The sequence below is a fragment of the Streptomyces sp. NPDC001502 genome, from assembly GCF_042894785.1.
Lineage (GTDB): Bacteria > Actinomycetota > Actinomycetes > Streptomycetales > Streptomycetaceae > Streptomyces > Streptomyces kutzneri.
The window spans coordinates 20,683-104,777 of record NZ_JBIAVW010000028.1 but is presented as its reverse complement, the minus strand read 5'-3'; the positions used below and the strand labels follow the sequence as shown (position 1 = coordinate 104,777).

Below are 84,095 nucleotides of genomic sequence, written 5' to 3'. Positions count from 1 at the left end.
TCCACGAACGCGGCACCGAACAACCCGGCCAGGGACTCGTCCCACTCGTCCGGCACGACGCCACGCACGTCATACGCCTTGACGATGTTCGAAAGATCTGCGGCCACTGCCTGCCCTCCTGAAGGTCCTGTGCGGTTCAGCAAAACCTACCCTGAACCAGGAGCAGCTCTTCAGGCCACCGGAGCGTCAGGAATCGGGCGATCTCAGGACGCGCAGGTGTCCACGACGGGTCTCGCCGGTGGACGGACCGCCCTGGCCGGGGCGGCCGGCCTCGGCCGTGCGACCCGGCGGGCGGGCGGCTTCGCGGACGGCGTTGGCGAGGGCTTCGAGGTCGTCGCCGCTGGGGCGGGACGGCCCGGAGCCGTCGGACAGGCGCACGACGTCCCAGCCCCGTGGGGCGGTCAGGCGCTCCGAGTGCTCGGCGCACAGGTCGTAGCAGTGGGGTTCGGCGTAGGTGGCGAGCGGGCCGAGAACTGCGGTCGAATCGGCGTAGACGTACGTCAGTGTCGCGACGGCAGGGCGGCCGCACGCGGTGCGCGAACAGCGACGTACAAGGCTCACGACGTTGGACGGTACCGCACTCTTGACCGGGCCGCGACGACTCCACCGCCGCTCACTCCCCCGTGTCGTGCTCGGAGCTACCCTGCGGGGGTGACCGACACCCCTCTTCCTCCTTGCCCCGCCGAGCCCCCCACGGGGACCCGAGCCGAGCCGCGCCCGCGTCGGCGGGACCGGCACGGGCGGGGGATGCGCGGTCCGGTGGCCCCTCCTCAGGTGCCGCTGTCGGCGAGCCGGTCGGAGCTGTTCGGGGACCTCGTACGGGATTCCGTGGAGCGGCTGGAGCGGCACTGGCCGCAGCTGGCCGACGTGGAGTTCCTGATCGGTGACGTACCCGGGCCGCCGGGCGGTCCGGACGGCGGCTGGAACGACGAGGCGGTGCCGCTGGGCGCGGTGTCGGAGTCGCGCGAGGGGCGGCCCGCCCGGATCGTGGTCTTCCGGCGGCCGGTGGAGATCCGTACGAAGACGCGGGACGAGAAGGCGATGCTGATCCACGAGATCGTGGTGGAGCAGGTGGCGGAGCTGCTGGGGCTCTCGCCGGAGACGGTGGACCCCCGGTACGGCCAGGACTGAGTCCGTCCTGCCGCCGCGTACCGGGGGCGCCCCGTCATCCGGTCGTCATCGCGTCAGGACGGAGAGGTCCTGGGCGGCCTTGGGGACCGAGACCGTGGAGTGGTCGTCGGAGAGGCCCTGGACGGTGAACATCGCGATGCCCTCGTGCGGGAGGGACAGGGTGCGGGCCGCGTGGACCGGGCCGCCCGAGAGGGTCTCGACGGTGAGGGCGTAGGAGCCCTTGCCGCCCGCCGGGGCCAGGGAGAGCATCTGCGTGGTGCCCGCCTTGACGGTGACCTCCTGGGAGGCCGCCTCGCCGCCGCCGGTGCCCGGCGAGGCGGTGACCTTGACCTTCGCGTCGGCTCCCGGGGCCGTCAGGGCCAGCGTGGTGGTGTTCTCCTCGGGCCGGTTGTCGGCCACGGTCGCCCGTGCTCCGACCGGCCCGGTGGCGGGGATGAAGCCGATCTCCTGTTTGGCGCCGCTGCCGCGGACCACCCGTACCGCCGCGACGACCGGGGCGGACTTCTTGGGGTCGGAGGGGGTCAGCAGGAGCGAGCCGGCCTCGCCGCGGGTCAGGTCCTTGAGGTCGACGGCTGCCGTCATACCGGCCTTGACGTGCAGCTGTTCGTTGCCCGCCGGGCTGATCGAGCCGCCGGGTGCGGCCAGGCGCACCTTCAGCTCCGCGTCCTCCTCGCCCGGTACGAAGACGACCAGCCGTACGGAGGCGGCGTCCGCGGGGATGCCCGGCAGGACGAGCGAGCCCGCCGGGTCGGCGGAGGCAGGCAGCCAGTCGGCGCCCACCGCCTCCTCGCCGACCTGCACCGATGCGCCCACCCGGCCCGCGCGGGTGGTCACGTGGGCGGTGGCGTCCGCGAGCTGGGCGCCCGGGACCAGGGTGGACAGCAGGACGGTCTTGGTGGACTTGGGGTCGACCCGGATGCTCTCGCTGGTGCCGGCGTCGGGCTTGGCCGGACCGTCCGGGCCGAAGAGCTTGATGTCGACGATGGCCGCGGCGTCGTCGGGGTTGGTGAGGTGGACGTAGTCCTCGCGTCCCTTGGCGGTGCTCACCGCGGGGAACCAGAAGTCGGTGCCGGGTGCGGTGCAGCCGACGCCGAGCACGCCACGGGTCCGGCCGACCGAGACCTTGGTGGTCAGCTGCGCGGTCCAGCCGGGGGCGAGGACCCCGTCGGCGCTGCCGGTGAGGGCGGGTGCGTCGGCGCCGCTGGCGGTGGCCCCGAGGGGCTTGCCCGGCTCCTTGGGTTCCAGCACCGGCTTGGCGTCCTTGGTCGCGCCGAGCAGCCGGGCCGAGCCCTTGCCCTCGCCGGCGGGCGCGCCGGGGGTGAAGGCCGTGTACGTGGTCTCGGCGATGTCCGAGGAGCTGGGCCCCGGGCACACCAGCAGGGACCGCTCCACCGGCATCCGGGCGGCGGCCGCCGCCTTGCCGTCGGCCGCCTTCCCGTCGGCGGCGGGTGCGGTGAGGGCGGCGACGCCGGTGAGGGCGGCCAGGGCCGCGGTCACCGCCGCCAGCGTCAGGGGTGCGCGCTGCTTCACTGCTGGGGGCTCCCGTCCGGACGCGGGTCGTGCGGTGCGTGGGGGTGGTGGGGGTCGTACGGCTGGTACGGCTCGTACGGGTAGGTGTACTGCTGCTGGTCCGGGTCCTGGACCGGCTGGTGCTGGGGCTGGGGCGGGTACGGGTCCTCGTAGGCCTGACCGTTCTGCCCGCCCTGACCACCGTGCCCGCCCTGACCGCCGTACTGCGGGTACTGGTCGTACGGGGTCTGCTGCTGCGACTCGTACGCGTAGCCGCCCTGGTCGCCGTACGCCTGGTACGCGTAGCTGTCGTCGCCGTACACCGGCTGTGCCGGGATCTGCGCGTACGGGTCGGCGACCGCCGCGGTCTCCACCGGTACGGGGGCCGGTTCGGCCTCGGCGCGCAGCCGGCGGGCGCGGCGGCCCTCGCCGGCCTCGCCTGGGGCGGGCCGGTCCTGGAGCGCGGCCTCCTCGTCCGGCAGGTCGTCGTCGAGTTCCGCGCGGCGGCCGGGCAGGGCCATCACCAGCAGGACCAGGGCGAGGAGGCCCTGGACCCAGTACCAGGCGGTCTGCAGCAGGGAGTCCTCGTGGACGAGGTCGAGGCGCCCGCCGTCGGCGGGCAGTTCGAAGCCCTGTGCCCAGCCGTCGAGGGTCTTGGGCTTGAGGGGCTTGCCGTCGAGGGTGGCCTGCCAGCCTTCGTCGGCCCGGTCGGCGATGCGCAGGACGCGGCCCGCGTCACCGGCGGGGATCTTGCTGTGGGCCTCGACGGGTCCGGCGGCGACCGGGATCGGGGCCTCGCCCTGCTTGCCGGAGACGATGACCGCGCGCGGCAGCCAGGGTTCGACGCCCCACAGGGCGGTGCCGTCCTGCTGGTGGCGGCGGCTGAGGCCCGGGGTGGCGTCGAGGACGCGGCGGATCTCCTCGGGGCCGCCGGGGCGGAACATCACGAAGCGGATGGCGAAGGCGCTGAGCTGGCTGGACTGGTCGGCGCCGGAGCCGGCGACGAGGTTGGAGACGACCTTGTCGAGGCGGGCGTCGCCGCCGGTGCGGGCGGTGACCTCCGCGTCGCCGATGCGGCCGCCGGAGCCTCGGACGAGGCTGTAGGAGACGGTGGCGGGCGGGTCCAGGTCGAGGATCAGGGTGCGGGTCTGGTTGTCGTCTCCGCCCGCGTCCGCGACGAAGGCCGGGACCTGTACGGGGTCGCGGCGCTGCAGCGGGCCGTCGGCGCCGGCGAGCATCCAGGTGGCGGCGGCGACCAGCGGGCCCACGGCGGCGGCCAGGGCGATGAGCGCGGCCAGCGGCTGGCGCCAGCCGAAGCTGCGGGCGGCGACGCGTTCCTTGGCTCCGTCGGCGCCGAGGGCGGCGGCCGTGAGCAGGGCGAGGCCGTAGACGAGGGTGGCGGGTCCGGCCCAGGCGGTGGGGTTGAGGACGACGGCGAGGAGCAGTCCGGCCAGGGCTGCGGCCCAGGCGGTGCGGACGGCGAAGGCGCGGTCGGTGCGCAGCAGGGCGGCCAGGGCGGCGAGGACGATTCCGGCGAGGACCGGTCCGGCGCCGGTGCCGGGGCCGCCGGGGCTGATGGCGAGCAGGCCGAGGGCGTCGGCGGAGCCGGCTCCGTAGGGCAGCCCGGCCTCGTGCAGGAGGCGGCCGGGGTGGGTGAGCAGGCCCAGTGACCAGGGGGCGAGCACGGCGAGCGGGACGGCGAGGGTGGCGAGCAGCCGCAGGCCGTACGCCTTCCAGTGCGCGCGGCGCAAGGCCAGCGCGCCGGTCCCGAGGACGGCGGCCAGCGGCCATACGACGGGGGTGAAGGCGGTGGTGAGGGTGAGCAGCAGCGTGTACGTCCACACCGCGCGCCGGCCGCCCCGCCGGTCGGTGGCTTCCGCGCCGTCGGCGAGGTCGAAGGCGGCGACGGCGGAGCGGGCGAGGAGGGGGAGCACGACGGCGAGGACGGCGGTGCCGAGGCGGCCGCCGGCGAGGGCTCCGGTCACGGCCGGGAGGAAGGCGTAGGCGATGGCCGCCCAGGCGCGCAGCAGCCGGGATTCGACGAGCGGCCGGGAGGCGAAGTAGGCGGTGAGGCCGGCGAGCGGGACGGATCCGACGAGCAGCAGGGTCAGGGCGGCCTGGGTGGAGCCGAACAGCAGGGTGGCGAGGGTGCCGAGGACGGCCAGGTAGGGCGGCGCGGAGGCGGTGGAGCCGGTGCCGACGGCGTGCCAGCCGTCGGTGTAGGCGGCCCAGAGTTCGGAGCCGCTGCCGGGGGCGGGCAGCAGGGCGCCGCCCATGAGGGAGCCGCCGCCGATCAGGGCGCGGCAGGCGGCGAGGGAGACGACGGCCAGGAGGGCGAGGAGGAGGGGTGCGGGGTTGCGGGCGAGCCGCTTGAGGCGGGCGAAGCGCTCGGTCTCCACCAGGTAGTCGCCGTCTTCGCCGGGGGCGTCGAGGACGCTGCCTCCGCCGTGCCGGCCCGCGGGGGCGGCGGCGGTGTCGCGGTCGCTGCCGAAGTAGCCGGCGAGCTGTTCCGCGTTGGCCCGCAGGGAGGCTCCCGGCGGGGGGAACAGCGGGCGCAGTTCGGCGGCGGGGACGGCGGGGCGGCGGCGGGCCTTGCGGGCGGCGAGGAGCCGGCCGGGGCGCAGGAGGGTGGCGAGCAGGCCGGTGAGTTCGTCGACGGCCTGGCCGGGGGCCTTGCCGATGAGGTAGCCGAGGGTGCGCAGCACGGTGCCGAGCAGGACGCGCAGCAGGACGTACGGCAGGGCGCGGCCGGAGCTGTTGGCGAGGATCGTGTAGACGGCGCCGGCCTTGTCGACGCGGTGCGGGCCGGCTGTGGTGCGTCCGGCGCAGTCGACGGTGCGGCGTTCGCGGGCGGCGGCCTCGGCGTGCCGCAGGACGGCGTCGGGGGCGACGAGGACGCTGTGGCCGGCGCTCTGGGCGCGCCAGCACAGGTCGACGTCGTCGCGCATGAGGGGCAGGCGCCGGTCGAAGCCGCCGAGCTCGTCGTAGACGTCGCGGCGGACCAGCATGCCGGCGGTGGAGACCGACAGGACGGGGCGGACCTGGTCGTGCTGGCCCTGGTCCTGTTCCCGGCGGTCGAGGCCGGTCCAGCGGCGGCCGCTGCGGGCGATGGTGACGCCGGCTTCGAGGAGCTGCTTCTTGTCGTACCAGCCGCGCAGTTTGGGGCCGATGACGGCGGCGTCGGGGTTCTCCTCGGCGACGCGGAGCAGTTCGGTGAGGGCGTCGGGTTCGGGGGCGCTGTCGTCGTGCAGGAGCCAGAGCCACTGGACGGGTTCGCCGTGGGGGAGGTCGGGCAGGTCGTACGTGTCGTCGCGCCAGGTGCGGCTGACGGGGTCCCAGCCGCTGGGGCGCTTGAGGTACGGGAGGTCCTCGGGGGTCAGGGTGCCCGCGGAGCGTGCGGCTTCGTCGACCGCGGTGCCGAAGCCGGTGCGGCGGGCGAGGTGCAGGACGTGGTCGTCGCCGAGGGCTTCGGTGAGCAGGCGCGCGGAGTCGTCGGCGCTGCCGGTGTCGGCGGCGATGTGGTTCTGCGCGGGGCGTTCCTGGCCGAGTAGGCCGGCGAGTGTCCGGGGCAGCCAGCGGGCGCCGTCATGGGCGACGAGGACCGCGGTGACGACGTGCCGGGGGAACTCGGGTGTGGCTGGGGCCTGGTAGGAGGCCGTCGACTGGCTGTGCAGGGACATCGCGGTACGGGCCCTCCGGCCGGGGGTCCGGGGGTGGTGTGCCCTCGGAGGCTGCTGGACAGCGCCCCACCCTAACGGCTGCCACGACAGCGGTCCGCCTCCTGCGGGGAAGGTGCAGGAGGCGGACCGTGTGCCGTGCCGTGTGTCGCGCTCGTCGTCCCGTTCGGCGCACTGTCCGTCATGCGTCGAAGTGCGCTCTGTGGTGGGTTCCGTGGTGCGTGCTGCGGTGCGTTCCGTGGTGCGTTCGATATGTCGTGCGATGTGCGGTAGGTGCCTGACCGGTGGTGCGTCGGCCGTTTCAGACCGCTGCCTTTTTCAGGCGGCGGCGTTCCCGCTCGGACAGACCGCCCCAGATGCCGAATCGCTCGTCGTTGGCGAGGGCGTACTCAAGGCATTCGGAGCGGACTTCGCAGGCGAGGCAGACCTTCTTGGCCTCGCGGGTGGAGCCGCCCTTCTCGGGAAAGAAGGACTCGGGGTCGGTCTGGGCGCACAGTGCGCGCTCCTGCCACCCGAGCTCTTCGTCCGCCTCCTCGACCAGCAGTTCCTGAAACAGCTCGGTCATGTGCGCCCCTCGCTCTGTCTGTGCGTCCCCGTGACGATGCCGTCACTGATTGCTACGTAACGACACGAGTGAAATTACAAGTGCGTGGCTCCGGGGCAGTCAAGCCGAGATCTGCTATTGGGCCCCTTATTCACTCTGCGGAACCAAGCCTATGCAGAAAGTGTTCATATCGCCAAAAATCGTGACACATGCCACCGGCGCCACAGGATGCCGCCTTTACCCGTATTCCACGTGCCACCTCCGGGTGGGGTTGCGGTCCGGCCGGAGAAGCGGCGCAGATCACATTCAGGTCACGGAAGTCGGGATCGGGTTTGAGCGCCGACACAGCGCCACATCCCCTGCCGCACACTGCACAAACCTTTCTCCGGGCACGGTAACCGGATGAGGTGAAACTTTTACCCCAAACCGGACATTGGGTTGACAGTCAGGCCCCCGAGCCGTTCTCCTTGTTTGCATGTCAGCGCCCGCAGCCACCACCCGGACCCCCATTCGTGGGTTCCTGTGCGCTGCCCAGGTTCGCTGTTGCTGTTGCAGCTGTTGATGCCCGCGGAGCCCCGGCTCCTCAGAGCTCCGGCCCGCCCCCGCAGCAACCGCCAGCACGACTGACATCCGTCGAGGTACCCCCCACGATGAACAGCACGCACAGCGCCACCCCCACCGCTTCCGCCTCTCCCGCCGCTCCCGCGACGGTCGAGAGCGACCTCCAGATCGCCGGCGACATCCTCGCCGTCCAGCACCTCCTCCAGCCTGCCCGCGAGCACCCGGCCACCGTCGCCGAGTTCGCCGGGCTCGCCCGCTCCATCGCCGAGGACCGCGCTTCCTGGGAGCACCTCGTCGAGTACGACGCCACCACCCGCTGGTACCACCGGCTGCGCACCGGCCCCGGTTACGAGGTCTGGCTGCTCAGCTGGGTCCCCGGCCAGGGCAGCGGCCTCCACGACCACGGCGCCTCCTCCGGCGTCATGACCGTCCTGGAGGGCGAGCTCACCGAGCACACCCCCCGCGGCCACACCAGCCACCGCCCCGGCACCCAGCGCGTCTTCGCCCCCGGCTACGCCCACGAGGTCGTCAACGACACCCTCGACGGCGCGGTCAGCCTGCACGTCTACTTCCCCGGCCTGACCGAGATGCCGATGCACAGCTGCTCCCCGGCCGAAACCGCGTCCGTACCGGCCTGACCTCCGCCCCCCGTCGGCAGTGCGGCCGACAGTCCCACCCGTCGCCCGACCACCACCCCTCGACGACAGCCTCCGGCTGACAGACTGTCTGCATGCGCATTGTTGTTCTGGCCGGCGGTATAGGCGGCGCCCGGTTCCTGTCCGGACTCAAGTCGGCGGTGCCCGACGCGGACATCACGGTCATCGGCAACACCGGTGACGACATTCACCTCTTCGGGCTCAAGGTCTGCCCCGACCTGGACACGGTGATGTACACCCTCGGCGGTGGCATCAACGAGGACCAGGGCTGGGGCCGCTCCGACGAGTCCTTCACCGTCAAGGAGGAACTCGCGGCGTACGGGGTCGGACCCACCTGGTTCGGCCTCGGCGACCGCGACTTCGCCACTCACATCGTGCGTACGCAGATGCTCGGCGCGGGCTACCCGCTGAGCGCCGTCACCGAGGCCCTCTGCGACCGCTGGCAGCCCGGCGTACGACTCCTGCCCATGTCCGACGACCGGGTCGAGACCCACGTCGCGATCACCGAGGCCGACACCGGGGAACGCCGCGTCATCCACTTCCAGGAGTACTGGGTCCGGCTGCGGGCCTCGGTGGACGCGGAAGCGGTCGTACCCGTGGGGGCCGAGCAGGCCAAGCCCGCCCCCGGTGTGCTGGAGGCCATCGCCGCCGCCGACGTGATCATCTTCCCGCCGTCCAACCCCGTGGTCTCGGTCGGCACGATCCTCGCCGTCCCCGGCATCCGGGACGCCGTGGCCTCCGCCGGGGCGCCCGTCGTGGGCCTCTCCCCCATCGTCGGGGGCGCGCCCGTGCGCGGGATGGCCGACAAGGTGCTCGCCGCGGTGGGTGTCGAGTCCACCGCCGCCGCGGTCGCCCTGCACTACGGGACCGGGCTGCTGGACGGCTGGCTCGTGGACACCTCGGACGCGGACGCCGTCGCCGAGGTCGAGGCCGCCGGGATCACCTGCCGCGCGGTGCCGCTGATGATGACCGACGTGGAGGCCACCGCGGAGATGGCCCGCGCCGCGCTGGCGCTGGCGGAGGCCTCCCGGTGACGCGGATGCCCGCTTACGAGGTGCGGGCGCTCGACGGGATCCCCGAGGTCAGGCCGGGCGACGACCTGGCGAAGCTGATCACGACGGCCGCCCCCGACCTGCGCGACGGGGACGTCCTGCTGGTCACCTCGAAGATCGTCTCCAAGGCCGAGGGCCGGATCGTGGAGGCCGACTCGCGCGAGGCCGCGATCGACGCCGAGACCGTACGGGTCGTCGCGCGCCGGGGTCCGCTGCGGATCGTCGAGAACCGGCAGGGCCTGGTGATGGCCGCGGCCGGCGTGGACGCCTCCAACACCGCCCCCGGCACCGTGCTGCTGCTGCCCGAGGACCCGGACGGCTCGGCCGCCGCGATCCGCGCCGGGGTGCGCGACACCCTGTCCGTGGACGTGGGCGTGGTCGTGACGGACACCTTCGGGCGGCCGTGGCGCACCGGGCTGACGGACGTGGCGATCGGCTCGGCCGGTGTGCGGGTCCTGGACGACCTGCGCGGCGGCACGGACGCGCACGGCAATCCGCTGAGTTCGACGGTGGTGGCGACCGCGGACGAGCTGGCCGCCGCCGGCGACCTGGTCAAGGGCAAGGCGGCCGGTCTGCCGGTGGCGGTCGTGCGCGGGCTGGCCCACCTCCTGGGCGAGGGCTCCTCGGCCCGGGACCTGGTGCGCTCACCGGCCGACGACATGTTCCGGCTGGGCACCTCGGAAGCGGTACGGGAAGCCGTGACGCAGCGCCGTACGGTACGGGCCTTCACCGCGGAGCCCGTGGACCCGGGCGCGGTGCGGCGGGCGGTGGCGGCGGCCGTGACGGCCCCGGCCCCCCACCACACGACGCCGTGGCGGTTCGTCCTGCTGGAGTCCGAGGCCTCACGGGTGCGGCTGCTGGACGCGATGCGGGACGCGTGGATCGCGGACCTGCGGGCGGACGGCAAGTCCGAGGAGTCCGTGGCGAAGCGGGTGCGGCGCGGGGACGTGCTGCGGGCCGCCCCGTACCTGGTGGTGCCGTGTCTGGTGACGGACGGCGCGCACCACTACGGGCACGCCCGGCGGGACACGGCGGAGCGGGAGATGTTCGTGGTCGCGATGGGCGCGGGCGTGCAGAACCTGCTGGTCGCGCTGGCCGGGGAGCGGCTGGGGTCGGCGTGGGTGTCCTCGACGATGTTCTGCCGGGACGTGGTGCGGGAGGTGCTGGAGCTGCCGCAGGACTGGGACCCGATGGGAACGGTGGCGGTGGGACACCCGGCGGCGGCCCCGGCGGACCGGCCGGGGCGCTCCGCGGCGGACTTCATCGAGGTGCGGTGACGCCTGCGGCGAGCCCGGCGGATCGGCGGGCCACCCCTGCCCTGCCGGGCGGGCCCTGGTCCGGCGGGGCGGGGACGCCCGGCACCCCCTAAAAGCGGCCGATGTCGCCGCGCGGCATGCGGGGCGCACGGCGGGGCGGGGTGTGGCCCGCGAGGAGGATGAGGCGGGCCGCGCGGTGGCGCTGGCCGGCGTACGGGGCGAGGAGCTCCAGCATGGCGGCGTCGTCGGCGTCGCGGTCGCCCACGAGGGCGTAACCGACGATGCCGGGCAGGTGGAGGTCGCCGGTGGTGATCGCGTCGGGGTGGCCGTTGCTGCGCTGGAGGGTTTCGGCGGAGGTCCACGGGCCGATGCCGGGAACGGCCTCCAGCCTTCGTACGGCCTCGGGCAGGTCCATCGCGGCCGCCTCCTCCAGGCGGTCCGCCACGCGGGCCGCCCGCACGATCGTGGCGGAGCGCTTGGCGTCGACCCCGGCCTTGTGCCAGTCCCAGGACGGGATCATGGCCCAGGTGCGGGCGTCGGGCACGACGTAGAGGTCCTGCGGCCCGGGCGCGGGCTCGCCGTACTGCCTCACGAGCCGGCGCCAGGAGCGGTAGGCCTCGTCGGCGGTGACCTTCTGCTCCAGGACCGTGGGGATCAGGGATTCCAGGACCAGGCCGGTCCGGGTGAGGCGCAGGCCGGGACGGCGGCGGTGGCTGGCGTGCACGAGGCGGTGGCGGGGTACGAAGGCGGCGGGATCGTCGCCCGCGCCGAGGAGTGCGGGCAGCTGTTCGAGGAACCAGCCGGCGCCGGGGCCCCAGGCCTCGGCGTGCACCTGTTCGCCCGCGCGGGACACGCGGAGGGTGGCCGGGCCCTGCGGGGTGCGGCCGGTGCGCCAGACCGAGCCGTCGGGGGTGGTGCGGAAGGTGGGGTCGGCGGGGCCGCGTCTGAGGGGGCCGAGGACGAGCCCGAGGTCGACCGGGCCGTCGGGGGTCCAGCGGCGTTCCTCGGCGCCGGAGCCGGCGGTGCTCCCCCGGCCCGGGGGGACGTCGGTGCGGCCGCCGCGGACCGCGGCGCGGGTGAGGGGATCGAAGCGGCCGGCCATGCGTCGAGCGTAGCCCGGCCCGGCCGCGTCTCCCCCGGGGCTCCGCCCCGGACCCCGCTCCTCAAACGCCGGAGGGGCTGAAAGATCGGGGTCCGGGGCGGAGCCCACAGGGGCCGAGGCCCGGGGACGGGGCCGCGCGTGTCCAACCTGCGACCGCCGGAGGCTACGGGCGGCCCTGGAGCTTTGCCGAGGCCTTGCGGGTGGCGCCCAGTTTGCCGTAGAGCTTCGTGCCCGGGCACTGGGTGGCGAAGCCGTCCCGGTGGCCGGAGATGACGTTCATCGACACGTTCTTGCCCTTGGGGTAGCGGTTGCCTCCGCCCGACGTCAGGGTGGTCTTCGCGCGCGGGTCGCGGCTGAAGAGGCCGAGCTTCCAGGCCGTGAGGCGGGCGACCGCGTCGACCGCCACCGCGGGCGGGGCCGAGGAGGTGAAGGTGCCCAGCACCGCGACGCCCATGCTGTTGGTGTTGAAGCCCATCGTGTGCGCGCCGAGGACCGCCTTGGAGACGCCGCCCGCGCGGCCCTCGTAGACCGTGCCGCACTTGTCGACGGCGAAGTTGTAGCCGAAGTCCCGCCAGCCGCTGCTGATCACGTGGTAGCGGTACAGGCTGCGCAGGACCGCGGGGGCGTCCTTGCAGGCGTAGTTGTTGCCGGAGGCGCTGTGGTGGACGAAGGCCGCCTTGACCGTGCTCGTGTAGACGAAGCCCGACTCGCGCAGGCTCTCGTCCGCGCCCCAGCCCTTGCGGGTGACGATCCTCGGGCGCGGACCGATGTACGGGGCGGCCGCGGCGGTCAGCTCGCCGTCGCTCGCGAAGACCGCGTCGGCGGTGGAGTCGGCCTTGTCGAGTGCGGTGATCTCGTTCGCGCCGAGCGAGGCGTGCGGGACGTTCGCGGCGGAGGACTCCGCCGTCTCCATCGTCATGGCGGGCACCGCCACCTCGCCCTTGCCGTCGCCGTCGGGGCCGGTGTTCTTGCCGTCGGAGCCCGCGGCCGGGGTCTCCGCGCCCGGGTCGACGAGCTCGATCCGCATGCCCGTGGGCAGCCGGGAGGGGGCGCGGGTGGCCGGGGCGCCGGATTCGGCCTGGACGCGGACCTCCACGGCGTCGGACTCGCCCACCCACAGCGGGGCGGTGGCGCCGCGGATCCGGCCGGAGCCGCGTTCCGCCGCGTCGGGGTCGGCGGCGTGCTCGCCGTTGTGGGTCTCGACGTCCTGCCAGTCCGACCAGGTGGCGGTCCGGGTGGACCGGGTCCGCACCTGGACCCGGCCGTGCAGTTCGGTGGCCGCGTCGTCCCAGACCACGCCGACCAGCGAGAACGTCTTGACCTCGCGTGCGGTCAGACCTTGCGTCTCGGGGCGGCTCGGGGAGGCGCTCATTCCGGGTACTCCGGGCGCTCGCGTCGCCGAGGGTCCCAGCGGGACGAGCGGCAGCGATTGGGTGGACCCGGCGGGGGTTACGGGGGCGGTCTCGGCCAGGGCGGGGGTGGGGAGCGCGAGGGGCAGGGCCAGTACGGCGGCCGTCGCGACGCCGATCGAGGAAGCAAGGAATCCACGCATGAAAAGGATGGTGAGCACGCGGATCGCCGGGCGCCATCCGAGAACTGACGCTCCGTCCGGCCCGCCGCGCGTACCCCTCCCCCGTACGGAGGAGCCGACGGCCCCCGTACGGGGGACGGGCCCGCGTACGCTGTGCCGGGTGAACGCCACTGACCGCACCCCTGCCGACCTGCTGCGATCCGCGCTCGCCGCCGATCCGGGCCGCCCGCTCGTCACCTTCTACGACGATGCCACCGGCGAGCGCGTCGAATTGTCCGTCGCGACCTTCGCCAATTGGGTGGCCAAGACCGCCAATCTGCTCCAGGGCGACCTGGGGGCCGAGCCCGGGGACCGGCTCGCGCTGATGCTCCCGGCGCACTGGCAGAGCGCGGTGTGGCTGCTCGCCTGCGCCTCCGTCGGGGTGGTCGCCGAGGTCGGCGGGGATCCGGCGGACGCGGATCTCGTCGTCAGCGGGCCGGACACCCTGGAGCGGGCCCTGGCGTGCGGCGGTGAGCGGGTGGCGCTCGCGCTGCGGCCGCTGGGCGGCCGGTTCCCGCAGCCGCCGGCCGGGTTCGCGGACTACGCGGTGGAGGTGCCGGGGCAGGGCGACCGCTTCGCGCCCTTCGCGCCGGTGGATCCCGAGGGCCCGGCGCTGGTCGTCGGCGGCGAGGAGCTCACGCACACGGCGCTGGTGGCCCGCGCCCGCGAGGACGCGGCGAAGCTCGGCCTCGGCGAGGGCTCGCGGGTGCTGACCGGGCTCGGCTACGACACCTGGGACGGGCTCTCGGCCGGGCTCTACGCCGCGCTGGCCGCCGGCGGGTCCGTGGTGCTGTGCCGGAACCTGGACCGGCTCCCGGCGGCCGGGCTGGCCCAGCGCAGCGAGAGCGAGCGCGTCACCCACACCGTCTGATCGCCGCCCGGAGGCCTGTCACTCACCTGTCACTCACACTGGTGAAAGGCAGGTACGGGCGATTTGTCACCCGCATGGCCCTAGACAGGCACCCGTCCCCGGGCTGCTCCGGCGCCCCGGGGGCAGCATCGGCAGTGGCCGTGCTCACCCGTACGGCCGACGGCCCGCAGTCGTAGCGGCGAGGGGACGGACGCCAGTGACGGACAGCGCAGGCATACCGGGCGGCACCGACGCGGCCGGGGGCGCGGGGCGGCCCCCGCGCATCCGCGGGCGCCGGCGCCGGCTGCTGCGCTGGATCGGCCTCGGGGCGGCCTTCCTGGTCCTGGCGGGTACGGCCACCGGCTGGTGGCTCTACAACAAGCTCGACGGGAACATCACCGAGGACACCTCGGCCGCGGCCGAGCTGCGGCGCTACGAGCGCGAGCGCCCGGCGCACCTGGGCACCGGGGCTCAGAACATCCTGCTGATCGGCTCGGACTCGCGCTCCGGGCGGGACAACGCCAAGTACGGGCAGGACGGGGGAACCCAGCGCTCGGACACCACGATCCTGCTGCACCTGCCGCAGGACCGCAGGAGCGCGACCGCGGTGTCGATTCCCCGGGACCTGATGACGGACATCCCCTCCTGCCGGCAGGTGGACGGGAGCCGCACCGCCGAGCGGTTCGCGCAGTTCAACTGGGCGTTCCAGTGGGGCGGGGCCGCCTGCACGATCCGTACGGTGGAGAAGCTGACCGGGATCCGCGTCGACCACCACATGGTGATCGACTTCGGCGGGTTCAAGAAGATGGTCAACGCCATCGGCGGGGTGGAGGTCTGCCTCAAGGAACCGGTGAACGACGCCGAGGCGAAGCTGCGGCTCGCCGCCGGGCGCCAGACCCTGCGGGGCGAGCAGGCCCTGGGCTACGTCCGCGCCCGCCACAGTCTGGGCAACGGCAGCGACACCGAACGGATGGACCGGCAGCAGCAGTTCCTCGGTTCGCTCGTCAAGAAGGTGCAGAGCAACGGGGTGCTGCTGAATCCGGCGCGGCTGTACCCGCTGCTGGACGCGGCGACCTCCTCGGTGACCACGGACCCGGGACTGGCCTCGCTGCGCGGCCTGTACGAACTCGTGCGGGGCATGCGGGACATCCCGACCGATCAGGTCAAGTTCCTGACGGTGCCGCGCAAGCCGTACGCGCCCGACCCGAACCGGGACGAGCTGGTCGAGCCCGACGCGGAGCGGCTGTTCCAGCAGCTGCGGATGGACAAGCCGGTCACGGTCGCCCCGCCGGAGCCCTCGCCGAGCGCGGCCGCGGCCGAGGGCCGGGGGGCGGGCACGGAGCCCGGTTCGGACACGGATTCCACCGACGAGGGAACCGTCACACCTCAGGTACCCGTCCCCACTTTCACCGGAACCACTGCAGGTAACGCCGACTGCCGGTAAAGCAATCCCAAAAGCCGGTGCCCGAACCGAGTGGGATGGGTGGTTCACCCCGTTATAAGGGGAGTGGAATTTGTCACCAGCATGGTTTGCCGCCGAACAGGGCGGATAGGGTGAGCGATCCGGTGCCCGGCCGGACCAGACGCGGGCACCAGCAGCCGGATCGTTGACCGTGCGCCTGGGGGAGGCGCGTCGCGAGGCACCGACGGAGGATTCGAGCAACCGTGGATGCGCAAAGCCGTGGGCGGGCGGACGAGATCGACCCCGCAGACCAGTGGGTACTCAATCCCCGCACCGGCAACTACGAACTGCGACTGGCCGACTCCGCCGCGCAAGCGCGGCCCAAGGTCACCGCGCCCCGCAGATCGCCGTCTGCTCCTTCAGCCCCTACCGCCCCCTCCCCCGGTGTGCCGAGGCCGCGGCGCGGCGACCCGCCGCCCGGCGGCCGGCGCGGCGGACGCTCCCGCAAGCTCGGCGGCGGAGGCCGTAAGAAGGCGCTGGTCATCACCGGGGGCACGCTGGCGTTCCTGCTGGTCGGCGGTTCCGTGGCGGGGTACCTCTACTACAACCACCTGAACGGCAACCTCAGCGTCACCGACGTGGCGGGCGCGGGCACCGGTGGTTTCAAGAAGGACCAGCCGATCAACATCCTGGTCATCGGAACCGACAAGCGCACCGGCGCGGGCAACGAGAGCTACGGGGACAAGGACAGCGTCGGCCACGCCGACACCACGATCCTGTTCCACGTCTCGAAGGACCGGACCAACGCGACCGCGCTGTCCATCCCCCGCGACCTGATCACCAACATCCCGGCCTGCCCGACGAAACAGCCGGACGGATCGACGAAGACGATCGCCCCCTCCAAGGGCACCCGCTTCAACACCAGCCTGGGCCAGGAGGGCCGCGACGCGGGCTGCACCATGCGAACGGTGAAGGAACTCACCGGCATCGAGGTCGACCACTTCATGATGGCCGACTTCAACGCCGTCAAGACCTTGAGCACGGCGGTCGGCGGAGTACCGGTGTGCCTGGCCAAGCCCGTCAACGACGAAGAGGGTTCCCACCTCAAGCTGGACGCCGGCGAACACCGCCTGGAGGGCGAACAGGCCCTCGCCTTCGTGCGCACCCGGCACGGCTTCGGCAACAACAGCGACCTCGACCGGATCAGGATCCAGCAGCAGTTCCTGGGTTCGATGATGCGTGAGATGAAGTCGAAGGAGACGCTGACCAGCCCCAAGAAGTTCCTCTCCCTCGCGGAGGCCGCCACCAAGTCGCTGGGGGTGGACTCGGGGATCGGGTCCATCGGCAAACTCACCGATCTGGCCGGTGAGTTGAAGGGCATCGACACGAAGAACATCACCTTCACCACCCTCCCGGTGCTCGACAACCCGGCCGAACCGGAGGGCAAGAAGGCGACCGTCGTCGTCGATCACACCTTGGCCGATCCGCTGCTGCAGATGATCCGGGGGGACGTCTCGCTCACGGAGGTCGAGAAGAAGGAACAGGCCGCCAAGGAGGCGGCCGACGCGGACGCGAAGGCCAAGCAGGACGCGCTGCTCCAGGGCAACCGCGCGGCCGCGGCGGATGTACGGGTGAGCATCTACAACGGCGGTGGCCCCAAGGGCTCCGCCTCCACCACGCTGAACTGGCTGCAGAACAGCAAGGGTGTGCCCAGGGCCAGCAACGTCGGCAACGCGCCCGCGAAGGTCGGCGCCACGCAGCTGGAGTACGCCCCCAACCAGGCCGACCAGGCCCGGGCGTTGGCGGACATCATGGGCCTGCCCGCGACCGCGCTGAAGGTGGGGACGGCGGACGCCCCGGCGAAGACCCCGATGAAGCTGACGCTGGGTCCGGACTTCCAGCAGCCGGGCTCCCCGCTGGCGGCCCCGGTGCCCCAGCAGCTGCCCGAGGACGTGCAGCAGGCGCAGGCCGACAAGGCGATCTGCGCCAAGTAGCAGGAATCTGCCGGTGACACCGGCACTCCGTTGACCAAGAAGGATCTTGAGGGGGACGTGTGAGGCGCAGCAGCGTGCGAGGGGAGGGGGCGAACGCCCAGGCCGCCGGGGAGATATCCGGCGGCGGGGCGGGCGCGTCCGGCACGGTGCCCCCACAGCGGGGCGGCTCCGGTGCGGCTCGCCGGGCGGGCGGCGGGCCCACCCGCAGACAGGGCCGGCGGCGCGTGCTGCGCTGGACGGCCTCCGTGCTGTCCCTGCTGATACTCGGGACGGCGGCCGCCGGGTACCTGTACTACCGCCATCTGAACGGCAGCATCCACACGGACGAGCTGAACCTCGGTGAGACCAAGCTGGGCGGTTCCAAGCCCAACGCCTTCGGGCAGACCCCGCTGAACATCCTGCTGATCGGCTCCGACGCGCGCGACGACGAGGCCAACCAGTCCCTCGGCGGGGCCACGGACACCTTCGGCGGCCCGCCGCTGGCGGACGTGCAGATGCTGCTGCACCTGTCCGCGGACCGCAGCAACATGTCGGTGGTCTCGATGCCGCGCGACACGATCCTGATGATGCCCAAGTGCACCGAGCCGGGCGGCAAGGTGCACGCCGCCAGCAAGGGCCTCGTACAGACCAACGAGTCCCTGCAGCGCGGCGGTCCGGGCTGCACGGTCGCCACCTGGCAGGAGCTGACCAAGATCCCCATCGATCACTTCATGATGATCGACTTCAAGGGTGTGGTCTCGATGGCGGACGCCATCGGAGGCGTCCCGGTCTGCGTCGAGGAGAACATCCACTCCCGCACCCGTGAGGGCAAGGGCTCCGGCCTGAAGCTGCCCAAGGGCACGAGCGTCATCCAGGGCGAGCAGGCCCTGCAGTGGCTGCGCACCCGCTACGGCTTCGAGGACGGCACGGACATCGGCCGCACCCACGCCCAGCACCAGTACATGACGTCGATGGCCCGCGAGTTCCGCAAGAACGCCAAGCTCACCAACCCGGTGAAGCTCAACAGCCTGGCGCAGGCGGCGATCGAGGCCATGGTCGTGGACAACGGCCTGAACAAGATCGACAAGCTGTACGACCTGAGCATGGAGCTCAAGAAGGTGCCCCCGGGCCGGATCACCATGACCACCATGCCGTGGGTGTACAGCACCAAGCCCGGCATGGACGGCCGGGTCGAGCCCATGGCGGGCGAGGCCGAGGCCGTGTTCCGGATGATCCGCGAGGACATCGCGCTCGACGGCAAGGGCTCCGGGACCCCGGAGGGCGGCGCGTCCCCCTCACCGGGCGTCTCCGCGGCCCCGGGCACACCCGGCACCCCGACCACGGCTCCCGGCACGGCTCCGAGTACGGCTCCGAGCACGGCCCCGGCCGCGGCTCCCGCGAAGATCGCGGTCACCGTCCGCAACGCCACGGGCGGCAAGGACGGCGCCGAGACCCGGGTCAAGAACCGGGCGAACGACGTGGCCGCGGTGCTGACCGGCAAGGGCTTCACCAAGGCCACCGCCGACACCCAGACCGGCGCCGAGGACACCACGGTCGTCCGCTACGCCACGGACGCCCAGGCGGCCGACGCGGGCGCCGTGGCCACCGCGCTCGGTCTGCCCGCCACCTCGGTGCAGAAGTCCGAGGAGGTCCCCGGGATCACCCTGTTCATCGGCAAGGACTGGCGGACCGGCACCGCGCCGACCCCGCCGCCGCCCGCCCCGACCGTGGCCCCGACCTCGGCCCACGCGCTCAACGGCGACAACGACGGCGCCTGCATGGCGGTCCAGCCGGGCTTCACCTGGTAGCGCCCACGCGAAAGGGGCCCGGCACGGCGGCTGCGACGGTACGCAGCCTCCGGGCCGGGCCCCTTCGTACGTCTCAGACCTGCGCGGAGTCCCGGTGCACGGCCGGACGGCGGCTCGCGATGACCTTGTTCGCCAGGGCCCGCGGGCTGGTCAGGAAGCCGAAGCCCCAGCTCAGGTGCATGGTCGCCAGGGCCACGGGGATCTGGGCCCGGGCCTTGATCCCGAGCCCCTTGCCCGCCGGTACGGAGCCCGCGGTGATCGCCGCGAGATAGCCGGCCGGGAGGGCGAAGCCCAGAGGGGTGACGGCGCCCACGACCACGCTCGCGGCGATCGCGCAGACGAGGGTCGGCGGGGCCAGGTAGCGCAGGTTGATGGAGCCCGAGTGGTAGCGGGCCACCACGTGCCGCCAGCGCCCGTAGTCCTTGTACTGCTTGGCCAGCGCCTTGACGGAGCGCCGCGGGCGGTACTGGACCATCAGCTCCGGCGAGAACCAGATCAGACCGCCGGCTTCGCGGATGCGGAAGTTCAGCTCCCAGTCCTGGGCGCGGATGAACTCCTCGTTGTAGCCGCCCTGCTGCTCCAGCGCCTCGCGGCGGAAGACTCCGAGGTAGACGGTTTCGGCCGGTCCCGCCTGGCCGCCGGTGTGGAACGGCGCGTTGCCCACACCGATCTTCGAGGTCATCGCGGCGGCGACGGCCTCTTCCCACGCGTTCTCGCCCTCGGCGTGCATGATGCCGCCGACGTTCTGGGCGCCGGTCTCCTCCAGGAGGCGGACGGCGGTGGCGATGTAGTTCGGCGACAGCATGCCGTGACCGTCGACGCGTACCACGATCGGGTGGCGCGAGGCCTTGATGGCGGCGTTGAGCGCCGCCGGGGTCCGGCCGGTGGGATTCGGGACGGTGTGGACTCGGGGATCCTCGGCGACGAGTTCGGCGGCGATCTCGTCGGTGCGGTCCGTGGACGGCCCGAGTGCGATCACCACCTCCATCTCGCCCGCGTACTCCTGCTCCAGGATGTGGCGGACGGAATCGCGGAGGTAGTGCTCCTCGTCGAGCACCGGCATGATCACCGAGACTGCGGGCTGCTGGGCGGGCATGTGGTCCTTCACGGTCGGGTATCGGTGTCACGTTACCGCGTACGGGGGAACCGGGTGCGCGCCGAGCGACCGGTAAGGACAGCAGCTGATCGTATGGGCCTACTGTTCTGCCGAATCAGCTGATCCGGCCGGCCAGCCCCGACCGGTCTCCCTGCTGCCCCCGCGGAGGTGTCCACCGTGCCCCAGCCGCACCGTCCCGCCCGTCCCGAAGGGCCGCCACGGCCGCCGCGCGCCCGACGGGGCGGAGGCGGTCCCGCCCGGCACCGGGACGGGCGACCCCGGTGGGGCGTACGGCTCGCCGCCGGACTGTCGGTGGCGGTGCTCGGCTCCGGGGCCGTCGGGCACGCCGTGATGACCGGCCTGGACACCGGGATCGAGCGGGTGGACCCGTTCAAGGACATGAAGAACCGCCCGCAGGCCGGACACGGCCTCAACTTCCTGCTGGTGGGCACCGACGGGCGGGAGAAGATCTCCCCGGAGGAGAAGCGCGAGTACCGCCTGGGCGGCGCGCCCTGCCACTGCACGGACACGATCATGCTGGTGCACCTGTCGGCCGACAAGGAGCGGGCCAGTGTGATCAGCCTGCCCCGCGACAGCTACGCCGAGGTGCCCGCGCACCGGGACCTCGTCACCGGCAAGGCGCACAAGGCGCATCCCGTACGGCTGAACGCGGCGTACGCGGAGGGCGGGCCCAACCTGACCGTGCGGACCGTGGAGAACATGACCCGGGTGAAGATCGACCACTACCTGGAGGTCGACTTCACCAGCTTCATGAAGACGGTCGACGCGATGGGCGGCGTGGAGATCTGCACGGCCAAGACCATGCGGGACCGCAACACCGGCCTCGACCTGCTGCCGGGCAGCCACCGCCTCAGCGGCGGACAGGCCCTGCAGTACGTGCGCTCGCGCCACGTCGACGGGGCCTCCGACCTCGGCCGGATGCAGCGCCAGCAGCGGTTCATCGCCGCCCTGATCAAGCAGGCGACCGGGGGCGGGGTGCTGCTGAACCCGGTGAAGTTCAAGGAGGTCAGCTCCACCCTCCTCGGCTCCGTGCGGGCCGACAAGGACTTCGGCTCGGAGCAGATGCTGGCCCTCGGGCAGGCGATGCGGGACTTCACCCCGTCCTCCTCGGAGTTCGCCTCGGTGCCCATCGGCAGCCCCTCCTTCCCCGTCAAGGGCATCGGGTCCACCGTGAAGTGGGACGAACCGAAGGCGGCCAAGCTGTTCGAGGCGCTGCGCGAGGACCGGCCGCTGGCCCCCGCCCGGCCCGGGAAGGCCGGCGGCGGCCCGCCCGCGGCGGTGCCCGTGGACGTGCCCCCGCGCCAGATCCGGGTCCAGGTGGAGAACGGCACCCGCATCGACGGCCTGGGCGGGCGGGTCGACGCCGCGCTGCGCGCCACCGGCTTCGACACCACCCAGGCCCCGGGCAACGGCGCCAGCCGCGAGGTCAAGCGCACGGTGATCACGTACGACCCCCGCTGGGACCGCTCCGCCCGGTCGGTGGCGACCGCGCTGCCGGGCAGCGAGCTGCGGGCGGTGGCGGGCCAGGGCCGGACGGTGCTGGTGGTCGCGGGCGCGGACTACCGCAAGGTGGTGCCGGTGCGCGCCGAGGACCCGTACCAGGGCACCTTCGGGGTGGTCACCGGCGACCAGGTGGTCTGCGGGGACTAGGTGCTCTGCCGGGACCGGGTGCTCTGCGGGGAGCAGGTCGTCAGTCGTCGAAGCCCTGGGCCGCCCGCTCCTCGCGCAGCGCCATGATCGCCTGGCGGCGGGCGAGCCGGTGGGTGCGGCGGATCTGGGCCTCCTGGTAGCGCCGCTCGTCCTGTTCGGTCTCCGGGAGGACGGGCGGGACCTCGCGGGGCTTGCCGTCGGCGTCGACCGCGGCGAAGACGAGGTAGGCGGTGCCGACCTGGGTGGCGGGGGTGGACTCGTTCCACCGCTCCGCGAGGACGCGTACGCCGATCTCCATGGAGGAGCGGCCGGTCCAGTTGCACTGGGCCTTCACGTGGACGAGGTCGCCCACGCGCACGGGCGCGAGGAAGACCATCTCGTCCATGGAGGCGGTGACCGCCGGGCCGCCGGAGTGGCGGCCGGCCACGGCGCCCGCCGCGTCGTCCACGAGCTTCATGATCACGCCGCCGTGCACCGTTCCGAGGAGGTTGGTGTCGTTGGCGGTCATGATGTGGCTGAGGGTCGTCCGGGAGGCTGCGGTGGGCTTCCCGGGCAGCTCGCCCGGTATCTGTGTCATACGGACACCTTAGGGGTGTCTTGCCGGGCGGGCCGGATCAGGGAGCGGTGGCCGGTGCCATGGGGCATCCCCAGGCCCGCCGGGGCCGAGGGGAGGATCGCGAGGCCGAGGAGGGAGTCGACACGGAGCGTCGGCGACCGACGAGAACGCGGCGAGCGTGCGGGCCGGGCGCCCCGAGCCCGGCCCGACCGGCGAGACACCCCCGAGTTGGCTCATGGAGGCATCAGCTCTGCAACAGCAGCGGTACGGAATACGGACCGGGCTGTCGGAGCAGGCACCCGGGCAGGCATTCTTGGGCGCATGAATGACTGGCCAGAAGGTCGTGACGACGCGTACGGGCGCGGCAGCGCGCAGCCGCAGCCCGAGGGTGTGCAGCGGATGCGGCACATCCAGCGGCAGCCGCAGCCGCAGCCTCGGCCCGCGCAGCCCCCGCGCCCGCAGCGCCCGGCGGGCCCGCCGCCGGCGTACGGCGTACCCCCGCAGCAGGCGGGCGGTCACGACACGTACGGCGGTTACGACAGCGGCTACAACACCGGCCAGGTCTACGGGGCGCCGCAGGGCGGCGGGCCGGGCGGACCGGGAGGCCCCGGCGGGCCGTCCGGACCCGGCCGCCCCGGGCGGGCGCCCGGCCCCGCCCCGGACTGGCGCAAGCGGATCAAGGTCGGCTCGATCGTGCTGGTCTCCGCGCTGCTGGTGACCTCGGTCGCCACCTATTTCTGGGCCGACTCCAAGGTGCGCCGCGAGGTGGACCTCTCCAAGGTCATCGAGCGCCCGAAGGAGGGCGACTGCACGACGTACCTGATCGTGGGCTCGGACAGCCGCGAGGGGATGACCGCCGAGGAGAAGAAGAAGCTGCACACCGGCTCGGCCGAGGGCAAGCGGACCGACTCGATGATGATCCTGGCGAAGTGCTCCAGCGGGAACACCATGATCTCGCTGCCCCGCGACTCGGACGTGGAGATCCCGTCCTTCGTGGGCTCGCAGTCCGGCAAGACGTTCCCCGCCCAGGGGCGCCGGGTCAAGCTCAACGCCGCGTACGCGGAGGACGGCCCCGAGCTGCTCGTGCGGACGGTGGAGCACAACACGGGCCTGCGCATCGACCACTACGCGGAGATCGGCTTCGCCGGCTTCGCGAACATCGTGGACGCGCTGGGCGGTGTGGAGCTGGACATCGAGGAGGGCTTCAAGGACGAGAAGTCGGGCGCCGACTTCAAGGCCGGCAAGCAGACCCTGAACGGCGAGCAGTCCCTGGCCTTCGTACGGACCCGGTACGCCTTCGCCGAGTCCGACCTGCAGCGGACGAAGAACCAGCAGAAGTTCCTGTCGGCGCTGGCGAGCCAGGCCGCGACGCCGTCGACGATCCTCAACCCGTTCGCGCTCTACCCGATGCTGGGCGCGGGCCTGGACACCCTCATCGTGGACAAGGACATGGGCCTGTACGACATGGGCCAGATGTTCTTCGCGATGAAGGGCGTCAACGGCGGTGACGGCGTGTCGATGAACATGCCGATCTCCGGCCAGCGCGGCGGCAACCTCGTCTGGGACAAGGCGAAGGTGCAGCAGCTGGTGAAGCAGATCCAGAACGACGAGAAGGTCACCGTCCGCGGCAACTGACGGCGCTGAGAGTGCGGCCGGTCGGCCGTACTCCCCTCCCCGGACCGGGACCGGGACCGGACGTCCGGTCGGGCGTCCCGTCAGGCGTCCCGTCAGGCGTCCGGGGAGAAGCGGATGGCGGCGGCGGGCAGCTGCGCCTCGCACCACACGCGGGCGCCGCTGCGCAGTTCGTTGTCGGCCCCCACGGCAGCGCCGTCGCCGATGACGGCGGCGTCCAGGACGGTCCGTGCGCCGACCGAGGCGCGGGCGCCGATCAGGCTGGCGTTCACCTGGGCGTCCGGGCCGATGACGGCGCCGTCGAGGACGATGGAGCCCTGGACGACCGCGCCGGCCTCGATCCGGGCTCCCGTGCCCACGACGGTGCCCCCGGACAGCTTGGCCCCGGCCGCCACCTCGGCGCCCGGCAGGACCAGGGACTCGCCGCGCCGTCCGGGGACGGCCGGGGAGGAGACCACGCCGCGTACGAGGTCGGCGGAGGCCTGGATGATCGACTCGGGCTTGCCGAGGTCCATCCAGTAGGTGTTCTCGGTGACGCCGTGCAGCTTGGCCCCGGCGGCGAGCAGGCCGGGGAAGGTCTCCCGCTCGACGGAGACCGGGCGGCCGGCCGGGATGGAGTCGATCACGCTGCGGCGGAAGACGTAGCAGCCGGCGTTGATCTGGTCGGTGATGATCTCCTCGGGGGTCTGCGGCTTCTCGGTGAAGGCCAGCACCCGCCCCTCGGAGTCGGTGGGGACCAGGCCGAAGGCGCGCGGGTCGTCGACCCGGACCAGGTGCAGGGAGACGTCGGCGTCGGCCGCCTCGTGGGACTCGACCAGACCGGCGATGTCCAGGCCGGTGAGGATGTCGCCGTTGAAGACGAGGACGGAGGAGTCCGGGCCGCCGGTCAGGCGCGCTCCGGCGTTGCGGATGGCGCCGCCGGTCCCGAGGGGCTCGTCCTCGACCACGTATTCGAGGCTGAGGCCGAATGCGGATCCGTCGCCGAAGTAGGGCTCGAAGACCTCGGCGAGGTAGCAGGTGGCCATCACGATGTGCGTGACACCGGCGGCGGCGGCCCTGGCTATCTGGTGGGCGAGGAACGGGACACCGGCCGTGGGAACCATCGGCTTGGGCGTGTTCACCGTCACGGGGCGCAGGCGCGTCCCTTGTCCGCCGACCAGCAGGATCGCTTCCGTCATTGCGTTCTCCCCAACCGATTCCGGCGTACGAAGGTCCAAATTTAGCCCATCCGGGGGGCGTCCCAAGGCCGGAGCCGGATGTGTCCACCGGTGCGCGCACCCGCGGGTTCACGCACTCGATGTGTCATGAAATGACGGTGTTGTTCGCCTTGTCAGGAGGCGAACGGATTGGCGTGGCCGGGCAGTTGCCGGCCCGGCTCCAGGAAGCGCTGCCTGCCGGTCTCGTCCCGCACCGGGACGAACCCGGCATCCGTCAGCCGCTGGACGATCCGCTGCCGGCGGATCGCGCCCATCTTGAAGGCGCCTGCCAGGAACGCCGCGAGCGCCGCGCCGCCGGCCAGCGCGGCGACCGGCATCCCGAGGACGAGCAGCATGAGGACCAGGACCCCGACGGATCCCCAGGCGATCGTCTTCTGCCGCTTGTCCGCGGCCTGGGCCAGGGCGTCGAGCATGATCCGGTCCTTCAGCCGGGCCACGGCCTCCTGCGCTTCGGGGAGCGGCTTGACCGTCCCCGGCCGCAAGCCCGGTACCGTCCCGCCGTTGCCGGCCTGCGGGTGGGCGGCGATGGTCGCCGCTTCGCGGGCTCGCGCGTCGGGGTGCGGGTCCCGGTACATCCGCACCAGGATCTGCATGTCGTTGTGCCCCGTCCGGTACGCCCGGTCGTACGCGTATCCGTACTGCTCGGCGACGTGGGCCAGGGCGGCCACCCGGCCGGCGGCCTGCTCCGGGCCGATCTCGACGACGTCCTGGCGGGCGATCTGCCCGAGCATTGCCGATATCTGGCGTTCCGTGAACATGTTTGCTTCCGCCCCACCTGCGCGCCTACGGCTGACAGCCGCACAGCCTAGCCCGCCGCCCCCTGCGCGAACGTCCCCCGGCCCGGTGCCGGGGGAGTTCGCGTCGCTGCAGGTCAGATGCCGGCTACGGCAGGTTGCGGGCCATGACGATCCGCTGGACCTGGTTGGTGCCCTCGTAGATCTGGGTGATCTTGGCATCGCGCATCATGCGCTCCACCGGGTAGTCACGGGTGTAGCCGTAACCGCCGAGGAGCTGGACGGCGTCCGTGGTGACCTCCATGGCCACGTCGGAGGCGAAGCACTTGGCCGCGGCGCCGAAGAAGGTCAGGTCGCCGTCGACGCGCTCGGACTTCGCGGCGGCCGAGTAGGTCAGCTGGCGGGCGGCCTCGATCTTCATGGCCATGTCCGCGAGCATGAACTGCACGCCCTGGAAGTCGCCGATCGGCTTGCCGAACTGCTTGCGCTCCTGGACGTAGCCCTTGGCGTAGTCCAGGGCGCCCTGGGCGATGCCGAGCGCCTGGGCCGCGATGGTGATGCGGGTGTGGTCCAGGGTCTTCATCGCGGTGGCGAAGCCGGTGCCCTCGGCGCCGATCATGCGGTCGGCCGGGATCCGGACGTTGTCGAGGTAGACCTCGCGCGTCGGGGAGCCCTTGATGCCGAGCTTCTTCTCCGGGGCGCCGAAGGACACGCCCTCGTCGCTCTTCTCCACGACGAAGGCGCTGATGCCCTTGGAGCGCTTCTCCGGGTCGGTGACGGCCATGACCGTGTAGTACTCGGAGACGCCCGCGTTGGTGATCCAGCGCTTGACGCCGTTGAGCACCCAGAAGTCCCCGTCGCGCACGGCGCGGGTCTTCATGCCGGCGGCGTCGGAGCCCGCGTCCGGCTCGGAGAGCGCGTACGAGAACATCGCGTCGCCCTTGGCCAGCGGGCCGAGGTACTTGGCCTTGAGCTCCTCGGAGCCGGAGAGGATCACCGGGAGCGAGCCGAGCTTGTTCACGGCCGGGATGAGGGAGGAGGAGGCGCAGACACGGGCCACCTCCTCGATCACGATCACGGTGGCGAGGGCGTCGGCGCCCGCGCCGCCGTAGGTCTCGGGCACGTGGACGGCGTGCAGGTCGCTGGAGACCAGGGCGTCCAGGGCCTCCTGCGGGAAGCGGGATTCCTCGTCGACCGCGGCGGCGAACGGCAGGATCTTCGCCTCGGCGAGCGAGCGGACCGACTCGCGGAGCATGTCGTGCTCCTCGGCCGGACGGTACAGGTCGAAGTCGGCAGAACCCGCCAAGATCTCTCACTCCCCAGGGTGATGCGTGATGCTAACTACCGTTAAGTAACCCAAGCCTAGTGGTCCGGTCACGGATGGCGATATGGACGGGCCACGTGAGATGGGTGACAGCGGTGGTCTCCTGGGGAACGTCCCCGCTGGTGGGCCCGACTATGCTCAGTGGCCGCAAACGGCCCCGCACCTCTGGAGCACCCATGGCCCCCCTCAGGATCACTGTGATCGGCACCGGATACCTCGGTGCGACCCACGCCGCCGCGATGGCGGAGCTGGGCTTCGAGGTGCTGGGGCTGGACGTGGTGCCCGAGAAGATCGAGATGCTGGCCTCGGGCCGGGTCCCGATGTACGAGCCCGGGCTGGAGGAACTGCTGGCCAAGCACGTGGCCGGGCTGCCGGGCTCGACCGGCCGGCTGCGGTTCACCACCTCCTTCGAGGAGGTCGGCGCCTTCGGCGACGTCCACTTCGTCTGTGTGAACACCCCGCAGAAGCACGGCGAGTACGCCTGCGACATGTCCTACGTGGACTCCGCGATGGCCTCGCTGGCCCCGCACCTGACGCGGCCGGTCCTGGTGGTCGGCAAGTCCACGGTGCCGGTGGGCTCGGCGGAGCGGCTCGCGGTGAAGCTCGCGGAGCTGGCCCCGGCGGGCGCGGACGTGGAGCTGGCCTGGAACCCGGAGTTCCTGCGGGAGGGCTTCGCGGTGGACGACACCCTGCACCCGGACCGGATCGTGATCGGCGTCCAGGGCGAGCGCGCCGAGAAGCTGCTGCGCGAGGTGTACGAGACGCCGATGTCGGAGGGGACCCCGCTGGTGGTCACCGACTTCCCGACCGCGGAGCTGGTGAAGACCGCCGCGAACTCCTTCCTCGCCACCAAGATCTCCTTCATCAACGCGATGGCGGAGGTATGCGAGGCCGCCGGCGGCGACGTGGTCAAGCTGGCGGAGGCGATCGGCTACGACGAGCGGATCGGCGCGAAGTTCCTGCGCGCCGGGATCGGCTTCGGCGGCGGCTGCCTGCCCAAGGACATCCGGGCCTTCATGGCGCGCGCCGGTGAGCTGGGCGCGGACCAGGCGCTGACCTTCCTGCGCGAGGTCGACTCCATCAACATGCGCCGGCGCGGGCACATGGTCGAGCTGGCCCGGGAGGCCGTGGGCGGGTCGTTCCTCGGCAAGCGGGTCGCCGTGCTCGGAGCCACCTTCAAGCCGGACTCCGACGACGTACGGGACTCCCCCGCGCTGAACGTGGCCGGGCAGATCCACCTCCAGGGCGGCCAGGTCACCGTCTACGACCCCAAGGGCATGGGCAACGCCCGCCGCGTCTTCCCGACCCTCGGCTACGCGGACTCCGCGCTGGCGGCGGCCCGGGGCGCGGAGGTCGTCCTGCACCTCACCGAATGGCGCGAGTTCCGTGACCTCGACCCGGCGGAGCTGGCCGGTGTGGTGACCGACCGGCTCGTCCTGGACGGCCGCAACGCGCTGGACCCGGTGAAGTGGCGGGCCGCGGGCTGGACCTACCGGGCGATGGGGCGCCCGCGGGCCTAGCCCGCGGGCCGGGCCCGCGGGCCGGGGTGGGGTGCGGATCCCGGGTGCCGGTGCGGCGCCGTTGCCGGGGCGCTGCCCCGGCACCCGCGCCTCAAACTCCCCCGGCTACCGCTGGGAGGTGCCCCCTGGCGGGGCTGGATCAGCGGCGGTGTTGGGCGGCGCGGGAGGTGAACTCCGCGTCGCGCAGGACACGCTGGGCGTTGCCCCAGGTCAGCAGGGCCACTTCGGACTCCGGCCAGCCGCGCTCCAGCAGCTCCGCGATCAGCCGCGGATAGCCCGAGGGGTCGGTCAGGCCCGTCGGGCGGGGGTGGCCCGGTCCGGTGCCGAAGGCAGCGCCGAGTCCGACGCCGTGCGGGCCCGCGATCGCCCGTACGTGGTCCAGGTGGTCCGCCACCGCGTGCAGGGAGTCCCCGGTGCGCGCGGTGTCGAAGGTGACCATCGCCAGGCCGTTGGCCTCGCGCAGCGCGGCCAGGACCTCGTCGGTCACGTTGCCCGGATGCGGGTTCAGCGAGGCCGCCGCCGTGTTCGAGATGATCACCGGGGCCTTGGAGGCTCCCGCGAGCCTGCAGGCGACCGGCGGCGGGCAGCCCGTGAGGTCCAGCAGGATCGCCAGCCGGTTCGCCTCGCGGACCACCTCGTGGCCGAAGGCCGTCAGCTCCTCCTGCGCCCAGGGCGCTCCCGCGGGTGCGAGGATCCGTACGCCCAGCGCGTGGAAGGCGCGCAGCGCGCCCAGGGAGTCGGTCAGCGTGCGGCCGGGGACCGGGCCCAGGAACGAGGCGATGCGGCCCCGGTTGCGGGCGTCCGCCAGGTCGTCGGCGCTGAGGGCCAGGCAGAGGCTGTCGGGGTAGCGGCGCATCAGGGTCAGCGCCGTGTCGATCTGGTCCAGCGTGTCGGAGAGCACCTGGTCACCGGGGGCGTCCTCACGCGCCCCCGCCGACGGCACGAGCAGGGACCAGAACTGGGCCCCCACTCCCCCGGCGCGCAGCCGCGGGATGTCGGTGTCCACGCCCGTGTCGGAGGTTTCGATGTCGTGGTACGGACTCTGGTGCAGGGTCCAGACCAGGGTGTTGCACCCGTCGGCCACGGGATGGACGGCCAGCAGCGCGACGGCCCGGTCGAGGGCGCCCGCCGCCACCGCTACCGCGGGTGCGGGGAGGTCTTCGGCTCCGATGCCCACGGAGTGGGGTTCATCCTGCAGGTCGGCCATGGCATTGGCTCCGGTCTCGGCGGCAGCAGGGAGAGATGGTGCCACCGTGACACGCGGGAGCGCAGGGCCGCCCGGCGGACGCAGCGTTCGAGTGAACCCGCAGGTCACACCCTGTCACCGCGCCCGCCGGGCACCGCGTCCGCTACCGGAGCACCGCGTTCGACGGCCCCCGGGAAGCCGACAGGTCGCGGGCCACCGACTCCGCGTCGCGCAGCACGCGCACCGCGTTGGTCCAGGTCAGCTTCGCCAGGTCGGCCTTGGACCAGCCGCGCGTGAGCAGCTCGGCGACGAGGTTCGGGTAGCCCGCCACGTCGTCCAGGCCGGACGGGGTGAAGGCCGTGCCGTCGTAGTCCCCGCCGATGCCGATGTGGTCGATGCCGGCCACCTCGCGCATGTGGTCCAGGTGGTCGGCCACCGTCGCGGCCGTGGCCACCGGGCGCGGGCGCGCCGCCTCGAAGGCCCGGTGCAGGGCCATCGCCTCGGGGGTGGTGTCCAGGTGGTGCAGACCGTGCGCCCGCAGGTTCTCGTCGGCGGCCAGGGTCCACTCGACGGCCGCCGGGAGGATGAACTTCGGCACGAAGGTGGCCATCGCCACCCCGCCGTTGGCCGGCAGCATCGCCAGCACGTCGTCGGGGATGTTGCGCGGGTGGTCGCAGACCGCCCGGGCCGAGGAGTGCGAGAAGACCACCGGAGCGGCCGACACCTCGATCGCGTCCCGCATCGTCGTCGCCGCGACGTGCGAGAGGTCCACCAGCATGCCGACGCGGTTCATCTCGCGGACGACCTCGCGGCCGAAGTCGCTCAGGCCGCCGTGCCGGGGCTCGTCGGTGGCCGAGTCCGCCCAGTCGATCGTGTCGTTGTGCGTGAGCGTCATGTACCGCACACCCAGCTGGTGCAGGGCGCGCAGGGTGGCCAGCGAGTTGTTGATGGAGTGGCCGCCCTCGGCACCCATCAGCGAGGCGATCCGGCCGTCGGCGCGGGCCGCCTCCATGTCGTCCGCCGTCAGCGCCCGCACGAGGTCGCCGGGATAACGGTCGATCAGCTGGGAGACGACGTCGATCTGCTCCAGGGTGGCGCTGACCGCCTCGTCACCGGCGTAGTCGGAACGCACGTAGACGGACCAGAACTGGGCGCCAACCCCGCCGGCGCGCAGCCGGGGGATGTCGGTGTGCAGGTGGGCGGACTGGTCTCCCGCGATGTCCCGGCGCGCCAGGTCGTAGCGCACCTGCTCGCGCAGCGCCCAGGGCAGGTCGTTGTGGCCGTCCACGACGGGGTGTTCGGCCAACAGCTCGCGCGCCTCGTCCAGACGCTGCGCCGCGCTCACTTGCCGAACCCGAAGGACTCCGCGCTCGCGACCTTCGTGCGCAGCCGCTTGCCCTTCTCGGTGGCCTGGTCGTTGAGCTCCTGCAGGAAGTCGTTCATGCGGGCCAGCAGCTCCGTGTCGTGGGCGGCCAGCATCCGTACGGCCAGCAGACCCGCGTTGCGCGCCCCGGCGATCGAGACGGTGGCGACGGGAATCCCGGCCGGCATCTGGACGATCGACATCAGCGAGTCCATGCCGTCCAGGTACTTCAGCGGTACCGGCACACCGATGACCGGCAGCGGGGTGACCGAGGCGAGCATGCCGGGCAGGTGGGCGGCTCCGCCCGCGCCCGCGATGATCGCCTTCAGCCCGCGGTCGGCGGCCCGCTCCCCGTACGCGATCATCTCGCGCGGCATCCGGTGGGCGGACACGACATCGACCTCGTAGGGGATCTCGAACTCGTCCAGGGCCTGGGCGGCCGCCTCCATGACGGGCCAGTCCGAGTCGGAGCCCATGACGATGCCGATGACGGGGGCTGCGGAGGTGGTGCTCATGCGGTGACCGTTCCTCTGAGGTAGTCGGCAGCGTGGCGTGCGCGCTCCAGCACATCGTCCAGATCGTCGCCGTAGGTGTTGACGTGGCCGACCTTGCGACCGTGTTTCACGTCCTTGCCGTACATGTGGATCTTCAGCTGGGGGTCGTGCGCCATGCAGTGCAGGTACGCCGCGTACATGTCGGGGTAGTCCCCGCCCAGCACGTTCGCCATGACCGTCCACCTGGCGCGGGGGCGCGGGTCGCCCAGCGGGAGGTCCAGGACCGCCCGTACGTGGTTGGCGAACTGTGAGGTGACGGCCCCGTCCTGGGTCCAGTGGCCGCTGTTGTGCGGGCGCATCGCCAGTTCGTTGACCAGGATCCGGCCGTCGGTGGTCTCGAACAGCTCCACGGCCAGGTGGCCGGTCACGCCGAGTTCCTTGGCGATGCGCAGGGCGAGGGCCTGGGCCTCGCCCGCGAGGGCCTCCGAGAGGTCCGGGGCCGGGGCGATCACCGTGTCGCAGACGCCGTCCACCTGACGGGACTCGACGACGGGGTAGGCCACCGCCTGGCCGTGCGGGGAGCGGACGATGTTCGCCGCGAGCTCGCGGACGAAATCGACCTTCTCCTCCGCGAGGACCGGGACGCCCGCCTTGAAGGGGGCCGCCGCGTCCTGGTGGGTGCGGACGAACCACACCCCCTTGCCGTCGTACCCGCCCCGCACGGTCTTGAGGATGACGGGGAAGCCGCCCACCTCTTCCGCGAAGGCGGCGACGTCGTCCGGATCGCTCACGATCCGGTGGCGGGGGCTGGGGGCGCCGATCTCGTCGAGCTTGGCGCGCATCACCCCCTTGTCCTGGGCGTGCACCAAAGCGTCGGGCCCCGGGCGGACGGGGATGCCGTCCGCTTCCAGGGCCCGAAGGTGCTCCATGGGTACATGCTCGTGGTCGAAGGTGATCACGTCACAGCCGCGCGCGAAGGCACGCAACGTCTCCAGGTCGCGATAGTCGCCGATGACGACATCGCTCACGACCTGGGCCGCCGAGTCCTGCGGGGTGTCACTGAGGAGCTTGAATCTGATGCCGAGGGGGATGCCCGCCTCGTGGGTCATGCGGGCGAGCTGGCCGCCGCCGACCATACCGACTACCGGGAACGTCACTCCTCCAGGGTATCCGCCGGTATTCCGCCATCCGGACGTGCCCCTGGCCCGATCTGCCCGTGTGCCGTGCGTCGCAGGGTGCTGGAAGGCACAGACGGAGCGCAGGGGGGACACTTAGCATGGGTGGGTTGACGGAGAACACCGGACGCCCCGTAAGCGGGCGGTGACCGACAGGACTGACCTACTGATGAGCACGCCTGGCGGATCTGTCGTCGAACGTGTACGCGGCCTCGTACGAGAGGTGGCCAAGTTCGGGGCGGTCGGCGGTCTGGGTGTCCTGGTCAACCTGGGCGTCTTCAACCTGATCCGCAACACCACCGACCTGCAGGTGGTGCGCGCGAGCGTGATAGCCACCGTCGTGGCCATCGCCACGAACTACATCGGCTTCCGCTACTTCACCTACCGGGACCGCGCCAAGAGCGGCCGCACCCGCGAGCTCGTCCTGTTCGCCGTGTTCAGCGGCATCGGCCTGGTCATCGAGAGCGGTGTGCTCTACACCGCCACCTACGGGTTCGGCTGGGACGGCCCGGTCGCCAGCAACGTGTTCAAGTTCATCGGCATCGGGACCGCCACGGTGTTCCGCTTCTGGTCGTACCGGACCTGGGTCTTCAAGGCCCTGCCCGCGCCGGCCGAGCCGGCCGAGCCGATGCCGGAGCCGGCGCCCCTGCCGAAGCCGGACCGCAGGCCGGATCCGGTGCCCGAGCCGGCGCCCGCGAACAACTAGGGGTGCTCGGGTCCGCTAGCGGACCGTGGTCTGCGGTTCGGCCGGCTCCGGCGCCGTCCGGCTGAGGAACAGCGCGAACACCGGCGGCTGCGTCTGGAGCAGCTCCAGGCGTCCGCCGTCCGCCTCCGCGAGGTCCCGGGCCACCGCGAGGCCGATCCCGGTGGAGTTGCGGCCGCTGATGGCCCGCTCGAAGATCCGGTTGCCGAGGTCCGGCGGGACGCCCGGTCCCTCGTCCGTGACCTCCAGCACCGCCTGGTTGCCGATCACCCGGGTGCGCAGCGCGACCGTGCCGCCGCCGTGCATCAGGGCGTTCTCCACCAGGGTGGCCAGTACCTGCGAGACCGCGCCCGGGGTGCCGACGGCCCGTACGCCCTGCCGTCCGGAGCGCACGATGGCCCGGCCCGCACTGCGGTAGGCCGGCCGCCACTCCTCGACCTGCTGCTTGACGACCTCGTCCAGGTCGAAGGGGACCGCCGAGCCCGTCCGCGGGTCCCGCGAGTTCGTGAGCAGCCGCTGCACCACGTCCGTGAGCCGCTCCACCTGGGTCAGGGCGATCGTCGCCTCCTCCCGGACGGTCGCCAGGTCGTCGGTGACGGTGATCTCCTCCAGCCGCATGGAGAGCGCGGTGAGCGGGGTGCGCAGCTGGTGGGAGGCGTCCGCGGCCAGGCGCCGCTCGGCCGTCAGCATCCGGCCGATCCGCTCGGCGCTGGAGTCCAGCACGTCCGCGACCCGGTCCAGCTCGGGGACCCCGTACCGCTTGTGCCGGGGCCGCGGGTCGCCCGATCCGAGCCGCTCCGCCGTCTCGGCCAGGTCGGTGAGCGGGGAGGCCAGCCGGTTGGCCTGCCGTACGGCGAGCAGGACGGCCGCCACGACGGCCAGCAGGGCCACCGCGCCGACCACGGCCAGGGTCCGCCCGACCTCGCGGGTCACGGTGGAGCGGGACTCCTCGACGACCACGACCTCGCCCTGCTCCCCGCGGGCGGTGCCGCGGATCACACTGTCGGGGATCGGGGCGCCCACGTCCACGGCCGGCTGGCCGGGGACGGTGATCCGCGCGTGGTGGCCGGCGTCCAGCTGCTCGCCGAGGGCCAGGGGGTCGATCGGTTTCTTCTCCAGGACGTTCGCCTCGACGATGCCCACGAGCCGCAGCGCCTCGGACTCGATGCGGTCCTGGGCGCTGCTGGTGATGGTCCGGGTCTCCACGATGACGAGGGAGACCCCGAAGACGGCGATCACGACGAGCACCACGGCGAGCGTGGAGTTGATGAGGCGGCGGCGCATGCCCTAGAGCATGCCCCAGGTGAGGCCGCGGGAGGCGGTCAGCTCTTCTCGAAGCGGAAACCGACGCCGCGCACGGTGGCGATGTAGCGGGGGTTGGCGGCGTCGTCCCCCAGCTTCTTGCGCAGCCAGGAGATGTGCATGTCGAGGGTCTTGGTGGAGGACCACCAGGTGGTGTCCCAGACCTCGCGCATGAGCTGGTCGCGGGTGACGACCCGGCCCGCGTCGCGGACCAGGACCCGCAGCAGGTCGAACTCCTTGGCCGTGAGCTGGAGCTCCTCCTCCCCCATCCAGGCCCGGTGCGATTCGACGTCGATCCGCACGCCGTGGGTGGCGGGGGGCTGGAGGGCCTCGGTGGCACCGCGCCGGAGCAGGGCCCGGACCCGGGCGAGCAGTTCGGCCAGGCGGAAGGGCTTGGTCACGTAGTCGTCGGCGCCGGCGTCCAGGCCGACGACCGTGTCGACCTCGTCCGCCCGGGCGGTGAGGACCAGGATCGGGAAGCCGTGGCCCTCGGCGCGCAGCCGGCGGGCGACCTCCAGGCCGTCCATACCCGGCAGTCCCAGGTCGAGGACGACGAGGTCGACGCCGCCCTGCAGTCCCGCGTCCAGGGCGGTGGGGCCGTCCTCCCGGACCTCGACCTCGTACCCTTCCCGGCGCAGGGCGCGGGCCAGGGGCTCCGAGATGGATGCGTCGTCCTCGGCGAGCAGTACACGCGTCATGTGGGTGATGGTAGTCCGCGGCGGCTGAAACCAGAGGCCTGCGGGCAGACCCCTCTCTATCTGGGCTTATGAACTACTAAGCGCCTTCGAATATGGTCGAACGGTTCCCGGCGCGCCTTGTGATCCATCTCTCAAGTCCTTTCATATGCCGCAGTGTCGTGTCGTATGGTGGCGAGACGCCTGATGCAATACCTCAGGGACCTTTGTGCCGAAAAGCAGCACGAAGGTCTCTATTTCTGTCCTGAACCGGACGGACCGCCCTCTCAAGGGCGGGCCCGGCCCGTCTTGACGACAGTGAATGACCTGTTGGCCGGGCCCTCGCGTGATGACTGCGCGCGAGGGCGTGGATCCCGGTTACGGATGTCCTGCCGCCCCCACCCCCGTGGGGCGGACCCCGAGGCGTGGGGTGGGAGATCCGTCCGCCGGTGCCGGCCACCCCCCACCGGGCGCGGATGAGCTCACGAAGCCGATGCGTCCCGAGCAAGCAAGGATCGACCATGGCTTCCAGCCTGACGACGGCTTCTCCGAGCCCCGCTTACGAGAAGACCGTCCTCGGCCACCCGATCGGCCTGGCCACGCTGTTCATGACCGAGATGTGGGAGCGCTTCTCCTACTACGGCATGCGTGCGCTTCTCGTTCTGTACTTGGTCTCCGGCGGCGTCGACGCCGCGACCGACAGCCAGGGTGGTGGCCTCGGCTTCACCGCCGCGACGGCCACGGCGATCTACTCCGTCTACGTGGCCATGGTCTACCTCATGGCCATGCCCGGCGGCTGGTTCGGTGACCGCGTCTGGGGCGCCCGCAAGACGGTCGCCATCGCCGGTGTCGTGATCATGGCGGGCCACGTGGCGCTCGCGATGCCCGGCCAGATCGCTTTCTTCGTCGGTCTGCTGCTGGTCGCGATCGGCTCCGGTCTGCTGAAGGCCAACATCTCCACGATGGTCGGCCACCTGTACCGGGGCGTGGACGACCCGCGCCGTGACAGCGGCTTCACGATCTTCTACATCGGCATCAACGTCGGTGCCCTTCTCGCCCCGATCGGCATCGGCATGGTCGGCGAGCTCGTGAACTGGCACCTCGGCTTCGCGCTGGCTGCCGTCGGCATGGCCGTCGGCCTGGTGGTCTACCTGCTCGCCGGCCGCACCCTGAGCCCGCAGAGCAGCGTCGTCCCGAACCCGCTGTCCGCGTCCGAGCGCAAGGCCGTGATCGTCAAGGCCCTCGCCGTCCTGGCCGTCGTCGCCGTCTTCTACGGCGCCGTGGTCGCGGCGGACATGTTCACCATCAAGTGGGCGCTGTACCCGATCACCATCGCCGGTCTGATCATCCCGGTCGCCGTCCTCGTCCGCATCAAGCGGGACAAGGACCTGTCCACCGTCGAGCAGACCCGGATGAGCGCCTACATCTGGTTCTTCGTGGCCGCCGCCGTGTTCTGGATGATCTACGACCAGGGCGGTTCGACGCTCTCGCTCTTCGGTGACAAGAACTCCGAGCGCGCCCTGTTCGGCTGGGAAGTCCCGACCGTCATCTTCCAGTCGCTGAACCCGCTCTTCGTGGTGATCCTGGCGCCGATCTTCGCCGCCGCGTGGGTGGCCATGGCCCGCCGCAACCGCGAGCCCAGCACCATCGTGAAGTTCTCGGTGGCCCTGGTCATCGTCGGTGCCTCGTTCTTCGTCTTCGCCCTGCCGCTGAGCCAGACCGCCGGCAACGACACCAAGGTCACCATGTGGTGGCTGGTGCTCATCTTCCTGATGCACACCCTCGCCGAGCTGTGCCTCTCCCCGGTCGGCCTGTCGGTCACCACGAAGATGGCGCCGCAGAAGTACGGCTCCCAGATGATGGGCGTCTGGTTCCTGGCCGTCACCGCCGGTGACTGCATCACCGGTCTGATGGGTCTGGCCGACGTACAGCTGAACGGCGTCGGCGTCATCCTCTTCCAGGCGGTCGCCGCCGTACTCGCCGGTCTCGCGATCTTCATGTACCGCAAGAAGGTCGACCAGCTGATGGGCGACATGAACTGACGCGTTCGCGTCCCGTCCCACGGAACGGCCCGGCACACCGGAAGGTGTGCCGGGCCGTTCGCGTGTCAGCGGGTGCCGCGCAGGCGGCGCCACGGGGTGAAGGTGAACACCGCGCCGCCGAGCAGGATCACCGTGCCGGCGACCAGGGCCAGGGCCTTGATGCCGCCCTCGTCCTCCGCCCCGGTCTCGGCGAGGCCGCCCGAGGTGCCGCTGCCGGACGCCGTGGAGGAACCGGAGCCGCCCGGCTGCGCGGCGGTGTCCAGTTCCAGCGAGACCCCGCTGCTCGTCGCCTTGCAGGGGACGTTGATCGGGGTGGCGCCGGGGGCCATCGTGACGTCGATCGTCAGCTGGTCCGGGCTGAGCGTCACCTTGCCGCTCTTGCCGGGTTTGTAGGTGCCGGTCATGTCGCTGAGGCTGACCGGGGCCTTGTCCGGGATCGGCTCCGCGTTGGCCGGGCCGGAGACCTTGACCGTGCCGCTGTCCGCCCCGCCGAGCTTCACGTCCATCGAGGGCTTGAGCGCCCCCGCGGGCAGGGCCATGGGCGCCGCCATCGCGCCCTTGGCGGTCTTGACCGTCAGGTCGTAGCTGCCGCCGTTCTTCTTCGCGTTGATCGTGACCGGGGTCTTGATGCCCCCCGGGACGACCGGCCCGCAGTCGAAGGCCACCTCGACCGCCTTGCCGGGGAAGTCGGTCTGGCCGCCCCCGCCGCCGGAGGCGGAGCCGCCCGAGGCCGATCCGCCCGAGGTGGTCGTCGAGCCGCCGGTGGTCGTGGAACCGCCCGTGGTCGTGGAGCCTCCCGTGGTGGTGCCACCGGTCGTCGTACCGCCGCTGGAGCCGGCCGCCACGTCGATGGTGGCGCCGACGCCCACGCTGCCGGTCGGGGCGCACTTGGTGACGAACGTGCCGAAGGAGAAGGTGACGGCCACGTCGTACTTGCCGGGGGTCAGCGTGATCTTCCCGGCCTTGGTGAGCTTCAGCTTGCCCTTCATCACGGACATCACCATGGGCGCCTTCTTCGGGATCGGCGGGTTCTTCTTCTCCCCGACGACCTTCAGCTCACCGCCACCTCCGCTCACGGTGATCCAGCCGGTGGGCTGGACCGCGTCCTGCGGGATGTCCATCAGGTCCGTGTTGTTCGAGGCCGGCTTCACCGTCTCCCAGGACACGTCGACCTCGTCGCCGACCTTCGCCGAGGCGGGGGCGGTGACCTTGGCGGTGGTCTCCCCCTCCACCGGACTGCCGCCCCCGGCCGGGGGAACGCACTTGACGTTGAACTTGGTCTCCGCGGCCTGGGCGGGAGTGGCTCCGATGGCGATACCGGCGCCGCCGAGCAGCAGCGCGATCACGGCCGTGCTCACCCTCCGTTGGGTATTCACGAATGTCCCTTCGTCGTCGAACGGTTCTCAGACGGTGCGGACGCCTGTGGTGCTGTGCCCGGCGCGCTGTCCGGGGTGAACCACGGCAGGACCGCCGTGGTGGTCTGGGGGGACTGCTCCGGGCGGTCGGATCCCGGGGCCGGCTCAGGGGGCCGCAGGGCCGCGATCCGCGGCAGCCGGGCCGTCACGGCGGAGGCCGCCGCAGCGGCCGCGGCAGCGGTCGTATCCAGGGGACGCGTACCGCGGTGGCGGCCGGCGGCGGGCGCGGAGCTCGGCCGCACCCGGTCGACGACCGCCATGCCGATGCGGAAGACCGCGGCGGGGATCACCAGCAGGAGCAGGCCCCAGAAGAGCAGCACCCCGTACGGGCGGTCCACGCCCCAGGGCTGCGTGGCCAGCACGGTCTCGCCGTACTTGAGGGAGATCGTGTAGTCCCCGTGGGCGCCCGCGGCGAGGCCCGCGTCGAGCGCGATCTCCGCCTTGCCGCCGGGCGGGATGGTGCCCTTCCAGCGGGCCTCCTCCCACAGCGGGGCGAACACCCCGTGGGCGGTGCCCAGCTGGAAGACCGGGTCCTTGACCGGGACCGGGCCGAGATTGCCGACGGTGACCTTGAACTTCCGGGAGGGAGGGGCGCCGAACCAGGTCAGTACCCCGTCCTCGCCCTCCAGCCGGACCCCGGTGAGCATCGCGAGGCGGGCCGTGCCGGATTCGGCGGGCAGCTCGGCGACCGGGTGGCCGTTGATCTTCAGGGGGGTCGCGACGGTGGACTGGTCGCCGTTGACGGAGGTGACGTTGACGATGCAGGGGCACGGCTTGGGCGGTGCCACCACGGGCAGCTGGGCGGTGAAGCTCCCGTCGGCGGCGACCGAGACGGCGGCGCCGTCGGCGTTGGCGCAGCTGTTGGTGCCGCCGATCATGTTCTGGCCGCAGACCAGCAGCATCACCAGCGTCCTGGCCGGCCAGCCGGTACCGGTGACCGTGATCCCGGTGCCCGTGGCGGCCTCCTGGAGCGAGAGCGCCACGGCCGGCTTGCCCTCGGCGGCGGCCGCCGGGCCCGTGGGGAACAGGGCGAGGGCGCACACCGCCAGCCCCGCGGCCAGCAGGGCTCCGACTCTTCTCACCTGGCGGCTCCCGTCAGTTCGTGGTGCGGTGCAGGGGTCGTCGGTCCGGCCGCGGACGGCGCGTCCGGCGCCGTCCCCGGGCCCGGTCCGGGTACGGGCCGCCGACGGCGTACGAGGTACAGCGCGGCGGCGGTGGCCGCGCCGAGGCCGAGCAGGCCGGCCCCGGTCCAGCCGGCCAGGCCCCGGGGGACGAGCCAGCGCGAGCCGGTGGCCACCGCGCGGGCGCCGCCGGGGGCGGTCACGGTGAGGGTGACGCGGACCCGGTCGAAGGCCGGGGCGCCGGGCCAGGGCTCGGTGAGCTCCACCCGCTGGCCGGGCAGCAGTTCGACCGGCAGGGTGCGGCCGCGGGGCGGGCCGGACACCTCGCCGACGAGGGCCTCGGCGCGGATCCGGAGCTCGGGGGCGAGGGCCACGTTGCCGCGGTTGACGAGGGTGTAGGCGATGACGGTGGCCGGGCCCCGGCCCCGTACGGCGACGTCCTCGACCGTGAGGGCGGCCAGGGCGGGGCCGCCGACCCGCAGGTGGACCCGTACCCCGACCTCGTGGCCGCCCTCGGTGGCGATCACGGCGGCGGGGTGGTCGCCGGGCGGGGACGCGGGCGGCACGGTGAGGGTGAAGGGGACCACGGCGCGGGTGCGGGGCGGGACCTTCACGGTGGTGGCGGCCCCGAAGCTGATCCAGGAGCCGGCCCCGGTGGCGTCGGCAGACCCGGCAGCCCCGGTGCCGGGTGCCGCCGGGCGGACCGCGAAGGCGCCCTCGGCCGTGTTGTAGGCGTCGGCGCCGCGCAGCGTGATGGTGCGCTCCCGGTCGGTGGTGTTGGCCAGGGCGAGGCGGTCCTCCAGCACGGTGCCGGGGGCACCGGCCAGGTAGAAGTACGGGCGGGCGGTGGCCGCCGCTCCGGCGGCGGGCTCGGCGGTCCAGCCCGGTTCGTCGGCGGCCGCGGGGCACGCGGGGGCCGCGTACAGCGTGGCGGCGGCAAGCAGGAGGACGGCGGCGGCGCGCCTCAGGGTGGGGAGCACGGGCATGACCGGGGTGCTCCGTTCAGGACCCGGCCCGCCGGCCGCGCCGGGTCAGCCAGAGCACGCCGACGGCGCCGGAGAGCAGCACGGTGCCGCCGAGGGTGCCGAGGGCCAGGGCGGAATCGGCGGGCCCGGTCTGCGGGAGGGTGTCGCCGGTGGTGTCGGCGCCTGCCTGCGTGTTCCCGCCGCCGCCGGGGGCCGTGACGTCGAGCTCCAGCGAGGGCTTCGGGCTGTTGCCGGGGGTGCAGGTCGTCGTGGTGCTCATCGCCATGATGGTGAGCACCCCGGCGGTGAAGGTGACCTTGCCGCTCTTCTTGGGCGTGTACGTGCCCGAGAGGTCGGTGATCCTGATGGGTGTGTCCGGGGGCACGGCCTCGGGGTTGGGCGGACCCGAGACCGGTACGGACACCTTCTCGGCGCCGTCGACGAGGATGACGGCGCTGGGGTTCATCGCGCCCTTGCCGAGTTCGATGGGGCTGGACGAGACGCCCTTCTGGAAGGACATCGTCAGCTTGTACCCGTCGCCCTCCTTGACGGCCTTGATGTCGATGGGCGACACCGCCGACTTGTCCCCGATCGGGGTCTTGCAGTCGTAGGCGACGTCGACGACGGCGGCATGGGCCGCGGGGGCGGTGAACAGCACCGCCGATCCGGCCAGCGCGGAGGCCAGCGCGAGCGCGGTGGAGCGTTTGCGGTCGGACACCTTCGTCTTCCCCTCGGGCCACAGAAAACTGACGACACATCAGATCGGTGGCTCAAGGTAAGCCCGGGGGCTTACGGAGGGAAGACAAAGGACAACCCGGGATTGACCGTTCGTCAGTGCACGCGGCGGCCCCGCTGCCAGACCCCGGAAACGAGCGGTACGCCCGGCCGGTAGGCGAGGTGGACATGGCTCGGGGCGTCCAGCAGGGCCAGGTCGGCGCGGGCCCCCGGGGCCACGCGGCCGATGTCGTCGCGGCGCAGGGCGCGGGCGCCGCCGGCGGTGGCCGACCAGAGGGCCTCGTCGGGGGTCATCCGCATGTCGCGGACGGCGAGCGCGATGCAGAACGGCATCGAACTCGTGTAGGAGGAGCCGGGGTTGCAGTCCGTGGACAGGGCGACGGTGGCGCCCGCGTCGATCAGGCGCCGGGCGTCGGGCCACTGGGCGCGCGTGGAGAACTCGGCGCCGGGCAGCAGGGTGGCGACGGTGGTGCCGGCGGCCTGCGCGAGGGCGTCCACGTCGGCGTCGGTGAGGTGGGTGCAGTGGTCGGCGGAGGCGGCCTGGAGCTCCACGGCGAGTTGGACGCCGGGCCCGTAGGAGAGCTGGTTGGCGTGCACGCGGGGGATCAGCCCGGCGGCGGCCCCGGCGGTGAGGATCGCGCGGGCCTGGTCGCCGTCGAAGGCGCCCTTCTCGCAGAAGACGTCCACCCAGCGGGCGTACGGGGCACAGGCCGCCAGCATCTCGCCGGTGACGAGGTCGACGTAGGCGGCCGGGTCCTCGGCGAAGTCGGGGGAGACGATGTGCGCGCCGAGGTAGGTGACCTCCTCGGTGTGCGCGGCGGCGATCCGCAGGGCGCGGGCCTCGTCGGCGACGGTGAGGCCGTAGCCGGACTTGGTCTCGAAGGTGGTGGTGCCCTGGCGCCGGGCCTCGTCGAGGTGGCGCACCAGGCCCGCCTCCAGCTCCGCGTCGGTGGCGGCGCGGGTGGCGGCGACGGTGGTGCGGATGCCGCCGGCGGAGTAGGCGCGGCCCGACATCCGGGCGTTGAACTCCTGGGTGCGGTCGCCGGCGAAGACGAGGTGGGAGTGGGAGTCGACGAAGCCGGGGATGACGGCCCGACCCTGCGCGTCGAAGCTCTCGTCCGCGGCAGGCGCCTTGCCGGCGGGGCCGACCCAGGCGACGGTCTCGCCGTCGATGACGACGGCGGCGTCCTGAATGAGGCCGAGGGGGCTGCCGTCGCCGAGGGCGGGGTCGTTGGTGACGAGGCTGCCGATGTTGGTGATGGCGGTGGTGGTCATGGGGTTCCTCTCAGAGCACCGGGCTCTGCCCGGACCCGGTCCTCAAACGCCGGACGGGCTGAAATACAGCCCCGCCAGGGGGCACCTCCCAGCGGTAGCTGGGGGAGTTTGAGGCGCGGGGTCTGGGGCGGAGCCCCAGGAAACGGTCAGCGGCGGACGGCGGCGATCGATGCGGCCAGGGCGGACGGTACGTCCCCGACCAGGGTGTGGTAGCCGTCGCGGACCACGTGGCGGCCGCCGACCACCGTGTGGCGGACGTCCGAGGCGGTGGCGGCGAACACCGCCGTCTCGGCACCCAGCCGCGCCGGCGGACCCGCCGTGCGGACGGAGTCCAGCGCGATCGTGGTGAAGTCCGCGAGCGCGCCCGCCTCCAGGCGGCCCGCGTCGGGGCGCCCGAGGGCGGCGTGACCGTCCTCGGTGGCGGCGGCGAGCAGGGCGTTCGCCGTCCAGTGGCCCCGGGTCCGGCTGCGCAGGCGCTCGTTGAGCTCCATGGCGCGGGCCTCTTCGAGCAGGTCGATCACGGCGTGGCTGTCGCTGCCCAGGGACAGCGGGCTGCCGGCGTGCTGGAGCCGGGTCGCCGGGCCGATGCCGTCCGCGAGGTCGCGTTCGGTGGTGGGGCACATGCAGGTGCCGGTGGTGGTCCCGCCGAGGAGGGCGATGTCCGTGTCGGTGAGGTGCGTGTTGTGGACGCCGGTGGTGCGCGGGCCGAGCACGCCGTGGTCGGCCAGCAGCTGGGTCGGCGTGCGTCCGTGGGCGGCCTGGCAGGCGTCGTTCTCCGCGGTCTGCTCCGAGAGGTGGACGTGCAGGGGCGCCCGGCGCTCCTCGGCCCAGCCGGCCACGGTGGCCAGTTCGGCTGCGGGGACCGCGCGGACCGAGTGGATCGCGGCGCCGATCAGGGCGTGCTCGCGGGGCTTGAGTGCACTCGCGCGCTCGGCCCAGGCCTCGGCGGTGCCGTCGGAGAAGCGCAGCTGGTGGGTGTCGGGGGCCTCGCCGAAGCCCGAGGACAGGTACGCGGTGTCCAGGAGCGTGATCCGGATGCCGGCCGCGGCGGCGGCCTCGATCAGGGCCTCGCCCATCGCGTTCGGGTCGGCGTACACGGCGCCGCCGGGCGCGTGGTGGACGTAGTGGAACTCGCCGACGTTGGTGATGCCGGCCAGCGCCATCTCGGCGTAGACGGCGCGGGCGAGCGCGAAGTAGCTGTCGGGGGTGAGGTTCTGGGCGACCTTGTACATCAGGTCGCGCCAGGTCCAGAAGGTGCCGGAGCCGACCTGGACCGTGCCTCGCAGGGCCCGGTGGAAGGCGTGGCTGTGCGCGTTGGCCAGCCCGGGGAGGGTGAGGCCGCGCAGCACCTCGGCGCCGGGCGGCGGGGTCTCGGCCCCGGTGCGCAGGGCGCCGATCCGGCCGTCGGCCGTGACCTCCAGGGCGACGCCCGGCTCGACGTGGGTGCCGAGCCAGGCGTGCTCCAGCCAGTACGTCGTCAACGACATGCCAGGCCTTCCAGTACGTCGGCGAGGGCGAGGACGCCGGCCACGCAGTCGTCCTCGGCGGCGAACTCCCGCGGGGAGTGGGAGACGCCGGTGGGGTTCCGTACGAACAGCATGGCGGTCGGGACGGCGGCGGAGAGGATTCCGGCGTCGTGTCCCGCCCCGGTCCCGAGGACGGGGACCGAACCGCCCAGGATCCGGTTCATCTCGTCGCGCAGGGCGTGCTCGAACTCGACGACCGGGGTGAAGGACTCCCGGACTATGCCGAGGTCGATGCCGTCCTGGTCGGCGCGCTCGCGGGCGGCCTTCTCGATGGCGGTCACGACCGTGTCGAGGGTGGCCTGGTCGGCGGCCCGGGAGTCCAGCCAGCCGCGCACGAGCGAGGGGATGGCGTTGACCCCGTTGGGCTCGACCGAGATCTTCCCGAAGGTGGCGACGGCCCCGGCGAGGGCCGCCTCGGTACGGGCGGCCAGGACGGTCGCCGCGTACGTGAGCATCGGGTCGCGGCGGTCGACCAGCCGGGTGGTGCCGGCGTGGTTGGCCTCGCCGCGGAAGTCGAACCGCCAGCGGCCGTGCGGCCAGATCGCGGAGGCGATGCCGACCCGGTCCCCGGAGAGGTCCAGGGCGCGGCCCTGTTCCACGTGCAGCTCGACGAAGGCGCCGATGCGGCCGAGGCGTTCGGGGTCGGCCCCGATGGCCTCGGGGTCGTATCCGGCGGCCTCCATGGCCTGGGGCAGGGAGATGCCCTCGGCGTCGCGCAGCTCGTACGCCTTGTCCTTGGTCAGCTGCCCGGCGGCGAGCCGGGAGCCGACGCAGGCGAGCCCGAAGCGGGCGCCTTCCTCGTCACCGAAGTTGGTGATGGCGAGCGGCCTGGAGAACTCCGCGTCCCTCCTGCGGAGCTCGTCCAGGGCCGCGAAGGAGGACACCACCCCGAGGGGGCCGTCGAAGGCCCCGCCGTCGGGGACGGAGTCCAGGTGCGAGCCGGTGACCACGGCGTCCCCCGCGAGGGGGTCGCCGAGCCAGGCCCACTGGTTGCCGTTGCGGTCGGTCTCGTACGTCAGCCCGCGCGCCTCCGCCTGCTCCTGGAACCAGGTCCGGCAGTCGGCGTCGGCCCCGCTCCAGGCGTACCTGCGGTATCCGCCGGTGCCGGTGTCGCGGCCGATGGGCGCGAGCTCGGCCCACATGTCGTGGAAGGTCACGCGTCGTCGCCCTCACGCATGGGGACACGGACGCCGCGCTCGCCGGCGACCGACTCGGCGATGTCGTAGCCGGCGTCGACGTGACGGATGACGCCCATGCCCGGGTCGTTGGTGAGGACGCGGCGGATCTTCTCGCCGGCGAGCGGGGTGCCGTCGGCGACCGTGACCTGGCCCGCGTGGATGGAGCGGCCCATGCCGACGCCGCCGCCGTGGTGGATGGAGACCCAGGAGGCGCCGGAGGCCACGTTGACCATGGCGTTGAGCAGCGGCCAGTCGGCGATCGCGTCGGAGCCGTCGAGCATGGCCTCGGTCTCGCGGTACGGGGAGGCCACCGAGCCGCAGTCGAGGTGGTCGCGGCCGATGACCAGCGGCGCGGCGAGGGTGCCGTCGGCGACCATCTCGTTGAAGCGCTCGCCGGCCTTGTCGCGCTCGCCGTAGCCGAGCCAGCAGATGCGCGCGGGCAGGCCCTGGAAGTGGACGCGCTCGCCCGCCATCTTGATCCAGCGGTGCAGGGACTCGTTCTCCGGGAAGAGCTCCAGCATGGCCTTGTCGGTCTTGTGGATGTCCGAGGCCTCGCCGGACAGGGCGGCCCAGCGGAAGGGGCCCTTGCCCTCGCAGAACAGCGGGCGGATGTAGGCGGGGACGAAGCCGGGGAAGGCGAAGGCGCGGTCGTAGCCGGCCAGCTGGGCCTCGCCGCGGATGGAGTTGCCGTAGTCGAAGACCTCGGCGCCGGCGTCCATGAAGCCGACCATGGCCTCGACGTGCTTGGCCATGGACTCGCGGGCGCGGGTGGTGAAGCCGGCCGGGTCCTTGGCGGCGTAGGAGGCCATGTCGTCGAAGTCGACGCCCACGGGCAGGTACGCGAGCGGGTCGTGGGCCGAGGTCTGGTCGGTCACGATGTCGATGGGCGCGCCCTCGGCGAGCATCTGCGGGAGCAGCTCGGCGGCGTTGCCGAGGAGGCCGATGGAGAGCGGCTTGCGGGCGTCGCGGGCTTCGACGGCCAGCTGGAGGGCGTGGCGCAGGTTGTCGGCCTTGACGTCCAGGTAGCGGTGCTCGATGCGGCGGTCGATGGCGCGCGGGTCGACGTCGATGCAGATCGCGACGCCGTCGTTCATCGTCACGGCCAGCGGCTGGGCGCCGCCCATGCCGCCGAGGCCGGCGGTGAGGGTGATGGTGCCCGCGAGGGTGCCGTTGAACTTCTTCGCCGCGACGGCCGCGAAGGTCTCGTAGGTGCCCTGGAGGATGCCCTGGGTGCCGATGTAGATCCAGGACCCGGCGGTCATCTGGCCGTACATGGTCAGGCCCAGGTGCTCCAGACGGCGGAACTCCTCCCAGTTGGCCCAGTCGCCGACGAGGTTGGAGTTGGCGAGCAGGACGCGCGGCGCCCACTCGTGGGTCTGCATCACGCCGACCGGGCGGCCGGACTGGACCAGCATCGTCTCGTCCTGCTTGAGGGTCTGCAGGGTGCGGACCATCGCGTCGTACGAGCGCCAGTCGCGGGCGGCCTTGCCGGTGCCGCCGTAGACGACGAGCTTGTCGGGGTGCTCGGCGACCTCGGGGTCGAGGTTGTTCTGCAGCATCCGCAGGGCGGCCTCCTGCTGCCATCCCAGGGTGCTGAGGTCGGTGCCTCGCGCGGCACGTACGGGGCGGGGTCCTGACATGGCGGTGCCTCCTCCGATGTTGGTCAATCTATTCACATCCTCCCGCCCTGAATAGATTCAGTCAACAGCTGCGGTCGGCCCCGTCGGATGATGGGATGGCCGGCATGGCTGTACACGCGGAGGGCGAGGGCGGCGCCGGGAGCGCCGCCGAGCGCCGGGACCTGGCCGTACGGGCCGCCGTCGAGCAGGGCCTCGTGGGCGGGGGCGACGGCGCGGAGCCCCTGGCCTGCCTGCTGGACGTCGCCGGGATCCGGGCCTCCGCCGCCGCCCTGACCGGCGCCTTCGCGGCCGCCCTCGCGCCCGGCACCCCCGTCCTGCACGCCTTCGCCGTCAAGGCCGCCCCGCTCGTCCCGGTCCTGCGGCTGCTCGCCGACGCCGGGCTCGGCTGCGAGGTGGCCAGCCCCGGGGAGCTGGCGCTGGCCCGGGCGGCGGGCGTCCCCGCGGCCCGGACCGTCCTGGATTCCCCCGCCAAGACGCCGGCCGAGCTGCGCGAGGCCCTGGCCCTGGGCATCGCCGTGAACGCCGACAATCCCCAGGAGCTGGAACGCCTCGACGCGCTCGTCGCGGCGACGGCCGCGCCGACCGCGGCTCCGATCGGCCTGCGGATCAACCCGCAGACCGGCGCCGGGGCCATCGACGCCCTGTCCACGGCCACCGCGACCTCGAAGTTCGGCATCGGCCTGCGCGACCCCGGCGCCCGCGCCTGGCTCGTACGGGCCTACCTGGACCGGCCGTGGCTCACCCGCCTGCACATCCACTCGGGCTCCCAGGGCGTACCCCTGGCCCTGATCGCGGAAGGCGTACGGGACCTGCACGCGCTCGCCGAGGAGATCAACGCGGCGGCCGGGCGGCGCCAGGTCGACACCCTCGACATCGGCGGCGGCCTGCCGGTGAACTTCGCCTCGGACGAGGAGACGCCCACCCACGCGCAGTACGTGGCCGCCCTGCGCGAGGCGGTCCCCGCCCTGTTCGACGGCTCGTACGGCCTGGTCACGGAGTTCGGCCGGTCCCTGCTGGCCAAGCACGGCCTGGTCCTGGCGCGGGTCGAGTACACCAAGACCAGCGGGTCCCGGCCGATCGCGCTCACCCACGCCGGGGTCCAGGTGGCGACGCGCACCGCGTACGCCCCGGCGGCCTGGCCGGTGCGGATCCTGCCCTACGACGCGAAGGGCGCCCCGAAGACCGGCGACCCGGTGGCCCAGGACATCGCGGGCCCGGCCTGCTTCGCGGGGGACCTGCTGGCCACCGCGCGCGAGCTGCCGCGGCTCGCCCCCGGCGACCTGATCGGCGTCCCGGACACCGGCGCGTACTTCTTCACGGCCCACTACGGCTACAACAGCCTGCCCCGCCCTGCGGTCCACGGCTTCACGCTCACCGCGTCGGGCGAGGTCCGCTTCAGCCTCGTCCGCCCTGCGCAGGACGTCTCGGCCATCGTCGCGGAGGCGGGCGGAGCCTTCCGCGACGCCCTGCTGTAGCCGCTGCGCGGGGCCTCCCGGGGGTTCCGCCCCGGACCCCGCTCCTCAATCGCCGGAGGGCTGCGTTTCAGCCCCGCCAGGGGGCACCTCCCAGCGGAACCCGGTCCTGCGCGCCGCGCGCAACGCCCTGCTGCCACTGCTCGCCCGCATCCCGGCGCTGCGCGACCGCCTCGCCACCGAGCCGGCGGAGCTCAACTGCCGCTGAGGCTCACTCCACGAACAGGCCCCGCGCCGCGGCCCGCGCGTCGAAGGCCTCCAGGCGGGCCTGCGCGTCCGGGAGGGCGTCCGCCATCGACTCCAGCAGCACCCGGCCCAGCAGCATCGGCGCACACGCCGTGTCGAAGGCCAGCCCGGTGCCGACCTGCGCCGGAATCAGCAGGTCCGAGTGGCGGGCCACCGGGGCGAAGGCCGAGTCGGCGACCGTGACCACGGTGAGGCCGGCCCGCCGGGAGCGTTCCAGCGTGTCCACGACCTCCCGGGGGTGGCGGGGCAGCGCGAAGCAGAGCAGCGCCGAGGCCCCCTCGTAGACCGCCGCGTCGATGCGGTCCTCCATCATCGAGCCGCCCTCGTCGAGGAGCCGTACATCCGGGTGGACCTTCGACGCGAAGTACGCGAACCCGCGCGCCTGGGAGGAAGCCGCCCGCAGCCCGAGCACCAGCAGCGGGGTCGAGGCCGCGAGCAGCCGCCCCGCCTCCTGGACCGGCGACGGATCGGCGAGCATCGCCGCCAGCTGCCGCAGGTTCTCGATCTCGCCCAGGACGGCCTGCTGGTACTCGTTGTACGAGTCCTCGTGCGCGGTCTCGGGCCGCTCGGCGGGTGCCACCTCGCGCAGGTGGCGGCGGAGCGCGGGATATCCGTCGAAGCCCAGCGCCACGGCGAACCGGGTCACCGAGGGCTGGCTCACCCCGGCCAGTTCGGCGAGCTCGACGCTCGACAGGAAGGGCACCTCCGCCGCCCCGCGCACCATGCAGTGCGCGATCCGCCGCTGGGTCGGCGTCAGCCGGTGCCCCTCGAACAGCTTCTGCAGCCGCGCGGCCGGGCTGTCACTCATCCCGTCCCCTCCGTCCCGGTGAGATATTCAGTCACGGAGCACTCTGCATGCGGTTATGCAGCGGGGCAAGCCGTGCCCGCGATCCGGATACGGGGGCTAGCCCCAGTGCCGGAGCCCGCCGGGGTTCCTACGGTGGGGGCATGGACGCGCACGCCCAAGAGCTGAAGAAGGAATTCGACGCGACGATGGACGCCCGGCGCGAGCTGGGTCCGGAGTACGAGGCCGCACTCGTGGACTCGTTCGTCGAGAAGGTCGACGCGCAGGTCCGGCGCCGGCTCGCGGAGGAGCGCCTGTCCGCGGCCCGCGGTGACGGCAGGGCGCCTTCCGCCGCGCTGGGGGACGGCAATTTCGGCGAACGCTTCGGCTTCGCGATCATCACGCTGGTCCTGGCGATCCCGCTGTCGGCGATCGCCGTCGCGCAGGCGCGGCTGCCGGGGCTGATCGTCGCCTGGGCGGGGATCGTGGGAGTGAACTTCATCCACGCCCGGCGCCTGCGGCGCGGTACGCAGGATCCCCGGGGCTGACCGGCCCCGTCGGGCGGGCGCGGGTCCGCTGCCACCACCGCCGCGAGGGCGAGTGAGCCGAAGGGGCGCGACGGGGAGTGAGGGCGAACGCGCGGAGGAAACCGTGAGCCGGGGGCACCCCCAGTGGTAGCTGGGGGAGAGCGGTTTTCGAGCACGTACGCCGTCACGAGCCGGCACAAGGCGCCCCGGAGGCGAACCGAGCCCAAAAAAGGATTGCGCGGGGACCGCCGCACCCTCGGTTGCCCGAGGGGCGGGACGACGGCGGTCCCCGCGAAGGACACGGCCGGGTCAGGGCCGTCCGCGTCCGTGGCGTACGCGAGGTCCGGGAGCCGCTCCGGAGGTACGCACACGCCGTTCCGTGGTGCCGGCCGGGTTCCGGTCTCCCGGGCTCCCCTGCCGACAACCACCACTGTGCCGGAGCCGTGTTAAGCGGGTGCTGCCGTCACGTGTCATGCCCGTACCGTTTGCGCGAAGGCCGCGCCACGGTCCGGGTGCCCGGGGTGGGAGGCGGGCCGTGGCCCGCGCCCCGTCCCCGGGCGGGCCGCAGGCTACTTCGCGGACTTGGCCAGGAAGGCCAGCAGGTCCTGACGGCTCACCACACCGGTGGGCTTGCCCTCGACCAGCACGATCGCCGCGTCCGCCTCGCCGAGCACCGCCATCAGCTCGGACACCGGCTCGCCGGAGCCGACCTGCGGCAGCGGGGAGCTCATGTGCTTCTCCAGCGGGTCGGTCAGGGAGGCCCGCTGGGCGAACAGCGCCGCCAGGAGCTCCTTCTCGACCACGGAGCCGATGACCTCGGCGGCCATCACGTCCGGGTGACCGGCGCCCGGCTTGACGATCGGCATCTGCGAGACGCCGTACTCGCGCAGGACCTCGATGGCCTCGCCGACGGTCTCCTCGGGGTGCATGTGGACGAGGGAGGGGATGCCGCCCTCCTTGTCGTTCAGCACGTCACCGATGCGCGCGGCGGGACCGGCCTCCTCCAGGAAGCCGTGTCCCGCCATCCACTCGTCGCTGAAGATCTTGCTGAGGTAGCCGCGGCCGCTGTCCGGCAGCAGGACGACGACCACGTCGTCCGGGCCCAGGCCCTCGGCGGCCTTGAGCGCGGCCACGACGGCCATGCCGCAGGAGCCGCCGACGAGCAGGCCCTCTTCCTTCGCCAGCCGGCGGGTCATCTGGAAGGAGTCCTTGTCGGACACCGCGATGATCTCGTCGGTGACGTTCGGGTCGTAGGCGGTCGGCCAGAAGTCCTCGCCGACGCCCTCGACCAGGTACGGACGGCCGGAGCCGCCGGAGTAGACCGAGCCCTCGGGGTCGGCGCCGATGACCTTGACCTTCCCGCCGCTGACCTCCTTGAGGTAGTTGCCGGTACCGGAGATCGTGCCGCCCGTGCCGACGCCCGCGACGAAGTGGGTGATCTTCCCGTCCGTCTGGTCCCACAGCTCGGGACCGGTGGTCTCGTAGTGCGAACGGGGGTTGTTCGGGTTGCTGTACTGGTCGGGCTTCCAAGCGCCGGGCTCGCGCGCGAGGCGGTCGGACACGTTGTAGTACGAGTCCGGGTGCTCGGGGTCGACGGCGGTCGGGCAGACCACGACCTCGGCGCCGTACGCGCGCATCACGTTGATCTTGTCCATGGACACCTTGTCAGGGCAGACGAAGATGCACTTGTAGCCCTTCTGCTGGGCCACGATGGCGAGTCCTACACCCGTGTTGCCGCTGGTCGGCTCCACGATGGTGCCGCCGGGCTTGAGGGCTCCGCTCTGCTCGGCGGCCTCGATCATCCGTACGGCGATCCGGTCCTTCACGGATCCACCGGGATTGAAGTACTCGACCTTCGCAAGGACGGTGGCCTGCAGGCCTTCGGTCACACGGTTGAGCTTCACCAGCGGGGTGTTGCCGACGAGGCTGATCATCGAGTCGTGGAATTGCACCATGTTCTCCAAGGAGGGGACTCCACGGGTTCTCCGGGAGGTCCGGCCAGAGTATGCGGAAAGGGATTGGCCGACCGTCCGTACGGGGCAGGTAGGGGTCAATGAGGACCGAGGAGGTGGCCTGAAGGATGTCCAGGGCGAGAACAGCCCGCCGGATCGCGGCGGGGGCGGCGTACGGCGGAGGCGGACTCGGACTGGTCGGGGCCGCCGCGGTCGGGCTGGTGGTGGCCGAGATGCAGTTCGCCAGGCGTGCGGTGGGGTCCGGGCTGCCGGAGCCACCGCGGGCCGACGGGCTGTACGGGAGCGAGTTCGGCGGGCCGGAGCAGAGCCCGGGCCCGCTGCGCCTGGGCATGCTGGGCGATTCCACGGCCGCGGGACTGGGCGTACGGCGGGCCCGGCAGACCCCGGCGGCCCTGATGGCCTCCGGGCTGGCGGCGGTGGCCGAGCGGCCGGTGGAGCTGCGCAACGTGGCCCTGTCGGGTGCCATGTCGGACGACCTGGACCGGCAGGTGGGCCTGTTGCTGGACGGGGACCGGCCGGCCCCGGACGTGTGCGTGATCATGATCGGCGCGAACGACGTGACCCGCCGGATGCCGCCGACCCAGTCGGTGCGGCTGCTCACCTCGGCCGTGCGCAGGCTGCGCCTGGCCGGCTCGGAGGTCGTCGTGGGCACCTGCCCGGACCTGGGCACGATCGAGCCGGTCTACCAGCCGCTGCGCTGGCTGGCGCGCCGGGTCTCGCGCCAGCTGGCCGCCGCGCAGACCATAGGAGTGGTCGCGCTGGGCGCCCGTACGGTCTCCATGGGGGACCTGCTGGGCCCGGAGTTCGCCGCGAACCCGCGCGAGATGTTCGGCCCGGACTCCTACCACCCGTCGGCCGAGGGGTACGCGACCGCTGCCATGGCCGTGCTGCCGACCCTGTGCGCGACACTGGGCCTGTGGCCGGAGTCGGACCGGCTGGACGTGTCCCGGGACGAGGACATGCTGCCGGTGGCGAAGGCCGCGTCGGCCGCGGCGGGCCAGGCGGGTACGGAGGTCACGGCCGCCCGCGGCCCCTGGGTGCTGCTCAAGCACCGCCGCCGGCGGCGGGTGCCGGCCACGGACCCGGCCGAGCCGGTGGTGCCCTGAGAGCCCGAGGGGGCGTCTTGTCGACCAGGCGCGAGCCCGGACTGGTCGGCAAGACACCCCCCGCGGGCGGCGCCCCGCGGGGCGAGTGCGGCCCGTGTCACACGCCCCGGCCGGTGACCTGGACCGTACGGGGCGGTAACTTCGCTTGCGGTCCCGCTCAGAGCCGCAACACACCCTTGGAGTCCCGATGCCCGAAGCCGTCATCGTTTCCACCGCCCGCTCCCCCATCGGGCGCGCCTTCAAGGGGTCCCTCAAGGACGTGCGGCCGGACGACCTGACCGCGACGATCATCCAGGCCGCCCTGGCCAAGGTGCCCGGCCTGGACCCGCGCGAGATCGACGACCTGATGCTGGGCTGCGGCCTGCCGGGCGGCGAGCAGGGCAACAACCTGGCCCGCATCGTGGCCGTGCAGATGGGCATGGACTTCCTGCCCGGCACCACCATCACCCGCTACTGCTCCTCCTCGCTGCAGACCTCCCGCATGGCCCTGCACGCCATCAAGGCGGGCGAGGGCGACGTCTTCATCTCGGCCGGCGTCGAGATGGTGTCGCGGTTCGCCAAGGGCAACTCGGACTCCTGGCCCGACACCCACAACCCGCTCTTCGGCGAGGCCGAGGCCCGTACGGCGGCCGTCGCCGAGTCGACCGGCTCCGGCTGGCACGACCCGCGCGAGGACGGCCTGGTCCCGGACGCGTACATCGCGATGGGCCAGACCGCCGAGAACCTGGCCCGCATCAAGGGCGTGACCCGCCAGGACATGGACGAGTTCGGCGTCCGCTCGCAGAACCTCGCGGAAGAGGCCGTCAAGAACGGCTTCTGGGCCCGTGAGATCACCCCGGTCACCACCCCGGACGGCACGGTCGTCTCCGGGGACGACGGCCCGCGCGCCGGCGTGACCCTGGAGGGCGTGCAGGGCCTCAAGCCCGTCTTCCGCCCCGACGGCCTGGTCACGGCCGCCAACTGCTGCCCGCTGAACGACGGCGCCGCGGCGCTGGTCATCATGAGCGACACCAAGGCCCGCGAGCTGGGCCTGACCCCGCTGGCCCGGATCGTCTCCACCGGTGTCACCGGCCTCTCCCCCGAGATCATGGGCCTGGGCCCGGTCGAGGCGTCGAAGCAGGCCCTGAAGCGGGCCGGCCTCACCGTCGGCGACATCGACCTCTTCGAGATCAACGAGGCCTTCGCGGCGCAGGTCATCCCGTCGTACCGGGACCTGGAGATCCCGCTGGAGAAGCTGAACGTCAACGGCGGAGCCATCGCCGTCGGTCACCCCTTCGGGATGACCGGTGCGCGCATCACCGGCACTCTGATCAACAGCCTGCAGTTCCACGACAAGCAGTTCGGTCTCGAGACGATGTGCGTGGGTGGCGGCCAGGGCATGGCCATGGTCATCGAGCGTCTGAGCTGAGCCGTAGCGGAGGGTAGGGGCTGTCCCGAGGTACGAGGGGCGGCACCTGCCCGCAGCGGTGGCGAAGATCAGCGCGACCACAGGATCGAGCGTCTGAGCTAACTGGATCAAGAGCGGGCCCCAGACGCCGCAAGGGATCCGGCCGGATCCCTTGCGGCGTACTGACGCCGGATCTAACCCGGTCGCGGCCGACCTGTGACCAAATCTCCCCCAGGATGTGACCTATCTCCTGGGGGATCGATGTTTATGCAGGTCAGGGCTGGTACGGGTGCGGCATGTGTGACCAAAGCCCTGTCCATTTCGTGACGTAATGCACTGCACGCCATTCCCAGGTCGGGACACTCTGATGTAGGAAGTCGGGGGATCGAATCACCTCAGGAGTTAGTCAGTGAGCGCCATGTCTCTTGCCCTGTTGCTGACCACGGCCGCTGCCACGGCCGTGGGCGCTGCTGCGCTGCACGCCGTCCACGGTCTGCGCAAGCAGGTCACCGCCCTGCGCGCCGAGCTGGCGGTGCCGGCCCACGCCCGCAGTACGACCGTCCCGCACGCCCGCAGCGCCGTGGAGTCCCCCGCCGCGGAGATACGAGCCGCCGTGGCCGAAGCCCTCGCCGAGGAGCGCGAGCGCGAGCTGGCCGAGGCGCGGGCCTTCTGGGCCGCGCAGGAGGCCCGTGACGCCGCCGACGCCCCCTCGCTGCTGGGCGGTCTGCCCGGGCTCGGCGAGGACAGCCCGGTCTTCCTGCCCCGGCAGGCCGATCTGGTGGGGCTGGAGCCCGTACTCGGCGAGGAGATCCTCGACGAGCTCCCCGGGTACCCCGAGGATTCGGCCGAGCTGGCCGCCGCGCGCCGGCGCCACCCCTCGCACCCCGACTTCGTACCGGTCCAGGCCTCGCACCCCGGCGCCGACCACGAGCGCACCGTGAACCGCCTGGAGGAGCTCGCGGAGGCCCGTACGGCCCTCGCGGACGTCCGCCCGGGCCCGCTCGGCACGCTCGACGTGTACGTCTTCACCGACGGCACGACGCTGTGCATGACCCCGGGGCACCGGGAGACCGCGGAGCGCCTCGCCGAGGCCCTGCGCTCGGGCACCGCGCCGGTCCTGCTGGGCGGCTCGGGCATCTCCGGCGCCTACGCGCTGACCTTCTCCTGTGGTGACGCCGAGGACCCCGAGAGCAACGTCTACATCCTCGCGGACCGCGTCATCGCATCGCTCTGATCTCCGCCTGCTCCACCAGCCGCACGGCCTCGTCCAGCACCTCGGACGGGGCCTTCGCGCTGTCCGGGGCCGCGGCGCGCAGCGCTTCGGCGAGGTCCAGCCCGGTCACGGCCACCTGATCGCCGACCACGAAGATGCCGGCGTCCGGCACCTCCTTCGGCTGCTGCCCGGGCGTCTCGATCCGCTGGGCCCGTACGGAGAGTTCGCGGGCCAGGTCCAGCGCGGCGGCGGCAGCGCCCTGCTGCAGGCGGCTCTGCGGCGCGGCCCGCAGCCGGTCGGCGAAACGTTCGACGACGGCGGTCAGGGGCGAAGTATCAAGCACCCGGCCGACCTTACGCGCCGCCCGGGCACCATTGCCAACGGGCGAACTCTCCGGCACGGTGGCGTGAAGAGAACAGCACGGCGATACCTCCGGAGGCGCCCATGTCCGTAGAGTTCTCCGAGCAGACACACCGCAACATGATCGACAGAATCCCCGAGACCACCGGTCGTGAAGTCTCCGACTGGCTCCGCACCGTGGACGACGGCCCCTCACTCGTCCGGTTCGAGGAGAAGGTCAGCTGGCTGCGCGGCGCGCACGAGCTGTCGTACGGCCAGGCCAAGGCGATCATCCACGAGTACGACCTGCGCAGAGCCGCACGCCGGTTCGGCTGAGCCCCCCTCCCCCGATACCCGACCGTTCCCGCACCCTGGATGCGGGAAGGCCCCGCGAGCGGTGTGCTCGCGGGGCCTTCCCCATGCCGTGCGCGAGCCGTTGGCCGGCCCGCGGGTCCTGCTAGTCGTCGCCCGAGAGGATCGAGAAGATGCGCAGCATCTCGACGTAGATCCAGACCAGGGTCATGGTGAGGGCGAAGGCCGCCAGCCAGGCCTCCTCGCGCGGGGCACCGTAGGCGATGCCGTCCTCGACCTGCTTGAAGTCGAGGGCGAGGAAGCAGGCGCCGAGGATGACGCCGATGGCGCCGAACAGCAGGCCGAGGCCGCCGCTGCGGAAGCCGAGGCCGTCACCGCCGCCGAAGACCGCGAACAGCGAGTTCACGAGCATGAGCAGGATGAAGCCCAGCGTCGCCGCCATCACGAAGCCGTAGAAGCGGCGGGTGACGCGGATCCAGCGCATCTTGTACGCGAAGAGCACGGCGGCGAAGACGCACATCGTGCCCATCACGGCCTGCATGACCACGCCGGGGCCGAGGTACGTGCTGACGGCCGCGCTGATGACGCCGAGGAAGACACCCTCGAACGCCGCGTAGGCCAGGATCAGGCCCGGGACGGGCTTGCTCTTGAAGGACTGGATCATCGCGAAGACGAAGGCGATGAGGCCTGCGCCGATGGCGATGCCGTAGGACATGCCGAGGTTGTCCGGGTCGACCGGAAGCGCCACCCAGGCGAGGGTCGCCGTCACGATGAGCGTGCCGAGCGTCATGGCCGAACGGCTCACGACGTCGTCCATGGTCATCACGTTGGCGCGGGCCGGGGCCTGGGGCATGCCGGTGGTCGGGTCGGCCGCGTACGGGTTCGACGCGTACGGGTTGGTCCCGGCCTGCTGCGGCTGCGCGTCAAAGCCCGCGTAGCCACCGTTGTCGCGGCTGAACCCCCGTCGCGAGAAGACCGGGTTACTGCTCCTCATCTCACTCCTCCGTGGCCACCGAGCGCGGCCTTGCCTCAAGAGTAATGCGCTCGCAAAAAAAGCACCCTACTGCTGGAGGAGGATCTTAGGAGAGGCCACGGCGGAGCGCAGTAAATAAAGGGGGCGTCTCGCGGAGGACCTCCGTACGCCGAACGGACCGGACCCGCTCGGCGCAGACGGCCCGGGTCCCGGTCACCCGCCCGGGCGTGCGCCCGGCCGCGGCGTACCTCTCGCCCTTCCTCCGGCCCGGCGGGTCTGCGCCTCGTCGACGTCGTCACGGAAGGCTTCGGCCTTTCCGTTCGTGGAAGGCGCTCGCGACGTGTGTGTTCCCCGTGTTCCCGGCCCCCGGAAACGGTCAAGTCCCAGGATGGTCGGTCCTGCAGGCCGGCGCCGTGCCATTGATGGTGCCCGGAGCCGGACTTGAACCGGCACGGCCCGAAGGCCAGCGAGGTTTAAGCTCGCCGTGTCTGCATTCCACCATCCGGGCAAGGCGTGGCGGCCCCCGTGAAAAAGCCTTGAACGCTGAGCCGAGCCTATCCGGATCGCTCCCCCTGCCAACCTGCGAACTTTCCGATGTTGTCTGATTTTATTGGCGCTTGAGGGTTCGTCAGGCCCGAGAATGCACGGTCGGCCCGCTCTGGACGTCGATCATCACCTGTACGGGAATGACGGGATTTCGACGGCCCGCGCCACCCCCCGCGCCACCCTCCCCGCCACCCCGGGCCACCGCCCGCCGGTCAGGCTCCTGTCATACCAGAGGAGGACACGAGCCCGCCCGCCGTCAGACTCCAGCGGGGCGAGGAACAGGCACGGCGGCTGATCCGCAGCGGGGGTACCCGCGGCGAGGATGGAAACGTCCCCGCACCGCAGATCGAGGAGCCGTCCCGTGACCACCATGAACTACGCCCCGCACACCGCCCAGGCCGTGGCCGCCCGCGCCACCGGCCTCTCCAAGGTGTACGGCCAGGGCGAGACCCAGGTGGTCGCCCTCAAGAACGTCACGGTGGACTTCACGCAGGGGCAGTTCACCGCGATCATGGGCCCCTCGGGCTCCGGCAAGTCCACGCTGATGCACTGCGTCGCGGGCCTGGACACCTTCTCCGAGGGCTCCGTCCGCATCGGCGACACCGAGCTGGGCAGCCTCAAGGACAAGCAGCTCACCCAGCTCCGCCGGGACAAGATCGGCTTCATCTTCCAGGCCTTCAACCTGCTGCCGACGCTGACGGCCCTGGAGAACATCACGCTCCCCATGGACATCGCCGGCCGCAAGCCCGACAAGCAGTGGCTGGACTCCGTGATCGACATGGTCGGCCTCTCGGGCCGCCTCTCCCACCGCCCCACCCAGCTCTCCGGCGGCCAGCAGCAGCGCGTGGCCGTGGCCCGCGCCCTGGCCTCCCGTCCCGAGATCATCTTCGGTGACGAGCCCACCGGAAACCTCGACTCCCGCTCCGGCGCCGAGGTCCTCGGATTCCTGCGCAACTCGGTCCGCGAGCTCGGCCAGACCGTGGTGATGGTCACCCACGACCCGGTCGCCGCCTCCTACGCGGACCGCGTCATCTTCCTCGCCGACGGCGAGATCGTCCACGAGATGCACAGCCCCACCGCCGACGGCGTGCTCGACCGGATGAAGTCCTTCGACGCCAAGGGCCGCACCAGCTGACCCGGGATCTCCCTCCCCGGCCCTCCTCCAGACTTCCAGCCCCAGGACTGAGATCCCCCATGTTCCGTACAGCCCTGCGCAACGTCCTCGCGCACAAGGCCCGGCTGCTGATGACGGTGCTCGCCGTCACCCTCGGCGTCGCCTTCGTCTCCGGCACCCTCGTCTTCACCGACACCCTCAAGAAGTCCCTCTCCGGGCAGTCCGCCAAGAGCTACGAGGGCATCGCCGTCTCGGTCACCTCGTACGGCCAGGGCCGCAACGAGGAGGGCGAGAAGGAGGGCGAGCCCGGCCTCGGCCAGCAGACCCTCGACAAGATCAAGGCGCTCCCGGGCGTCGACACCGTCTCCGGCCGCGTCACGGGCTTCGCCGGCGTCGGCGACGAGAACGGCAAGCTGATCGGCTCCGGCTGGTCCAACCAGGGCGCGAACTACACGCCCGTCAAGGACGGCAAGGACCCGCGCTACGCCTTCGCCCAGGGCGCCGGCCCGGCCAAGGCCGACGAGGTCGCCCTCGACAAGGCGACCGCCGACAAGGGCAACTACAAGGTCGGCGACAAGGTCCGCGTCGCCACCAACGGCCCGGTCAAGGAGTACTCCCTCACCGGCGTCTTCACCACCGAGGACGGCGCCGTCCAGGCCGGCGGCAGCCTGGTCCTCTTCGAGACCAAGGTCGCCCAGGAGCTCTACCTCAAGCCCGGCTACTTCCAGGAGCTGTCGGTCGGCGCGAAGAACGGCACCTCCGCCGACAAGCTGCTCGCCGACATCAAGCCGCTGCTCGACAAGAACGCCAAGGCGCAGACCGGCGCGGCGCTCGCCGCCGAGCAGGCCAAGCAGATCGAGAAGGGCCTCAGCAACCTCAGCACGATGCTGCTCGTCTTCGCCGGCATCTCGCTCTTCGTCGGCATCTTCCTGATCTACAACACCTTCACCATGCTGGTCACCCAGCGCACCAAGGAGCTGGCCCTGCTGCGCGCCGTCGGCGCCAACCGCGGTCAGGTCATGCGCTCCGTGCTCAGCGAGGCCCTCGTCGTCGGCGTCCTGTCGGCCGCCGTCGGCCTGGTGGGCGGCATCGGCCTGGCGATCGGGATCCGCTCCGTCATCGGCTCCCTCGGCGCCAAGCTGCCGGGCGGCGCACTCGTGATCGCCCCCGGCACCGTCACCGCCGCCCTCGTCATCGGCGTCGTCGTCACCACCGTCGCCGCCGTGTTGCCTGCCTGGCGCACCGGCAAGATCGCCCCGGTCGCCGCCATGGGCAGCGCCCACCTGCCGGCCACCGCGAAGTCCCTGCTCGTACGCAACATCCTCGGCTCGATCATCAGCCTCGGCGGCATCGGCCTGGTCTTCCTGGGCGTGTCCACGGGCGGCAACTCGGGCCGCATGACCATGGGCGCCGGCGCCTTCTTCATGCTGATCGGCATGATCGTGCTGCTGCCGCTGCTCTCCAAGCCGGTCATCGGCGCCGTCCGCCCGCTGCTGGCGAAGCTGTTCGGGATCCCCGGCAAGCTGGCCTCCCAGAACGCCGTCCGCAACCCGCGCCGCACCGCCGTCACCGCCGCCTCCCTGGCGATCGGCCTGACCCTGGTCACCACCCTGTCGGTGCTCGGCATCACCGTCGGCAAGGTCGTCGACCGGATGAGCACCGAGAAGCTCAAGGCCGACTACCGGGTCTCCATGTCCTCCGACGCGGGCAGCCTCGACAAGTCCGTGGCCGAGACCCTCGCCAAGGCCCCCGGCATCAAGGCGGTCTCCCCGCAGACGGCCGGCTACTTCCTGGTCGACGGCGACTTCCGGGCCGCCTCCGGCGTCAACCCGGCCACCATCGGCCAGCTCCTCAACGTCGAGGTCCTCAGCGGCTCGCTCGACAGCCTCGGCAAGGGCGAGGTCGCCGTCGCCGAGAAGACCGCCAAGAAGCAGAAGTTCACGGTCGGCACCCCGATCAAGCTGAAGTACGACGACGGCCAGGAAGCGTCCGTCAAGGTCGGCGCGATCTACAAGGACATGGAGGGCCTGCTCTCCCCCTACGTCATCGACAACAAGATCCTCAGCGAGCACAGCGAGGAGATGTACATCCCCGAGGTGTACGTCAACGTCGACGGCGGGGCCTCCAAGGCCGCCCAGCAGAAGGTCGTCGACGCCCTCGGCAAGAACCCGGCCATCACCGTCGCCACCCAGCAGGACATGCGCAACGAGATGGGCGGCATGATCAACACGATGCTGAACATCATGTACGGCCTGCTCGGCATGGCTCTGATCATCTCGGTGCTCGGTGTGGTCAACACCCTGGCGATGTCAGTCTTCGAGCGGACCCAGGAGATCGGCATGCTGCGGGCGATCGGTCTCGACCGGGGCCGGGTCAAGAACATGATCCGCCTGGAAGCCGTGGTGATCTCGCTCTTCGGAGCGGTCCTGGGCGTCGCCATCGGCGTCTTCCTCGCCTGGGCCGTCGGCAGCACGATCGCGGAGTCCATGCCGAACTACGAACTGATCCTCCCGTGGGACCGGATCGGCATCTTCCTCCTGCTGGCCGCCGTGGTCGGTGTCCTGGCCGCCATGTGGCCGGCCCGCAGCGCCGCCCGCCTGAACATGCTCACCGCCATCAAGACGGAGTAGCACCCGCGGCGGCGGCACAGGACGCGGAGGGGCCCCAGGCGTTGCCTGGGGCCCCTCCGCGTTCCCGTGGTGCTGCTAGACCGTTTCTGCGTCCCACGTGCGCAGCCGCAGCGGCAGCCGGGCGTCCCCGGAGGCCGTGGGCCGCACCGCGAGCACCTGGTTGACCCCGAGCCGGCCCCGCTCGAAGCCGAGCGCGCAGGCCGCCATGTAGAGCTGCCAGACACGGGCCCGCCCGGGCGAGGTCAGCCGGACCGCCTCCGCCCAGTGCTCCTCCAGCCGGGCCACCCAGGCCCGCAGGGTCAGCCCGTAGTGCTCGCGCAGCGCCTCCACGTCGCGGACCTCGAAGCCGGCCCGCTCCAGTTCGCCGACGGTGGTGCCGAGCGGGGAGAGCTCGCCGTCGGGGAAGACGTAGGCGTCGATGAACTCGTCGATCCGGTGCGCCTCCTCGTCCGGCTCCGGCGGACGGGCGATCTGGTGGTTCAGCAGCCGCCCGCCGGGGCACAGCAGGGCGTGCAGGGTGCGGGCGTAGTCCCGGTACCGGTCGGCCCCGACGTGTTCGGCCATCCCGATGGAGGAAATGGCCTCGTACGGCCCGTCCTTGACGTCCCGGTAGTCCTGGATCCGGATGTCCACCAGGTCGGTCAGTCCCTCGTCCGCGACCCGTTTACGGGCGTACACGGCCTGCTCGCGGGAGAGCGTGACGCCGGTGACCCGGACGCCGTAGGCACGGGCGGCGTGCAGCGCCATGGAGCCCCAGCCGCAGCCGACGTCGAGCAGCCGGTCCCCGGGCCGCAGGGCGAGTTTGCGGCAGACCAGGTCGAGCTTGTCGTGCTGGGCCTGCTCCAGGGTGGAGCCGGGGCTCCAGTAGGCGCAGGAGTACACCATCGAGGGGCCGAGGACCCGTTCGTAGAAGTCGTTGCCGACGTCGTAGTGGTGGCTGACGGCCCGGCGGTCGCGGCCCTTGCTGTGGCGTGTTCCGCCCCGCCGGTCCGCCTCCTCGGCGGGGGGCGGGGGCGGCGGCAGCGGTCCGGCGAGGGCGATCAGCTCGCGCGCGGCCGCCCGGTGGGCGGCGTCGCGCCACCTCGCCCCCGGCAGGTCGGAGAGCGCGGGGAGCCCGGCGCGGCGCGCGAGGTTCCCCAGGGCCGCGAGCGGCCCGGGCCCGGTCTGGGCCGTGGAGACGGCGGGGCCGACGGGCGGCAGGTCGGGCCCGCGTTCCCACAGCAGGCCCGCCACCCGGTCCAGCAGTTCGAACAGATTGCCTTCGACTGTCAGTTCGCCTGCCACCCAGGCGCGGGCCAGCCCCAGCTCGCCGGGCCTCCACAGCATCCGCCGCACGGCGCGGCGGTCGTGGATGACGAGCACGGGGCCGTCGGGCGGGCCGGCCTCGCTGCCGTCCCAGGCCCGCACGCGTACCGGCAGCGGGGCACCCAGCAGGGTTTCGGCAACAACGGCGAGCCGCGGCGCGGCGTCGGTCATGGCGCACCTCCACAAAAGCTCCGACCCCTCCGTCTACCCATCCCGGGCCCCGGGTACGCCGAAGGGGCCGCCCGCACCACGGATGGCGGGCGGCCCCTTCGGGGTCGTACAGGCCGTACAGGTCGTACAGATGGAGCAGATGGAGCAAGTGAGGCAGGTGGAGCTCAGGTCCTGCCGGTCACATGGGTCAGGCCTTGGCCTTCGCGGCCGGGGCAGCGGCGGCGGCCGGAGCCGGCGCCGGCTTGGCGGCCTCGTAGAACTCCTCGCGGGGGGTCTCCAGCGCACCGAGGGAGACGACCTCGCGCTTGAGGAACATCGCGAGGGTCCAGTCGGCGAAGACACGGATCTTGCGGTTCCAGGTCGGCATGGCCATGCCGTGGTAGCCACGGTGCATGTACCAGGCCAGCCGGCCCTTGAGCTTGATCTTCGTCTTGCCCATGACGATCATCGCGACGCCCTTGTGGAGGCCGAGGCCTGCCACCGCACCCTTGTTGGAGTGCGAGTACTCGGCCTGCGGGAAGCCCCGCATGCCCGAGATGACGTTGTCGGCGAGGACCTTGGACTGACGCAGCGCGTGCTGGGCGTTCGGCGGGCACCAGGCGTTCTCGACACCGGCCTTGCGGGCGGCGACGTCCGGGACCTGGGCGTTGTCGCCCGCGGCCCAGATGTAGTCCGTGCCCGTGACCTGGAGGGTCGGCTGGGCGTCGACGTGGCCGCGGGGGCCGAGCGGCAGGCCGTAGCGGGCCAGGGCCGGGTTCGGCTTGACGCCGGCGGTCCACACGATGGTGTTGGAGTCGACCTCAAGGCCGTTCTTCAGCACCACGTGGCCGTCCACGCAGGAGTCCATGGAGGTGCTGAGGTAGATCTCGATGCCGCGGGACTCAAGGTGCTCCTTGCCCCAGGTGCCGAGCTTGGGCCCGACCTCGGGAAGGATCTTGTCGGCCGCGTCGACCAGGATGAAGCGCATGTCCTCGCGCTTGATCGTGGAGTAGTACTTCGCGGCGTCCCGGGCCATGTCCTCGACCTCACCGATGGTCTCCGCACCGGCGAAGCCGCCGCCGACGAAGACGAAGGTGAGGGCCTTGCGGCGGACGTTCTCGTCCGTCGTGGACTCGGCCTTGTCGAGCTGCTCGAGAACGTGGTTGCGCAGGCCGATGCCCTCTTCGACGCCCTTCATACCGATGCCCTGTTCGGCGAGGCCGGGGATCGGGAAGGTGCGGGAGACGGCGCCGAGCGCGATCACCAGGTAGTCGAAGGGCAGCTCGTACGCCTCGCCGACGAGCGGCGTGACGACGGCGACCTTGCGGTCCTGGTCGATGCTGGTGACCCGGCCGGTGAGAACCTCTGCCTTGGGCAGCACGCGTCGCAGCGGGACGACGACGTGCCGAGGCGAGATGCTGCCTGCGGCCACTTCAGGGAGGAAGGGCTGGTAGGTCATGTACGAGCGCGGGTCGACGACCGTGACGGTCGCCTCGCCGTAGCGCATCTTCTTCATGATGCGCTTGGCTGCGTACAGGCCTACGTACCCACCTCCTACAACGAGGATCCTGGGACGCTCCGTGGTGCTCATGGAACGAGTATCCAGCACCCAATGGGGTGTCGCTCGTGAGCCCCTTCACAAGGACTGAGGGACCCTCTGCTACACTCCGCCGCCCACGTGACGGAGGTCATGACGCGCGACGGGAACCAGAAGGCGTCCGGAGTCGTTGTTCACCCGTCCTGAACTGGCCTCCAAGGCCGAAAGCGGACTGGACCACAGGGGTTCGTCCATACCTCTGACGCGGATCCCGTCGCCTCCGCCGATCGCACGAACGCACGCGAAAAAGGGCCCGAGGGCCTCCGGAGGACCCCGAAGGACCCTTCCATTGGCCTCACAGACCCTTTTTCCTTGTGAAGAACTTCACGAACTTTATGTGGATCACGGGCCCGGGGGCCCCTCACAAGCTGCTTCGAAGGTCGTTCAGGCGATGGACCAAGCGATTCCATCGAGGATGTCGTGCTCCGACACGACAACCTCGGAAGCGCCGACGCGTTCCATGATCGCCAGCAGTACCAGCGCGCCCGCGCCGATCACGTCCACCCGGCCCGGATGCATCACGGGGATCGCCGCGCGCTCGGCGTGCGTCTCCGTCAGCATCCGCTCGCTGATCTCCCGCACCTGCTCGTAGGAGATCCGGGAGTGGTGGATCGCGGACGATTCGTACTCCGGCAGCCCCAGCGCGATCCCGGCGACCGTGGTCACCGAGCCGGCCAGGCCCACCAGCGTGCGCGCCTCGGCCAGCGGGACGGTCTCGGCGGCCAGGTCCAGCGCCGCCTCGATGTCGGCCCGTATCGCGGCGACCTGCTCCGCGGTCGGCGGGTCGGTGACGACCCCGTCGACCACCAGGTGCCGCTCGGTCATCCGGACGCAGCCGATGTCCACGGACCGCGCGGCCCGTACGTGCTCCTCGCCGACCACGAACTCCGTCGAGCCGCCGCCGATGTCCACCACCAGGAACGGGCGCTCCAGGTGTTCGTGCGCCGTCAGCTCCCTGGTCGCGCCGGTGAAGGAGAACTCCGCCTCCTGGTCACCGGAGATCACCTCGGGCTCGACCCCCAGGATGTCCAGGACGCCCCGGACGAAGTCCGCCCGGTTCTCGGCGTCCCGGGAGGCGGAGGTCGCCACGAAGCGCACCCGCTGCGCGCCGAACTCCTTGATGACCCCCGCGTACTCGCGGCAGGCGGCGAAGGTGCGCTCCAGCGCCTCCGGGGCCAGCCGCCCGGTCCGGTCAACACCCTGGCCGAGCCGGACGATGGTCATCCGGCGGTCCAGCTCGACGAGCTCGCCGGTGGCCGGGTCGCAGTCCGCCACGAGCAGCCGGATGGAGTTCGTACCGCAGTCGACGGCGGCGACCCGCGTCACGCCCCCGGCTCCTTGTCGTCCGTCTTCTTCTCCCCGCACGGGACGACGCAGGCACCCTTGGCCCACCACTCCGGCAGCATCGCGAGGGCCTCGTCACCGAACGGGTTCACCCCGGGGCCGGCGGCCAGGGAGTGGCCGACCAGGACGTGCAGGCACTTCACGCGGTCCGGCATGCCGCCGGCGCTCGGGAAGCCCTGAAGCACCTCGATGGCGTCGCGCCGCTGGATGTAGTCCTCGTGGGCGGCCTGGTAGGCGGCGGCCAGTTCCTTGTCCTCGGCGAGCCGGGCCTGCATCTCCTTCATCACGCCGTTGGCCTCCAGCGTGCCGATCGCGGAGGCCGCGCGCGGGCACGTCAGGTAGTACAGCGTCGGGAAGGGGGTGCCGTCGGGGAGCCGCGGGGCGGTCTCGACCACGTCCGGCTGCCCGCAGGGGCAGCGGTGCGCGATGGCGCGCAGCCCGCGCGGCGGGCGGCCGAGCTGCTGCTCGAACGCCTCGATGTCCGCGTCGGTCGGCTCGGTCCGGTCGGTCTGGGGCGGGGGCGTCTGCATGCCTGGAGGAAGTCTCTTCGTTCTCGTGGATGGGTGCTGCGGTACGGCGGTACGGATCACTCGCCGGGGCGGTCGGCCTTGTCGACGCCGTCCCAGACGTTGGAGTACCAGGGGCGGTCGGAGCCGGCGTGGCCGGTCCCGTGCGGCTGCGTGGGCTGGGCCCCGGGGTCGCTCATGATGTAGCCGATCTCCCCCGGGCGCAGGAAGTGCAGGTGCTTGCGCGCCTGCTGCTCCGCGTAGGCGTCGTCCTGCCAGCGGGCCTTCTCGTCGCGGAGCCGCTCCAGGCGGTCCCGCGCGGCCGCGGCGGCCCGCTGCTGCTTCGCGATCTCCGAGCGCTGGGAGACGTACTGGCGCATCGGATACGCGAGGGCGACGACCAGCGTACAGAGGACGAGCACCAGGAGCGCGGCGCGGCCGGTGAGCCGGCTGCGGCGGACCTGGCGCCGCGACTGCGACCGGTAGACGTGGGCGGCGGTCCGCTCGCCGAGCTGCTTGAGCCTGGTCGCGGTGGAGAAGGTGGAGAACCGATCCCGGTTCCCGGCCATTGGTCCGCCTCCCCTAGGTACGCACTACGCAATACGTCCCCGCACACGGTACGGGACCGAGTGCGGGGACGTACGGAGGCCAGCCCCTCAGGGGGGTGATTAGCCCTTGAAGCGCGGGAAGGCGGAGCGGCCCGCGTACACGGCGGCGTCGTCGAGGATCTCCTCGATGCGCAGCAGCTGGTTGTACTTGGCGACACGGTCCGAGCGGGCCGGGGCGCCGGTCTTGATCTGACCGCAGTTCACGGCGACGGCGAGGTCGGCGATGGTGACGTCCTCGGTCTCACCGGAGCGGTGGGACATCATGCACTTGAAGCCGTTGCGCTGGGCCATCTCGACGGCGTCCAGGGTCTCGGTCAGCGAACCGATCTGGTTCACCTTCACGAGCAGGGCGTTCGCGGAGCCCTCCTCGATGCCGCGGGCCAGACGCTCCGGGTTGGTGACGAACAGGTCGTCACCGACGATCTGGACCTTCGCGCCGAGGCGGTCGGTGATGGTCTTCCAGCCGTCCCAGTCGTCCTCGAACAGCGGGTCCTCGATGGAGACGAGCGGGTACGCCTCGACGAGCTCGGCGTAGTAGTCGGTCATCTCGGCGGCCGAGCGGGACTTGCCCTCGAACTCGTACTGGCCGTCCTTGTAGAACTCGGACGCGGCGACGTCGAGCGCGAGCGCGATGTCCGTGCCCGGGGTGTAGCCGGCCTGCTTGATGGCCTCGATGATGAGGTCGAGCGCGGCGCGGTTGGACTCCAGGTTCGGGGCGAAGCCGCCCTCGTCGCCCAGGCCGGTGGAGAGGCCCTTGGTGTGCAGGACCTTCTTGAGGGTGTGGTAGACCTCGGCACCCCAACGCAGCGCCTCGGAGAAGGACTCCGCGCCGATGGGGGCGATCATGAACTCCTGGATGTCCACGTTGGAGTCGGCGTGCGACCCGCCGTTGAGGATGTTCATCATCGGAACGGGCAGCAGGTGCGCGTTCGGACCGCCGAGGTAACGGAAGAGCGGAAGGTCCGAGGCCTCGGACGCGGCGTGCGCGACGGCCAGGGACACGCCGAGGATGGCGTTGGCGCCGAGCGAGCCCTTGTTGTCGGTGGCGTCCAGGTCGAACATGGCCTGGTCGATCAGACGCTGCTCGGTGGCGTCGTAGCCGACGAGCTCCGGGCCGATCTGCTCGATGACGGCGAGGACGGCCTTCTCGACACCCTTGCCGAAGTAACGGTTGGGGTCACCGTCACGCAGCTCGATGGCCTCGAATGCGCCGGTGGAGGCGCCGGACGGAACTGCAGCACGGCCGGTGCTGCCATCGTCGAGGCCCACCTCGACCTCGACCGTGGGGTTGCCTCGGGAGTCCAGGATTTCCCGGGCTACGACGACGTCGATGGACGGCACGAGCATCTCCTTCTGGGATGTGACGCTGAGTGTGCGGTGGCGTGTCAGGCCGTGGGATGGCCTTGCCGCCTAGAGCCTAACCGGCTCCGGGCACTGGGCCGCCCGACCGCCCGGACCCTGGGACGAAAAAGGGACCGAATACCCCTCTTCCGGGACATAGGTCGCTTGATCATCGGCCTTCGGGGGGCCGCACGCAGCACCGCCCGGCGCGTGGGGCACGCGCCGGGCGGTGGAAATCCTGCACGGGGTCAGCTGACGCCGCGTATCAGTTCCTGCGGCTTGTGCCGCAGTGTTCAGCTGAGCTTCAGCTTCTGGCCCGGGAAGATCAGGTCGGCGTCCGAGACGATGTCCTTGTTCAGCTCGAAGAGCTTCTGCCAGCCGCCCTTGACGCCGTTGGCCTCGGCGATGGTGCCCAGGGTGTCGCCCGGCTTGACCTCGTACGAGCCGTTGCCGGTCTTCGGCGCGGCCGGAGCCTCGGCACGCTCGGAGCGGGTGGTCGGAGCCTCGGGGCGCTTGGTCTCCTTCGGCGCGGCCTTGGTCTCGGTCTTCGGCTTCTCGGCCTTCGGCTGCGGCTTGGACTGCGGCTTCGACTGCGGCTTCGACGAAGCCGGGGTCTCGGAGCCGCCGCCGGTGAAGGAGGAGTTCGACAGGCCCCTGCCGCAGGACGGCCAGGCGCCCTTGCCCTGGCTCTTGAGGACCTTCTCCGCGACGGCTATCTGCTGCGACTTGGAGGCCTGGTTGGCCTGCGGGGCGTACGACTTGCCACCGAACCCGGCCCACGTGGAGGGCGAGAACTGCAGACCGCCGTAGTAGCCGTTGCCCGTGTTGATGGCCCAGTTGCCACCGGACTCGCACTGCGCGACCTTGTCCCACTCGGACGCGGTGGCGGCGCTGGCGGTGCCCGCGGCCATCAGGGGGGCGGCCACGGCCACACCGGCGACACCGGCGAGCGTGACGATCCGGACAGACCGCTCGATTGCAGTACCGCGACGGTGCTTGCCCTTGCCGGAAAGCAGCATGGAGTTTCTCCTCACCGACGCCTACGAGGTGAGCTGTCGGGTTCGGGCGAGTGAGTTGCCCGGCCGTGCGACCTAGCGCACGTCTTAACCCCAAGCCGGTGGCGTGACCGTCTCTCAACGGCCGCTCCCGGCACCTACCTTGGTTCCCCCGCTCCTGCCTTCGGCGCTTGACGCGACGACTGTTCCCCCCGTCCGCCGGCAGGATTCGGCGATGCGGTCGAAGGAGCTCGCGGTGGCGAGCGATTCAGAAGGTAGACAGGTCTCTCCCCGATGTTCAACGAGGAACATCGGGGAGAAACGGCCCCTACTTGCGCTCCCCGCAGGGGCGTTTGCGCAGGTGAGGGCGGGGTTTGCGGAAGCCCCGAGGCGGGACACGCCAGTTGACCGGAAGAGACACATGTCTCACTTACAGAAATCCGACATTCGACTCTTTCCGGATAGCTGAACTGTCCTTATTGCGCGGTTAGATCCAGGTTCTGACCGGGCTTGATGAGGTCGGCGTCCTCGCCGATGACCTTCTCATTGGCCTGGTAGAGACCGTTCCAGCCCCCCTTTACGCCCTTGGCAACCGCGATGGTCGCCAGGCTGTCGCCCGCCTGGACCGTGTAGGTGGGGTCCGACGCGGCATCAGAGGGGGCCGTCGGCACGGCCTCCGGCGCACCGCGGTGCTTGCCACTGCCCTCGACAGGAGTGGTGCCGGTGGTCTGCGGGACCTCCGGGGCCGCGGGGGCCGTCGGGTCGACCGGCGGCAGACCCGGCGTGACGGGCGAGGTGGTGGGCGCGGTCGGGTCCACCGGCAGCGTCGGCGCCGTCGGGTCGACGGGGGTCGGCGTGCCGGTCGGACCGCCCGGCACGGCCGGAGCCGTCGGGTCGGCCGGAGGCGTCGTCGGGATGTCCGGCGCGGGCATGACGGGCAGTCCGATGGACGGCGCGTCGGGTATCAGGAACGGGGTGCCGGACGGGCTCGGAGCCGGGGCCGGGGTCGGGGACCCGTAGTCCGTGGACGGCTTGCCGCCCCCGGTCGACGGAACGGCGTCGTCCGGGCGGGACGGCGCGGGGGCGAGCGGGCCCTGGCCGCCGGGCAGACCGGGGTCCACCTGTGCGGCGGGGCTCTCCCGGACCAGGCCGGCCGAGGCCGCGCACAGCGGCCACGCCTGCGGTCCCGTCGAGCCCAGCACCCGCTCGGCCACGGCGATCTGCTGGGAACGGCTCGCCAGGTCGGGGCGCTCGGCGAAGTCGAGGCCGCCGGCGCTCTGCCACTCCTCCTGGGTGAACTGGAGTCCGCCGTAGGCGCCGCTGCCGAAGTTCGCGCTCCACGCGCCGCCGCTCTCGCACTCGGCGACCTTGTCCCACGTGGACGTGTCGGCGGCGGTGGCGCTGGTGGCGGCCAACAGCGGCATGGCCAGCGCAGAGCCAGTGACTCCGGCTGTGACAACCAGCGCGGGGACCTGGCGGGGGCGTCTGTGACGGCCGTTCCCGGAGAGCATGAGGGATCACCTTTCGCATAACAGCGGGGTAACGGCAGAACCTAGCGGCCTTCGAACGATTGTCACAAGTTCAAGCCGAACCTGACTTTTAATCAGCTTTCGCGCAAGTGTTTTGAGCCGCGAATCGAACGGGAAGAGTGCGTAGCCCTCGCATGATCAACCCCCCGCGCCAGCGCAGGTCTTGGGGTGGAACGGCTAGTTCCAGATCAGGCAGACGCGTCAGCAAAGTCGCGAGCGCGGTCTGTCCTTCGAGCCGGGCGAGCGGAGCACCCACGCAGTAGTGGATGCCGTGCCCGTATCCGAGGTGCTGGTTGTCGGTCCGGGAGAGGTCGAGGGTGTCCGGGTCCGCGAAGCGCTCCGGATCCCGGTCGGCGGCCGCGAGGACCACCAGGACCGGATCCCCGGCCTCGATCCGCTTGCCGCCGAGGGTCAGCGGCTCGGTGGCGAACCGCCAGGTCGCCAGCTCCACCGGGCCGTCGTAGCGCAGCAGTTCCTCGACCCCGGTGGCCAGCAGTCCGCTCTCCCCGGCGGCGAGGGAGAGCTGGAGGCGCTCGCGCTGCGCGGGGTTCATGAAGAGGGAGTGGACCCCGTTGCCGATGAGGTTCACGGTGGTCTCGAAACCGGCGAAAAGCAGGATGAAGGCCATGGCGGTGGCCTCGCCCTCCGTCAGATGGTCGCCGTGATCGCTCGCCCGGATCAGGTCGGAGATCAGGTCATCACCCAGATCATCCCTTTTGCGGTGAATGAGTTCACCGAGATAGGTCCGCATCTGCTTGACCGACCGGGCGACCCCACCGCGCGGACCGCCACCGTGGCGGATCATCATGCCGGCCCAGTCACGGAAGTCGTCCTGGTCCTCACGCGGTACCCCGAGCATCTCGCAGATGGCGTAGATGGGGAGCGGGAAGGCGAACTCGTGAATGAGATCAGCCTCACCTTTCGCCGCGAACCCGTCGATCAGGTGGTCGGTGAGCGCCTGCACCCGCGGGGCGAACTCGGCGACCCTGCGCGGGGTGAAGGCCTTCGACACCAGCCGCCGCAGCCGGGTGTGGTCCGGCGGGTCGATGTTGAGCAGGTGCGTCATCAGCTCCGCCTTGCGCTCCCCCGGGATCCCGGTCTTGCCCTTGGCGTGCGCGGGCTCCGCGTGGTGCGCCGGATTCTTGCTGAGCCGCTGGTCGGCGAGGGCCTGGCGGGCGTCGGCGTACCGGGTGACGAGCCACGCCTCGACCCCGCTGGGCAGCTTGGTGCGGTGCACCGGGGAGTGCTCGCGCAGCCAGGCGTAGGCCGGGTAGGGGTCGGTCGCGAACTCCCAGTCGAAGAGGGTGGGGCCCTCGGTGGAAGGGGTGTCGGCGGGAGTGTCCGCGGGATTTTCGGCGGGGGTTCCGGAGGTCTGCTCGTGCACCTGATGACCGTATCCCGGCACCGAACCCCCATCCGATATGAGTGGTTCGTCGCGGCTGTCCGTAGATCGGCCATCCCTTGACCTGAACTTCTCCGGCATTCCTACTTTCGGTTTTGTGGATGCCAGGATCTTGAAAAGCAGTTTCGCGGTGGTGGAGAGACGAGCCGAGCACGCCGTCAAGTTCTTCTACACCCACCTCTTCTGGCACAACCCCGGGGTCCGCGCCCTCTTCCCGGCCTCCCTCCACGACATGGAACGCCAGCGGGACCGGCTCTTCGCCGCGCTCACCCACGTGATCGCCCACCTCGACGACGAGACCCTCGGCCCCTACCTGCGCGACCTGGGACGCGACCACCGCAAGTTCCTGGTCCGTCCCGAGCACTACGCGGCCGTCGGCGCCAGCCTGCTCGCCGCGCTCGCGGAGACCTCCGGCGAGGCCTGGACCCCGCCGGTCGAGAAGGCCTGGGCCGAGGCCTACCAGGTGATGGCCGACGCGATGACGGCCGGCGCCGACGCGAGCGAGGGCCCGCCGTGGTGGGACGCGGAGGTCGTACGCCACCTCCAGTACGGACCGGACATAGGCGTCCTGACGCTGCGGCCGCACGCCCCCTTCCCCTATCTCCCCGGCCAGTACACGAGCGTGAGCAGCGAACGGGTCCCGACGACCTGGCGGACCTACTCCATCGGCAACGCCCCCCGCCCCGACGGCACCCTCGACCTGCACGTCAGCCGGGTCGACCGGGGGCGGCTGAGCACCGCCCTGGTCCGCGAGACCCGGCCGGGCGACGTGCTGCGGCTCGGCGCCGCCGGAGGGCAGCTGACCTTCCGCCGCGAGGACCGCCCGGTGAGCCTGATCGCCGCCGGCACCGGCTGGGCGCCCATCCGGGCCCTGCTGGAGGATCTCGCGGAGCGTCCCCCCGATCAGGACGTACGGCTCTTCGTGGTGGCCCGGGACGGCGCGCACCTCTACGACCGCCCGCTCATCGACGCGTACGCCGCCCGCTGCGGCTGGCTCGCCGTCACCTACATCACGCCCGCGCCCGGGCAGCACCGCAACCAGGCCACCGACCGGCTGGCGACCGCGCTGGGCAACCGGGGCCTGTGGCCGGACCAGGACGTCTACCTCAGCGGTCCGCCGCCGTTCATCGACGAGACCGCCCATCTCCTCCAGGAGCTGGGCGCCCGCCCCGGCCGCCTCTTCCACGACGCCGTACCGGCCCGGGGCCCCGGCTACGGGGAGCGCCCGCTGGGATTCGGCGAGTGGTTCCTGGACCCCCCGGCGCCCCACTGGCACGACCCCTCGGCCCGCGCGCCGAGGACGTACTGAAGGAGTGCCGAAGGAACAAGGAGTCTGCGCGGGCCGCTACTCGCCCGGCTCCGCCACGCCCTCGGCCGACCGGATCGCGTCCCGGTAGGCGCGGGCCGCCGCGCGCAGCGCGGTCTCGGGGTCGATCCCCTCCGCCTCGGCGCGGGCCGCGAGCTGCAGCAGCTCGTACCCGATGCCCTCGCCGCGGGGCAGTTCCACGGCCACGCCGCCCGTACGGGCCCGGCCCGCGAGCTTGGCGGCGAGCGCCAGGCCGGGCTGGCCCACCGGGATCCCGTCGGTGACCGACTCCCGCCGCTTCTCCACCGCCTTGGTGCGCTGCCAGTGCGCGTTGACGTCCTCCGGGGTCTCGGCCTCCGCGTCGCCGAAGACGTGCGGGTGGCGGTGGATCAGCTTCGTGACGAGCGCCCCGGCCACGTCGTCGATGGAGAAGGCCTCGTCGGGATCCTCGTGCTCCTCGGCGATCCGGGCGTGGAAGACCACCTGGAGCAGCACGTCGCCGAGCTCCTCGCGCAGCTCCTCCCGGTCCCCGTCCTCGATGGCCTCGACCAGCTCGTACGCCTCCTCGATCGCGTACTTGGCCAGGCCCCGGTGGGTCTGCCGGGAGGTCCACGGGCACTCGCGCCGGACCCGGTCCATCACCTGGACCAGGTCGAGCAGCCGCGCGCCCGGCAGGTCGTAGGAGCCCGGCAGCAGTTCCAGGTCGGGCATGGAGACCCGGCCCGAGCCGGCCAGCCGGGCCAGTCCGTCGGTGAGCCGCTGGTCGCCCTCGCCGCCCGGAAGCACCACGACCGTACGGCCGCCCGCGCAGGCCTCGACCAGCGCGTGCGCGTCCGGGCTCTCGAACGCGACCTCGATGCCCGCTTCCCGCAGATACGGCAGCTGCGGGTGGCCGGGGTCGGCGCACAGCACCCGGTCCGCGGCGTGCAGGGTCTGCCACGCCGGCCAGGACAGCACGCCGGGGGCGACCCGGTGGCTGGTGGTCAGCAGGACGATGCGGCCCGTGGGCTCGGCAGCGGCGGCGGTGGCGGTGGGTTCGGAGTGGTCGGTCACCCTCCGAACCTACCTCCGGCGCGCCGGTCCACGGTCCGGGGGGACCCCGGAGCGTCAGGCTCCGGCCGGGGCCGCCTCGGGCCGCGTCCGCTGGGTGATCCAGGGCGTCTCCCCGGTGCCGAGCTTGATCTCCTTGGCGTCCCAGGCGCCGTAGCGCGGGTTCACCTCGATGTGCAGTGCCTTGACCGCCGCGCGGGCGGGCTCCTCCAGCTTCCCGGCTCCGTACTTGGCCGTGAGCGCGGTGAGGAGCACCCGGTCCCGGAGGAAGCGGTCGACCTGGCCGGGGGCCATGGCCCCCTTCTGCAGGAGCAGTGCCTCGAACTGCTCCTCGCCGCCGTTCTCGTCGACGTACGCCTTGCGTTCGTCCTCGATGGCCTTCTGGGTGGCCGTGAGCCCGGCGGTGTCGGCCATCTTGTCGATGATCCTGCTCTGCAAGAGGGCGTCGAGCTTCTGCCGCTCCAGGTGGGGGGTGCTCGCGATGAGTTCGGCGGCGGCCTGCCCGGAACGGTTCTGCGCCGCGCGGACGTCGTTGACCTGGGCCTGGAGCGCGGAGGTGGTGATCCGTTCGCCGCCCACGACGGCCGCGGTGCCGGGACGGGGCTCGCCCGAGCAGGCGGACAGCAGGGGCGCCGCCACGAGCAGGGCGGCGGAGACGGAGAGCGCTGTGCGACGGTGCAAAGGAGCCTCCAGGGCCGGGAGATTGTGCGTCGGTGCACAAAGGGCCGTGCGGTGATCGATGTTATGAGGTCACGGTGATCCGGACCACCGGTTCGACCAACGATTCACGCGCGGACCGAACACGCACCGTTCATAGACGAGCCCGCGGGCACCGCCGGGCCCGGCGCGCCACCCGTCACCCGTTCTGGGGACCCCCGCCCCCGGGGGAACGGCCGGATCGGCCACCGGCAACCCTGAGGCCACCCTTCGGTCACCCGGCCCTGCCAAGGTCGGCCCACCATGTCGACAACGCACCGCTCGCCGCGTCCCTCACCGCGCCGCCGGAGTCTGCTCGGATCGGCGCTCGCCGCCCTGCTCACGGCGGTGGCCGTGTGCGCCGGGGACGCCGCCGCCCGGGTGTTCCCCTACGGATCGCGCCACCGCAGCATCAACGACCTCGGCAATCAGTTCGTCCCCTTCCACGCGCAGCTGTGGGACCTCCTGCACGGCCGCGCGGAGGGCGGGCTGCTGTTCAACTGGCGCTCCGGCTACGGCATGAGCTTCCTGCCGGACCTGGGCACCTATCTGGCCAGCCCCTTCTCCGTACTCGTCGGGCTCTTCCCGCGCGCGGACATCGACCTCGCCGTGTACGTCGTCACCGTGCTCAAGATGTCGGCCGCGGCGGCGGCGATGGCCTGGCTGCTGCGCACGCAGCGCCGCGGGCCCTGGTGGGCGGCCGGGCTGCTCGGGGCCTCGTACGCGCTGTGCGGCTGGTCGGTGATCGAGGCCTCGTACAACCCGATGTGGCTGGACGGGCTGATCGCCTTCCCCCTGCTGTGCCTGACCGGCGAATGGGCCCTGCGCGGGCGCCGGATCCTGCTCGCGCCGCTGGTCGTCGCGGTCTGCTGGACGGCGAACTTCTACACCGCCTACATGGCGACGCTGGGTGCGGCGCTGGTGCTGCTGGTACGGGTGGTGCTCACCCGGGAGGGCGTCCGGACCCGGCTGGCGGTGATCGCCCGGGGCGCCGGGACGACCGTGCTCGGGATCGCGCTCTCGGCACCCGTGCTCCTGCCCCTCTTCCTCAGCTCCGGGCGGGCCTACCCGGGGTGGGTCAAGGAGTTCCGGCCGGTGACCTGGGCGGACCTGTTCGCGCGGCTGCTGCCGGGGACGTACTCCTTCTCCTCCCCCGCCGTCTTCGTCGGCACCGGGACGCTGCTGCTGGTGGCCGCGCTGCCCTTCCACCGCGCCGTCCCGCCGCGCACCCGGCTGTGGTGGGCGGGACTGACCGTGGCCGTGGCGCTGTCCCTCCAGTGGGCGCCGGCCCATCTGGCCTGGCACCTGTTCGCCACCCCGAACGGAAGCCCGTACCGGCAGACCTTCGTGCTGGCCGGGATCGCCGTGATCGCCGCCTGGACCGGGCTGGCCGCGGGCCTGCCGCGGCCGCCGGCACTGGCCGCGGGTGCGGGCGTCCTGGCGGCCGCCGCACTGTGGGCGCGCGACAGCCCCCTGGTGACGTCGGCGGGCTACGCGCTCTTCGGCGGCGGGCTGGCGCTGGCGGGTGCCGCCTGGTGGGCGCTGCGCCACCGCCGCCTCGCGTGGCCGGCGGCCGGACTGCTCGCGCTGGTCCTGCTGGGACAAGCCGCCGCGACCACCGCCTACGGCCACAAGGGCAAGCTGGGCGGCCTGGACGACTACCCGTCCTGGGGGGCGGCGCACACCGCGCGCGCCGAGGTCCTGGCCGGTGCCGAGGGCTGGCCCGCGTACCGCACCGACCCGAGCCGGCCCGCCCTGACGGGCAACGACCCGCTGCTGCTCGGCGGCGAGGGCGGCGCGTACTACAGCAGCCACACCCCGGACGTGTTCACCCGCACGATGGTCGCGCTCGGAGCGGGCTGGACCTCGCGCGGACGCAACGTCCAGAGCATCGACAACCCGGTGACGGACGCCGTCTTCGCGGTCGGCGCACGCCTGCAGCCCGACGGCACGGTCCGCCGCGCCCCGGTGCCCCCGCTGGTGACGACCCGCCCGCCCGGCGCCGCCGTCCCCTACGCCGACGACTCCCCCTTCGCCAACCAGGAGGCGCTGCTGGGCGCCCGGGTGTACGAGGACCCGCTCGCGCCCGGCATCTGCCGCGCGGGCACGGAGGCCTACCTGTGGGCCCCCGAGTACAACGCGACGGCCCGCCTCGCGGACGGCCCCGCCTTCCGGCTGAACGGCAACGCCCCCCGCAACCGGGCCGCCCTCCAGCCGATGGGCGCCTCCCGCGGGGAGTCCTCGGCCCTGGTCTTCGACGCCGGCCCGCCCCCGCGGTGGGCCCTGTCCTGCCTGGACCGGACGCGGCTCGACGCCGCGGTGGCCGGCCTGCGGGCCACCGCGGCGACCTCGGTGCGGGTCGGCTCCTCCGAGGTCCACGCCACGCTCCCGCCGGGCACGAGCGGCACGGCGGTCCTCTCGGTCCCCGCGATCGCCGGCTGGACCTGCAACGGCCGCCCGGCCTCAAGCCACCTGGGCCTGGTGGCGATCCCGCTCTCCCCCGGCACCACCGGGGTGAGCTGCGCGTTCCGCCCGCCGGGTCTGGTCCCGGGGCTGGCGGCCCTGGCGGGCGCGCTGGGGGTCCTGCTGGCCGCGGCCCTGCGGGGCCGGGGCCGGGCCCGCCGCGTCGCCCGCTCCGTCAGCGGACCTGGCTGAGCCAGTGCAGGGTGCGGCGGATCTCGGCCGGGAAGGGGTGGGCCGGGCCGTGCAGCCGTTCCGCGTCGAACAGCAGCCGGGCCAGGGTGTCGTGGGCCGCCTGGCGGTCGCCGAGGGAGAGCAGCAGGTGGGCTATCCGGCGGCGGACCTCCAGCGGCAGACCCGGGTCCGGATTGGCGTAGTGGTTCTCGAAGAACGGGAGCAGCGAGCGGTACTCCGCCAGGGCGGCGGCCGGCTCGCCCAGTTGCTCCAGGCACTGGGCCGAGTCGTAGCGGAAGCGCAGCGACTGGGGGTCACCGGCCGGGAACTCGTCGGCGAGGCGGCGCAGTTCCGGCAGGGCGCGCCGGTACTGGCCGTCGTCCATGAGCGTGGCGGCGTACTGCTTGCGCAGGGAGCGGACCACCGGGGAGTGCTCGCCGTGCTCGGCGGCCGCCGCCGGGAGGATGCCGCCGAGGATGTCCACGGCCTGGGTGAGACGCCCCTCGTCCAGGAGCTTGCGGGCCTCGTCCACGGCGCCGGGCACGTCGGCCTTGGGCGGTGAGGGCGGGGTGCTCGGCCGCGGAGGGACGACCGCGGCCCGGTCCGGCCAGGGGGCCTGCGGGCGCAGGAAGGGCCGGGTCGGGTCGAGCGGGCCGGACGGGGTGCGGCTGCCGCGGGCGGGAAGCAGCGGGGCCAGGGCCTCGTAGACCTCCTGGGCGGAGGAGGGCCGGTCCTGCGGGTCCTTGGCGAGGAGGTGGAGCAGGAGCTTCTCCAGCTCCGGCGGGATCTCCGGGCGCATCTGGCGGACCGGGAGCGGGGGCTCGTACAGGTGGCGGTGCAGGACTCCGAGGGCGGTGGACCCGGCGAACGGGACGTTGCCGCTGAGGAGTTCGTACAGCAGGACGCCGAGGGCGTACAGGTCGGTGTACGGGCCCACGGCGCCGCCCATGGCCTGCTCGGGCGCCATGTACGCGGGGCTGCCGATGGGCGAGCCGGTGCTGGTGAGGCGGGTGGTGTCGGTGTCCATCACCGAGGCCACGCCGAGGTCCAGGACGAGCACGGTGCCGTCCGGGCGGACCATCACGTTGCGCGGCTTCAGGTCCCGGTGCACGATCGGCACCGCGTGCACGGCCGACAGGACCGAGCACAGCTGCGCGACGACGGCGACCGCCCACTGCCAGGGGTAGGGGTCGTGCTCGGCGAGGTGGTCGGCGAGGTCGGCGCCCTCCACGTAGCCCATGACGAGGAAGAGTTCGTCGCCGTCGCTGCCCGCGTCGTGGACGGTGACCAGGCCGGGGTGGTCGACCTGCGCGGTGACCCGGCACTCGCGCACGAAGCGGCGGCGCAGTTCTTCGGCGACCGTGCCGGGGCCGGCGACCTTGTCGGGGCGCAGCAGTTTGACGGCGACGCGGCGGTCGAGGCGCCGGTCGTAGGCGGTCCAGACCTGGCCCATGCCGCCCTGGCCGAGGATGGTCGCGAGCTGGTAGCGGTCGCCGATGAGCCGGTCGGTCACGGCTGCGGGTCCTGGAACGGGGTCTGGTGGGGATCGTGGCGGGGGCCCCCGGCCGGCGGGGTCTGCTTGCGCAGCAGCTCGCTGAGCTCGTCGAGCTCGGCACGGACCTGCCCGATGCGCGGGGGCGGCGTCGGCTGCGGCGGCACCTGCGGAGGGGCCGGGGCCGGCGTCGGCGCGGGGGTCGGCGTCGGGGTGGAGGGCCGGGTGGTGGCCGTGGCGGGCGGGTACCCGTAGGCGGGTCCGGACGGCTGCGGGTGGACGTACGGGGCGGACTGCGCCGGGTACCACTGCGCGGTCGGGGCGGTGCGCCGGGCCTCGTGGTGCTTGATGTCGGCGACGAGGAAGTACACGCAGATCGCGAAACCGGTGAAGATCGAGCCGCCGGCCCCCAGGTTGCCCTGCCAGCCGTTGACGTCGGGCGTGGGGTCGACCTGGATGAGCGTCATCCACACGACGGCGAGCACGCCGCTGGCCACCATCAGCACCCAGTCACGGGACTTGCGCGTGACCAGGGCGAGCCGCAGCAACGACCCCCAGGCGAGGAAGCCGCAGCTGAGGATGGGCAGCAGCACGAACACCACGCGCAATGCCATCACACCCCCCGAATCGGACTGGGGGCCGTGCTGCGGCGGAAGGCCGGGGCCGTGCATCGCTGCTCCTGACGGGCCGTGCGGAAGAGGTTTCGGGTCTGAGGGTATACAGCGTTCCCGGCCAGGGGTGAGGGGATGCGCGCAACCGTTGCACGCTCGCTGCACGGCCGTTCACTCCGGCGTGACCGTGCCGTCGGAGAGGCCGTCGTGGAAACCCTGTACGAGCTGTTCGCCGAGCCGCCCCGCCAGCCGTAGCGCGTCCTCGAACTCGGCGAGCGCGCGGAAGCGGAGCCCGTAGCTCTGCTGCTGCGCCAGGGGCAGCCGGGGCAGCTGGAGCCGGCGTACGTCGAGCCGGGTGGCGGTGGAGGCGTGGCTGCTGGCACGGCGGGTGTTGGCGGTGCCGCGCAGGAATCCGGCCAGGAACCACGGGTCGAGGGCGTCGGGGTCGGGGCGCAGCAGGGCCAGGCCGCGGCCCGGTACCGCGCCCGCGACGGCCTCGTCGACGACCCGGGCGATGGCCGCGCCGCCGACGAGGGGGACGAGTACGTCGCCGGGGGCGGTGAGCACGGGCTCGTCGGCGGTGGGCACCAGGGTGCCGGAAGGGCCGCCCCCGGTGTAGACGTCCTGTTCGGTGAGGACGGGGGCCGAGCCGCTTCCGCCACCGGTGCCGGTGTGCAGTTCCAGGGCTCCGGCGCGGGCGAGTTCGCCGACCGTGGTCATCGGCGGCCGGGCCGTGCCTCCGGCGGGCGCCGCCGCGGGCGGCGGGGTGAGCCGGGCGGCCCGGCCGAGGGTCTCGCCGAGCCGCTCCCGTACGGCGGTCAGTTCGGCCGGACCGCCACCGGCGGCCGGCGGGGGCAGGTGGCGGGCGGGGGTGAGGTCCACGTCGTCGTCCAGCAGCTCGATGACGGGGACGACGCGGCTGACGCCCGGCGTCTCCGCGACCGAGCCGGTGCGGTCGTACGCGCTCCAGGCGTCCTCCACCGCGCCGTGCACGGCGGGCCAGGCGGACCGGATCGGGGTGTCGGCGGCGAGGGCCGCGGTGTCGATGAGCAGCAGCCCGGCCGGGGGCGCCGCGTGCGGGGCGGGCCGGCGCAGCACCCACAGGTGCAGGGGGATCCCGTACGGGGGCGCGGCGCCGGCCGGGAGCGCGACGACGGCCCGCAGCGCGCCGCGGCGCAGCAGGTCGGCGCGGATGCGGCGGCCGGAGCGGCGGGCGGCGACGGCGGGCGGCATGAGCAGTACGGCGGTGCCGCCCTCGCGCAGGTGGGCCAGGGCGTGCTGGACCCAGGCGAGTTCGGATTCGGTGCGGGCCGGGAAGCCGTACTCCCAGCGCGGGTCGTAGGCCAGTTCCTCGTGGCCCCAGCCGCGTTCGTTGAACGGCGGGTGGCAGAGCACGGCGTCGACGGTGTCCTGGGCGAAGGCGTCGGCCCGCAGGCTGTCGGCAGCGGCCGCGCGGACCTGGGGCGTTCCGTTCAGGGCGAGGCGCAGGGCGGCGAGGGCGGCGAGTTCGGGCGCGGAGTCCTGCGCGTACAGGGCGGTGGCGCCGGGGACGGCCCGCAGCAGGGTGCCGGTGCCGCAGGCGGGGTCGAGGACGCTGCGGGAGGAAGGCCCGGCGAGGGCGGCCATGAGCCCGGCGAGGCCGTCCGGGGTGAGCGTGTACTGGCGGGGGTTGGCGTCGAGGTGGCGCCCGAGGAGGAACTCGAAGGCCTGGCGGGCCCCGAGTTCGGCGGCGAGTTCGGCGGCGGCCCGCAGCAGCGGCATGGCGGCCGGGCGGAGCGGGATCTCGGCGAGCGCGTGGCCGGGTCCGAGGCGCGCGCCGAGCACCTGGTCGAGGACGGGCCGCAGCAGGGTGGGCATGCGCGCGTCGGAGACGGCGGTCAGCTCCAGCCAGTCGGCGGGCCGGTCCCGTACGACGAGCAGGGCGGCGCCCGCCTTGACGAGTGCGGTGACGGCCCCGCCGGGGTGGGCGGTGATCTGCTGCCAGACGCGTTCGCGCAGCGGGACCTCGGCGAGCTTGCCCTGGGCGCGCAGCCAGTGCTCCACCTCGTCGAGGGAGAAGGAGGGGCTGGTCTCGGTGCCGCCGACGGGCTTGGGGAAGTCGGCGTGGCGGCGCCGCCAGTTGCTCACGGCCGCGCGGCCGACTCCGGCCAGACGGGCGACCTCGGCCGCGGTGACCTCTGCTGCGGTGGCCTCTGCTGCGGCGTTCTCCTCGGGCATGCCGGGGAGCATACCCGCTCACACCCGAGAGACCGATTCACAGCGTGAACTCAAGAATTTCTGTGCATCGTGTTGACTCGGTTCACGTGAATCTGCTGTGATCGGCACGTCTTCACCGGGCGGATCGCTGCGATCCGCTCGAAACGGAATACACTCCTCCACTTCTCCTCATTCGTCCTTCCCCCGCCTTCCCAGCTGCCCTAGAGAGTCCCCATGCGCACCGCTCACCGCATCACCGCCACCGCCGCCCTCGCCTGCGCCGCCGCCCTCGGCCTGACCGGGTGCTTCGCGTCCGGCCCGTTCGCGGACCTGTCCGGCTCCGAGGTGGCGGACAAGTCCGTGGACGCCCTGCGCGGCGCCGCCTCGCTCACCGTCAGCGGCAAGATCTGGGACGAGGGCAAGCCGATGGAGCTCAACATGGCCGTCAGCAAGGCGGGCGACTGCCGGGGCACGATCGCCGGCCAGGACGGCTCCTTCGAGCTGATCCGCAACTCCGAGTTCGTGTTCATCAAGGCGGACGAGCCCTTCTACCGCTCGCAGATGAAGGACCTGCCCAAGGCGGAGGCGGACGAGGCGGTCAAGCAGCTGGCGGGCCACTGGCTGAAGTCGAAGACCTCGGACGCCGACGCCAAGGAGCTCGCCTCCCTGTGCGACCTGGACGAGCTGCTCAAGGAGTTCGACGACAGCAAGGGCGCGGAGAAGGGCAAGGTCACCTCGGTCGGCGGCCAGAAGGCCCTCACCCTGACCACGAAGACCGAGGAGGGCACCGAGACCCTGCAGGTGGCCACCGAGGGCACGCCGTACCTGCTCAAGGCGGGCGTCACCGGCAAGGAGCCGGCCGAGATCTCCTTCTCGGGCTTCGACAAGCCGGTCCAGGCCGAGGTCCCGGCCGGCGAGGACGTCATAGACGCCGACAAGCTGGGCTGAGCCGCGCACGCGGAAACGGCCGTGGGGGGGGGGCGGGGGGGGGGCCCGCCCCCCCCCGGCCCCGCGCCCCCCCCCCCCCCCCCCCCCCCACCCCCCGCGCGGGGCGGGGGGGGGGGCCCCCCCCCCCC

The 84,095-nt window shown here is 72.4% G+C and carries 67 protein-coding genes, 1 tRNA gene and 1 riboswitch; of the genes, 24 read left to right on the top strand and 44 right to left on the bottom strand.

Annotation, left to right across the window (positions count from 1 at the left end):
* Positions 1-186: 186 nt before the first annotated feature.
* Positions 187-561 (bottom strand): DUF3499 domain-containing protein, encoded by a 375-nt coding sequence (locus ACFY0D_RS34875; RefSeq protein WP_390801923.1) that lies wholly within the window; start codon positions 559-561, stop codon positions 187-189.
* A gap of 90 nt (positions 562-651) precedes the next feature.
* Here ACFY0D_RS34875 and ACFY0D_RS34870 point away from each other — a divergent pair, with 90 nt between their 5' ends.
* Positions 652-1,131 carry a metallopeptidase family protein gene (locus ACFY0D_RS34870; RefSeq protein WP_390801922.1) on the top strand — a complete coding sequence of 160 codons (480 nt, stop codon included), beginning with the start codon at positions 652-654 and terminating at the stop codon, positions 1,129-1,131.
* Positions 1,132-1,176: 45 nt separating this feature from the next.
* Here ACFY0D_RS34870 and ACFY0D_RS34865 read toward each other — a convergent pair whose 3' ends face one another.
* The 3 genes from ACFY0D_RS34865 to ACFY0D_RS34855 form a co-directional block, all read right to left on the bottom strand.
* A complete protein-coding gene (locus ACFY0D_RS34865; RefSeq protein WP_390801921.1) occupies positions 1,177-2,661 on the bottom strand; it encodes a DUF5719 family protein in 1,485 nt (494 codons plus the stop codon).
* Entirely contained in the window at positions 2,658-6,320 is a 3,663-nt protein-coding gene (locus tag ACFY0D_RS34860) for a glycosyltransferase family 2 protein (RefSeq protein WP_390801920.1), read from the bottom strand. The genes ACFY0D_RS34865 and ACFY0D_RS34860 overlap by 4 nt, the downstream gene beginning before the upstream one ends.
* A 298-nt stretch (positions 6,321-6,618) precedes the next feature.
* Positions 6,619-6,882 (bottom strand): WhiB family transcriptional regulator, encoded by a 264-nt coding sequence (locus ACFY0D_RS34855; RefSeq protein ID WP_003983763.1) that lies wholly within the window; start codon positions 6,880-6,882, stop codon positions 6,619-6,621.
* Between the two features lie 629 nt (positions 6,883-7,511).
* Here ACFY0D_RS34855 and ACFY0D_RS34850 point away from each other — a divergent pair.
* The 3 genes from ACFY0D_RS34850 to ACFY0D_RS34840 all read left to right on the top strand — a co-directional run bounded on the left by ACFY0D_RS34850 (position 7,512) and on the right by ACFY0D_RS34840 (position 10,407).
* Positions 7,512-8,060 carry a cysteine dioxygenase gene (locus tag ACFY0D_RS34850; RefSeq protein WP_390801919.1) on the top strand — a complete coding sequence of 183 codons (549 nt, stop codon included), beginning with the start codon at positions 7,512-7,514 and terminating at the stop codon, positions 8,058-8,060.
* A gap of 92 nt (positions 8,061-8,152) precedes the next feature.
* The gene (gene cofD / locus ACFY0D_RS34845; RefSeq protein WP_390801918.1) at positions 8,153-9,112 is read left to right on the top strand and encodes a 2-phospho-L-lactate transferase; all 960 of its coding nucleotides are present in this window, start codon (positions 8,153-8,155) and stop codon (positions 9,110-9,112) included.
* Between the two features lie 5 nt (positions 9,113-9,117).
* Positions 9,118-10,407, top strand: coding sequence for a coenzyme F420-0:L-glutamate ligase (locus ACFY0D_RS34840; protein ID WP_390801917.1), 1,290 nt, complete (start codon positions 9,118-9,120; stop codon positions 10,405-10,407).
* Between the two features lie 88 nt (positions 10,408-10,495).
* Here the strand turns inward: ACFY0D_RS34840 and ACFY0D_RS34835 are convergent, their stop codons facing one another.
* Complete coding sequence (locus ACFY0D_RS34835) at positions 10,496-11,488, bottom strand: DNA-3-methyladenine glycosylase family protein (protein ID WP_390801916.1); 993 nt, start codon at positions 11,486-11,488, stop codon at positions 10,496-10,498.
* Between the two features lie 163 nt (positions 11,489-11,651).
* The gene (locus ACFY0D_RS34830) at positions 11,652-13,040 is read right to left on the bottom strand and encodes a peptidoglycan recognition protein (protein ID WP_390801915.1); all 1,389 of its coding nucleotides are present in this window, start codon (positions 13,038-13,040) and stop codon (positions 11,652-11,654) included.
* A gap of 139 nt (positions 13,041-13,179) precedes the next feature.
* On the opposite strand from ACFY0D_RS34830, the gene ACFY0D_RS34825 reads away from it, so the two are divergent.
* The 4 genes from ACFY0D_RS34825 to ACFY0D_RS34810 all read left to right on the top strand — a co-directional run bounded on the left by ACFY0D_RS34825 (position 13,180) and on the right by ACFY0D_RS34810 (position 19,091).
* Positions 13,180-13,929: a TIGR03089 family protein gene (locus ACFY0D_RS34825; protein WP_390801914.1), complete on the top strand. Its 750-nt coding sequence runs from the start codon at positions 13,180-13,182 to the stop codon at positions 13,927-13,929.
* 196 nt (positions 13,930-14,125) lie between these two features.
* Positions 14,126-15,352, top strand: coding sequence for an LCP family protein (locus ACFY0D_RS34820; RefSeq protein WP_390801913.1), 1,227 nt, complete (start codon positions 14,126-14,128; stop codon positions 15,350-15,352).
* 221 nt (positions 15,353-15,573) lie between these two features.
* Positions 15,574-17,304 (top strand): LCP family protein, encoded by a 1,731-nt coding sequence (locus ACFY0D_RS34815; protein ID WP_390801912.1) that lies wholly within the window; start codon positions 15,574-15,576, stop codon positions 17,302-17,304.
* Between the two features lie 59 nt (positions 17,305-17,363).
* Positions 17,364-19,091 carry an LCP family protein gene (locus ACFY0D_RS34810; protein WP_390801911.1) on the top strand — a complete coding sequence of 576 codons (1,728 nt, stop codon included), beginning with the start codon at positions 17,364-17,366 and terminating at the stop codon, positions 19,089-19,091.
* Between the two features lie 73 nt (positions 19,092-19,164).
* Here the strand turns inward: ACFY0D_RS34810 and ACFY0D_RS34805 are convergent, their stop codons facing one another.
* Positions 19,165-20,187 carry a glycosyltransferase family 2 protein gene (locus ACFY0D_RS34805; RefSeq protein WP_390801910.1) on the bottom strand — a complete coding sequence of 341 codons (1,023 nt, stop codon included), beginning with the start codon at positions 20,185-20,187 and terminating at the stop codon, positions 19,165-19,167.
* Between the two features lie 177 nt (positions 20,188-20,364).
* On the opposite strand from ACFY0D_RS34805, the gene ACFY0D_RS34800 reads away from it, so the two are divergent.
* Positions 20,365-21,858, top strand: coding sequence for an LCP family protein (locus tag ACFY0D_RS34800; RefSeq protein ID WP_390801909.1), 1,494 nt, complete (start codon positions 20,365-20,367; stop codon positions 21,856-21,858).
* 40 nt (positions 21,859-21,898) lie between these two features.
* Here ACFY0D_RS34800 and ACFY0D_RS34795 read toward each other — a convergent pair whose 3' ends face one another.
* Positions 21,899-22,435 (bottom strand): acyl-CoA thioesterase, encoded by a 537-nt coding sequence (locus tag ACFY0D_RS34795; protein ID WP_389124612.1) that lies wholly within the window; start codon positions 22,433-22,435, stop codon positions 21,899-21,901.
* A 300-nt stretch (positions 22,436-22,735) separates the two neighbouring features.
* Between ACFY0D_RS34795 and ACFY0D_RS34790 the strand changes: the two genes are divergently transcribed.
* Complete coding sequence (locus ACFY0D_RS34790; RefSeq protein WP_390801908.1) at positions 22,736-24,049, top strand: LCP family protein; 1,314 nt, start codon at positions 22,736-22,738, stop codon at positions 24,047-24,049.
* Positions 24,050-24,141: 92 nt separating this feature from the next.
* Here the strand turns inward: ACFY0D_RS34790 and ACFY0D_RS34785 are convergent, their stop codons facing one another.
* The 3 genes from ACFY0D_RS34785 to ACFY0D_RS34775 all read right to left on the bottom strand — a co-directional run bounded on the left by ACFY0D_RS34785 (position 24,142) and on the right by ACFY0D_RS34775 (position 27,303).
* A complete protein-coding gene (locus ACFY0D_RS34785) occupies positions 24,142-25,224 on the bottom strand; it encodes a sugar phosphate nucleotidyltransferase (RefSeq protein ID WP_390801907.1) in 1,083 nt (360 codons plus the stop codon).
* 152 nt (positions 25,225-25,376) lie between these two features.
* On the bottom strand, positions 25,377-26,021 hold the full coding sequence (locus ACFY0D_RS34780) for a hypothetical protein (protein WP_390801906.1): 645 nt from the start codon (positions 26,019-26,021) through the stop codon (positions 25,377-25,379).
* 124 nt (positions 26,022-26,145) lie between these two features.
* Positions 26,146-27,303: an acyl-CoA dehydrogenase family protein gene (locus ACFY0D_RS34775; RefSeq protein WP_327735737.1), complete on the bottom strand. Its 1,158-nt coding sequence runs from the start codon at positions 27,301-27,303 to the stop codon at positions 26,146-26,148.
* A gap of 194 nt (positions 27,304-27,497) precedes the next feature.
* Between ACFY0D_RS34775 and ACFY0D_RS34770 the strand changes: the two genes are divergently transcribed.
* Positions 27,498-28,841 carry a UDP-glucose dehydrogenase family protein gene (locus tag ACFY0D_RS34770; protein ID WP_390801905.1) on the top strand — a complete coding sequence of 448 codons (1,344 nt, stop codon included), beginning with the start codon at positions 27,498-27,500 and terminating at the stop codon, positions 28,839-28,841.
* A 139-nt stretch (positions 28,842-28,980) separates the two neighbouring features.
* On the opposite strand, the gene ACFY0D_RS34765 is transcribed toward ACFY0D_RS34770, so the two are convergent.
* From ACFY0D_RS34765 to ACFY0D_RS34750, 4 genes are all read right to left on the bottom strand, one after another.
* A complete protein-coding gene (locus tag ACFY0D_RS34765; protein ID WP_390801904.1) occupies positions 28,981-30,048 on the bottom strand; it encodes a membrane dipeptidase in 1,068 nt (355 codons plus the stop codon).
* Positions 30,049-30,190: 142 nt separating this feature from the next.
* Entirely contained in the window at positions 30,191-31,372 is a 1,182-nt protein-coding gene (locus ACFY0D_RS34760; RefSeq protein WP_390801903.1) for a dipeptidase, read from the bottom strand.
* Entirely contained in the window at positions 31,369-31,905 is a 537-nt protein-coding gene (gene purE / locus ACFY0D_RS34755; protein ID WP_301370556.1) for a 5-(carboxyamino)imidazole ribonucleotide mutase, read from the bottom strand. Before purE ends, ACFY0D_RS34760 begins: the two co-directional genes overlap by 4 nt.
* Positions 31,902-33,041, bottom strand: coding sequence for a 5-(carboxyamino)imidazole ribonucleotide synthase (locus ACFY0D_RS34750; protein WP_390801902.1), 1,140 nt, complete (start codon positions 33,039-33,041; stop codon positions 31,902-31,904). Before ACFY0D_RS34750 ends, purE begins: the two co-directional genes overlap by 4 nt.
* Positions 33,042-33,228: 187 nt before the next feature.
* Between ACFY0D_RS34750 and ACFY0D_RS34745 the strand changes: the two genes are divergently transcribed.
* Complete coding sequence (locus ACFY0D_RS34745) at positions 33,229-33,765, top strand: GtrA family protein (protein WP_390801901.1); 537 nt, start codon at positions 33,229-33,231, stop codon at positions 33,763-33,765.
* 15 nt (positions 33,766-33,780) lie between these two features.
* On the opposite strand, the gene ACFY0D_RS34740 is transcribed toward ACFY0D_RS34745, so the two are convergent.
* Positions 33,781-35,046, bottom strand: a complete 1,266-nt coding sequence (locus ACFY0D_RS34740) for an ATP-binding protein (RefSeq protein WP_390801900.1) — start codon at positions 35,044-35,046, stop codon at positions 33,781-33,783.
* 38 nt (positions 35,047-35,084) lie between these two features.
* Positions 35,085-35,762 carry a response regulator transcription factor gene (locus tag ACFY0D_RS34735; protein WP_030724697.1) on the bottom strand — a complete coding sequence of 226 codons (678 nt, stop codon included), beginning with the start codon at positions 35,760-35,762 and terminating at the stop codon, positions 35,085-35,087.
* Between the two features lie 497 nt (positions 35,763-36,259).
* Here ACFY0D_RS34735 and ACFY0D_RS34730 point away from each other — a divergent pair, with 497 nt between their 5' ends.
* A complete protein-coding gene (locus ACFY0D_RS34730; protein ID WP_390801899.1) occupies positions 36,260-37,780 on the top strand; it encodes a peptide MFS transporter in 1,521 nt (506 codons plus the stop codon).
* 65 nt (positions 37,781-37,845) lie between these two features.
* On the opposite strand, the gene ACFY0D_RS34725 is transcribed toward ACFY0D_RS34730, so the two are convergent.
* The 8 genes from ACFY0D_RS34725 to hutU all read right to left on the bottom strand — a co-directional run bounded on the left by ACFY0D_RS34725 (position 37,846) and on the right by hutU (position 47,635).
* Positions 37,846-39,138 (bottom strand): hypothetical protein, encoded by a 1,293-nt coding sequence (locus tag ACFY0D_RS34725; RefSeq protein WP_390801898.1) that lies wholly within the window; start codon positions 39,136-39,138, stop codon positions 37,846-37,848.
* A gap of 14 nt (positions 39,139-39,152) precedes the next feature.
* The gene (locus ACFY0D_RS34720; RefSeq protein ID WP_390801897.1) at positions 39,153-40,277 is read right to left on the bottom strand and encodes a hypothetical protein; all 1,125 of its coding nucleotides are present in this window, start codon (positions 40,275-40,277) and stop codon (positions 39,153-39,155) included.
* Positions 40,274-41,302, bottom strand: coding sequence for a hypothetical protein (locus ACFY0D_RS34715; protein WP_390801896.1), 1,029 nt, complete (start codon positions 41,300-41,302; stop codon positions 40,274-40,276). Before ACFY0D_RS34715 ends, ACFY0D_RS34720 begins: the two co-directional genes overlap by 4 nt.
* A gap of 16 nt (positions 41,303-41,318) precedes the next feature.
* Positions 41,319-41,999: an LPXTG cell wall anchor domain-containing protein gene (locus tag ACFY0D_RS34710; protein ID WP_390801895.1), complete on the bottom strand. Its 681-nt coding sequence runs from the start codon at positions 41,997-41,999 to the stop codon at positions 41,319-41,321.
* 113 nt (positions 42,000-42,112) lie between these two features.
* Positions 42,113-43,291: an imidazolonepropionase gene (hutI, locus tag ACFY0D_RS34705; protein WP_390801894.1), complete on the bottom strand. Its 1,179-nt coding sequence runs from the start codon at positions 43,289-43,291 to the stop codon at positions 42,113-42,115.
* Positions 43,292-43,437: 146 nt separating this feature from the next.
* Positions 43,438-44,778 (bottom strand): formimidoylglutamate deiminase, encoded by a 1,341-nt coding sequence (locus tag ACFY0D_RS34700; protein WP_390801893.1) that lies wholly within the window; start codon positions 44,776-44,778, stop codon positions 43,438-43,440.
* Positions 44,769-45,959 carry an allantoate amidohydrolase gene (locus ACFY0D_RS34695; protein ID WP_390801926.1) on the bottom strand — a complete coding sequence of 397 codons (1,191 nt, stop codon included), beginning with the start codon at positions 45,957-45,959 and terminating at the stop codon, positions 44,769-44,771. Before ACFY0D_RS34695 ends, ACFY0D_RS34700 begins: the two co-directional genes overlap by 10 nt.
* 11 nt (positions 45,960-45,970) lie before the next feature.
* Entirely contained in the window at positions 45,971-47,635 is a 1,665-nt protein-coding gene (gene hutU, locus ACFY0D_RS34690; RefSeq protein ID WP_390801892.1) for a urocanate hydratase, read from the bottom strand.
* A 104-nt stretch (positions 47,636-47,739) separates the two neighbouring features.
* On the opposite strand from hutU, the gene ACFY0D_RS34685 reads away from it, so the two are divergent.
* A complete protein-coding gene (locus ACFY0D_RS34685; protein ID WP_390801891.1) occupies positions 47,740-49,110 on the top strand; it encodes a diaminopimelate decarboxylase in 1,371 nt (456 codons plus the stop codon).
* Positions 49,111-49,318: 208 nt separating this feature from the next.
* On the opposite strand, the gene ACFY0D_RS34680 is transcribed toward ACFY0D_RS34685, so the two are convergent.
* Positions 49,319-50,161, bottom strand: coding sequence for a MurR/RpiR family transcriptional regulator (locus ACFY0D_RS34680; RefSeq protein WP_390801890.1), 843 nt, complete (start codon positions 50,159-50,161; stop codon positions 49,319-49,321).
* A gap of 140 nt (positions 50,162-50,301) precedes the next feature.
* On the opposite strand from ACFY0D_RS34680, the gene ACFY0D_RS34675 reads away from it, so the two are divergent.
* Positions 50,302-50,685, top strand: a complete 384-nt coding sequence (locus tag ACFY0D_RS34675) for a hypothetical protein (RefSeq protein ID WP_390801889.1) — start codon at positions 50,302-50,304, stop codon at positions 50,683-50,685.
* 548 nt (positions 50,686-51,233) lie between these two features.
* Here ACFY0D_RS34675 and ACFY0D_RS34670 read toward each other — a convergent pair.
* Positions 51,234-52,616 carry a cystathionine beta-synthase gene (locus ACFY0D_RS34670; RefSeq protein WP_030016498.1) on the bottom strand — a complete coding sequence of 461 codons (1,383 nt, stop codon included), beginning with the start codon at positions 52,614-52,616 and terminating at the stop codon, positions 51,234-51,236.
* Between the two features lie 128 nt (positions 52,617-52,744).
* Between ACFY0D_RS34670 and ACFY0D_RS34665 the strand changes: the two genes are divergently transcribed.
* The 3 genes from ACFY0D_RS34665 (at position 52,745) to ACFY0D_RS34655 (ending at position 56,364) form a co-directional block, all read left to right on the top strand.
* Positions 52,745-53,743: an SGNH/GDSL hydrolase family protein gene (locus ACFY0D_RS34665; RefSeq protein ID WP_382549648.1), complete on the top strand. Its 999-nt coding sequence runs from the start codon at positions 52,745-52,747 to the stop codon at positions 53,741-53,743.
* A 187-nt stretch (positions 53,744-53,930) separates the two neighbouring features.
* Positions 53,931-55,151: an acetyl-CoA C-acetyltransferase gene (locus ACFY0D_RS34660; protein ID WP_390801888.1), complete on the top strand. Its 1,221-nt coding sequence runs from the start codon at positions 53,931-53,933 to the stop codon at positions 55,149-55,151.
* Between the two features lie 397 nt (positions 55,152-55,548).
* Positions 55,549-56,364 (top strand): hypothetical protein, encoded by an 816-nt coding sequence (locus ACFY0D_RS34655; protein ID WP_390801925.1) that lies wholly within the window; start codon positions 55,549-55,551, stop codon positions 56,362-56,364.
* On the opposite strand, the gene ACFY0D_RS34650 is transcribed toward ACFY0D_RS34655, so the two are convergent.
* Positions 56,348-56,686 carry a hypothetical protein gene (locus ACFY0D_RS34650; RefSeq protein ID WP_390801887.1) on the bottom strand — a complete coding sequence of 113 codons (339 nt, stop codon included), beginning with the start codon at positions 56,684-56,686 and terminating at the stop codon, positions 56,348-56,350. The genes ACFY0D_RS34655 and ACFY0D_RS34650 overlap by 17 nt on opposite strands.
* A gap of 101 nt (positions 56,687-56,787) precedes the next feature.
* Between ACFY0D_RS34650 and ACFY0D_RS34645 the strand changes: the two genes are divergently transcribed.
* The gene (locus ACFY0D_RS34645) at positions 56,788-57,018 is read left to right on the top strand and encodes a DUF4287 domain-containing protein (protein WP_390801886.1); all 231 of its coding nucleotides are present in this window, start codon (positions 56,788-56,790) and stop codon (positions 57,016-57,018) included.
* Positions 57,019-57,139: 121 nt separating this feature from the next.
* Here the strand turns inward: ACFY0D_RS34645 and ACFY0D_RS34640 are convergent, their stop codons facing one another.
* Positions 57,140-57,988 (bottom strand): Bax inhibitor-1/YccA family protein, encoded by an 849-nt coding sequence (locus ACFY0D_RS34640; RefSeq protein WP_390801885.1) that lies wholly within the window; start codon positions 57,986-57,988, stop codon positions 57,140-57,142.
* A 402-nt stretch (positions 57,989-58,390) separates the two neighbouring features.
* Positions 58,391-58,475: transfer RNA gene (locus ACFY0D_RS34635), tRNA-Leu, on the bottom strand.
* Between the two features lie 408 nt (positions 58,476-58,883).
* On the opposite strand from ACFY0D_RS34635, the gene ACFY0D_RS34630 reads away from it, so the two are divergent.
* Together ACFY0D_RS34630 and ACFY0D_RS34625 are read left to right on the top strand one after the other, a co-directional pair.
* On the top strand, positions 58,884-59,648 hold the full coding sequence (locus ACFY0D_RS34630) for an ABC transporter ATP-binding protein (protein ID WP_389124732.1): 765 nt from the start codon (positions 58,884-58,886) through the stop codon (positions 59,646-59,648).
* Between the two features lie 59 nt (positions 59,649-59,707).
* The gene (locus ACFY0D_RS34625; protein ID WP_390801884.1) at positions 59,708-62,257 is read left to right on the top strand and encodes an ABC transporter permease; all 2,550 of its coding nucleotides are present in this window, start codon (positions 59,708-59,710) and stop codon (positions 62,255-62,257) included.
* 75 nt (positions 62,258-62,332) lie between these two features.
* Here ACFY0D_RS34625 and ACFY0D_RS34620 read toward each other — a convergent pair whose 3' ends face one another.
* From ACFY0D_RS34620 to ACFY0D_RS34580, 9 genes are all read right to left on the bottom strand, one after another.
* On the bottom strand, positions 62,333-63,733 hold the full coding sequence (locus tag ACFY0D_RS34620) for a class I SAM-dependent methyltransferase (RefSeq protein ID WP_390801883.1): 1,401 nt from the start codon (positions 63,731-63,733) through the stop codon (positions 62,333-62,335).
* A 187-nt stretch (positions 63,734-63,920) separates the two neighbouring features.
* Positions 63,921-65,303 (bottom strand): NAD(P)/FAD-dependent oxidoreductase, encoded by a 1,383-nt coding sequence (locus tag ACFY0D_RS34615; protein ID WP_390801882.1) that lies wholly within the window; start codon positions 65,301-65,303, stop codon positions 63,921-63,923.
* Positions 65,304-65,693: 390 nt separating this feature from the next.
* Positions 65,694-66,635, bottom strand: coding sequence for an exopolyphosphatase (locus tag ACFY0D_RS34610; protein ID WP_390801881.1), 942 nt, complete (start codon positions 66,633-66,635; stop codon positions 65,694-65,696).
* Positions 66,632-67,183, bottom strand: a complete 552-nt coding sequence (locus ACFY0D_RS34605; RefSeq protein WP_389124701.1) for a DUF501 domain-containing protein — start codon at positions 67,181-67,183, stop codon at positions 66,632-66,634. The genes ACFY0D_RS34610 and ACFY0D_RS34605 overlap by 4 nt, the downstream gene beginning before the upstream one ends.
* Positions 67,184-67,239: 56 nt before the next feature.
* Positions 67,240-67,728, bottom strand: a complete 489-nt coding sequence (locus tag ACFY0D_RS34600) for a septum formation initiator family protein (protein WP_351162215.1) — start codon at positions 67,726-67,728, stop codon at positions 67,240-67,242.
* Positions 67,729-67,827: 99 nt separating this feature from the next.
* The gene (gene eno, locus ACFY0D_RS34595; RefSeq protein WP_301370507.1) at positions 67,828-69,108 is read right to left on the bottom strand and encodes a phosphopyruvate hydratase; all 1,281 of its coding nucleotides are present in this window, start codon (positions 69,106-69,108) and stop codon (positions 67,828-67,830) included.
* Between the two features lie 293 nt (positions 69,109-69,401).
* Positions 69,402-70,127, bottom strand: coding sequence for a transglycosylase family protein (locus ACFY0D_RS34590; protein ID WP_390801880.1), 726 nt, complete (start codon positions 70,125-70,127; stop codon positions 69,402-69,404).
* Positions 70,128-70,130: 3 nt separating this feature from the next.
* Positions 70,131-70,303, bottom strand: a riboswitch (cyclic di-AMP (ydaO/yuaA leader).
* 276 nt (positions 70,304-70,579) lie between these two features.
* On the bottom strand, positions 70,580-71,527 hold the full coding sequence (locus tag ACFY0D_RS34585; protein ID WP_390801879.1) for a transglycosylase family protein: 948 nt from the start codon (positions 71,525-71,527) through the stop codon (positions 70,580-70,582).
* A 175-nt stretch (positions 71,528-71,702) separates the two neighbouring features.
* Positions 71,703-73,016 (bottom strand): cytochrome P450, encoded by a 1,314-nt coding sequence (locus tag ACFY0D_RS34580; RefSeq protein ID WP_390801878.1) that lies wholly within the window; start codon positions 73,014-73,016, stop codon positions 71,703-71,705.
* A gap of 148 nt (positions 73,017-73,164) precedes the next feature.
* Between ACFY0D_RS34580 and ACFY0D_RS34575 the strand changes: the two genes are divergently transcribed.
* Complete coding sequence (locus tag ACFY0D_RS34575; RefSeq protein WP_390801877.1) at positions 73,165-74,343, top strand: globin domain-containing protein; 1,179 nt, start codon at positions 73,165-73,167, stop codon at positions 74,341-74,343.
* Between the two features lie 36 nt (positions 74,344-74,379).
* On the opposite strand, the gene ACFY0D_RS34570 is transcribed toward ACFY0D_RS34575, so the two are convergent.
* Complete coding sequence (locus tag ACFY0D_RS34570; protein ID WP_390801876.1) at positions 74,380-75,393, bottom strand: nucleoside triphosphate pyrophosphohydrolase; 1,014 nt, start codon at positions 75,391-75,393, stop codon at positions 74,380-74,382.
* A gap of 54 nt (positions 75,394-75,447) precedes the next feature.
* Positions 75,448-76,071, bottom strand: a complete 624-nt coding sequence (locus ACFY0D_RS34565) for a SurA N-terminal domain-containing protein (protein WP_390801875.1) — start codon at positions 76,069-76,071, stop codon at positions 75,448-75,450.
* A gap of 279 nt (positions 76,072-76,350) precedes the next feature.
* On the opposite strand from ACFY0D_RS34565, the gene ACFY0D_RS34560 reads away from it, so the two are divergent.
* The gene (locus ACFY0D_RS34560; RefSeq protein WP_390801874.1) at positions 76,351-78,741 is read left to right on the top strand and encodes a YfhO family protein; all 2,391 of its coding nucleotides are present in this window, start codon (positions 76,351-76,353) and stop codon (positions 78,739-78,741) included.
* Here the strand turns inward: ACFY0D_RS34560 and ACFY0D_RS34555 are convergent.
* The 3 genes from ACFY0D_RS34555 to ACFY0D_RS34545 all read right to left on the bottom strand — a co-directional run bounded on the left by ACFY0D_RS34555 (position 78,725) and on the right by ACFY0D_RS34545 (position 83,040).
* Positions 78,725-80,233, bottom strand: coding sequence for a protein kinase (locus tag ACFY0D_RS34555; RefSeq protein WP_390801873.1), 1,509 nt, complete (start codon positions 80,231-80,233; stop codon positions 78,725-78,727). The two genes, ACFY0D_RS34560 and ACFY0D_RS34555, sit on opposite strands and share 17 nt — an antisense overlap.
* The gene (locus tag ACFY0D_RS34550) at positions 80,230-80,826 is read right to left on the bottom strand and encodes a hypothetical protein (RefSeq protein ID WP_390801872.1); all 597 of its coding nucleotides are present in this window, start codon (positions 80,824-80,826) and stop codon (positions 80,230-80,232) included. The genes ACFY0D_RS34555 and ACFY0D_RS34550 overlap by 4 nt, the downstream gene beginning before the upstream one ends.
* A gap of 168 nt (positions 80,827-80,994) precedes the next feature.
* Entirely contained in the window at positions 80,995-83,040 is a 2,046-nt protein-coding gene (locus ACFY0D_RS34545; protein WP_390801871.1) for an N-6 DNA methylase, read from the bottom strand.
* A gap of 213 nt (positions 83,041-83,253) precedes the next feature.
* Between ACFY0D_RS34545 and ACFY0D_RS34540 the strand changes: the two genes are divergently transcribed.
* The gene (locus ACFY0D_RS34540) at positions 83,254-83,967 is read left to right on the top strand and encodes a hypothetical protein (RefSeq protein WP_390801870.1); all 714 of its coding nucleotides are present in this window, start codon (positions 83,254-83,256) and stop codon (positions 83,965-83,967) included.
* Positions 83,968-84,095 lie beyond the last annotated feature (128 nt).

Excerpts from the sequence above, each read along its gene's own strand:
- ACFY0D_RS34620 (WP_390801883.1), bottom strand. The coding sequence starts at position 63,733 with ATGACCGACGCCGCGCCGCGGCTCGCCGTTGTTGCCGAAACCCTGCTG.
- ACFY0D_RS34615 (WP_390801882.1), bottom strand. The coding sequence starts at position 65,303 with ATGAGCACCACGGAGCGTCCCAGGATCCTCGTTGTAGGAGGTGGGTAC.
- ACFY0D_RS34700 (WP_390801893.1), bottom strand. The coding sequence starts at position 44,778 with ATGTCGTTGACGACGTACTGGCTGGAGCACGCCTGGCTCGGCACCCAC.
- ACFY0D_RS34855 (WP_003983763.1), bottom strand. The coding sequence starts at position 6,882 with ATGACCGAGCTGTTTCAGGAACTGCTGGTCGAGGAGGCGGACGAAGAG.
- ACFY0D_RS34680 (WP_390801890.1), bottom strand. The coding sequence starts at position 50,161 with ATGAGTGACAGCCCGGCCGCGCGGCTGCAGAAGCTGTTCGAGGGGCAC.
- ACFY0D_RS34585 (WP_390801879.1), bottom strand. The coding sequence starts at position 71,527 with ATGCCGCTGTTGGCCGCCACCAGCGCCACCGCCGCCGACACGTCCACG.
- ACFY0D_RS34745 (WP_390801901.1), top strand. The coding sequence starts at position 33,229 with ATGAGCACGCCTGGCGGATCTGTCGTCGAACGTGTACGCGGCCTCGTA.
- ACFY0D_RS34630 (WP_389124732.1), top strand. The coding sequence starts at position 58,884 with ATGAACTACGCCCCGCACACCGCCCAGGCCGTGGCCGCCCGCGCCACC.
- ACFY0D_RS34545 (WP_390801871.1), bottom strand. The coding sequence starts at position 83,040 with ATGCCCGAGGAGAACGCCGCAGCAGAGGCCACCGCAGCAGAGGTCACC.
- ACFY0D_RS34640 (WP_390801885.1), bottom strand. The coding sequence starts at position 57,988 with ATGAGGAGCAGTAACCCGGTCTTCTCGCGACGGGGGTTCAGCCGCGAC.
- ACFY0D_RS34780 (WP_390801906.1), bottom strand. The coding sequence starts at position 26,021 with ATGTTCACGGAACGCCAGATATCGGCAATGCTCGGGCAGATCGCCCGC.
- ACFY0D_RS34830 (WP_390801915.1), bottom strand. The coding sequence starts at position 13,040 with ATGCGTGGATTCCTTGCTTCCTCGATCGGCGTCGCGACGGCCGCCGTA.
- ACFY0D_RS34560 (WP_390801874.1), top strand. The coding sequence starts at position 76,351 with ATGTCGACAACGCACCGCTCGCCGCGTCCCTCACCGCGCCGCCGGAGT.
- ACFY0D_RS34590 (WP_390801880.1), bottom strand. The coding sequence starts at position 70,127 with ATGCTGCTTTCCGGCAAGGGCAAGCACCGTCGCGGTACTGCAATCGAG.
- cofD (WP_390801918.1), top strand. The coding sequence starts at position 8,153 with ATGCGCATTGTTGTTCTGGCCGGCGGTATAGGCGGCGCCCGGTTCCTG.
- ACFY0D_RS34735 (WP_030724697.1), bottom strand. The coding sequence starts at position 35,762 with ATGACGCGTGTACTGCTCGCCGAGGACGACGCATCCATCTCGGAGCCC.
- hutI (WP_390801894.1), bottom strand. The coding sequence starts at position 43,291 with ATGACCACCACCGCCATCACCAACATCGGCAGCCTCGTCACCAACGAC.
- ACFY0D_RS34645 (WP_390801886.1), top strand. The coding sequence starts at position 56,788 with ATGTCCGTAGAGTTCTCCGAGCAGACACACCGCAACATGATCGACAGA.
- ACFY0D_RS34860 (WP_390801920.1), bottom strand. The coding sequence starts at position 6,320 with ATGTCCCTGCACAGCCAGTCGACGGCCTCCTACCAGGCCCCAGCCACA.
- ACFY0D_RS34665 (WP_382549648.1), top strand. The coding sequence starts at position 52,745 with ATGTCCAGGGCGAGAACAGCCCGCCGGATCGCGGCGGGGGCGGCGTAC.
- hutU (WP_390801892.1), bottom strand. The coding sequence starts at position 47,635 with ATGTCAGGACCCCGCCCCGTACGTGCCGCGCGAGGCACCGACCTCAGC.
- ACFY0D_RS34715 (WP_390801896.1), bottom strand. The coding sequence starts at position 41,302 with ATGCCCGTGCTCCCCACCCTGAGGCGCGCCGCCGCCGTCCTCCTGCTT.
- ACFY0D_RS34765 (WP_390801904.1), bottom strand. The coding sequence starts at position 30,048 with ATGGCCGACCTGCAGGATGAACCCCACTCCGTGGGCATCGGAGCCGAA.
- ACFY0D_RS34655 (WP_390801925.1), top strand. The coding sequence starts at position 55,549 with ATGTCTCTTGCCCTGTTGCTGACCACGGCCGCTGCCACGGCCGTGGGC.
- ACFY0D_RS34730 (WP_390801899.1), top strand. The coding sequence starts at position 36,260 with ATGGCTTCCAGCCTGACGACGGCTTCTCCGAGCCCCGCTTACGAGAAG.
- ACFY0D_RS34675 (WP_390801889.1), top strand. The coding sequence starts at position 50,302 with ATGGACGCGCACGCCCAAGAGCTGAAGAAGGAATTCGACGCGACGATG.
- ACFY0D_RS34840 (WP_390801917.1), top strand. The coding sequence starts at position 9,118 with ATGCCCGCTTACGAGGTGCGGGCGCTCGACGGGATCCCCGAGGTCAGG.
- ACFY0D_RS34540 (WP_390801870.1), top strand. The coding sequence starts at position 83,254 with ATGCGCACCGCTCACCGCATCACCGCCACCGCCGCCCTCGCCTGCGCC.
- ACFY0D_RS34805 (WP_390801910.1), bottom strand. The coding sequence starts at position 20,187 with ATGCCCGCCCAGCAGCCCGCAGTCTCGGTGATCATGCCGGTGCTCGAC.
- ACFY0D_RS34835 (WP_390801916.1), bottom strand. The coding sequence starts at position 11,488 with ATGGCCGGCCGCTTCGATCCCCTCACCCGCGCCGCGGTCCGCGGCGGC.
- ACFY0D_RS34600 (WP_351162215.1), bottom strand. The coding sequence starts at position 67,728 with ATGGCCGGGAACCGGGATCGGTTCTCCACCTTCTCCACCGCGACCAGG.
- ACFY0D_RS34685 (WP_390801891.1), top strand. The coding sequence starts at position 47,740 with ATGGCTGTACACGCGGAGGGCGAGGGCGGCGCCGGGAGCGCCGCCGAG.
- purE (WP_301370556.1), bottom strand. The coding sequence starts at position 31,905 with ATGAGCACCACCTCCGCAGCCCCCGTCATCGGCATCGTCATGGGCTCC.
- ACFY0D_RS34625 (WP_390801884.1), top strand. The coding sequence starts at position 59,708 with ATGTTCCGTACAGCCCTGCGCAACGTCCTCGCGCACAAGGCCCGGCTG.
- ACFY0D_RS34695 (WP_390801926.1), bottom strand. The coding sequence starts at position 45,959 with ATGTGGGCCGAGCTCGCGCCCATCGGCCGCGACACCGGCACCGGCGGA.
- ACFY0D_RS34660 (WP_390801888.1), top strand. The coding sequence starts at position 53,931 with ATGCCCGAAGCCGTCATCGTTTCCACCGCCCGCTCCCCCATCGGGCGC.
- ACFY0D_RS34740 (WP_390801900.1), bottom strand. The coding sequence starts at position 35,046 with ATGCGCCGCCGCCTCATCAACTCCACGCTCGCCGTGGTGCTCGTCGTG.
- ACFY0D_RS34770 (WP_390801905.1), top strand. The coding sequence starts at position 27,498 with ATGGCCCCCCTCAGGATCACTGTGATCGGCACCGGATACCTCGGTGCG.
- ACFY0D_RS34850 (WP_390801919.1), top strand. The coding sequence starts at position 7,512 with ATGAACAGCACGCACAGCGCCACCCCCACCGCTTCCGCCTCTCCCGCC.
- ACFY0D_RS34605 (WP_389124701.1), bottom strand. The coding sequence starts at position 67,183 with ATGCAGACGCCCCCGCCCCAGACCGACCGGACCGAGCCGACCGACGCG.
- ACFY0D_RS34785 (WP_390801907.1), bottom strand. The coding sequence starts at position 25,224 with ATGACGGAAGCGATCCTGCTGGTCGGCGGACAAGGGACGCGCCTGCGC.
- ACFY0D_RS34795 (WP_389124612.1), bottom strand. The coding sequence starts at position 22,435 with ATGACACAGATACCGGGCGAGCTGCCCGGGAAGCCCACCGCAGCCTCC.
- ACFY0D_RS34790 (WP_390801908.1), top strand. The coding sequence starts at position 22,736 with ATGAATGACTGGCCAGAAGGTCGTGACGACGCGTACGGGCGCGGCAGC.
- ACFY0D_RS34550 (WP_390801872.1), bottom strand. The coding sequence starts at position 80,826 with ATGGCATTGCGCGTGGTGTTCGTGCTGCTGCCCATCCTCAGCTGCGGC.